104 protein-coding genes, 2 tRNA genes and 2 pseudogenes (2 of these 108 running past the window's edge) are annotated in these 112,494 nt (G+C 64.4%); 35 read left to right on the forward strand and 73 right to left on the reverse strand.

Translation table 11 applies throughout. The annotated features are described in order from the left end of the window. Positions 1–2,219 carry the 5' portion of a CHASE2 domain-containing protein gene (locus tag CIT40_RS30285; RefSeq protein ID WP_094892953.1) on the reverse strand. Its footprint begins 13 nt before the window's first position, so only the first 2,219 of its 2,232 coding nucleotides appear in the window; the start codon lies at positions 2,217–2,219; the stop codon falls past the left edge of the window. Positions 2,220–2,364: 145 nt separating this feature from the next. Beyond that, positions 2,365–9,933, reverse strand: a complete 7,569-nt coding sequence (locus CIT40_RS30290) for a VCBS domain-containing protein (RefSeq protein ID WP_094892954.1) — start codon at positions 9,931–9,933, stop codon at positions 2,365–2,367. 618 nt (positions 9,934–10,551) lie between these two features. Between CIT40_RS30290 and CIT40_RS30295 the strand changes: the two genes are divergently transcribed. Together CIT40_RS30295 and CIT40_RS30300 are read left to right on the forward strand one after the other, a co-directional pair. Then, entirely contained in the window at positions 10,552–11,283 is a 732-nt protein-coding gene (locus tag CIT40_RS30295; RefSeq protein ID WP_094892955.1) for a transglutaminase-like cysteine peptidase, read from the forward strand. Between the two features lie 87 nt (positions 11,284–11,370). Continuing rightward, complete coding sequence (locus CIT40_RS30300; RefSeq protein ID WP_094892956.1) at positions 11,371–12,474, forward strand: lysozyme inhibitor LprI family protein; 1,104 nt, start codon at positions 11,371–11,373, stop codon at positions 12,472–12,474. Between the two features lie 178 nt (positions 12,475–12,652). On the opposite strand, the gene CIT40_RS30305 is transcribed toward CIT40_RS30300, so the two are convergent. From CIT40_RS30305 to CIT40_RS30330, 6 genes are all read right to left on the reverse strand, one after another. Beyond that, positions 12,653–13,852: an ABC transporter substrate-binding protein gene (locus CIT40_RS30305; protein WP_094892957.1), complete on the reverse strand. Its 1,200-nt coding sequence runs from the start codon at positions 13,850–13,852 to the stop codon at positions 12,653–12,655. A gap of 140 nt (positions 13,853–13,992) precedes the next feature. Next, positions 13,993–15,831, reverse strand: coding sequence for an AMP-dependent synthetase/ligase (locus tag CIT40_RS30310; protein WP_094892958.1), 1,839 nt, complete (start codon positions 15,829–15,831; stop codon positions 13,993–13,995). Positions 15,832–15,922: 91 nt separating this feature from the next. Further along, a complete protein-coding gene (locus tag CIT40_RS30315) occupies positions 15,923–16,711 on the reverse strand; it encodes an ABC transporter ATP-binding protein (protein WP_094892959.1) in 789 nt (262 codons plus the stop codon). Positions 16,712–16,714: 3 nt separating this feature from the next. Beyond that, positions 16,715–17,473, reverse strand: a complete 759-nt coding sequence (locus CIT40_RS30320; RefSeq protein ID WP_094892960.1) for an ABC transporter ATP-binding protein — start codon at positions 17,471–17,473, stop codon at positions 16,715–16,717. Beyond that, positions 17,470–18,621: a branched-chain amino acid ABC transporter permease gene (locus tag CIT40_RS30325; protein WP_094892961.1), complete on the reverse strand. Its 1,152-nt coding sequence runs from the start codon at positions 18,619–18,621 to the stop codon at positions 17,470–17,472. The genes CIT40_RS30320 and CIT40_RS30325 overlap by 4 nt, the downstream gene beginning before the upstream one ends. Positions 18,622–18,625: 4 nt before the next feature. After that, positions 18,626–19,501 carry a branched-chain amino acid ABC transporter permease gene (locus CIT40_RS30330; protein ID WP_094892962.1) on the reverse strand — a complete coding sequence of 292 codons (876 nt, stop codon included), beginning with the start codon at positions 19,499–19,501 and terminating at the stop codon, positions 18,626–18,628. A gap of 272 nt (positions 19,502–19,773) precedes the next feature. Between CIT40_RS30330 and CIT40_RS30335 the strand changes: the two genes are divergently transcribed. The 4 genes from CIT40_RS30335 to CIT40_RS30350 all read left to right on the forward strand — a co-directional run bounded on the left by CIT40_RS30335 (position 19,774) and on the right by CIT40_RS30350 (position 23,537). Further along, positions 19,774–20,523, forward strand: coding sequence for an ABC transporter ATP-binding protein (locus CIT40_RS30335; RefSeq protein ID WP_162848708.1), 750 nt, complete (start codon positions 19,774–19,776; stop codon positions 20,521–20,523). After that, positions 20,520–22,049: a permease gene (locus CIT40_RS30340; RefSeq protein ID WP_094892964.1), complete on the forward strand. Its 1,530-nt coding sequence runs from the start codon at positions 20,520–20,522 to the stop codon at positions 22,047–22,049. The genes CIT40_RS30335 and CIT40_RS30340 overlap by 4 nt, the downstream gene beginning before the upstream one ends. 90 nt (positions 22,050–22,139) lie before the next feature. Beyond that, a complete protein-coding gene (locus CIT40_RS30345) occupies positions 22,140–22,952 on the forward strand; it encodes an MBL fold metallo-hydrolase (RefSeq protein WP_094892965.1) in 813 nt (270 codons plus the stop codon). 63 nt (positions 22,953–23,015) lie between these two features. Beyond that, on the forward strand, positions 23,016–23,537 hold the full coding sequence (locus CIT40_RS30350) for a hypothetical protein (protein ID WP_094892966.1): 522 nt from the start codon (positions 23,016–23,018) through the stop codon (positions 23,535–23,537). 139 nt (positions 23,538–23,676) lie between these two features. Here the strand turns inward: CIT40_RS30350 and CIT40_RS30355 are convergent, their stop codons facing one another. Then, on the reverse strand, positions 23,677–24,132 hold the full coding sequence (locus CIT40_RS30355) for a cupin domain-containing protein (protein ID WP_162307744.1): 456 nt from the start codon (positions 24,130–24,132) through the stop codon (positions 23,677–23,679). Between the two features lie 237 nt (positions 24,133–24,369). On the opposite strand from CIT40_RS30355, the gene CIT40_RS30360 reads away from it, so the two are divergent. Next, positions 24,370–24,924 carry a hypothetical protein gene (locus CIT40_RS30360; RefSeq protein WP_094892968.1) on the forward strand — a complete coding sequence of 185 codons (555 nt, stop codon included), beginning with the start codon at positions 24,370–24,372 and terminating at the stop codon, positions 24,922–24,924. A 137-nt stretch (positions 24,925–25,061) separates the two neighbouring features. Here CIT40_RS30360 and CIT40_RS30365 read toward each other — a convergent pair whose 3' ends face one another. From CIT40_RS30365 to CIT40_RS30375, 3 genes are all read right to left on the reverse strand, one after another. Beyond that, positions 25,062–26,318 (reverse strand): aminopeptidase, encoded by a 1,257-nt coding sequence (locus CIT40_RS30365; RefSeq protein ID WP_094892969.1) that lies wholly within the window; start codon positions 26,316–26,318, stop codon positions 25,062–25,064. 113 nt (positions 26,319–26,431) lie between these two features. Then, positions 26,432–27,793 (reverse strand): 3-carboxy-cis,cis-muconate cycloisomerase, encoded by a 1,362-nt coding sequence (gene pcaB / locus CIT40_RS30370; protein ID WP_094892970.1) that lies wholly within the window; start codon positions 27,791–27,793, stop codon positions 26,432–26,434. A 241-nt stretch (positions 27,794–28,034) separates the two neighbouring features. Further along, positions 28,035–28,250, reverse strand: a complete 216-nt coding sequence (locus tag CIT40_RS30375) for a hypothetical protein (RefSeq protein WP_162307307.1) — start codon at positions 28,248–28,250, stop codon at positions 28,035–28,037. A 3-nt stretch (positions 28,251–28,253) separates the two neighbouring features. Here CIT40_RS30375 and CIT40_RS30380 point away from each other — a divergent pair, with 3 nt between their 5' ends. Further along, positions 28,254–29,702 (forward strand): winged helix-turn-helix domain-containing tetratricopeptide repeat protein, encoded by a 1,449-nt coding sequence (locus tag CIT40_RS30380; RefSeq protein ID WP_244611874.1) that lies wholly within the window; start codon positions 28,254–28,256, stop codon positions 29,700–29,702. Between the two features lie 50 nt (positions 29,703–29,752). Here the strand turns inward: CIT40_RS30380 and CIT40_RS30385 are convergent, their stop codons facing one another. The 4 genes from CIT40_RS30385 to CIT40_RS30400 all read right to left on the reverse strand — a co-directional run bounded on the left by CIT40_RS30385 (position 29,753) and on the right by CIT40_RS30400 (position 32,773). Beyond that, positions 29,753–30,475 carry a hypothetical protein gene (locus tag CIT40_RS30385; RefSeq protein WP_094892972.1) on the reverse strand — a complete coding sequence of 241 codons (723 nt, stop codon included), beginning with the start codon at positions 30,473–30,475 and terminating at the stop codon, positions 29,753–29,755. 86 nt (positions 30,476–30,561) lie between these two features. Then, positions 30,562–31,278: a hypothetical protein gene (locus CIT40_RS30390; protein WP_162307745.1), complete on the reverse strand. Its 717-nt coding sequence runs from the start codon at positions 31,276–31,278 to the stop codon at positions 30,562–30,564. Between the two features lie 132 nt (positions 31,279–31,410). Continuing rightward, positions 31,411–31,659, reverse strand: a complete 249-nt coding sequence (locus CIT40_RS30395) for a hypothetical protein (protein ID WP_094892973.1) — start codon at positions 31,657–31,659, stop codon at positions 31,411–31,413. Between the two features lie 139 nt (positions 31,660–31,798). After that, positions 31,799–32,773: an NAD(P)H-dependent flavin oxidoreductase gene (locus CIT40_RS30400; RefSeq protein ID WP_094892974.1), complete on the reverse strand. Its 975-nt coding sequence runs from the start codon at positions 32,771–32,773 to the stop codon at positions 31,799–31,801. Positions 32,774–32,896: 123 nt separating this feature from the next. Here CIT40_RS30400 and CIT40_RS30405 point away from each other — a divergent pair, with 123 nt between their 5' ends. Then, positions 32,897–34,459 carry an AMP-binding protein gene (locus CIT40_RS30405; protein ID WP_094892975.1) on the forward strand — a complete coding sequence of 521 codons (1,563 nt, stop codon included), beginning with the start codon at positions 32,897–32,899 and terminating at the stop codon, positions 34,457–34,459. Positions 34,460–34,480: 21 nt separating this feature from the next. Here CIT40_RS30405 and CIT40_RS30410 read toward each other — a convergent pair whose 3' ends face one another. The 9 genes from CIT40_RS30410 to CIT40_RS30450 form a co-directional block, all read right to left on the reverse strand. Next, positions 34,481–36,397, reverse strand: coding sequence for a PAS domain-containing hybrid sensor histidine kinase/response regulator (locus CIT40_RS30410; protein ID WP_244611875.1), 1,917 nt, complete (start codon positions 36,395–36,397; stop codon positions 34,481–34,483). A 134-nt stretch (positions 36,398–36,531) separates the two neighbouring features. Beyond that, positions 36,532–38,031, reverse strand: coding sequence for an ATPase domain-containing protein (locus CIT40_RS30415; protein WP_094892977.1), 1,500 nt, complete (start codon positions 38,029–38,031; stop codon positions 36,532–36,534). Positions 38,032–38,180: 149 nt separating this feature from the next. Beyond that, positions 38,181–38,954, reverse strand: a complete 774-nt coding sequence (locus CIT40_RS30420) for a thioesterase family protein (protein ID WP_094892978.1) — start codon at positions 38,952–38,954, stop codon at positions 38,181–38,183. A gap of 103 nt (positions 38,955–39,057) precedes the next feature. Then, entirely contained in the window at positions 39,058–40,026 is a 969-nt protein-coding gene (locus tag CIT40_RS30425) for an NAD(P)H-dependent flavin oxidoreductase (protein ID WP_094892979.1), read from the reverse strand. A gap of 191 nt (positions 40,027–40,217) precedes the next feature. Continuing rightward, complete coding sequence (locus CIT40_RS30430; RefSeq protein ID WP_094892980.1) at positions 40,218–41,618, reverse strand: aspartate ammonia-lyase; 1,401 nt, start codon at positions 41,616–41,618, stop codon at positions 40,218–40,220. Between the two features lie 30 nt (positions 41,619–41,648). After that, on the reverse strand, positions 41,649–42,167 hold the full coding sequence (locus CIT40_RS30435; RefSeq protein ID WP_094892981.1) for a hypothetical protein: 519 nt from the start codon (positions 42,165–42,167) through the stop codon (positions 41,649–41,651). A 47-nt stretch (positions 42,168–42,214) separates the two neighbouring features. Continuing rightward, positions 42,215–42,817 (reverse strand): YqaA family protein, encoded by a 603-nt coding sequence (locus tag CIT40_RS30440; protein ID WP_162307746.1) that lies wholly within the window; start codon positions 42,815–42,817, stop codon positions 42,215–42,217. Positions 42,818–42,862: 45 nt separating this feature from the next. Next, complete coding sequence (gene hisE / locus CIT40_RS30445) at positions 42,863–43,267, reverse strand: phosphoribosyl-ATP diphosphatase (protein WP_094892982.1); 405 nt, start codon at positions 43,265–43,267, stop codon at positions 42,863–42,865. Between the two features lie 117 nt (positions 43,268–43,384). Continuing rightward, on the reverse strand, positions 43,385–43,753 hold the full coding sequence (locus tag CIT40_RS30450; protein WP_094892983.1) for a hypothetical protein: 369 nt from the start codon (positions 43,751–43,753) through the stop codon (positions 43,385–43,387). 226 nt (positions 43,754–43,979) lie between these two features. Here CIT40_RS30450 and CIT40_RS30455 point away from each other — a divergent pair, with 226 nt between their 5' ends. The 6 genes from CIT40_RS30455 (at position 43,980) to CIT40_RS30480 (ending at position 51,636) form a co-directional block, all read left to right on the forward strand. Then, on the forward strand, positions 43,980–45,029 hold the full coding sequence (locus CIT40_RS30455; RefSeq protein ID WP_094892984.1) for an ABC transporter substrate-binding protein: 1,050 nt from the start codon (positions 43,980–43,982) through the stop codon (positions 45,027–45,029). 84 nt (positions 45,030–45,113) lie between these two features. Then, positions 45,114–46,910, forward strand: a complete 1,797-nt coding sequence (locus tag CIT40_RS30460) for a glucan ABC transporter ATP-binding protein/ permease (protein WP_094892985.1) — start codon at positions 45,114–45,116, stop codon at positions 46,908–46,910. 190 nt (positions 46,911–47,100) lie between these two features. Continuing rightward, entirely contained in the window at positions 47,101–48,597 is a 1,497-nt protein-coding gene (locus CIT40_RS30465) for a D-alanyl-D-alanine carboxypeptidase family protein (protein WP_094892986.1), read from the forward strand. 189 nt (positions 48,598–48,786) lie between these two features. Then, the gene (locus CIT40_RS30470) at positions 48,787–50,472 is read left to right on the forward strand and encodes a long-chain fatty acid--CoA ligase (RefSeq protein WP_094892987.1); all 1,686 of its coding nucleotides are present in this window, start codon (positions 48,787–48,789) and stop codon (positions 50,470–50,472) included. Between the two features lie 15 nt (positions 50,473–50,487). Continuing rightward, positions 50,488–51,042: a DUF924 family protein gene (locus CIT40_RS30475; protein WP_094892988.1), complete on the forward strand. Its 555-nt coding sequence runs from the start codon at positions 50,488–50,490 to the stop codon at positions 51,040–51,042. A gap of 108 nt (positions 51,043–51,150) precedes the next feature. Beyond that, positions 51,151–51,636, forward strand: a complete 486-nt coding sequence (locus CIT40_RS30480; RefSeq protein WP_018321314.1) for a peroxiredoxin — start codon at positions 51,151–51,153, stop codon at positions 51,634–51,636. A 135-nt stretch (positions 51,637–51,771) separates the two neighbouring features. Here CIT40_RS30480 and rnhA read toward each other — a convergent pair whose 3' ends face one another. From rnhA to ispH, 3 genes are read right to left on the reverse strand one after another with little or no spacing between them, the layout of a single operon-like run. Then, positions 51,772–52,236 (reverse strand): ribonuclease HI, encoded by a 465-nt coding sequence (rnhA, locus tag CIT40_RS30485; protein WP_094892989.1) that lies wholly within the window; start codon positions 52,234–52,236, stop codon positions 51,772–51,774. After that, positions 52,233–53,216 carry a homoserine kinase gene (locus tag CIT40_RS30490; RefSeq protein ID WP_094892990.1) on the reverse strand — a complete coding sequence of 328 codons (984 nt, stop codon included), beginning with the start codon at positions 53,214–53,216 and terminating at the stop codon, positions 52,233–52,235. The genes rnhA and CIT40_RS30490 overlap by 4 nt, the downstream gene beginning before the upstream one ends. A gap of 6 nt (positions 53,217–53,222) precedes the next feature. Next, a complete protein-coding gene (gene ispH / locus CIT40_RS30495) occupies positions 53,223–54,191 on the reverse strand; it encodes a 4-hydroxy-3-methylbut-2-enyl diphosphate reductase (protein ID WP_094892991.1) in 969 nt (322 codons plus the stop codon). Positions 54,192–54,434: 243 nt separating this feature from the next. Between ispH and CIT40_RS30500 the strand changes: the two genes are divergently transcribed. Further along, positions 54,435–55,127 carry a DUF1013 domain-containing protein gene (locus CIT40_RS30500; RefSeq protein WP_162307747.1) on the forward strand — a complete coding sequence of 231 codons (693 nt, stop codon included), beginning with the start codon at positions 54,435–54,437 and terminating at the stop codon, positions 55,125–55,127. Positions 55,128–55,279: 152 nt separating this feature from the next. On the opposite strand, the gene CIT40_RS30505 is transcribed toward CIT40_RS30500, so the two are convergent. From CIT40_RS30505 to CIT40_RS30525, 5 genes are all read right to left on the reverse strand, one after another. Then, positions 55,280–56,026 (reverse strand): OmpW/AlkL family protein, encoded by a 747-nt coding sequence (locus CIT40_RS30505; protein WP_094892993.1) that lies wholly within the window; start codon positions 56,024–56,026, stop codon positions 55,280–55,282. Positions 56,027–56,207: 181 nt separating this feature from the next. Continuing rightward, the gene (locus CIT40_RS30510; protein ID WP_094892994.1) at positions 56,208–56,474 is read right to left on the reverse strand and encodes a hypothetical protein; all 267 of its coding nucleotides are present in this window, start codon (positions 56,472–56,474) and stop codon (positions 56,208–56,210) included. Positions 56,475–56,598: 124 nt separating this feature from the next. Next, the gene (locus tag CIT40_RS30515; protein ID WP_094892995.1) at positions 56,599–58,509 is read right to left on the reverse strand and encodes a propionyl-CoA synthetase; all 1,911 of its coding nucleotides are present in this window, start codon (positions 58,507–58,509) and stop codon (positions 56,599–56,601) included. A gap of 567 nt (positions 58,510–59,076) precedes the next feature. Then, positions 59,077–60,462, reverse strand: a complete 1,386-nt coding sequence (locus tag CIT40_RS30520) for a tetratricopeptide repeat protein (RefSeq protein WP_094892996.1) — start codon at positions 60,460–60,462, stop codon at positions 59,077–59,079. A 132-nt stretch (positions 60,463–60,594) separates the two neighbouring features. Next, positions 60,595–61,359, reverse strand: coding sequence for a tetratricopeptide repeat protein (locus tag CIT40_RS30525; protein WP_162307748.1), 765 nt, complete (start codon positions 61,357–61,359; stop codon positions 60,595–60,597). Between the two features lie 146 nt (positions 61,360–61,505). Here CIT40_RS30525 and CIT40_RS30530 point away from each other — a divergent pair, with 146 nt between their 5' ends. Both CIT40_RS30530 and CIT40_RS30535 read left to right on the forward strand, forming a co-directional pair. Further along, a complete protein-coding gene (locus tag CIT40_RS30530; RefSeq protein ID WP_094893172.1) occupies positions 61,506–63,050 on the forward strand; it encodes a cation:proton antiporter in 1,545 nt (514 codons plus the stop codon). 94 nt (positions 63,051–63,144) lie between these two features. Continuing rightward, positions 63,145–63,915, forward strand: coding sequence for a hypothetical protein (locus CIT40_RS30535; protein WP_094892998.1), 771 nt, complete (start codon positions 63,145–63,147; stop codon positions 63,913–63,915). 192 nt (positions 63,916–64,107) lie between these two features. Here CIT40_RS30535 and CIT40_RS30540 read toward each other — a convergent pair whose 3' ends face one another. The 5 genes from CIT40_RS30540 to CIT40_RS30560 form a co-directional block, all read right to left on the reverse strand. Next, the gene (locus CIT40_RS30540) at positions 64,108–64,914 is read right to left on the reverse strand and encodes an SDR family NAD(P)-dependent oxidoreductase (protein WP_094892999.1); all 807 of its coding nucleotides are present in this window, start codon (positions 64,912–64,914) and stop codon (positions 64,108–64,110) included. A 90-nt stretch (positions 64,915–65,004) separates the two neighbouring features. Further along, positions 65,005–65,418: a DUF1850 domain-containing protein gene (locus CIT40_RS30545; protein ID WP_094893000.1), complete on the reverse strand. Its 414-nt coding sequence runs from the start codon at positions 65,416–65,418 to the stop codon at positions 65,005–65,007. Next, on the reverse strand, positions 65,379–67,496 hold the full coding sequence (locus CIT40_RS30550; protein ID WP_094893173.1) for a TRAP transporter permease: 2,118 nt from the start codon (positions 67,494–67,496) through the stop codon (positions 65,379–65,381). Before CIT40_RS30550 ends, CIT40_RS30545 begins: the two co-directional genes overlap by 40 nt. 127 nt (positions 67,497–67,623) lie before the next feature. Continuing rightward, entirely contained in the window at positions 67,624–68,571 is a 948-nt protein-coding gene (locus CIT40_RS30555) for a TAXI family TRAP transporter solute-binding subunit (protein WP_094893001.1), read from the reverse strand. Between the two features lie 160 nt (positions 68,572–68,731). Then, positions 68,732–69,211, reverse strand: a complete 480-nt coding sequence (locus CIT40_RS30560) for a hypothetical protein (RefSeq protein ID WP_162307749.1) — start codon at positions 69,209–69,211, stop codon at positions 68,732–68,734. A gap of 194 nt (positions 69,212–69,405) precedes the next feature. Here CIT40_RS30560 and CIT40_RS30565 point away from each other — a divergent pair, with 194 nt between their 5' ends. Then, a complete protein-coding gene (locus CIT40_RS30565; RefSeq protein WP_094893003.1) occupies positions 69,406–69,720 on the forward strand; it encodes a hypothetical protein in 315 nt (104 codons plus the stop codon). A gap of 168 nt (positions 69,721–69,888) precedes the next feature. Here CIT40_RS30565 and CIT40_RS30570 read toward each other — a convergent pair whose 3' ends face one another. Together CIT40_RS30570 and CIT40_RS30575 are read right to left on the reverse strand one after the other, a co-directional pair. Beyond that, a complete protein-coding gene (locus CIT40_RS30570; protein ID WP_094893004.1) occupies positions 69,889–71,106 on the reverse strand; it encodes a hypothetical protein in 1,218 nt (405 codons plus the stop codon). A gap of 53 nt (positions 71,107–71,159) precedes the next feature. After that, positions 71,160–71,785, reverse strand: a pseudogene (locus CIT40_RS30575) (NUDIX hydrolase). A gap of 71 nt (positions 71,786–71,856) precedes the next feature. On the opposite strand from CIT40_RS30575, the gene CIT40_RS30580 reads away from it, so the two are divergent. From CIT40_RS30580 to CIT40_RS30595, 4 genes are all read left to right on the forward strand, one after another. Next, positions 71,857–72,282, forward strand: a complete 426-nt coding sequence (locus tag CIT40_RS30580) for a PaaI family thioesterase (RefSeq protein WP_162307750.1) — start codon at positions 71,857–71,859, stop codon at positions 72,280–72,282. 152 nt (positions 72,283–72,434) lie between these two features. After that, positions 72,435–73,457 (forward strand): aldo/keto reductase, encoded by a 1,023-nt coding sequence (locus CIT40_RS30585; protein WP_094893006.1) that lies wholly within the window; start codon positions 72,435–72,437, stop codon positions 73,455–73,457. 16 nt (positions 73,458–73,473) lie between these two features. After that, positions 73,474–74,787, forward strand: coding sequence for a tetratricopeptide repeat protein (locus CIT40_RS30590; protein WP_094893007.1), 1,314 nt, complete (start codon positions 73,474–73,476; stop codon positions 74,785–74,787). A 165-nt stretch (positions 74,788–74,952) separates the two neighbouring features. Continuing rightward, a complete protein-coding gene (locus tag CIT40_RS30595) occupies positions 74,953–75,549 on the forward strand; it encodes a hypothetical protein (RefSeq protein ID WP_162307751.1) in 597 nt (198 codons plus the stop codon). Between the two features lie 3 nt (positions 75,550–75,552). On the opposite strand, the gene CIT40_RS30600 is transcribed toward CIT40_RS30595, so the two are convergent. Then, positions 75,553–77,112 (reverse strand): oleate hydratase, encoded by a 1,560-nt coding sequence (locus tag CIT40_RS30600; RefSeq protein ID WP_094893009.1) that lies wholly within the window; start codon positions 77,110–77,112, stop codon positions 75,553–75,555. Between the two features lie 94 nt (positions 77,113–77,206). Then, positions 77,207–79,033 carry an AMP-dependent synthetase/ligase gene (locus tag CIT40_RS30605; RefSeq protein ID WP_162307909.1) on the reverse strand — a complete coding sequence of 609 codons (1,827 nt, stop codon included), beginning with the start codon at positions 79,031–79,033 and terminating at the stop codon, positions 77,207–77,209. A 200-nt stretch (positions 79,034–79,233) separates the two neighbouring features. On the opposite strand from CIT40_RS30605, the gene CIT40_RS30610 reads away from it, so the two are divergent. Beyond that, positions 79,234–79,803 (forward strand): cysteine hydrolase family protein, encoded by a 570-nt coding sequence (locus tag CIT40_RS30610; RefSeq protein ID WP_094893011.1) that lies wholly within the window; start codon positions 79,234–79,236, stop codon positions 79,801–79,803. A gap of 166 nt (positions 79,804–79,969) precedes the next feature. Continuing rightward, a complete protein-coding gene (locus CIT40_RS30615) occupies positions 79,970–80,287 on the forward strand; it encodes a hypothetical protein (protein WP_162307752.1) in 318 nt (105 codons plus the stop codon). A gap of 34 nt (positions 80,288–80,321) precedes the next feature. Here CIT40_RS30615 and CIT40_RS30620 read toward each other — a convergent pair whose 3' ends face one another. The 6 genes from CIT40_RS30620 to CIT40_RS30645 all read right to left on the reverse strand — a co-directional run bounded on the left by CIT40_RS30620 (position 80,322) and on the right by CIT40_RS30645 (position 84,374). Beyond that, entirely contained in the window at positions 80,322–81,593 is a 1,272-nt protein-coding gene (locus CIT40_RS30620) for a flavin monoamine oxidase family protein (protein ID WP_094893013.1), read from the reverse strand. A 9-nt stretch (positions 81,594–81,602) separates the two neighbouring features. After that, on the reverse strand, positions 81,603–82,310 hold the full coding sequence (locus tag CIT40_RS30625) for a RibD family protein (protein ID WP_094893174.1): 708 nt from the start codon (positions 82,308–82,310) through the stop codon (positions 81,603–81,605). Positions 82,311–82,331: 21 nt separating this feature from the next. After that, on the reverse strand, positions 82,332–82,994 hold the full coding sequence (locus CIT40_RS30630) for an FABP family protein (protein WP_094893014.1): 663 nt from the start codon (positions 82,992–82,994) through the stop codon (positions 82,332–82,334). A 176-nt stretch (positions 82,995–83,170) separates the two neighbouring features. Next, positions 83,171–83,350: a hypothetical protein gene (locus CIT40_RS30635; protein ID WP_094893015.1), complete on the reverse strand. Its 180-nt coding sequence runs from the start codon at positions 83,348–83,350 to the stop codon at positions 83,171–83,173. A 167-nt stretch (positions 83,351–83,517) separates the two neighbouring features. Next, positions 83,518–84,015: a hypothetical protein gene (locus tag CIT40_RS30640; RefSeq protein WP_094893175.1), complete on the reverse strand. Its 498-nt coding sequence runs from the start codon at positions 84,013–84,015 to the stop codon at positions 83,518–83,520. A gap of 110 nt (positions 84,016–84,125) precedes the next feature. Further along, entirely contained in the window at positions 84,126–84,374 is a 249-nt protein-coding gene (locus CIT40_RS30645) for a hypothetical protein (protein ID WP_094893016.1), read from the reverse strand. A gap of 299 nt (positions 84,375–84,673) precedes the next feature. On the opposite strand from CIT40_RS30645, the gene CIT40_RS30650 reads away from it, so the two are divergent. The 4 genes from CIT40_RS30650 to CIT40_RS30665 all read left to right on the forward strand — a co-directional run bounded on the left by CIT40_RS30650 (position 84,674) and on the right by CIT40_RS30665 (position 86,837). Continuing rightward, entirely contained in the window at positions 84,674–85,219 is a 546-nt protein-coding gene (locus tag CIT40_RS30650; protein ID WP_094893017.1) for a sigma-70 family RNA polymerase sigma factor, read from the forward strand. Beyond that, a complete protein-coding gene (locus CIT40_RS30655) occupies positions 85,216–85,857 on the forward strand; it encodes a ChrR family anti-sigma-E factor (RefSeq protein ID WP_094893018.1) in 642 nt (213 codons plus the stop codon). Before CIT40_RS30650 ends, CIT40_RS30655 begins: the two co-directional genes overlap by 4 nt. Positions 85,858–85,933: 76 nt before the next feature. Continuing rightward, on the forward strand, positions 85,934–86,518 hold the full coding sequence (locus tag CIT40_RS30660) for an RNA polymerase sigma factor (protein ID WP_094893019.1): 585 nt from the start codon (positions 85,934–85,936) through the stop codon (positions 86,516–86,518). A gap of 19 nt (positions 86,519–86,537) precedes the next feature. Further along, positions 86,538–86,837 carry a hypothetical protein gene (locus tag CIT40_RS30665; RefSeq protein ID WP_094893020.1) on the forward strand — a complete coding sequence of 100 codons (300 nt, stop codon included), beginning with the start codon at positions 86,538–86,540 and terminating at the stop codon, positions 86,835–86,837. 36 nt (positions 86,838–86,873) lie between these two features. On the opposite strand, the gene CIT40_RS30670 is transcribed toward CIT40_RS30665, so the two are convergent. Together CIT40_RS30670 and CIT40_RS30675 are read right to left on the reverse strand one after the other, a co-directional pair. After that, positions 86,874–87,275: a DUF2177 family protein gene (locus CIT40_RS30670; protein WP_094893021.1), complete on the reverse strand. Its 402-nt coding sequence runs from the start codon at positions 87,273–87,275 to the stop codon at positions 86,874–86,876. 117 nt (positions 87,276–87,392) lie between these two features. Beyond that, entirely contained in the window at positions 87,393–88,193 is an 801-nt protein-coding gene (locus CIT40_RS30675) for a DUF1295 domain-containing protein (RefSeq protein WP_094893022.1), read from the reverse strand. A 159-nt stretch (positions 88,194–88,352) separates the two neighbouring features. Here CIT40_RS30675 and CIT40_RS30680 point away from each other — a divergent pair, with 159 nt between their 5' ends. The 3 genes from CIT40_RS30680 to CIT40_RS30690 are packed head-to-tail and all read left to right on the forward strand — an operon-like array spanning position 88,353 to position 91,680. Continuing rightward, complete coding sequence (locus tag CIT40_RS30680; protein WP_094893023.1) at positions 88,353–89,666, forward strand: NAD(P)/FAD-dependent oxidoreductase; 1,314 nt, start codon at positions 88,353–88,355, stop codon at positions 89,664–89,666. 4 nt (positions 89,667–89,670) lie between these two features. After that, positions 89,671–90,459, forward strand: a complete 789-nt coding sequence (locus tag CIT40_RS30685; RefSeq protein ID WP_094893024.1) for a DUF1365 domain-containing protein — start codon at positions 89,671–89,673, stop codon at positions 90,457–90,459. Between the two features lie 3 nt (positions 90,460–90,462). Continuing rightward, positions 90,463–91,680 carry an SAM-dependent methyltransferase gene (locus CIT40_RS30690; protein WP_094893025.1) on the forward strand — a complete coding sequence of 406 codons (1,218 nt, stop codon included), beginning with the start codon at positions 90,463–90,465 and terminating at the stop codon, positions 91,678–91,680. A gap of 52 nt (positions 91,681–91,732) precedes the next feature. Here CIT40_RS30690 and CIT40_RS30695 read toward each other — a convergent pair whose 3' ends face one another. The 15 genes and pseudogenes from CIT40_RS30695 to CIT40_RS30765 form a co-directional block, all read right to left on the reverse strand. Next, positions 91,733–94,210: a tetratricopeptide repeat protein gene (locus CIT40_RS30695; protein ID WP_094893026.1), complete on the reverse strand. Its 2,478-nt coding sequence runs from the start codon at positions 94,208–94,210 to the stop codon at positions 91,733–91,735. After that, the gene (locus CIT40_RS30700; RefSeq protein ID WP_148667242.1) at positions 94,207–94,827 is read right to left on the reverse strand and encodes a hypothetical protein; all 621 of its coding nucleotides are present in this window, start codon (positions 94,825–94,827) and stop codon (positions 94,207–94,209) included. Before CIT40_RS30700 ends, CIT40_RS30695 begins: the two co-directional genes overlap by 4 nt. Positions 94,828–95,196: 369 nt before the next feature. Beyond that, a tRNA-Phe gene (locus tag CIT40_RS30705) sits at positions 95,197–95,272 on the reverse strand. Between the two features lie 174 nt (positions 95,273–95,446). Further along, the gene (gene yacG, locus CIT40_RS30710) at positions 95,447–95,629 is read right to left on the reverse strand and encodes a DNA gyrase inhibitor YacG (protein ID WP_094893027.1); all 183 of its coding nucleotides are present in this window, start codon (positions 95,627–95,629) and stop codon (positions 95,447–95,449) included. A gap of 136 nt (positions 95,630–95,765) precedes the next feature. Further along, the gene (locus CIT40_RS30715) at positions 95,766–96,395 is read right to left on the reverse strand and encodes a Maf-like protein (RefSeq protein ID WP_094893028.1); all 630 of its coding nucleotides are present in this window, start codon (positions 96,393–96,395) and stop codon (positions 95,766–95,768) included. Between the two features lie 158 nt (positions 96,396–96,553). Beyond that, positions 96,554–97,021, reverse strand: a complete 468-nt coding sequence (locus CIT40_RS30720; RefSeq protein ID WP_094893029.1) for an arsenate-mycothiol transferase ArsC — start codon at positions 97,019–97,021, stop codon at positions 96,554–96,556. A 70-nt stretch (positions 97,022–97,091) separates the two neighbouring features. Continuing rightward, the gene (locus CIT40_RS30725) at positions 97,092–97,589 is read right to left on the reverse strand and encodes a UPF0262 family protein (protein WP_094893030.1); all 498 of its coding nucleotides are present in this window, start codon (positions 97,587–97,589) and stop codon (positions 97,092–97,094) included. Beyond that, entirely contained in the window at positions 97,586–98,881 is a 1,296-nt protein-coding gene (hisD, locus tag CIT40_RS30730; protein WP_094893031.1) for a histidinol dehydrogenase, read from the reverse strand. The genes CIT40_RS30725 and hisD overlap by 4 nt, the downstream gene beginning before the upstream one ends. A 147-nt stretch (positions 98,882–99,028) precedes the next feature. Then, positions 99,029–99,478, reverse strand: a complete 450-nt coding sequence (locus CIT40_RS30735; protein WP_094893032.1) for a DUF2948 family protein — start codon at positions 99,476–99,478, stop codon at positions 99,029–99,031. A gap of 63 nt (positions 99,479–99,541) precedes the next feature. After that, positions 99,542–99,886 (reverse strand): annotated as a pseudogene (locus CIT40_RS30740) (epimerase); the annotation flags it as partial. An 83-nt stretch (positions 99,887–99,969) separates the two neighbouring features. Next, positions 99,970–100,794: an alpha/beta fold hydrolase gene (locus CIT40_RS30745; RefSeq protein WP_094893033.1), complete on the reverse strand. Its 825-nt coding sequence runs from the start codon at positions 100,792–100,794 to the stop codon at positions 99,970–99,972. A 128-nt stretch (positions 100,795–100,922) separates the two neighbouring features. Then, positions 100,923–101,432 (reverse strand): hypothetical protein, encoded by a 510-nt coding sequence (locus CIT40_RS30750; RefSeq protein ID WP_162307753.1) that lies wholly within the window; start codon positions 101,430–101,432, stop codon positions 100,923–100,925. 292 nt (positions 101,433–101,724) lie between these two features. Then, positions 101,725–102,033: an EthD family reductase gene (locus CIT40_RS30755; RefSeq protein ID WP_094893035.1), complete on the reverse strand. Its 309-nt coding sequence runs from the start codon at positions 102,031–102,033 to the stop codon at positions 101,725–101,727. A 127-nt stretch (positions 102,034–102,160) separates the two neighbouring features. After that, complete coding sequence (locus CIT40_RS30760; protein ID WP_094893176.1) at positions 102,161–103,867, reverse strand: FAD-dependent oxidoreductase; 1,707 nt, start codon at positions 103,865–103,867, stop codon at positions 102,161–102,163. A 25-nt stretch (positions 103,868–103,892) separates the two neighbouring features. Further along, positions 103,893–104,081, reverse strand: a complete 189-nt coding sequence (locus tag CIT40_RS30765) for a hypothetical protein (RefSeq protein ID WP_094893036.1) — start codon at positions 104,079–104,081, stop codon at positions 103,893–103,895. A 317-nt stretch (positions 104,082–104,398) separates the two neighbouring features. On the opposite strand from CIT40_RS30765, the gene CIT40_RS30770 reads away from it, so the two are divergent. Together CIT40_RS30770 and CIT40_RS30775 are read left to right on the forward strand one after the other, a co-directional pair. Further along, positions 104,399–104,473: transfer RNA gene (locus CIT40_RS30770), tRNA-Thr, on the forward strand. A gap of 74 nt (positions 104,474–104,547) precedes the next feature. After that, the gene (locus CIT40_RS30775) at positions 104,548–104,898 is read left to right on the forward strand and encodes a RidA family protein (protein ID WP_094893177.1); all 351 of its coding nucleotides are present in this window, start codon (positions 104,548–104,550) and stop codon (positions 104,896–104,898) included. 1,077 nt (positions 104,899–105,975) lie between these two features. Here the strand turns inward: CIT40_RS30775 and CIT40_RS30780 are convergent. The 3 genes from CIT40_RS30780 to CIT40_RS30790 form a co-directional block, all read right to left on the reverse strand. After that, entirely contained in the window at positions 105,976–106,452 is a 477-nt protein-coding gene (locus tag CIT40_RS30780) for a cyclic nucleotide-binding domain-containing protein (protein ID WP_094893037.1), read from the reverse strand. Between the two features lie 149 nt (positions 106,453–106,601). After that, positions 106,602–107,240: a ferric reductase-like transmembrane domain-containing protein gene (locus CIT40_RS30785; RefSeq protein ID WP_094893038.1), complete on the reverse strand. Its 639-nt coding sequence runs from the start codon at positions 107,238–107,240 to the stop codon at positions 106,602–106,604. Positions 107,241–107,252: 12 nt separating this feature from the next. Next, a complete protein-coding gene (locus tag CIT40_RS30790) occupies positions 107,253–107,756 on the reverse strand; it encodes a peptidase associated/transthyretin-like domain-containing protein (RefSeq protein ID WP_094893039.1) in 504 nt (167 codons plus the stop codon). Between the two features lie 262 nt (positions 107,757–108,018). Between CIT40_RS30790 and CIT40_RS30795 the strand changes: the two genes are divergently transcribed. Next, on the forward strand, positions 108,019–109,026 hold the full coding sequence (locus tag CIT40_RS30795; protein ID WP_094893040.1) for an LLM class flavin-dependent oxidoreductase: 1,008 nt from the start codon (positions 108,019–108,021) through the stop codon (positions 109,024–109,026). Positions 109,027–109,218: 192 nt separating this feature from the next. Here the strand turns inward: CIT40_RS30795 and CIT40_RS30800 are convergent, their stop codons facing one another. The 5 genes in view from CIT40_RS30800 to CIT40_RS30820 are tightly spaced (at most 55 nt apart) and all read right to left on the reverse strand, a layout consistent with a single transcriptional unit that may run on beyond the window. After that, positions 109,219–110,094: an amidohydrolase family protein gene (locus CIT40_RS30800; protein ID WP_094893041.1), complete on the reverse strand. Its 876-nt coding sequence runs from the start codon at positions 110,092–110,094 to the stop codon at positions 109,219–109,221. A gap of 12 nt (positions 110,095–110,106) precedes the next feature. Then, a complete protein-coding gene (locus CIT40_RS30805) occupies positions 110,107–110,499 on the reverse strand; it encodes a RidA family protein (protein ID WP_094893042.1) in 393 nt (130 codons plus the stop codon). Between the two features lie 25 nt (positions 110,500–110,524). Further along, positions 110,525–111,328 (reverse strand): 2-oxo-hept-4-ene-1,7-dioate hydratase, encoded by an 804-nt coding sequence (gene hpaH, locus CIT40_RS30810; protein ID WP_094893043.1) that lies wholly within the window; start codon positions 111,326–111,328, stop codon positions 110,525–110,527. 3 nt (positions 111,329–111,331) lie between these two features. Next, positions 111,332–112,192 (reverse strand): fumarylacetoacetate hydrolase family protein, encoded by an 861-nt coding sequence (locus tag CIT40_RS30815; protein WP_094893178.1) that lies wholly within the window; start codon positions 112,190–112,192, stop codon positions 111,332–111,334. A 55-nt stretch (positions 112,193–112,247) separates the two neighbouring features. Continuing rightward, positions 112,248–112,494 carry the final stretch of a flavin reductase family protein gene (locus CIT40_RS30820; protein ID WP_094893044.1) on the reverse strand. It continues 371 nt past the right edge of the window, so the window shows 247 of its 618 coding nt (coding positions 372–618); the start codon falls outside the window, past its right edge; it ends in the stop codon at positions 112,248–112,250.

Genomic DNA, 112,494 nt, shown 5'->3' on the forward strand with positions numbered 1-112,494 from the left:
AGCGCAAAAGCCCCGGTCCAGCCCTCCGCCGGCGGATTGAGCTGGAAATCCTTGATCCTCGCCTCGTAGAGCCTGAACAGCTTCTCCAGGGTATCGGCGTCCTCGCCCTTGCGCCCGCGTTCGATCGCGTCCAGTGCGCCCTGCCAGTCACGGCTGCGGTAGCAGGCGAGCGTCTCAATGGTGATGTTGCGCAGGCGCTGGAAGGCGGCCGAATGCATCACGTCCTCGCGGCCCGCGATGGCGTAGATCACCTCGGGTTCGGTCTTGCCCTTGACCATGATGAAGTCGAGCTCGAGGATCGCGAACTTGTCCTTGACGGCAAGCGCAGTCCTGGATCCCACGATGATGGGAAAGCCGTATTCCTTCGACTGGCCTTCTAGCCGTGAAGCCAGGTTCACGCTGTCGCCGAGCACCGAATAGTTCTTCTTCAGGTCCGAGCCCATGTTGCCGACCACGCCGATGCCGGTGTTGAGGCCGATGCCGACATTGAGCGGGATGTAGACATGGCCGCCCTCGGCCGCCTCCTGCTCGCGCTCCTTGTTGACCGCGTCGATCCGCTCGAGCATCTGGATCGCGGCCTCGCAGGCGTTGACCTCGTGCTCGGCGTCGTCGAGCGGCGCGTTCCAGAACGCCATGATGGCGTCGCCCATATATTTGTCGATATAGCCTTTCCGCTCGATGATCACGTCGGTGAGCGGCGTCAGGAAGCGGTTCATCAGCGCGATCAGGCCTTGCGGGTCGTGCTTGTAGCTCTCCGAGATCGTGGTGAAGCCGCGCACGTCGGAGAACATGATCGTCATCTCGCGCTCCTCGCCGCCGAGCACGAGCTTCTCCGGCGACTGCGCCAGCTGCTCGACCAGGACCGGCGACATGTATTGCGCGAACTGTCCGCGGATCTGCACGCGCTGCCGTTGCTCGCGCACGAAGCTCGCGAAGATCAGGGTCAGATAGACCGCCGTGGTCGAGAGCAGCGGATAGGTGAAATCGATCAGGTAGCGGTACTGCGCGTAGAAGAACCAGGACACGCCGATCAGGATGGCGGCGAAGGTCGCCCCCGCGAGCACCAGGCGCACCGGGCCGAGATTCGGCGTGAAGATGATCACCAGGATGCCGATGACGAGCGCGGCGAGCAGCTCGACGCCGAGCGCATAGTTCGGCTGGGAGATCACCGCGCCGCTCAGCACGCTCTCCAGCACCTGGGCGTGGATCTCGACCCCCGGCATGGCCCGGGAGACCGGCGTGGTCTTGATGTCGTTCAATCCGCCCGCGGACGTGCCGACCAGCACCAGCTTGCCGGCGATCCTCGAAGGCGGCAGGCTATTGTCGAGCACGTCGACCGCGGACACGTAGATCGAGGGATCCCGGCGGGCATAGTGCACCCAGAGCTGACCGTTCTTGTCGGTCGGAATTTCCGCGCCCTTGAGACGGATCGACCTGATACCGGCCTTGTCCGTGCGGACCAGCAAGGTCGGTGTCCCCGTGACGACGCGCAGGATCTCGAGGCTGAGCGAGGGCATGATGTTGCCCTGGGCGCGCATGATCATCGGCACGCGGCGGATCAAGCCGTCTCGCTCGGTCCGGATCGAGAACAGCCCGCGACCGGCCGCGATCTTCTCGATCTCAGGCACGTTGCGGAGCAGGCCGGGGAATTCGAACAGGAAACGCTCGGCGCCCTCCTCCCCGACCGTGGCCACGCCAGTGAACGGAAGTGATTTGTCGAGTTCGGACAGGACCTCCGGAAGCCCGGTCTCGCCCAGCACGACGCGCGAGCGCTTGATGGCATCGGCGAGGACTTGGTCGTTGCTCGGCAGCTCGCGCAGCTTGGCGCGGGTGGCGTCGTCCAGATAGCGCATCTGACTCGCGACCAGATCCGGGTTGAGCCGGTCGGGCTCCGAGAACACCACGTCGAAGCCGATCGCCACCGCGCCGTTGTTGGTGAGGTTCTGGATCAGGTCGGCGATGCGCGTGCGCGGCCATGGCCACTGGCCGAGCCTGGCGAGGCTCTTGTCGTCGATGTCGACGATGACGACCGGCCGTGCCGCCTTGTGGCGCGGGTCGATCAGCTGGAACATGTCGAAGGTGCGCAGCCGCAATTCCTGGATCGGCGGCGGGTCCCACAGGCGCGCGCCGGCGAACACGACCAGCAGCGCAAGGCACATCAGCCGCGCAAAGCCCAGCTTCCGCGCAAACCACCGCCGCAGGATCTTGAGACGTTTCATGCTGGTAGGACTTCCTGCCTCGCATCGTGCCGTGCGCTCCGATCATGGAGCGTCGGCGCGCGATTGGCTATTCCCGGGATGCGGAGGACATGGATTTTTTGCCGCGGGCGAGCCGTGCGCGGGCCGGCGGAGGCGCGACCGTCCATCAGGCGATATGGCTGCTGCCGAAAATGAAATCGCTGGCCTGGAGGTTTCCGGCCAGGCTCTTCAGGAGCAACGATTCGTGCTCCGTGACCGGCCCACTCTCCGTCAACCCACCGACGCGCTGGCTCCAGGTGACCAAGGTGTCGCCGCCGGACTGGGGGGCGATGACGAGATCGTCGATGGAGCTCACGCCCGAGAACAGCCGCAGGTCGATCTTGTCCACGCCAATCTCGAAATCGTTGATGGTGTGCGCGAAATCGGTGATGGGGTTATGCTCGTTGTCGTACTGGATCGAGCCCGGCGAGAACACGAACTGGTCCTTGCCGGCGCCGCCGATCAGCGTGTCGTTGGTGTCGGTCGAGAAGATGACGTCCTTGCCGCCGGTGCCTGCCAACGTGATGCCCTGGCTCGTGTCGCCGGCCTCGTTGAAAACGAAGTTGACGATGTCGGAGAGGCCCGTGGTCTTGTCCGTGACCGTCAGCGTGATCTGCTCGGTGGCCGGCGGCGAGGCTTGCGGATCGGAGCTGGCACCGGTCGGATTGTAGGTGGCGCCTGTCTCGAAGCCCAAATTGATCTCGTCGAGAGAGCCGGACGTCGGAAAGAAATCGACCTGGCTGAGACCCGGATGCGCGGTCGACACCGCGACGGTGAAGTCATGGTCCGCAGCGCCGACCTCGGTGACCAAAAGGTTGGTGATGACGTCGGAATTGTTCTCGATGATGTGCTCGACCTGGAAGCTCTCGGTGTTGATGACCGGACCGTCAGCAGGGTTGGCAACGGCCTCGTCCGCGCCCGTCACGTCCACCGTTAGCGTGGCCGTGCCGGTTGCACCGTGCACATCCGTGGTCTGGACCGTGAAGACATCCGCGTAGGAGCCGTCCGCCAGCGCATTGATCGCGGCGTCGTCGGGAACGTAGCTGTAGCTGCCGTCGGGGTTGACCGTCAGCGAGCCGTAGAGCCCCGCAACCGTCGTCGCCGCGTGATGATCGGCATTGAGCACGGCGTAGGTGAGCGTCTCCGTCTCGCCGGTATCGGCATCATGGCCCGCCAGCATCCCGGTCAGATCGGAGAAGGTATCGGGGGCCGCCGTATCCGAGAGCGGACCGATGTGGAGATCGGCCAGCGTCGGCGCGTCGTTGCTGCCGGTGATGTCGACGGTGACGACGGCCGCGGTGCCAGCACCATGCCCGTCGTCGGGTACGATGGTGTATTGCAGCGACAGGGTCTGGCCGGCGGCGAGGAAATCGAAGGCCTGGCTGCCCGAATTGAATTGCCACGTGAACTGGGCGTGGGTGGCCGTGCCGTCGAGGATGTCGCCGGACGGGACGGAGAGATAGTTCAGCAGGTCCGTTTGCGACAGCCCGCCGACGCTGTCCGTCTGCAACACGCCGTCGAGAGTCACCTGCAGCTCGCTGACCGACACCGTGACGTGATCGGTCGCATCGACGTCGGAGACCGCGAGCAAGCCATGCGTGAGCTGGCCGGCATTGGTTTCCATCAGATCGGCAACGGCGCCGCCCGGCCCGGAGGTGCCGCTTGCCCAGTCCGCATCGCCCTCGATCACAAGGCTCTTGGCGGGGTTAGCCGTGTTGGAAGCCGTCGTCCCGCTGCCGTCGCCGAGCTGGTAATACCCGGCCAGATTCGCCTCGTTGCCGGTAAGCGCGGTGAAGTCGATCGACTGGATCTGCACCTGCGTGAGCGCAGTGGTCCAGACGCTGACGTCGGCGATCGAGCCGAAGAAGCCTTCCGCGCCAAAGCCCGCCGCGCCCGCCTCGCTCGCGGCGCCGATCATCATGTAGGACGCCGACGGATTCGACGGGCTGCCGTCGATCGGGTTGCCCCCCCATGACTGCGAGTATTCGAGGTTTCCGTCGAGATAGAGCGTGAAGGCGCCGTTGTCGTGGGTCAGCGCAATGTTGTGCCACTGCGACGCCGTGAGCGCCACGCCGGTATCGGCAATGTCGACGCCGCCTGCGAGAATCTGCAGCTCCAGAGTGCCGTCGATATTGACGGTGCCGAGCAGGCCGAAGCCGGTGGTCGAGGTGTTGCCGTTGTAGAACAGGACCTGGCCATGGCCGGGATCCGAGCTCCCGTTCCAGTTCACCCAGCCGTCCAGCGTCACGCCGTCGGTGGCGACCGTCGGCACGTCGCCGACCGCGATGGTGTGGCCGTCGAAATTCATGTAGTCCGAGGTGACATAGGAGACCGCCGGCGCATCGTTGGTGCCGGTGATCGTGACAGTGACGTCCTGGCTGATCTTGCCACCGTGCTGGTCGTCGAACGTGACGGTGTAGACCTGGGTGATGGTCTGCCCTTCCGCCAGCGACTGCAGCACCGGATCGCTGTTGTCGAGCGCGAAGTGCCAGCCCAGCGTCGCGCCATCGTTCGTGTCGGTGGCGGATTCGGACACCGGATCAATCGAGAACGTGCCGATATGCGAACTCGCTCCGAAGCCCGGCAGGTCCGTGCTGACGGACGACGATTTGAACGACCACTCCGCCGTGTGGGTGTCGGTCAGATCGACATCCTGGATCGCCAGCGTGCCGCCGGTCGTCAGCGAGGCGCCATCGTCCTCGTTGACCGTGCCTCTTGCCGCGTCGGCATCGCTGGTGATCGTCGGCGCGTCGTTGGCACCGTTGATGGTGACCGTGACGTCCTGCGCGATCTGCGCGCCATGATCGTCGGTAAAGGTGACGGTGTAGACCTGGGTAATGGCCTGGCCCTCGGCCAGCGATTGCAGCACCGCATTGCCGTTGTCGAGGCTGAAGTGCCAGCCCAGCGTCGCGCCGTTGTCAGTGTCGTTGTTGAACTCGGCCACGGAGGAATCGATCGTGAAGGTGCCGAGCGGCGTGTCGTCATCGAAGCCCGGCAGATGCACGCTCGACGTCGAGGATTTGAACGTCGCCTCTGCGCTGTGGGTGTCGATCAGGTCGAGATCCTGGATCGCCAGCGTGCCGTCGATCGACAGCGTCGCGCTGGCATCCTCGGTCACCACGCCGGCGGCGGCCGCGGCACTGCTGGTGATCGTCGGTGCGTCATTGGCGCCGTTGATCGTGACGGTCACATCTTGCGCGATCTGCGCGCCGTGATCGTCGGTGAAGGTGACGGTGTAGACCTGAGTGATGGTCTGGCCCTGCGCCAGCGATTGCAGCGTCGCGTTACCGTTGTCGAGACTGAAGTGCCAGCCCAGCGTCGCCCCGTTATCGGCGTCGTTGTTGAACTCGGCGACGGAGGAGTCGATCGTGAAAGTCCCGAGCGGCGCATCGCCGTCGAAGCCCGGCAAATGCGCGCTCGACGTCGCCGACTTGAACACAGCCTCCGCGCTGTGGGTGTCGATCAGGTCGAGATCCTGGATCGCCAGAGTGCCGTCGATCGACAGCGTCGCGCTGGCATCCTCGGTCACGCTCCCCGCTGCCGCGTCTGCATCGCTCGTGATGGTCGGCGTGTCGTTGGTCCCGGTGATGGTGACCGTGACGTCCTGCGAGACCTGCGCACCGTTGTTGTCGGTGAAGGTGACGGTGTAGACCTGCGTGATGGTCTGGCCCTTGGCCAGCGACTGCAGCACCGGGTCGTTGTCGTTGAGCACGAAGTGCCAGCCCAGCGTCGCGCCGTTGCTGGTGTCGTCGTTCGCTTCGGTTACTGAAGAATCGATTGTGAAGGTCCCGAGCGGCGTATCGCCGTCAAAGCCCGGCAGATGCGCCGTCGACGTCGCCGACTTGAACACAGCCTCCGCGCTGTGGGTGTCGATCAGGTCGAGATCCTGGATCGCCAGCGTGCCGCCAGCGGTCAGTGTCGGCGTCGCGGCGTCCTCGGTCACGCTCCCCGCTGCCGCGTCCGCATCGCTCGTGATGGTCGGCGTGTCGTTGGTCCCGGTGATGGTGACCGTGACGTCCTGCGAGACCTGCGCACCGTTGTTGTCGGTGAAGGTCACGGTGTAGACCTGCGTGATGGTCTGGCCCTTGGCCAGCGACTGCAGCACCGGGTCGTTGTCGTTGAGCGCGAAGTGCCAGCACAGCGTCGCGCCGTTGCTGGTATCGTCGTTCGCTTCAGTCACTGACGGATCGATCGTGAAGGTCCCGAGCGGCGTGTTGCCGTCAAAGCCCGGCAGATGAGCAGTCGATGTCGCCGACTTGAACACAGCCTCCGCCGTGTGGGTGTCGATCAGGTCGAGATCCTGGATCGCCAGCGTGCCGCCTGTCGACAGCGTCGGCGTCGCGGCGTCCTCGGTCACCGCACCCGCTGCGGCATCCGCATCGCTCGTGATGGTCGGCGCGTCGTTGGTCCCGGTGATGGTGACCGTGACGTCCTGCGAGACCTGCGCACCGTTGTTGTCGATGAAGGTGACGGTGTAGACCTGCGTGATGGTCTGGCCCTTGGCCAGCGACTGCAGCACCGGATCGTTGTCGTTGAGCACGAAGTGCCAGCCCAGCGTCGCGCCGTTGCTGGTGTCGTCGCTCGCTTCGGTCACTGACTGATCGATCGTGAAGGTCCCGAGCGGCGTATCGCCGTCAAAGCCCGGCAGATGCGCAGTCGACGTCGCCGACTTGAACACAGCCTCCGCGCTGTGCGTGTCGATCAGGTCGAGATCCTGGATCGCCAGCGTGCCGCCGGTCGACAGCGTCGGCGTCGCGGCGTCCTCGGTCACGCTCCCCGCTGCCGCGTCTGCATCGCTCGTGATGGTCGGCGCGTCGTTGGTGCCGGTGATGGTGACCGTGACGTCCTGCGAGACCTGCGCACCGTTGTTGTCGGTGAAGGTCACGGTGTAGACCTGCGTGATGGTCTGGCCCTTGGCCAGCGACTGCAGCACCGGATCGTTGTCGTTGAGCACGAAGTGCCAGCCCAGCGTCGCGCCGTTGCTGGTATCGTCGTTCGCTTCGGTCACTGACGGATCGATCGTGAAGGTCCCGAGCGGCGTATCGCCGTCAAAGCCCGGCAAATGCGCGCTCGACGTCGCCGACTTGAACACAGCCTCCGCGCTGTGGGTGTCGATCAGGTCGAGATCCTGGATCGCCAGCGTGCCGCCAGCGGTCAGTGTCGGCGTCGCGGCGTCCTCGGTCACGCTCCCCGCTGCCGCTTCTGCATCGCTCGTGATGGTCGGCGTGTCGTTGGTCCCGGTGATGGTGACCGTTACGTCCTGGGTGACCGTACCACCGTGATGGTCGTCGACTTCAATCGTATAAACCTGCGTGATGGTCTGGCCCTTGGCCAGCGACTGCAGCACCGGATCGCTGTCGTCGAGCGTGAAGGTCCAGCCCACTGCCCCGCGGGAGCTGGCGCCGGGGCTTTCGACCACCGGGGCAAGCGCGAACGTGCCGATATGCGAGGTCCCATCGCTGAAGCCGGGCAGATGCGCGCTCGATATCGTCGACTTCAGCGAGAAACTCGCGGTGTGGGTGTCGGTGAGATCAGGGTCGTTGAATGCGATGGTGCCGGTGGCAACAAGCGTGGCCGCCGTATCCTCGGTCACCGCACCGGCCGGGGTAGTGTCGTCTGCGACGATCGTCGGCACGTCGTTGGTGCCCTCGACATTGACGTCCGCACCGTTGATCGACACGGTGACCGGCGTGCTGACGACACCGCCGTGCCCGTCATCGACCTGCGCCACGTAGTTGAGGGTGAGTTTCTCGCCTTTGGCGAGGAAATCGAAGAGATGGTCGGGAACGCTGTAGGTCCAGGTGGCCGAGCCGTTGTTGGCGTTCCCCGCGCCCTGCACCACGGTCAACGGCACCTCGACGGCAGCGATCGCCGCGAGTTGCTGTGGCGTCAGTGTCGACGTGATATCGTTGCCTTCGGCATCGAGATATTTGAACGGCTGGGTGGACGAGAGCGCCGCGCTCACGATCGGCCGGTCAGTCAGGTCGACGTCGGTGAAGGTGACCGTGCCCGTGATGGTGTCGAGCGCCTCGTTGCCGGTCCCGATCTTCTCGATGACGGTTCCGCCCGACGTCGCGACCGTGGGCTTGTCGTTCGTGCCCGTGATCGTGATGGTGATCGGGATGAATTTGGACTCCGGGCTCACCGCGAAATTGGTGTCGACGCGGAACATGTAGGTCAGCGTCAGGGTTTCGCCGGCCGCCAGGAAGTCAAAGACCTTGTCCGGGATCGTGTAAGTCCAGGCGGCCGAGCCGTTGTTGTCGTTGCCGGCGCCGGGGGCGACGCTGATCTGGATCTGTGTCGCCGCGATGTCCTGCTTCTGGAGCGCGGAGAGCGAGCCGGTGACGTCGTGCTGGCCGGCGTCCTTGTAGACATAGTTTGGTGCGTCGGCGAGGCTGACGCTCACCGTCGGCCGGTCGCCGAGATTTTGATCGAGGAATCTGATCAGGCCGGAAATCGTGTCGGCATGCGTGTCGCCGGTCGCATCAGCACGCTCGGTCAACGCGAACGCCGACGTCACGTTACCGCTGGCGTCGAAGCTCTGCGCAATTGGCTGGTTGGGAATGCGCGTGGCGCCCGGCGTGGAGGTGCTGGGCGTCTCCGGTCCCGGCGGATTGAGGTTGACGAATGTCGCGGTCGCAACGGCGCCGGACGCCGACTTGAACACCACGTCCTGGCTCATCGGCGTGAGCGTGTCGGTGAAATTCGTGGTCAGCTTGGTGTTGGTGTTGTTGTCGGTGAACTTCAGCGTGAACACGTCGGTGATCAGCTTCTGAACGTCCGGCGACATCAGCGCATTGGAGATCGAGACGTTGCCGCCGCTGATCTGGATCATCTGGCCGGCCTGGTTGACCGTCGCGATCGGCAGCAGCGTGACCTTGTCGAACAGGATGTAGGAGCCCGTCGTGCCGTTCGGCTCGACCAGCACCTGGAAGCTCGCCTGCGGCTGCGGATCGCCGCCGCCGGCGGGAACGACGAAGTTGATCTGGGTCAGCACGGCGGTGCCGCGGATGCCCATGGTGGCGACCGGCGTGTCGATCTTCATGTCGCCGTGCTTGGCGGTCTCGCCGGCGACGAAGGTGATGGTGCCGGCGACGAGGCTCAGCAGCGAGGAATTGCTCGACCCGTTGGGGTCGTAGACCATCTCGTTCAGCACCATCCGGGCATTGGAGGACAGGCCGAACACGGTGCCGTCGATGAAGGTGATGCCGAGCGTCGAATCCGATCCGGTCGAAACCACGTCCCCCTTCTCGACGTTGTCGCCGTTGTTGAGGATGACCGAGACGCCGTTGCGGACCGCGGTCGCGCTGCCCGCGAGCTTGGTGACGTGGCCGATGACCTGGGCCGCGGCCGCGCCGCCGGGGGCGGCTTGAGCGACCTGGACATGCCCCGTGAGCGCGTTGACGATGTCGCCGGTAAGATGGGCCCCGTCGGGTGAGGCGAGCGCCGCGCGCTTTTCGCCCCTGAAATAATCGTGAACGACGAACTCGTGACCGTCGTGGGACAGCACAAGATCAAGGCCCGCGCGCTTGAACTCGCCGTTGAAGATCAGGTTCGGGTCGGGAACAACGAACGCGCCGTCAGGGACGTGACCGTGCGCCTTCGCCGTAAAGGAATCGACATGGGCGCCGGCGGGCGAACGGGAGCCCAGGCCGTCCAACGAAATCGCGGCGTCAAATTGGCCAGCGTAATTCAACCGGGCACCGTGAAAGAGTTAAAATTTAAGTAAGTATCGACCGCCTAAGCTTGCATAGCATTAGCAAGTCCTTAGGGATACCATCTATTGCTTGTGTGATTTCGCATCACTTGGCCCCTTGAAGCCCCTACGCGTCGACGCGTACAGAGAAGCGAAAGTAATCCTTCAAATATTTGGAAGTCGAATTCGGCCTGTTTCCACGCATTTCCAGTCATCTAAAGTAAACTTCCGTATAGCTATCGAAGAGATACTTGCGTCATCTTCCCTTCACGATCTCCCGCAGCATCCTGCGGCAGATACGGAGTTAAATCTGTGACCTAGCTAACAGAACCCCATGAAATGGGGGGTCGTTAGCCATAGAATCCAGATTCGCTCCCCACAACCTGTGTCTGCAATTGGCTCTATTTCGCGGCAGCCGGACACCTCCTAGCCGGCGAATCGTAAAATTTTACGCAATTCGGGCAGTCCTGTTTCAGCCTGTTCCCCGGTTTTGGGACCCCAGCCGGGCGCGTTAAGCAGAACAAAACGGCCCGCCTCGCACTATCTCCGCGAAAGCAACAAAGCCCGGCACGTTCAGGTCGAGGGGGACCTGGGTCGAAGTCGGAAGGGGAATGTCAGATGGAGACCGCTGCTCGCTCGCGCACCTGGCGCGCAATCCTTGTCCTGTGCGGATTGATCCTGTGTGGGTCGGCCGCCGAGCTTCGCGCCGGCACGCTGCTGTCGCCGGGCGCAGGCGTTTTCGTGCGCAAATCCGCCGAGCCGTTCGGCGTGTTCGCCTTCGCCATCTCCGCCGGCAGCCTGCAACGGAAATGGCTCTTGCTGAAAGACAAGCTCGACGGCGACATGGTGCAGCTCGCGCTATGCGACGGTGACCGTGACCATTGCGCTTCGCCCGCGGCCCTGAAGCTGCTCGCCATCGTCGACCAGGCCCGCGCCCGCGACGGCCGCGCACGGCTCGGCGAGACCAACCGCGCCATCAACCTTGCGATCCGGGCCGCCGATGACGGCATCGACGACGTCTGGAGCTCGCCGCTTGCGACCTTCGCGCGCGGCGCCGGGGATTGCGAGGACTATGCCATCGCCAAGCTGGCCGCGCTGCTTCTGGCGGGCGTGGCGGCCGAGGATCTCCGCATCGTGGTGGTGCGCGACGTCAGGGCCGGCGAAGACCACGCGGTCGCCGCAGCAAAGCTCGATGGCCGCTGGCTGATGCTCGACAACCGCCGCATGGCCATGGTGGAAGACGACGCGGCGCGCAACTATCAACCGCTGTTCACACTCTACCAATCGGCCGTGCTGAAATATGTCGACGAGCGCGCGCGGTTCTCGATGGTCGCCGCCGAGGCCAATTGATCCTCCCGTAGCCCGATCCCACACAACCCCATTCCACCCCGCGATCCGAAGCGCTAGCATGGCGCCTTCCATGCAGGGGCGACTGGAATGCGGTTCATCGTGCTGACTTTGCTGGCGCTCGCGACGCCCGCGGCCGCCCAGTCCGACCAAGCCATCGCCGACCGGCTGCCGCTGTTTGCCAAGAACAACTGCCAGCAGATTCGCGATCCCGGCAATCAATTGTTCTGCGGAGATGGCGCGCTTGCCGCCGCCGCCGAGAAGCTGAACTCGGCGATCGAGGCGCGGCTCGCCCGCCTGCCCGACCGCCTTCCTGCGATCGAGGAGAATGCGATCTGGATCCGCCAGCGCAATCTAGGCTGCGGCATCGTCGGCCAGACCGCGATCCGCCCCGACGATTTCGAGCGGGTGAAGGCATGCCTGCTCAAGGTGACCGAGGAGCGCGCCGCGATGCTGCGCGATCCTGATTTCGATTGCCTCGCAGCCAACACCGCAGCGGGCGCGCTGATCTGTGCAGACCCGTCGCTGGCGCTTGCCGAAACGGAGCTCAATGGCCAGGTGCTCGCCCTGATCGGCAGACTGGACCCGACTGCGGCGCGCTTTGCCTTCGCCGAATATGGCAGGTGGACACGAGAGCGCGATCGCAAATGCAATCTGGTCGGCAAGGAGAACGTGCCGCTCCAGGAGCTCGAATCCGCAGAGGACTGTGTTGCCGAGCATTTGAAACGCAGGACCGACGAAATTCGCGCGGCGAAGGGCGATCCCAAGAAGGTTTTCGGCCGGCAGGTCGCGGCCCGCATCCCCGACACCGACGCGGTCGACTTCTGCGCGGCGCGGATCCATGCAGCCAATTCGTGCGGCAGCTTCCTTCGCATCAACCGCGTCTACGCGCTCGACAGCCAGGTGACCGAGCAGGAGGCGCAGGTCACCGGTGAAATCGAGATGTCCGTGCTGGCGCCCTTCACCATGTGCAGCAAGGTCGCCTCAAGCTGTACCGGCACCTGCTGGGACGCCAGGACAGGTCGTCCGCAGCCGGGCGCCGCCAACAGAGAGCGCTCGGCTGAAGCCTTCAACGTCACGCGCCGCCTGCGCATTCAGCGGACCTTTGCGTTCGTCAAAGCCGCCGACGGCTGGCGCTGCCGTGAGGACGAGTTGGCCCCGTTGAATTCCGGGACGGCGAGCGGGGGGTCGTAGGGCACTTACCCTCCCCTGGAGGTGGAGGGTCGGCTCGCATGGAGCGCAGCGAAATGTGAGACGGGGTGGGGTGACGGTCTCTCCACGTCCGACAGTGCCCGTGTTGAGAGACCACCCCACCCCGCTCGCGCTGCGCGCGATCGACCCTCCCCCAGGAGGGGGAGGGTAAACGCGAAGATCAGAACATCAGATTGTCCTTCACCAGCACCCAACGGCCGCCCTTGACCTGCTGCACCTGGGTGATGGTGTTGGCGAGGTGGTCGGTCTTGGAGAACTTGGTCGGCGGCGAGTTGAAGATGTCGAGGAATTTTTCACCCGACTCCAGCGAGTCCAGCATCTTCTGACCGGTGAGGTCCTTGCCCGCTTTCTGCGCGTAGAACGCGAAAGTCATCATCGCGTTATAGCCGATGATCGCCTGGGTATTGGCGTCGGTGCCGAACATCTTCTTGTAGTTGACGAGCCAGTCCTTGACCTTGCCCTTCGCAGTGTCCTCATAGGGGATCTCGAAGCCGCTCGCGGCGTAGAGGCCCTCGACGGCCTCCTTGCCGAGCAACGGCACCTCCATCACGTTGGTGGGCGTGGCGCCGAGGAAGGCGACCTCCCAGCCGAGCTTCTTCGCCTCGGTCATGGCTCCGATGGGCTCGCGCAACACCGCGCCGAGTACGACGAGGTCGCAGCCGTCGGACTTCATCTTGGCGACCTGGGCGCTGAAGTCGGAGGCGCCGCGCTTGTAGCTCGTGATCGACGCCGGCTGCACCTTCATGGCGGTGAGCTGCTGGTTGAAGCCGTCGAGCACGTTCTTCCCGTACTCGTCGTCCTGATGCATGATGCAGGGCTTCTTGAAGTTCTTCCACTCCATCATGTATTTGAGCGCCGCGCGCGTGCTCTCGACATAGGGCAGCAGATTGTTGAACTTGAGCCGCTCCTGCGGCTTGGCCGGATCGAACTTGAAGGTGAACTCGGCCGCCGTGAGCGGAAACAGCTGAAGCACACCGGCGTCGAGCAGGATGTCCTGCGCGGCCAGCACGGTGGGCGATCCCATCGCCCCCACCATCGCGAAGATCTTGTCGCGCTCGATCAGCTTCTGCGAAGCCAGCACGGCCTTCTTCGGATCGTAGCCGCTGTCCTCGACGACCAGCCGGATCTTGCGGCCGTTGACGCCGCCCGCCGCGTTGATCTCTTCCACTGCCATCTTCATGCCGTTGGAAACCGGGACGCCCCAGCCCTTGATCGGGCCCGAGAGGTCCTGGTGGGTCCCGACCACGATCTCGCTTGCTGAGATGCCTTCGTTGGTGACCTTGGTTTGCGCCGCAGCCGGTAGACAGGTGAGCACCACGGCACCCACAGCAAGGCCGAATGCGCTGAACGATTTCGACATTGACGTCTCCTCTCCTAAAGGCCCGTGTAGGACGAAGGGCGAGGGCCGTCGCTCCTTCGCTTTCTTGAATGCGACTTTATTTCTTGCACATGCCCCTTCTCGGAAAACCGGTTCCCACTTTTCCGGGGCATGCGCATGCCTCACGCCACCGCGCGCTGGCGATACATCTCTTCGATCTCGGCGGCGTAGCGCTTGTTCACGAAGCCACGCTTCAGCTTCATGGTCGGCGTCAGCTCCTCGTCCTCCGGCGTGAGCTGGCGTTCGATCAGATAGAATTTCTTGATGGTCTCGACTCGGGCGAAATTGCCGTTGACCTGCTCGATCTCGCGGCCGATCAGGCCCTGGATCTCCGTCGCCCGGCACAGGCTCGCGTAATTGGTGAAGGGAATGTCGTGGTCCTGGGCGAATTTCTCGACGTTCTCCTGGTCGATCATCACGAGACAGGTCAAATACGGCCGCTTGTCGCCGATCACGACGGCATCGGAAATGTAAGGCGAGAATTTGAGCTGGTTCTCGATCTCGGATGGCGTGACGTTCTTGCCGCCGGACGTGATGATGATGTCCTTCATCCGGTCGGTGATCCGGACGAAGCCCTCGTTGTCGATGGTGCCGACGTCGCCGGTGCGCAGCCAGCCGCGTGCATCGATTGCTTCCGCCGTCTTCTCCGGCTGGTTGAGATAACCCATGAACAGGAAATCGCCCTTGATCAGGATCTCGCCGTCGGGCGATAGCGCAACCTCGCCCCAGGGCACGGCGGTACCGACCGAGCCGAGCTTGACTCTCTCCGTCGGCATCATGGTGGCAACGCCACAATTCTCGGTCTGGCCGTAGACCTCGTGGATGTCGATGCCGAGTGCGAGATACCAGCGGATCAGTTCCGGTGCGATCGGGGCGGCGCCGGTGAAGGCGGTACGGCAGCGGTCGAGCCCGATCATGCGGCGGATGTTGCGGAATGCGAGCCGGTAGGCGAGCCGGCTTGCGAGGCGCAACGACAGCGGCGGCTTCCTGCCCTCGATCCGGTAATCGACCATGCGGTAGCCGATGGCGATGGCGCGGCGATAGACCCATTGCTGGAGCGGCGTCGCATCCTTCAGCGCGATGGTGATGGCGGAGTAGAATTTTTCCCAGATGCGGGGGACCGCGAGGAAGATGGTCGGCTGCACCTCGCGCAGATTGTCCGGCACGGTCTCCGGGCTCTCGGCGAAATTCATCACCGAGCCGAGCGCGACCGAGATGTAATAGCCGCCGATGCGCTCCGCGACGTGGCAAAGCGGCAGGAAGATCAGCCGATCCTCGTCCTCCCGCGCCGGGATGAAATCGTTGGCGTGCCGCATCTGGTGCGTGACGCTGCGGTTGGCATGCATGGCGCCCTTGGGCGGACCGGTCGTGCCTGAGGTATAGACCAGGATGGCGAGATCGCCGGCGCTGCGGCTGTCGATCATCTCCTGCCACAGCGCCTCACGGCCGACCATGTGATTGCGGCCGAGCGCGCGAAACTCGTCGAGCGACATCACCATGTCGTCGGAGAAGCCGCTGAGGCCCTCCATGTCGAACACGATGATCCTCTGCAGGGTCGCACAACGCGCGCGGCAGGCGAGGATCTTGTCGAGCTGCTCCTCGTCCTCGACGAAGATCACTTTCGTGCGGGAATCGTTGACGAGATATTCGACCTGGGACGACGCGTCGGTCGGATAGATTCCGGAGGACACGCCGCCCGCGCACAGGATGCCCATGTCGGCATGGACCCATTCCGGCACGGCGTTGGCGATGATGGAGGCGACATCGCCGGGCATGAAGCCCGTCGCATGAAGCGCGTAGGCGATCTCCTTCGAAATCGCGAGCCATTCGCGCCAGCTGGTCGGCTGCCAGATGCCGAATTTCTTCTCGCGGATGGCCGGCCGATCGCCCCGCGTCTCCGCAGCGCGCAAGAAGCTCCTCGCGATCGTATCAGCGACCGTCAGCACCGCCGGTCGGGCCATGCGCTTCTCCTCCCTGTCGCCTGCCTCCGCTGCCTGCCTTGCCGGCGGTCTCTGTTGCGGATGGCAAGCTCATCTTACTGCCAGCTTGTCCTCACCGCCACGTCTTCTTCTTTTTCCAGCGACGCTCGCCCCGCGCGCCCGCTTCCTTGGCGCCAAGGTAGAACTCCTGGATGTCCTGGGAATGCATCAAGCGGTCGCAGCTGTCGTTCATCACGATGCGGCCGATCTCCAGCACGTAACCGTAATGCGCCGTCTCCAGCGCTACCTTGGCGTTCTGCTCGACCAGCAGGATCGACATGCCCTGCTCCTCGTTGACGCGGCGGATGATCGTGAAGATCTCCTTCACCAGCAGCGGCGACAGGCCGAGCGAGGGCTCGTCGAGCAGCAGCAGCGTCGGCCTGTTCATCAGGGCGCGTCCGATCGCCAGCATCTGCTGCTCGCCGCCGGAGAGCTGGCCGGCCGGCTGGTTGATGCGCTCCTTCAGCCGCGGGAAATAGCCGTAGACGCGCTCGATATCCTCCGCGACGCCGTCACGGTCCTTGCGCGGATAGGCCCCCATCATCAGGTTCTCGCGCACCGACAGGAACGGAAACACCTCGCGCCCCTCCGGGACGTGACTGAGACCGAGCCGGACGATCCGGTCGGCCTCCATGCGCTGGATCGGCTTGCCCAAAAATTCGATCGAGCCCTTCTGCGGGTCGAGAATGCCGGAGATCGTCTTCAGCACCGTGGTCTTGCCGGCGCCATTGGCGCCCAGCAGCGTGACGATGCGGCCGCGCGGCACTTCCAGCGAGATGCCGCGGATTGCCATGATCGGCCCGTAATAGCTCTCGATGTTGGACAGTCTCAAGATGACCTCGGGCTTGACGGCGGCGTCCATGCGTCAAGCTCCCAGATACGCGGCGACGACGTCGGGGTGCTGCTGCACCTCGGCGGGCGAGCCCATCGCCAGCACGCGGCCGTAGTTGAGCGCGATGACGCGATCGGAGACGCGGTTGACGAGCGACATGTCGTGCTCGACCATCAGCACGGTGACGCCGAGCTCGCTCTTCATGTCGCGGATCCAGAACGACATGTCGTCGGTCTCCTCGACATTGAGGCCGCTTGACGGCTCGTCGAGCAGGATCAGCTTCGGCTCCGAGCATAGCGCGCGCGCGAGCTCGATCACCTTGCGCACGCCGTAAGGCAGGCCGGAGATCAGCTTGTCGCGATAGGGCTCGAGATCGAGGAATTCGATGACCTGTTCGACCCTGCGGCGATGGACCTTCTCGTTGGACCGCACGCTCGGCAGGAACAACAGCTCTTGCCAGAGCTGCGTGGTCGAATGCCGGTGGCGGCCGACCAGGAGATTGGAGAGCACGGTCGCATTCTCGAACAGCTCGATGTTCTGGAAGGTGCGGGCGATCCCGAGTCTTGCGATGTCGTAGGGCGGCTCTTCCGTGATATCCTGGTCCTCGAAGAAGATGCGGCCCGAGGTCGGCCGGTAGATCCGCGAGATCAAATTGAAGATCGAGCTCTTGCCAGCACCGTTCGGCCCGATGATCGAGAGGATCTCGCCCCTCTCGACTGCGAAAGACACCGCATCCACGGCCTTGAGGCCCCCGAAATGCAGCGACAAATTCTCGGCGCGGAAATAGCTCATCGGTTCCGCTCCGACTTCACGTAGATTTTCTGCCGCTTGAAGGTGGCGCGCTTGTAAAGCGGGAACAGCTGGAAGAACAGCTTGATCTTGAGCCAGCGGCCGTAGAGCCCGAGCGGCTCGAACAGCACGAACAGCACGATGATGACGCCGTAGATCGCGCCCTTCAGGCCGTTGAGCGAGGCAAAGGCCGCGACGGTCGATTTGATGCTTCCTGCGGTGGCCGGGCCGGCGCCGAACGTCGCGGCGATGCCGGCGATGATGCCGGGCATATCGTCCTTCAGATAGGTCAGGAACGGATCGATCATCACGATGAAGATCGCTCCGAGCACCGCGCCATGCAGGCTGAAGGCGCCGCCGATCAGGATCACGATGATGAACTCGATCGAGAGCTGCAGCGTGAACATCTCCGGCGAAATGAAGGAGAGCTTGTGCGCGAACAGTACGCCGGCAAAGCCGGTGATCGCCGCCGAGATCGCAAAGGACTTGACCTTGTAGAGCGCGACGTTGACGCCCATGCTGCGCGCCGCCGTTTCGCTGTCACGGATCGCGACGAAGGCGCGCCCCGTGGGCGAACGCAGCAGATTGAGCGTGCCGACGATGGTCAGCACCAGCACGGCGAGGCAGAGAAAATAGAAGGTGGGGCTGTCGCGCGGCACCGTGACGCCGAGCAGCGACAACGTCTTGACCCGCATGCCCTCGTTGCCGTTGGTCACGCTTTCCCAGCGCGCCAGGATCTCCTCGACGATCAGGGCAAAGGAGATGGTGGCGATGACGAGGTAGATGCCGGTCAGGCGCAGCGCGGGAAAGCCGACCATCGCGCCAATGATGCCGGTCAAACCTCCGGCGGCGAGGAAGTAGACCGGGAACGGCACGTTGTATTTCTGCAAGTAAGCGGCCGTGTAGGCCCCGATGGCGAGGAAGGCGGCGTGACCGAGCGAGGCCTGGCCGGTAAAGCCGGTCAGGATCAGCAGCGCGACGCCGACGATCGCATAGATGCAGACGAAGACAAGCTGGCTCATCAGATAGCTGGAGAGCACGAAGGGCGCGACCAGCAGCAGTGCGAGCAGGATGCCGTAGGAGACCATGTAGCCCGAATGCGGGAACAGCTTGATGTCGTCCTCGTAATCGGTCTTGAACAGGAAGCGCATGCGTTCAGACCTTTTTGCGGACGTGGTGGCCGAACAGACCCTCGGGCTTCAACAGCAGCACCGCGAGCAGCACGAGGTAGGGCGCGACATCCTTCCAGCCTTCGGGCAGGTAGAATCCGGCCATGCTCTCGATCACCCCGATCAGGACGCCGCCGACCACGGCGCCCGGTATCGAGCCGAAGCCCCCGAGCACCGCGGCGGGAAACGCCTTCAGGCCGAGCACGAGGCCGACATTGGAATGGATGAAGGTGATCGGCGCCAGCAGCACGCCGGCGCAGGTCGCGACCGCCGCGCTGATCGCCCAGACGATCGAGACCACGCGCTTGACCGGAATGCCCATGTAGTAGGCCGCCAGCATGTTCTCGGAACTGGCGCGCATCGCGGTGCCGAGCGTGGTCTTGTTGAAGAACAGATAGAGCAGCGTGCACAGGATCATCGTCGCCGCGATTACCGACAGCTTGTCGTAGGCGAGCACCAGCGAGCCGATGCGCAGCACGCCCTGGCTGAACGGCGTCTCGATCTTCAGATCGTCGGTGCCCCAGATCATGCCTGCGATCGAGCGCAGGAAGTAGCCGAGCCCGATGGTGGCCATGATGATGGAGAACTGCGGATAGCCGAGGATCGGCCGCACCACCACGCGCTCGGCCAGCATGCCGAACAGTGCCATCGCGGCCACCGCACCGGCAAAGCCGATCCAGTAGTTGAGGCCCATCATGCCGATGAAGGTGAAGGCGAAGAAGCCGCCCAGCATCATCAGATCGCCCTGGGCGAAATTGACGACCTCGGTGGCCTTGTAGACGAGCACGAAGCCGAGCGCGATCAGGCCGTAGACGCAGCCGAGCGCAACACCGCTGACCAGCTGCTGAACGAAATCCAGCATTGACGCGCGTCCTCCCGATGCAACGGCGGTTCTTTTGACCGCCTTGCCGCATCTTGTGTCCAGTCGCTACGCAGTCGTTTCGCCGCGTTAGCGCCATTTGTCCGGAACCAATTCAGCCTGAACCGTTCAGCGCTGTCAACAAACGGTGACTTGCATGGCGACTTGCCATTCGTCCAATCCGGATGACGGAATTTGCGGCAGCGCGATTCACGGTGCCGAAACATCTTCAGGTCATGGTCGCGAGCGATGCAAAACCGGATGGTGTGGCGGTCATGAAGCCGGACAGCTCGGCGCTGGAAGTTAAGGGGTTAACGAAGCGTTTTGACCGTCTGGCGGTCGATAGCCTCGATCTCACCATCCACGCCGGCGAATTCTATGCGCTGGTGGGCCCCAACGGCGCCGGCAAGACCACCACTTTGCGCATGGTTGCGGGCCTCTTGCGCCCCGATGCCGGCGCGGTCTCGATCTTCGGCATCGATGCGCTCGAAAACCCCGTCGCCGCCAAGCAAGTGATGGCGTGGGTGTCCGACGAGCCGATGATCTACGACAAGCTGACCCCGCTCGAATATCTTGAATTCGTCGCCGGCCTCTGGGGCATCGCGCCGTCGGTCTCGGAGCCGGTCGCACAGGACCTGCTCTCGTCGCTCGGTCTGGAGCCGCACCGTCACGAGCGTTGCGAAGGCTTTTCCAAGGGCATGCGCCAGAAGGTCGCGCTCGCGGGCGCGCTGGTGCACGATCCCCGCCTCATCATTCTCGACGAGCCGCTGACCGGGCTCGATGCCGTCTCCGCCCGCCACGTGAAGGGCCTGCTCAGCGCGCGCGTCCACGCCGGCTGCACCGTCATCATGACCACCCATATTCTCGAGGTCGCCGAGCGCATGGCCGACCGCATCGGCGTGATCGCCTCGGGCCGCCTGGTGGCCGAGGGCACGCTGACCGAATTGCGCCAGCAGAACGGCCATGCCGATACCAGCCTGGAGGATCTCTTCATCGCGCTGGTGACGCTTTCGGAAGCGGCATGAGCTCGGCAACCGCGCTGTCCTGGTTCGCACGCCACGAGCTCCGGCTCGCCTGGCGCGAATGGTTCGCCATGATGACCGGAGGACGGCGCAAGCGGACGCGCGCCGCAATCATCGGCATGATCTGCTTTGCCGCGCTGCTGCACCTGCCGGCCTGGGCGGTGATCGGCCGTTTCGCCGATCTGCAGCTGCCGCTCGACAAATCCTCGCTGATCGTGATCTCGGCGACGATCTTTCTCGCCTGGACCTTGATGCTGTCGCAGGCGATCGAATCGGTGACGCGGGTGTTCTACGCCCGCGCCGATCTCGACCTGATCATGTCCTCGCCCGCGACGCTCGCCAACCTGTTCTCGGTCCGCATCGCCGCGATCGCGCTGACCGTCAGCCTGATCGCGCTGCTGTTCTCGACGCCGTTCATCGACGTGCTGGTGATCGGGGGCGGCGCGCGCTGGCTCAGCGCATTCGGGCTGGTCGTCGCCATGGGCCTGTCGGCCGCGGCGGTCGCGATCGCCATCACCATCCTGTTGTTTCGTCTGATCGGCCCGGCGCGCACCCGCCTGATCGCCCAGATCCTCGCCGCGATCATCGGCGCCGGCTTCGTGATCGCGCTCCAGGTCGCCGCGATCATGTCCTACGGCACGCTGTCGCGCTTCACGATCCTGACCTCGGGCAGCGTGGCCGCCCATGCCCCCGACGTCGACAGCATCTGGTGGTGGCCGGCACGGGCGGCGATGGGCGACGGCGAAGCGCTCTTGCTGCTCCTGGCGCTTGCCCTGGTGCTGCTCGGAAGCGTCATGGCGATCTTCTCGCACCGCTTTGCCGACACCGCGATCGATGCGGCCGCCTACGGCAGTACCAGTAGCAAGCGCGCGAAGGAACGCCCGTTCCGCGGCGGGTCGCGGCGGCAGGCGCTGCGGCGCAAGGAATTCTCGCTGCTCTGGCGCGATCCCTGGCTGATCTCGCAGACCCTGATGCAGTTGCTCTATCTGGTGCCGCCGGCGCTGCTGCTCTGGCGCAGTTTTGCCGACAGCTCCGCGGCGCTGATACTGATCACGCCGGTCGTGGTGATGGCGGCCGGACAGCTTGCCGGCGGGCTGGCCTGGCTGACGATCTCGGGCGAGGACGCACCCGACCTGGTCGCGACTGCGCCGCTGACGCCATCGGCCGTCATCCGCGCCAAGATCGAGGTGGTGCTGATCGCGATCGCAATCATCTTCTGCCCGCTGATTGCCGCACTGGCCTTCGCCGCACCGATCCAGGCCGCGGTCAGCGCCGCCGCAGTCATCATCAGCGCGGCCTCCGCGACCGCGATCCAGCTTTGGTTCCGGGTTCAGGCCAGGCGCAGCCAATTCCGCCGCCGCCAGACCTCGTCGCGGCTGGCGACCATCGCCGAAGCCTTCTCCTCGATCGGCTGGGCCGCCAGCGCCGCGCTGCTACTCGCTTTGCCGATCGCCGGCCTTATCAGCGGCCTGATCACCGCGAGCCTCGTCGCGATCACCTGGAAGTTCAGCCCGAAGCGCGAGCAATAGGTGCGACACGGACGCGCTGTCGATTCCACCCCATTGGCGCGGCGCTGCAATGCACGCTAGACTTCGCTGTGAAGTCATCGGGGACGGATTATGCGGCGACTGGTTTCGGCGGCTCTGGCGCTGTTCGGCGCATTCCTGACACCTGCCCTGGCCCAGCAGCCACAGCGCAGCGAGTGTCTGGCGATGGCCAACGCGGCCCCGCGGGCCATGCCGGTTGCGCTTCGGCCGGCAGCCGGCACGGCCGAGGTCGAGATCACCTATGCCGGCCATTCCACCTATTTCATCGACACCCCCGGCGGCTTGCGCATCGCGACCGACTACAGTGGCGCCTACCAGGTCGGACGGCTGCCCGACGTCGTGACCATGAACCGCGCCCACAGCACGCACTATTCCTTGTTCCCCGACAAGCGCATTCCTCACGTGCTGCATGGCTGGGGTGACGACGGCAAGCCGGCGATCGTGTCGGAGCGCGTCAGTGACACTTTCATCCGCAACGTCACCACCGACATCCGGCGCTATTTCGGCGACGACGCTGGCACCGACATGATCCGCGACGGCAATTCAATCTTCATCTTCGAGGTCGCCGGCCTCTGCATCGGCCATCTCGGCCACCTCCACCACAAGCTCGACGATAGCCATTTCGCCCAGATCGGACGCCTCGATATCGTGATGGTGCCGATCGACGGCACCTACACCATGTCGCTGGACGGTGTCTCCGACATCACCAAGCGGTTACGCGCCTCGGTGGTGCTGCCGATGCACCGCTTCGCCACCCCACTCGACGACTTCATGCGCCGGATCGGCCAGCAGTTCGAGATCGACCGGCGCTCGGAGCGGTCGTTCCGGATGTCGCGGGATGCGCTGCCGTCGAAGCCGACGGTGATCATCCTCGACGGCGTCTGAGGCGCAATTTTCTCCAAGCCGGCCGTCGCCGTTCAGTGCTGATCTCCAGTCGAGGAGATCGACATGACCGACTTTGCCAGATTGTTGCACGCCGATGGTCCGAATGCGGAGCACGCCGCGGCGCTCCAGCTTTACGGCCGCTTCGTCGGTGACTGGGACGCCGAGGTCACTGCCCACGGCCCCGATGGGACGAAACATACCGCCCCCGGCGAAATCCATTTTGGCTGGGTGCTGCAGGGCCGCGCCGTGCAGGACGTCTGGATCATTCCGCGCGCCGCAGATAGCCCGGCCTTTCCGATTGCGGGCAATTGGTACGGCACGACGCTGCGCGTCTACGATCCGACCATCGATGCGTGGCGGATTTCCTGGTTCGATCCCGGACGCAGCCTCTTCCGCCACCAGATCGGGCGGCCGCGCGGCGCCGACATCGTGCAGGAGGGAACGACAGAGTCCGGCGAACTGACGCGATGGAGCTTCACGCAGATCACAAGCAGCTCCTTCCATTGGCTCGGCGAGGTCAAACCGGCCAATGCGGCCGAGTGGCGCCTTGCGGTCGGTGTGAGGGCGCGGCGGCGGAAGAATTGAGCGTCAGCCTCCTCTGTGGATCCCTGTCCCGAGGCCTTCGGTTCGCGCTGCCGTCACGACGAGAAAAGGGGTCGGGATGTTGATCCCGACCCCTCTTCGTCGTGGCCGCTGGGAAGCGTCCTTGAAACGTTATTGTGCTCTAGCCGGCACCCAACAGGGAGGCCGGACGGCGCTCGCCGGTGAAGGCGAGAATCTTCTTCAGCTTGTTGACGGCGCGGATCAGGAAGCCGATCATCACCGGATTGGTCTTGCGGCAGAAGGCGATCTTCTTGACGTGGCCTTCGACATGCCATTTGGCATGCGCACCGTCGCGGAAGAAGATCACGTCGCCGGGGCCGTAGCGCTTTGGCGGCATGCCGTCGCTTTCGAGCACGATCGATCCTTCCATGATCATGATCGTCTCGTCGATATCGTAGTACCAGTTGAAGCGGCCTTCGGTGCACTGCCAGATGATGGTCGAGGCGGTGCCATCGGCACTGGTTGACAGGATGTGCGAGCGCGAAACGGGATTGCCCTCGATAATCCAGGACGGCTCGATCGGCCGCAGCTCGAGCTCGACATTGCAACTACCGATTTCAATTAATGAACGCGACATCTTTTGCCCCAGGGGATACAATAAAGTATTGCCGGGTCTCGGCCCGGATCGTTTCGAAGGATGTTTGGAACGCTAGTCATCGGTTTTTAATTCTTTCTTACGCCGGCCCCGACAATCAGCCGTAAGTTGCAGGCGCGAAATGGTTAAGGCTGCGATTTCCCTGCAAATTCGAGCACATGAACCGATCTTTTCCGGGGTGCGACAAAGTGCGCGGAAGCTTGAAACGGAGCCATGCCAATGCCCCTCACGCCCGAGGTTCTGACAGCCAATCGTGAGGCCGTCGCCAAGCTGCTCAGCCTCGATGTCTCGTTCGCGCCGGACGAGGAGCCCTGGTTCACCATCGACGGCATCGAGGCCCCCCGGCAGATCGGCAGTGACGGCTCCGGGGGCGCCTTCGTGCTGCTGCGGCCGCAGAATGTGCTCTACGTCTCATCGGAGGGCCGGGCGGGAATTATCGCCGATACGCTCGAGGCGTTCGTCCAGCTCGTCGTCGCCCGCCCCTATTGGCTCGACATCCTCAAATTTTCCGGCGGCGGCGACCTCGCGGAGATGCGGCGTGCGGCGGAGGCGCTGGAAGCGACGCTCGACGACGAGGACGAGATCAACGAGGCGCGTGAGGAGATCCGCAAGCGCCTCGGCCTGGGCGAGGCGGACGATCCGGTCGGCGCGCTCTACGAGGCGATCGCTGCTTCCGACGCCATCGTGCGGGCCACCGACGGCAGCCCGTTTACGACGCTGTTCAACCGTTTCAGCATCGACAACAATCCGATGCTGCGCAACGCGGCGGCGTGAACGTACTCGGCGCTCGCGCTTCAGCGTTTAAGACGTCTACGATCGTCATGGCCGGGCTTGTCCCGGCAATCCACGTCTTAACTGCTGCACGAAGATCGTGGATGCCCGGGACAAGCCCGGGCATGACGAGCCGGGCGCTACTTCGCCCACTCGCCTTTACGGAATACCGGTATCTTGCTGCCATCGGGCAAGATGCCGTCGATATCGGTCTCGGCCGTGCCGATCATCCAGTCGATATGGATCAGGCTCTGGTTGCCGCCTTGCGCGGCGATCTGCTGTGGGGTGAGCTGCGCGCCGTTGACGAAGCACTTCGAGTAGCATTGGCCGAGCGCGATGTGGGACGCCGCGTTCTCGTCGAACAGCGTGTTGAAGAACAACAGCCCGCTCTGCGAGATCGGCGAGGAATGCGGCACCAGCGCCACTTCGCCGAGGCGCCGGGCGCCCTCGTCGGTATCGAGTACCTTGTTCAGAACCTCCGCGCCGCGCGAAGCCTTTGCGTCGACGATCTTGCCGTCTTCGAAGCGCACCGCGATGTTGTCGATCAGCGTGCCCTGATAGGACAGCGGCTTCGAGCTGACGACATGGCCGTAGACGCGGCGGCAATGCGGCGTGGTGAAGACCTCTTCGGTCGGGATGTTGGCGTTGCAGCTGATGCCGTTCTTGGAGAGCGAGGCGCCGCCCTCCCATTCGTGGCCGTCGGCCAAGCCGATGGTCAGATCGGTGCCCGGCCCCGAATACTGCAGCGCGCGAAAGCGCTGGCCGTTGAGCCAGTTGGTGCGCTCGCGCAGCACCGCATTGTGGCTTGCCCAATTGGCCGTGGCGTCCTCGCGATCGACGCGGGACGCGGCGAAGATCGCGTCCGCGAGCTTGCGGACCGCGATCTCTTCGGGATCGTTCGGGAAGACCTGCTTCGCCCAGGACGCGCTCGGATAGGCAATGATGTTCCAGTTGGTGTCGAAATTGACAATCTTTTCCAACGCCGGCTGATAGGCGATGGAATTGGCCTTGCTGGCGCGCGCGACCTTGGAAGCATCTTCACCCGACAACAGCATCGGATTGTCGCCGACGATCGCAAGGCGCGCGGTATTGTTCGCGAACGCCTTGGCCATGCCCTCGTAGAGCCAGTTGGCGGCGCGATCGAAGCTGTTGTCGTGGCCGTGGCGATAGCGCGCCAGCGTCATCTCCTCGTCCGACAGGATCGGCGTCACGATGCCGGCGCCGGCCTTGTAGGCATGCACGGCGATCCGCCGCACCAGCGGCAGCGCGATGGCGGGGGCCGTCAGAAGAAGATCCTGTCCCGGCCGCAAGCCCAGGCCCACCTTCACCGCCACCTCGGCCAGCCGGTCGAGCTTCACGGGATCGATGGGAGCGGTGGAATTGCGGTGATCGGTCATGCGGGGCCCTCTGCCGAAAGTCTCTCGTTCAATCTAAGTCTAGCATCGCGGGACGCAAGTGCGCGAGCACCTTGCGACATGTGGCAGATACGCGGTTTCACGCATTTTGGTTTTCAACGCGTTGCCGATTTCAGCACCCGGTCAACCATGGCGGGCGCGAGCCCCAGGTAATTTTTCGGTGAGGTGAGCGCCTCGATTGTGGCACGATCGATGCGGCTCGCGATCCGCGTGTCCGCGGACAGCGCATCCGCGAGGCTCATGCCCTTCTCGTTGGCCTGCCGGCAGGCGTCATACACCACGTCATGGGCCTCCTGCCGGCCGAGTTGCGGTGCCAGCCCCATCATGACCGCTTCGGCCACGATCAGGCCGCGGCTGACGGCGAGATTGTCGTTCATCTTCGCCTCATCGACGATCAGGCCCGCGAGTGCGAACTTCGCCTGGTGCAGCGCGCCGGCGGTCAACACGAAGCTCTCGGGGATCGCCATCCACTCGGCGTGCCAGGGGCCGGTGGCACGTTCGAAATCCTGCACCATGGCGTCGAGCATCAGGCCGGCGTGCTGGCGCACCGCCTTGGAGGCCGCCAGCATCAGCTCCGACGAGATCGGGTTGCGCTTCTGCGGCATGGTCGAGGAGGCGCCGCGCCCCTTGACGAAGGGTTCGTAGACCTCGGCGAACTCGGTCGAGGCCATGATCATGATGTCGAGCGCGATCTTGCCGAGCGACCCCGTGACGAGCGCAAGGAAGTTCACGCCTTCCGCAAATCCGTCACGCGCGACGTGCCAGGTCGAGGCGGGAACGCCGAGCTTCAGCTCGGCGCAGAGCGCCTCCTGCACCGCAAAGCCCTTGTCGCCGAGCGAGGCCAAAGTGCCGGCAGCGCCGGCGAACTGGCCGACCAGCACGCGCGGCTTCAATTGCGCCAGACGCTCGGCGTGGCGGTCGAACATGGCGAGCCAGATCGCGGTCTTGTAGCCGAAGGTCACCGGCAGCGCCTGCTGCAGGTGGGTGCGGCCCGCCATCGGCGTGTCACGATACCGCTTGGAGAGGTCAGCGAGGATCTTGCGCAGTTCGGCGATGTCGCGCGCGACGATCTCCAGCGCGGCGCGGAGTTGCAGCACCACGGCGGTATCCATGATGTCCTGCGTGGTCGCTCCCCAATGCACGTAGCGGCCGGCCTCGCCGCACTGCTTGGCCATCTGATGCACCAGAGGGAGGATCGGATAGCCGACGATGTCGGTCTCCTGCCTGAGCAGATCGAAATCGAGCGCGGCAACGTCGGTCCGCGCCGCGATCTGATCGGCCGCCTCCCGCGGAATCACGCCGCATTTCGCTTCCGCTTTCGCCAATGCCACCTCGACCTCGGCGTAGCGTGCGACCAGCGCGATGTCGGAGAACACCTCGCGCATCTCGGGCGTGCCGAAGGCGTCGCGGAACAGCATGGAATCGAGCACGGTGGTGGAGGCGTGGAAGGCGGGCATCGGGCGTTTCTTCGTGGTTGGTGTTTGTGACCGCGGCAGCTTACGCAAGGCATGCTGTCCGGCAAAGGACATTCACCGTTCGCCGCATCTACCGCGCGACGGCATTATGACGGCACTTCCCCTGCTACTCCGTCATTCCGAGCCGCGGGGCGTGATCCGCGCCCCCCTCATCTCACCGCAATCGGGCCACCGCAACATTCCCGTTGCGATTGTATTCCCTTCGCAAACGGCATGGCTGCCATCACGCGAAAACGATGAACCAAACATCCCCTTCGGCAGACCCATAGTTTTCGACCCAAATTTCATTTTGTCGTTTTGCCTGTTTCGTCACGAGGCCTGAGTTTTCGACGTGCAGTTTCTGTTCCGTGACCACCTTCTTGATACCGACCGGCGCGAGCTGAGCCGCGAGCAGGTTCCTATTGCCGTGGAGCCGCAGGTTTTCGATCTCGTCGTCCACCTCATGCAGAATCGCGACCGGGTGGTCAGCAAGGACGAGCTGATCGACAAGATCTGGCACGGGCGCAGCGTCTCCGAATCCACCCTGACCAGCCGGATCAACGCGGCGCGGAAGGCCGTCGGCGACAATGGCGCGAGCCAGGCGCTGATCCGCACCATCGCCCGCAAGGGGTTTCGCTTCGTCGGCGATGTCGAGGCCAAGGACGGTGCGATCGCGCCGGAGCCCGCCCGCACGGCCTGGGCGCCGCGCGTCGCGCTCGCGCTTCCCGAGCGGCCCGCGATCGCCGTGCTGCCCTTCACAAATATGGGCGGCGAAGCCGGGGAGGACTATTTCTCCGACGGCATCAGCGAGGACATCATCACCGCGCTGTCGAAGCTGCGCTGGTTTTTCGTCATCGCGCGCAACTCCTCCTTTGTCTACAAGGGCCGTGCCGTGCACATCCGCGAGGTCGCGCAGGAGCTCGGGGTGCGCTACGTGGTCGAAGGCAGCGTGCGGCGGAGCGGTGAGCGGGTGCGCATCTCGGCCCAGCTCAACGACGTCTCGACCGGCAGCCATCTCTGGGCCGAGCGCTACGATCGCGAGCTCGCCGACATCTTCGCCGTGCAGGACGAGATCACCGAGGCAATCGTCGCCGCGATCGAGCCGCAACTCTACGCCGCCGAAAGTTTTCGCGCCCAGCAGAAGCCGCCGGGGAGTCTCGACGCTTGGGATCTCGTGATGCGCGCCTTGTCGCATCACTGGCGCAGCACGCGCGAGGACAATGCCGCCGCACAAGAACTGCTCGAGAAAGCCGTCGCGATCGATCCCGCCTATGGCAAGGCGCTGGGCCTGCTGGCGACCAGTCATATCTTCGGTGCGCATATGGGTTGGGCCGATATGGCCGCGACAGTGCCAATTGCCGAACGCGCGGCGCTCGCGGCGGTGGAGGCCGATCGCGAGGATGCCTGGGCCCATCATGGCCTCGCCTACACCTATCTGTTTCGCCGCCGCTTCGACGACGCACTGGCGGAGTTCGAGCTGGCGCTGCAGCTCAACCCGAACTTCGCCATGGCTCACGCCTTTTACGGCGTGACGCTGTGCTACGCCGGACGATGGCAGGACGGCGATGCCGCCGCACGTCGCGCGCTGCGGCTGAGCCCGCGCGATCCGCTCGCGGCGATCTATTGCGGGGTTGCGGCCTATGCCCGGTTCATCGGCCGCGACTACGACGGAGCCCTGCAGATGGCGCGGGAGTCGATGCGGCAGCGTGGCGACTTCGTCGGCGCGCACCGCGTGCTGACGGCGGCCGCCGGAATGTCAGGAGATCCGGCGCTGGCAGCCTCGGCCCTTGAAGGTCTGCGCCGCGCCCAGCCGGAGGTCTCGCTCAGCTGGATTACGCGCGAGCTGCCGATGTTGCGGGACGAAGATCGTGCACATTATCTGGAAGGATTGCGGCGCGCGGGATTGACCTGACCGCGGCACGCCAAGAACGGCGCGCCGTCTCCCATAGTCGCAATCGCGCGCTAATCGTCGTCGGACCCGAACAGCCTGATCTGCGGGAAGCCGCCGCGCGGCCGGCTGGCGTAATCGCGAGAATCGGAATCCTCGCGGATGTTGCGCGCGACGTCGTCCCAATCGGTGCGGTCGCGCTGGCCGCGTTGCTCGCGGGAATCGTAGTGGCGGCGCTCGGCCCAGCGCTCACGACGCTCCATCCGGCGCCGCTCGGACGCCGCTCGCTTCACGTCGGAATCTTTCGCCTTGGCATAGGCGTTTTCGGGCGGAGTGGCCGACTCGGTCGAGGCCTGCTGCTCGGCAGGTCGTGCGGCTCTCGAGGTCGATGCCATCGCCGGCTTCGACTGTTCCTTGGACTGTTCCTGAGGCTGTTGCTGGGGCGGTTCGACCGCGGCCGCTTGTGAAGGCGGCGGTGCCTGCGGTTCGGCATTCGCCTGAACGGGCTGCGCGTCGGGCTTTACGGCTACCGGCTTCGCTTCGGCTTGCGCCGGCGCGGCGATCGTTGTGCCGAAGGCTCGCGAGCCGGTGAGGTAGTTGACACGTTCCGACGGCGCGCTCGTCTGTGCCGCCGCACCAGCGGATTCGGCGCGCTGCGCCATCTTGCTGGTGTCCGGGCCCTGCTTGGACGCGATCGGGTTCATGATGTTGCCGGCAACGATGCCGCCGCCGAGACCGATGGCAATGGCGGCGACGATGGTTCCGGCACCGACGAAATAGGCTGTCGAGGCGCGCATTGATCCACTCCCTCTTTGGGGCGAGCAACGCGCGTCGATTGCCAGATGTTCCTGATGGAGGCGCGGTTCCCGAAGGAAACCGCACGTCAGATCTGCTGTGCGACCTTCTCGAGCCCGATCAGGCGAGCGAGCTTGCGCACTTCTTCCTTCTGATCGTCACGCAGCTGGAACAGCAGCGGCATGGCAGCCGACTTCAATTGCTGGACCTCGTCGCAGTTCGGATCGATCTGCGCGCTGGGCGGCGCGTTCGGATTGGAGAGCTTGTTGGCCGAGATCTTGCGGACGACGTTGCGCAGCGCGGTCTCGACCGAAGGCCAGTAATATTCCTGCGACGAGGACAGCTTCAGGCGATCCCGGATGCCGGAGATCTGTGCGTCGGACAGCAGAGTATAATGTTTCTGCGGCTGCGGCTTGGCGACGACCTTCGGCTTGGCCGGAACTTCGACGGCGGGAACCTCCGCCGTGGCGGGCGCTTCGGATAGGCTCGACGCCTTGGGCATCGGGAAATCGGATGGCGTGGCGGCGGCAAAGGCCTGGCGCAGCGGCTCGGACAGCACGGGCGCCTGCGAAAGCCTGTCGGCCGGCACCTGCACCGGCTCGATCGCGGCCGAAGCCAGGGCCAGGGTCGGAACCAGACGGTCGGCCTTGGCAGCGCGGTTGGTTGCGAGGGGCTTGGCTGGAGGCGTCTGCGCGATCATCTCTTCGCTGACGCTGGGAACGCTGTCCCGGCCGAGGATAGCGGTGGTGGCGGCGCCCAGGACGAGGAAACAGGTCAGGACGACGATGGTGATGGTTTTGGACAAACGTCTCTCCGCGCCCAACTTCAAGTCCACGTGATCACTGCCCGGAAACTGGGCGATAATTAAGGCTGAACCGTGCCATTGCGGCGGCAATCGCGCGGACTCCGGCGACATCGCCTGGAAAGTTCAAGAAAATCAGGCAGCTGCCGCCAGATCGTAGGCGTCCTGGATGTCGGCGACGATCTCCGAGGCCTCCCAGACCCCGCGCGGCTCAACCGATTGCAGCGTCACAGTCCAGTTGCCGCCCCGGCGGGTGCGGGGGACGCTGACGATGTCGAAACGGACGCTGCGGCACAGCGGGTGGCGCGCCAGGGCATGCGCGACGCGGACGCGGATTTCGTCCAGCGAAGCCGCTGTCTTGCTGTTGAGAAAATCGAAGTCCATCGCCTGTCCCTCTCGGCCCTGACTGGTGGCCGTGAGGGGATTCTTGGCCGGCGTTGGTTAATCTGCCGTTAAACGGGGCGTCCCGAGCGAGCGTTCGATTAACTGTGATCGGGCCGGCGGGCCGACTCCTTCCGCAATTCTACGGGGAAAGGCGCACTCTCGCTTCGCGATATTCGGCCACCGTCCGCGCGACGAGATCATCGACGGCGAGCACGTCGGTGACCCCGGAAGTGGAATGCCCGCCGCTCCAGATATCGCGCCAGCGCTTTGGCCGGCTCTCGCGCGCGGCAACGTCGATGTCTTCGGAGATGTCGATCGCGCCGCGTGCCGGGAGATCGTCGGGATCGAGGCCGGCGGCGACGATCGACGGCCTCAGCATGCTGGTCTGCAAACCCGTAAACGCAGTGGTGAGCAAAATGTCGTCTGCGCTGCTCTCGACCAGCATCCGCTTGTGGCGTTCGTCCGCCATGCTCTCGCGCGTCGCGATGAATTTCGTGCCCATATAGGCGAGATCACAGCCGAGCACTTCGGCCGCGTGCAGCGCATGGCCGTCACTGACGCCGCCGGCGAGCACGATGATGCCGTCGTAAAATGCGCGCACCGCGCGAACGAAGGCAAACGGGTTGAGCCGGCCGGTCTGGCCGCCCGCGCCCGCCGTGAGCAGCACGAGCCCATCAGCGCCTGCTTCCGCCGCCCGTTCGGCGTGGCGGATCGAGGCGACGTCCGCCAGCACCAGCGCGCCGGCGTCGTGCAGCGGCTGCATCACCGGCGCGGGCGAGCCGACCGAGGTGATGACGATCTCCGGCCTGTGCCGCAGCAACATGGCGAGATCCTGCGCGAGCCGCGCGTTGGAGCGGTGCACGATCAGGTTCGGGCAGAGCGGTGCCGCCTTGCGGCCAGTCTGGTCTTCGTGCTGGCGCAGCCGCGCCGCGATCGCGGCGAGCCATTCATCGAGCTGTTCCGTGCTGCGGCAATTCGCGGTCGGGAAGCTGCCGATCACCCCATGGCTGCAGGCCGCGACCATGAGCTCGACGCCCGAGACCAGGAACATCGGCGCCGCGATCAGCGGCAGAGCCAGACGATCGCCGAAGCGTTGCAGTCGATCGGATGTCACACAAATCTCCTTGTCACGCTTGCATCGCCGCGCGGGCTTTGTCGTTTCCTCCCGCAGTCTCTGTGCTAGCGTCACCGCCAACATTGGCACGCGAGACGCCGGTGACAAGCAACGAGGAAACATATGTCCGATCCGCTTCACGCATCGTCGCCGACTTGCGCGCAGACGCTACGGGCGCTCTCGCGCTATCCCGGCCGCACCGCGTTCGCATGGCCCGGGGGATCGCTGAGCTATCAAGGCACGATCGACCTGATCGGACGCATCCAGGGCGTGTTCATGCGGTGTAGCCTGCAGCCCGGTGCGCGTGTCGCCTTCCTCACCGCGAACCGCGCCGACACCTGGTGCGCCGGCGTCGCCGCGCAATTGTCGCGGCTCTGCATCACCTGGCTGCATCCGCTGGGGTCGCTGGAGGACCAGTTGTTCCAGCTCGAGGACTCCGAGGCCGAGATGCTGGTGGTCGATGCGGCCGCCTTCCGCGACCGCGGCGGCGAGCTCTCCACGCGGGCAACCGGGCTAAAGGCGGTGTTCACCATGGGGCCTGCGGGTTATGGCGTCGATCTGCTGGCGGCCATCGAAAGCGCGGGACACGCCGGCGCGCAGTGCCTTGCCGGCCCCGACGATCTCTCCACGCTGAACTACACCGGCGGCACCACAGGCAAATCCAAGGGCGCGCTGCGCTATCACCGCGAGAATGCCGGAGCCGCCGCCGCGATCCTCGCCGATTTCGAGATCCCCGAGGCTGCACGCTATCTCACGGTTGCCCCCATCAGCCATGTCGCAGGCACGAAAGTGCTGCCGACCCTGATGCGCGGCGGCACCGTGCACATGCTGAAAGGATTCGATCCCGAGGCCGTGCTGGCCACGATCGCGCGCGAGCGCATCAACTTCACGCTGTTCGTGCCGACCATGATCTACGTGCTGCTCGACCATCCCGCGCTGGACAAGACCGACCTGTCCTCGCTCGAGCTGGTGCTCTACGGGGCGTCGGCGATGTCGCCGAGCAGGCTGGTCGAGGGCATCGAGCGCATCGGGCCGGTGTTCTCTCAGCTCTACGGCCAGACCGAATGCTACCCGGTCTCGGTGCTGCGCAAGGCGGATCACGATCTCAAGGCACCAGAGCTATTTTTGTCCTGCGGCTTCCCGATCGCAGCCTGCGAGGTCAAAATCCTCGGCGACGACGACCAGGAAGTGAAGACGGGCGAGGCCGGCGAGATCTGCGTGCGCGCCCCGCACGTGATGGCGGAATACTGGAAGCGCCCCGACATCACCGCCGAGACGCTGAAGAACGGCTGGGTCCACACCGGCGACATCGCGCGCAAGGACGAGCGCGGCTACATGTTCATCCTCGACCGCAAGAAGGACATGATCGTCTCAGGCGGCTTCAACATCTTCCCGCGCGAGATCGAGGACGTGCTGTCGCAGCACGCCGATGTCGCGATGGTCGCGGTCGTCGGCGTCCCCGACGAGAAATGGGGCGAAGCCGTCACCGCCATCGTCGTTCCGCGCGAGGGCGCGAGGCCCGATCCGGACGAGTTGATCGACCTCGTGAAGACCCGAAAAGGCTCGGCGCATGCGCCCAAGCAGATCCAGTTCGTCAAGCAATTGCCGATGACCGGCGTCGGCAAGGTCGACAAGAAAGTGCTGCGCGCGGGCTTCTGGAGCGGGCGGGACCGGATGGTGGGTTAGGTGTTGAAGGGCCGCCCGGCTTCAGCGGAGCATCTGATCAAGGCGATCGCGGAGCTGATCCTGATGGTAAGGCTTGGCCAGCCTCGGCAGATCCAGCTGGGTTCCCTCGGGCAGTTCGGCATACCCGGTCGCAAGTAGTATCGGCAATGTTGGTCGCAGTTGACGCGACGCGGCCGCTAGTTCGAGCCCGGTCATGCCGGGCATGACGTGATCGGTCACCATGAGATCGATTTTCTGCCCGCTGCGAATGATATCGAGGGCGTGCAGGCCCGAGCTGACGCCGATGACGCGGTGCCCGAGATCTTCGAGCATCTCGGTGGTCGACATTGCGATCAGCGGATCGTCGTCGACAAAAAGGATGACGGCGGATCGGCCGGCCTGTCGTCGCACCGGGATAGACGCCTCCACTTTCGGAAGCTGGGTGGCGACCGGAAGGATCAGGGTCGCCGTGGTGCCCACTCCGACTTCGCTGGAGAGCTGGAGGGCTCCCCCGAGCTGCACGGCAAGACCGTGGACCATCGAAAGCCCAAGTCCGGTTCCCTTCCCAACCGGCTTCGAGGAAAAGAACGGCTCCACTGCCCGCTTCAACGTCTCTGCAGACATGCCTTCGCCGGTGTCGATCACGGACAGCGCGAGATACTGCCCCGGCGGCAGCCGCGCCTCTTCGTCCGCCTGATCGTCGCGGATGCGGATTTCGATCGAGCCCCCATCGGGCATCGCATCGCGCGCGTTGATGGCGAGGTTCAAGATCGCGAGTTCAAGCTGGTTGGAATCGACTCGCGCCGGGGGCACGCGATCTGGAACGTCCAGGCGCAGCTCGACCCGGGGACCAAGCGAGCGCTCGAGCAGGTCGCTCATCCCCCGGATCAACGTGCCGAGGTCGACCGCTTCCGCCCGCAGATCCTGCTGGCGGGCGAACGCGAGCAGACGTTGCGTCAACGACGCCCCCCGTTCCGCGCCCTGCAACGCGCCATCGATCAGCCGGCGCAGGCGCGGGTCGTCCGGGATGCGCTTGCGTAGCAGATCGAGATTGCCCATCACGGCCATCAACAGATTGTTGAAGTCGTGCGCGACCCCGCCGGTCAACTGGCCGATGGTCTCCATTTTTTGCGCCTGCCGCAATTGATCCTGCGCCTTTTCGCGCGCGGCGACCTCGGTCATCAGATCCGCGGTGCGCTGCTCGACGCGCTGCTCGAGTGTGGCCGTGAGTTCGGCGAGCGCAGTCCGCTCTGCAGCAAGCTGGGCCAGCAGATTTTCGCGCTCGATCTCGGCGACCTTGCGCGCGGTGATGTCGGAGCACACCCCGACCAGCGATCGCACACTGCCGTCGGGCCGAAGCACCGCTCGCGCCCTTATATCCACCCAATGCTGGGAGCAGTCAGGCCAGACGTTTCGATATTCGATGCTGTAATCGCCGCCGCTGGCGACGGCGCGGTCGAACACGGTCTGCCGGCGGGCGCGGTCGTCCGGGTGCACCGATTCTAGCAGATCCTGATAGGAAAATTCCTGCTCTGGCCGTCGCCCGAAGAACAGCTTGCAGGTATGGGAGGCCTCGAGCCTCAGGGACGGCAAATGCAGTTCGAGTGCACCGAGCCGACCGGCACTCAATGCCGTTTGCAGCAGGCCTTCGCTCTCGGTGAGGGTCTCGAGGATCGCGCGTGACTGGTACTGGCGGCGCCGCCCCCGGATCGCCGATCCGACGACGCTGACCAGCGTGGTCGGATGGAACGGCCGTTCGATGAACGTCACGTTGCCGAGTGCCTGCCCGAGCCGCATGGCGTCCGGATTGCGTTCCGGACCGCCGCCCTGGCGGGTGAGCAAAACGATCGGAAAGTCCGACCATGAGGGCTGGTCGTTCAGCCACCTGACGAGACTGCGCAAATCCGCGGTCTTCACGGCTTCGTTGGCGATGATGGCAAGCCCCGCACCGGCCGCCATCTCGCGAACGAGCGCATCGAGGTCGGCGCAGACGTCAGCCGCAATGCCTGCTTCGCGGATCAGGCTCGCGGCGACATTTGCGTCGCGGCCCGTCGGAGCAAGGATCAGGGAACGTTCGGACGTGTCGCCCGGTCTCACGCACCAGGCTCCTGGAGCAGGGGGCGCGGGTCACCCATGTAAACGGGCACGCCGCGCAGAACGCCCTGGAATTCCTCAAGGGGCTCGCCGATGGCCAGACCACGACCGCCGATGCGGAACTCGCGAATGGTCGATTCATGCTGGCCCATTCGCTTCTTGATCACGGATATCGCACGTCGCACGCTGCCCAGCGCTTCGAAATAGCGCAGGAGGATGACCGTATCGGCGAGATAGGTGACGTCGACCGGCGCTCGCATGTCACCGACGAGGCCGTGCTGGGCAACCGTCATGAATGTCGCGGCACCGCGGCGATTGAGGTACTGCAAAAGTTCATGCATGTGGAGAATGAGCGAATTCTCCTCGGGCATGGCAGCCTGATAGCCATTGAGACTGTCGATCACGACGGCCTTGATACCCTCCTCGTCCACCCGCTTGCGGACCATGTGAGCGAACTCCCCCGGGGAGAGTTCGGCCGCGTCGACCTGTTCGATCGCAAGACTGCCGTCGCGTCGCAGCGCGTCGAGATCGATTCCGATGCCTTTCATGCGCGAGAACAGCAGACCAAGCTCCTCGTCGAACACGAACAGCGCCGCTTTCTCTCCCCGCGCCACCGCCGCGACGGCGAACACGATCGCGATGAGAGATTTGCCGGTACCGGAGGGACCGAGAACGAGCGTGCTCGAACCCGATTCCACTCCACCTCCCAGTAACTGGTCTAAGCCCGCAATGCCGCTTGAAAAAGTGGTGCGCCGCAAATCGGCGCGGTGCTCGGAGGCAACCAGCCTCGGAAACACGTTCAGGCCGCCCGTGGTGATGGTTGCGTCGTGGTAACCGCCGCGAAACTTGGTGCCGCGATACTTGATGACGCGGACACGGCGGCGCTCCGCGCCATAGTCCGGAGCGAGCTCCTCAAGGCGCAGAACCGCATGCGCGACGCTGTGGACGGTCTTGTCGGCGACATCGGCCGTGAGATCGTCGAGAAGCATCACGGTCGTATTGAATCTGGAGAAGAAGTGCTTGATGGCCAGGATTTGCCTGCGGTACCGCAACGAGCTTTGGGCGAGAAGCCGGATTTCGGAAAGACTGTCGAGCACGACGCGATGCGGCTTGATCCGATCGACCGCCTCGAAAATCTGCTTGGTCGTCTCGCCGAGTTCGAGATCGGAGGAGTAGAGAAGGCTCTGCTGCTGCTCTGAATCAAGCAGGCTCTCAGGGGGCAGCAGTTCGAAGACAGTAATGCCCTCGTCCAGCGTCCAGCCGTGCGACGCCGCGCCTTCGCGCAACTCACGCTCCGTCTCGGACAAGGTAATGTACAGGCACCTCTCGCCGGCCTTGGTGCCCTCTCGCAGGAATTGCAGCGCCACCGTCGTCTTGCCGGTGCCAGGCGCGCCTTCCACGAGGAAGACGTGCCCACGCGACAATCCGCCGGACAGGATGTTGTCCAGACCCCAAACTCCGGTTTGGGCCCTTGCAGAAAATTTCTCAATCGAAGTCATATTTTCCCTCTACCGGGAATAAAACCGGGAAGGGAACAATCGGTTCCGGGCTCGGCTGTCACCTATGCAGGCAAGACAGTGAGCATCCTTGCGACGAGGTGGAACGGATGCAGTACGGCGCCGCGAGGGCAGCTGTCGGCAGGGAAGGTCTATCGCTTTTCGATGACGAGGCTCTGCACCGCGCGGCCGAAATAGCCCTGCCTGTCCGCAAGCCGCGACATCGCAAGTCCCGCGCCGTCGGGGCCGATCCAGGAATCGCCGTCGAGCAAAATCCACTCCCCGACAGGCTGGCGCGCCAAGTTCACCGTGAGATCGGCGTTGATGTAGGTCCAGGCGCGGAAGTCGAGCGTCGAGGCGGTGCCGTTGGAGAAATCGGCGGCGACCACGGCGCGCATCGCCTGCGAGATCGCTTCCCCCTCGATCAGCGGATGGTCGACGCGAAACCAGATCGCGCCGGCGCCGGCCTGCCCGAAGCGGCCGCGCGCGGCGCGCATCGAGACCGAACGCACGAACGGGCTGGTGGCGGCGTGACCGTCCTCGACCAACGAGTCCTCCGGCAAGGGCAGCGTCACCGGCAGCGCCTTGACGTCGTCGGGCAACGACAATGCCTGACGCCTGATCTTGAGCACGGTGGCACCGACCACCTGCACGCCGTCGGCGAGCAGCTTGATTTCGCAGAGCTGGATCTTGCGACCCTCGCGCAAGACGCCAGTCACGATCGTCAGCGGCGCGACCGGCACCGGACGCATCAGATCGATGGTGACGCGCGCGATGTCCATCGTCACAGGCGTCGGTATGCGTTCGGCCGCCCATGTCACCAGCGAGGCCGGCGCCGAGCCGTGCTGCATGCGCCGGTCCCAGGGACCGGCGGCATCGGGACTGGTGACGACACTGTCGCCGTCGACGCGATAGATGGGAGGCATGCTTTCATCAGTCTCGGTTGACGTTCCCCGGACGCTGCGGCGATGGGTCCCGGCTCTGCGCAGCAGCGTTACACGCTGCAGCGCGTCCGGGATACGAGAGCGACTATAGCGGCGGATCGATCGCTTCGTCGTATTCCTTCTTGAAGCGCGCGATCAGCTCGGCAGCGGGCAGGATGGCCTCGACGCTGCCGATGCCCTGGCCCGAGCCCCAGATTTCCTTCCAGGCCTTCGGCTTGGCGCGCTCGCCTGATGCGTCGGTGCCGAAATTCATCTTGGACGGATCGGAGGTCGGCAGGTTTTCCGGATCCATGCCGGCGGCGAGGATCGAGGGCTTCAGGTAATTGCCGTGAACGCCGGTGAAGAGGTTGGAATAAACGATGTCGTCGGCCGTCGATCCCGCGATCATCTCCTTGTACTTCTCGACCGCGTTGGCTTCCTTGGTGGCAATGAAGGCGGAGCCGATATAGGCGAAGTCGGCGCCGAGGATGCGCGCGGCGCGAATTGCCCTGCCGTTGCCGATGGCGCCCGACAGTGCGATCGGACCGTCGAACCACTTTCGCGTTTCAGCAACAAAGGCCAGCGGCGAGATGGTGCCGGCGTGGCCGCCGGCGCCGGCCGCGACCAGGATCAGGCCGTCGGCGCCCTTCTCGATCGCCTTGTGCGCAAACTTCTGGTTGATCACGTCGTGAAAGACGATACCGCCCCAGCCGTGCACCGCCTGGTTCAGCTCTTCCCGCGCGCCGAGCGAGGAGATGACCATCGGCACCTTGTACTTGGCGCAGAGCTGCATGTCGTGATCGAGCCGGTTGTTCGACTTGTGCACGATCTGGTTGACCGCGAACGGCGCCGACGGCTTGTCGGGATGGGCGCGGTCATAGGCCGCGAGCTCCTCGGTGATCCGCGCCAGCCATTCGTCGAGCAGCTCCGGCGGCCGCGCGTTCAGCGACGGAAAAGAGCCGACCACACCCGCCTTGCACTGCGCGATCACGAGATCGGGCACCGAGATGATGAAGAGCGGCGAGCCGATCACGGGGATCGACAGGCGTCCCTTGAACAAGGCGGGCATGGACATTGCGGAGCGATCCTCTGTTGGCCGGTCGATGGAAGGTTGACCGCCATACCAACAAGGCAATCTTTCCACTGTCAAGTATTGCGTTTTGGCGCCGGAACGGATGCCCAGGCAGCAATTCCTAGGCGCGGAATTCCGTAGCTGTCATTCCAGGGTGCGCCTCTTGGCGCGAGCCCCGGAATGACGATGACCGCCTACCCGATCAGATCCGGGTTGATCAGCCGCTCGAACGAGAACATTTCGTCCCATTTCTCCTGGGTCAGCAGCTTGCGCTCGACCACCACGATCTGGTGCAGCGACTTGCCGCTCTTGTAACCCTCGCGCGCGATCTCGGCGCACTGCTTGTAGCCGAGCAGCGGCTTCAGCACGGTGACGATGCCGAGCGAGTTCAGCACCATGTTGCGGGTGTGCTCCTCATTCGCCGTGATGCCGACGACGCAGTTTTCGCGCAAGGAGTTGACCGCGCGCTCCATGGTGCGGATCGAGAAGAACAGCGCGAACGAGATCACCGGCTCCATCACGTTGAGCTGGAGCTGGCCTGCGCTGGCCGCGAGCGTCACCGTGGTGTCGAGCCCGATGACGAGGAAGCTGGTCTGGTTGACGACCTCGGGGATCACAGGGTTGACCTTGCCCGGCATGATCGAGGAGCCCGGCTGCAATTGCGGCAGGTTGATCTCGTTGAAGCCGGCACGCGGCCCGGAGGCGAGCAGGCGGATGTCGTTGCAGATCTTGGTCAGCTTGCTCGCGGTGCGCTTGAGCACGCCGGAAAGCTGCACATAGGCGCCGGTGTCCGAGGTCGCCTCGACCAAATCGCCGGCAAGGATGAAATCGACGCCGGTGAGCGCACTCAAATGGCGAACGGCGAGCTTGGGATAACCGTGTGCCGCCGTGACGGAGGTCCCGATCGCGGTGGCGCCGAGATTGATCTCGCGCAGCAGTGCCCTCGCCTCGGAGATCCGATCGACCTCCTCGCCCATGGTGGTGCCCCATCCCCGGAATTCGGCGCCGAGCGACATCGGCACCGCGTCCTGCAGATGCGTGCGGCCCATCTTCAGGACGCGGTCGAACTCGCGGCCCTTGGTGAAGAAGGCTTCCTGCAGCTGGCGCAGCGCGGTCATGTAGCTCTCGAGCCGCAGGATCAGCGCGAGGCGAAAGGCGGTCGGATAGGTGTCGTTGGTCGACTGGCCGTAATTGACGTGATCGTTGGGGCTGACGTGCTGGTAGTCGCCCTTTTTGAAGCCGAGCGATTCCAGCGCGAGGTTCGCGATTACCTCGTTGGCGTTCATGTTGGTGGAGGTACCGGCGCCGCCCTGGATGAAGTCGGTGACGAACTGGTCCATCATGTCGCCGGCGATGACACGGTCGCAGCCGAGGATGATCGCCTCGGCCACCTTGGCGTCGATCGCGCCGAGGTCGCGGTTGGCCATGGCGGCGGCCTTCTTGACGTAACCGAGCGCCTTCACGAAGAAAGGCTCCTGGTTCATCGGAATGCCGGTGATGTGGAAGTTCTCCTTACCCCGGATGGTCTGGACGCCGTAATAGATGTCGTCGGCGATCTCACGCTGTCCGAGGAAGTCCTGCTCCGTCCGGCTCATGGGCGCTCCTTGTTGCTCGCGCGACGTCCTTCAGTTCTGGCACAGCGCGCTGGTCACAAAAGTATCGGTGCGGCAGTCATCCGGCTTACGTTGCCTGCCCGGAATGAGAACCTTGGCCGAGCATTTTTCCGCGGAGTCGGCGTTCAGGCTCTTGCCTTCCTTGTAGCCCTTGCTCTGGCAAAGCTGGTCGGCGGCCTGTTTGCAATCGGGCGCGCCGTTGGACGATGCCGGGCAGGCTGTACGTCCCGACACCATGGTCGAGGGCTTCGCCAGGCGCGACAAATCGTTCATGGTCTCGCTGGGGCTTTTGATCGGCGGCAGGATCGAGGGCAGCTTGTCGAACAGCTTGCCCATTTCATGGATCAGCCCGGGATTTTCTGCGGGCGGGGGCGTCGAGGGCGGCGGCGCAGCCTGGGGCCCCTGCTCCTGCAGGCCAAGCGACGGCGGCGCCGATTGCGCCCACCCGGTCCCGCAAGCAGCGAACAGGAGCAGCACTGCTGACAGCAGCGTCCCGAGCCGCGCGGCCGGATTGCCGGATCGAACCATCATGATGGCAACCGTAGCCGAAGCCGACCCTGCGGCAAAGCGCTGTGGATCTAGATTAGCTTGATCGCCACCACGAAGCCGAGCACCAGCACGGCAGCACCGACCGCCACCACGAGACCGAGATGCTTCTCGATCTTCACGCGGATCCAGTCGCCATAGCGGTTCAGCAGAATCGCCACGATGAAAAAGCGTCCCCCACGCGCAACGATCGAGCACAGAACGAACAGGAGGATGTTGTAGCCCGCAAAGCCCGAGGTAATCGTCACGAGCTTGTAGGGGATCGGCGTCAGCCCCTTGAGCAGGATGATCACCGCGCCCCATTCCGCATAGGAGGCGCGAAAGGCCTCGACCTTGCCGCCGAGGCCGTAGACCTGAATCAGCCATTGGCCGACGGAGTCGAACAGCAGCGCACCGATTGCGTAGCCGACGATGCCGCCGAGCACCGAGGTGACGGTACAGACCATCGCATAGAGCCAGGCGCGCTGCGGGCGCGCCAGCGACATCGGGATCAGCATCACATCCGGCGGGACCGGAAAGAAGGAGCTCTCGGCGAAAGACACGGCCCCCATGATCCAGAGCGCGTAGGGCTTATGGGCGGCGTCGATGCACCAATCGTAGATACGTTTCAGCATGGCGCCGCGATGAAGCACCATGGGACGGATTTGTCCATGCCGAGATTGAGACGAATTATGACGTTTCTAGTGGCGCTTGCGCGCGGTACGGCCTTCGAGCGCGACAATCGGCCGCCGGGCAGCCCCGCGTGGTGCCGCGACTTTAGGCAGCTTCATCGACGATTTCGGCAGCTTCTCGGCGATGCCGAGCATGTCTTCCCGCCGGGTCATCTCGCGCCAGACGTCCTCGGGGCGCACGCCCGCAGAGGCCCAGAGCACGGTGAGATTGTACAAGAGGTCGGCGCTTTCCCGGATCACGGCATCGGTGTCGCCGTTGACGGCATCGATCACGACCTCAATGGCCTCTTCGGCAAGCTTCTTTGCCATTTTCGAGGGCCCGCGCTGAAACAGCCGGGCTGTCCGCGACGTTGCCGGATCAAGATCTCTGGCCGCGAGCACAGCCAGATATAGCCGCTCAAGCGAATCACTCATGGGACTCGAAACTACTCTAAACAAATGGCGGGCGTGTTAACGTCCGATAACAAAAGCAGAAAACAGGCCGTCGCGGCAAGCGCGACGGCCTGTTCAGGTCAAGCTGGGGAGCCCCGCTCAGTAGCAGGTCGAGATGTTGCCCTGGCCGCCCTGCGCCGACTGGTAGGGGCCGCCGCAACGGTGGAACGGGCGCGGGCCGATATAGGAGTCGCCGCCGTAATAGACCGGACCCTCGTCGTAATAGACCGGGCCGCCGCCATAATAAGCCGGGGCATCGTAGGCGTAGGCGTCACGGGTGGCGGCGATCGCAAGGCCGGTGCCGATGGCACCGGCGATGGCCGCGCCGGCAAAAGCCGCGCCACCTCCGCCATGCCAGTGGCGACCGCCGGCATAGGAAGCTGTCGGGGCAACCGCGGTCAACGCCAGCACCGCGGCAGTGGCAAGAACGGCCTTGCGGCCGGCAAACTTCGAAAATCTGTCAAACATCTCCTGGACCCTCCTTGGGACCTTGCATGGTGCCTGCAGTCAGGCTCATGTCTGTCAAACACCCGCATGCCATGTTGGGTTCCCCAACCCCAACACAAGCTGAACGGGGTTGCGTGATCGTGACGCAACCGCCGCTCATCCGCCGTTCATATTGGCGCGGGGAGACTGGGCGCAGCCGGCGCCGCGAGCGTCACGAAACCACAACAATGTGGAACCGGCGCAATCGATGACAGGATTCAAGACGACCGCCCTCCGTTGCCTGCTGGCTCTCTCGCTCTCGCTTGCATCGCTCGTTGCACGCGATGTCGGTGCGGCCGAGAGCGCTGCGCCGTCCGTTGCGATCCATTTCACCTTCGATCGTCCGTTGGACGCGAGCATGGCGCCGTTCTTCCTTGCGGCGAAAGACGGCAGGTTCAGTGCCGAACGTCTCAACGTGTCCTTCAACAGCGCAACCGGAGCGCCGGAGGCGCTCGCGCGCGTCGCCAAGGGCGACAGCGAGCTTGCGCTCGTCGACATCAACGAGCTGATCCGGCTTCGCGACAAAGAGGACTCAGCGCCGGTCAAGGCGGTGTTCGTGCTGTTCAACCGCGCGCCCTACGCGATCGTCGCGCGCAGGAGCCGCGGCATCGAGGTATTGTCCAATCTCGACGGCAAGACCGTCGGCGTTGCCGACGGCGATCTGTCGATGCAGCTGTGGCCGGCGCTGGTGCAGCAGAACGGCATCAAGGCATCGCGCGTCAAATTCCACAAGATCGGCGCTGCAGTCCGCGAGCCGATCCTGTCCGCGGGACAGGTCGATGCGGTCGCGGGCTTCAACTATCTCTCCGCGGTGAACCTGCGCGACCGCGGCGTACCCGGAGCCGATCTCGTCGTGCTGCGTTTTGCCGACTATGGCTGCGAGGCCTATGGCTTCGCATTGGTGGCCAATCCCGCCTTCGCCGCGGCAAAGCCGGACGCCGTGAAAGGCTTCGTCCGCGCCTTGATCGCCGGCATCAATGCGACCGTCAAGGAGCCGGCGCGTGCGGCGGATGAGGCCGCGAGCCGTATCGACGGCGGCGACCGCGACCTGGAGCTGGAGCGCCTGCGCACCGTCCTCGTCGACAACATCCTGACCGACGAGGTCAAGCGCAACGGCCTCGGCGGCGTCGAGCCTGCGCGCCTTGAGCGCTCGATCGACCAGATCGCGCAGGACTTCAAATTCCGCAAGCGGCCCACGGCAGGCGACATCTTCGACGACAGGTTCCTGCCGCCGGTCGAAAGCCGGCTGATCAACTGAGCAAAACCGCAAGCTTCCGCTGTATATCGCGGACGATCCCTGCTTAGAATGCGGTCTCCGTTGTCTGCTTGAGTCCCCGCCAGCATGTCCATTTTCAGCCTCTACACCCGCGTTCTCGAACTGCTCGGCAAGGAGGCGCGGCTCGGATGGCTGTTGGCATTTGCCAATCTGCTGCTGGCGGGCTCGCAATTCGCCGAGCCCGTGCTGTTTGGCCGGATCGTCGACGTGCTCTCGGGCAAGACGGTAGCAGGCTCCAGCTCGGCCTGGCCGTTCCTGGTGGCTTGGGTCGCGTTCGGGCTGTTCACCATTCTCTGCAGCGCGCTCGTGGCCTTGCAGGCCGACCGGCTCTCGCACCGCCAGCGCCAGGCGGTGCTGACCGATTATTTCGAGCACATCCTCCAATTACCGCTGACCTTCCATTCCGGCACCCATTCGGGCCGGCTGATGAAGGTGATGCTCAACGGCACCGACGCGTTGTGGCGGCTGTGGCTCGGCTTCTTCCGGGAGCATTTTGCCGCGATCCTCTCGGTCGTGGTGCTGCTGCCGCTGTCGCTCTACCTGAACTGGCGCCTCGCGATCCTGCTGTTCGTGCTCTGCGTCGTCTTCACCGCGTTGACGACCTTCGTGGTGCGCAAGACCTTCGGCATGCAGATGGCCGTCGAGGAACAATATAGCGAGCTGTCCGCGCGCGCCTCCGACGCGCTCGGCAACGTCGCCCTGGTGCAGAGCTTCGTCCGGGTCGAGTCCGAGGTGAAGGGGCTGCGCTCCGTCGCCGACGAGTTGCTGGCCGCGCAGATGCCGGTTTTGTCGTGGTGGGCGCTCGTCACCGTGATCACGCGCGCCTCCACCACCATCACTGTGCTCGCGATCTTTGCGCTCGGCATCGCCCTGCACGACCAGGGGCTGACTTCAGTCGGCGAGATCGTGATGTTCGTGAGCTTCGCGACGATGCTGATCCAGAAGCTCGAGCAGGTCGTGGGCTTCATCAACAACGTCTTCATGGAAGCACCGCGCCTGCGCGAGTTCTTCAATGTGCTCGACGCCGTGCCCGCGGTGCGTGATCGCCACGACGCGATCGATGCCGGCAGGCTGTCCGGCCTCGTCGAGTTCAACGACGTCTCCTTTTCCTATGACGGCAAGCGGCCGGCGATCGAGGACCTCACCTTCACCGCGCTGCCCGGCCAGACCATCGCGCTGGTCGGCCCGACCGGCGCCGGCAAGTCCACCGCGATCGCGCTCCTGCATCGCGCCTTCGACCCGCAATCCGGCTTCATCAGGATCGACGGCATGGACGTGCGCGGCGTCACGCTGACCTCGCTGCGCCGGAATATCGGCGTCGTGTTCCAGGAGGCGCTGCTGTTCAACCGCTCGATCGAGGAGAATCTGCGCGTCGGCAAGCCGGACGCGACCGAAGCCGAGATGCGCAAGGCGGCCGAGCGTGCGCAGGCGCTCGATTTCATCGAGCGCAGCGGCGGCTTTTCGACCAATGCCGGCGAGCGCGGCCGCATGCTGTCCGGCGGCGAGCGGCAACGGCTGTCGATCGCCCGCGCGCTGCTGAAGGATCCGCCGATCCTGATCCTGGACGAGGCGACAAGCGCGCTCGACGCCGTCACCGAGACCAAGGTGAATGCCGCTCTCGACGAAGTGATGAAAGGCCGCACCACCTTCGTGATCGCCCACCGGCTCTCCACAATCCGCAATGCCACGCGGATCCTGGTGTTCGAGAACGGGCGGGTGATCGAAAGTGGAACTTTCGATGAACTCGTGGCCAAGGGCGGCCATTTCGCTGAGCTCGCCAGGGCCCAGTTCATGGTTCACGAGACCGCACGGGCCAGCGTGACAGCCGCTGAGGCTGCTGCGACTGCTGCCAAATCCCCCTAGCAAGTCCTCACAGGATCGTCGAAATTCGGCCTATTTCATTGCGGAATACCCCGCTCATGCCCCTGTTCTCGACGCACCAGCCGGTATAGGTTTGCGGCGCCGCAAGCGGCGGCGCTGGATTTCAGAACCGACAATCAGATCACGAGAGCCGCCCGGAGCCGGGCGGGTTTCCAAGGACCGGAATCGGATAGTGCACGCTCTACGCCCGCTGCTTCGCAAATCCCTGTTCAACCTGTTTGCTGCGACGCTCGCATGTGCCGCGCTGATCGCGCCGCGCACGGCGAGCGCCGAAGCGCTGCTGCTGATCGAGGCCGACAGCGGTAAGGTGTTGCAGGCGGAGAATGCGACCATTCCCTGGTATCCGGCCTCCGTCACCAAGATCATGACCGCCTATGTGACGCTGAAGGCGGTCAAGGACCGCAGGCTTACGCTCGACACGCTGCTCACTGTATCGCCGACGGCGGCCTCGCAATCGCCCTCGAAGATGGGGTTCCGCCCGGGAACGCAGCTCACCGTCGACAACGCGCTGAAGATGATGATGGTCAAGTCGGCGAACGACATGGCCGTGGTGCTCGCCGAAGGCGTCGGCGGTTCGATCGACGGTTTTTCCGCGATGATGAACGATACCGCGAAGAAGCTCGGCATGACGCAGACCAGCTACGTCAATCCGAACGGCCTGCCCGCCGACGGCCAGATCACCTCGGCGCGCGACCTCGGCATCCTCGCGCGCTCGTTCCTGCGCGACCTGCCGGAATACGAATACTTCGTGCATATCCCGGCGATCCGCTTCGGCAAGCGCGTTACCGGCAATTTCAACAAGCTGATCGGCCGCTATCCCGGCGCCGATGGTTTCAAGACCGGCTTCATCTGCGCCTCCGGCTACAATCTCGTCGCCTCCGCGACCCGCAACGGCCGCCGGTTGATCGCCGTGGTGCTCGGCTCCAGCTCCGGCACAGCGCGCGCGGTGAAGGCGGCGCAGCTGCTGGAGCGTGGCTTCAGCCAGGACAATCTGACGTGGCTCCGCCCCTCGCTCGGCACCGTCGATAACCTCGTGCCGGTCGACGCCTCGCCGCCGAACCTGCGCGACGAGATGTGCGGCGGCCATCGCAAGCGGCCGGCCAGCGACGACGACGACGCGCTGATTGCCGCCAATGGCGCGACCTCCGGATCGGCCTCCGCCACCGGCGGCGAAGCCCAGGTGACCTTCTTCACCGCCGGCCTGCAGCCGCCCCTGATGAAGGCCTCCGAGCTGATGGCGCAGGCCCCCGCGGCGGTCGAGCCCGTGCTGGTCTATACCGGGCCGACCCGCACCGGCACCGCCCTGATCGCCGCGGTCGCGGCCGATGCCGACCAGCAGACGGCGTCGAAGCCGCGTGGCAAGAAGTCGCGCGTTGCCAGGAAGCCTGATGCGGCCGACAAGCCGAAGGACGCGGGCAAGGACGCTAAGGATACCAGGACGGCGGCCGTGAAGCCCGGTGCCAAGCCGGCTGAGGGCAAGAACAACGACAAGAGCGACGCCAAGAACGATGCCAAGACTGCGGCGAAGCCGGCGGCGCCCAAGCATGCTGCCGCCAAGCACGATGCTGCGGCAAAACCCGCCGAGAAGCCTGCGGCAAGCGGCGATCCGAAGCCTGCCAAGCCCAAGGCCGCGACCAAGCCCGCCGCCAAGCCGGCCAACAACAGTTAACGGCGCCCCCCACCGAAGCGGCCAGCGCTTCGCAGCTGCGGCAGCGTCGCGCACGATGATTCCGGTAGCCTCCCTCCGGCCTTTGCCCTAAGCCTCGACGACTTGCCACCCGTTCCGGCAGGCTCGATACTGGCGGCAATGCGGCAAGCCCGAGACACAACGGGCTCAGGTCAATGAGGGGAGTTTTCCATGGAGCGCATCTGGCTCAAGCAATATCCGCCCGGCGTGCCTTCCGATATCGAGCCGACCCAATACGCATCGCTGGTCGACCTTCTTGAAGAGAGCTTCACCAAGTTCGCCGACCGCAAGGCGTTCATCTGCATGGACAAGTCCATCAGCTATCGCGACCTCGACCAGATGTCGGTCGCGCTCGCCGCCTATTTGCAGGGCCGCGGTCTGCAGCGCGGCGCCCGCATCGCCATCATGATGCCGAACGTGCTGCAATATCCGGTCGCGACCGCTGCCGCGCTGCGCGCCGGTTTCGCGGTGGTCAACGTCAATCCGCTCTACACCCCGCGCGAGCTCGAGCACCAGCTCAAGGATTCCGGCGCGGAAGCCATCATCGTGCTGGAGAATTTCGCCCACACCGTCGAGCAGGTGATCGCCAAGACGCAGGTCAAGCACGTCATCGTTGCGGCCATGGGCGATCTGCTCGGCTTCAAGGGCGTGATCGTCAATCTCGTCGTCCGCCGCGTCAAGAAGATGGTACCGGCCTGGTCGCTGCCGGGCGCAGTCTCCTTCAACGACGCGCTCTCGGCCGGCCGTGGCATGACGTTCAACAAGCCGAAACTCTCGCCGGGCGACGTCGCCTTCCTGCAATACACCGGCGGCACCACCGGTGTCTCCAAGGGCGCCACCCTGCTCCACCGCAACATCGTCGCCAACGTCCTGCAGAACGACGCATGGCTCCAGCCGGCGCTCGCCGCACCGCCGCATGTCGACCAGCTCATGATCGTCTGCGCGCTGCCGCTCTATCACATCTTCGCGCTGACGGCCTGCTACTTGCTCGCGGTGCGCGCCGGCGGCTGCAATCTCCTGATCCCCAATCCGCGCGACATCGCCGGCTTCGTCAAGGAGCTGGCGAAATACCAGGTCAACAGCTTCCCGGCCGTGAACACGCTCTATAACGGCCTGATGCATCATCCCGACTTCAAGAAGCTGGATTTCTCCAAGCTGAAGATCTCCAACGGCGGCGGCATGGCCGTGCAGCGTCCCGTGGCCGAACAGTGGAAGGCCGTGACGGGCTGCTCGATCGCGGAGGGCTACGGCCTGTCGGAGACGTCGCCGACGCTGACTTGCAACACCGCGACCAACTCCGAGTTCAACGGCACCATCGGCATTCCCGTGCCGTCGACCTACATCTCGATCCGCGACGACGATGGCAACGAAGTCCCGCTCGGCCAAGCCGGCGAAATCTGCGCCAAGGGCCCGCAGGTCATGTCGGGCTACTGGAACAGGCCCGAGGAGACCGCCAAGGTGATGACCGCGGACGGCTATTTCCGCACCGGCGACATCGGCATCATGGACGAGAAGGGCTACACCAAGATCGTCGACCGGAAGAAGGACATGATCCTGGTCTCCGGCTTCAACGTCTATCCCAACGAGATCGAGGAAGTGATCGCGAGCCATCCGGGCGTGCTCGAATGCGCCGTGATCGGCATCCCCGATTCCAAGTCGGGCGAGGCGGTGAAGGCTTTCGTGGTGAAGAAGGACCAAAACCTCACCGCCGACGCGCTGATCAAGTTCTGTCACGAGCAGCTCACCGGCTACAAGGTGCCCAAGCACATCGAATTCCGCAGCGACCTGCCCAAGACCAATGTCGGCAAGATCCTGCGACGCGAGCTGCGCGACGAGAAGAAGGCTCAGGCGGCCTAAGCGCGTCGCCGGTTCATGACGGGGGTCGGCGATATCGCGCCATCCGGCATTCTCGCCTTCTGGCGCGAGGCCGGCCGGGAGCGCTGGTACAGGCGCGATGACGCCTTCGACGCTGAGGTCAGGCGCCGCTTTCTCGCGCTCTGGCAGCAGGCGATCGCCGGCGAGCTGGCATCATGGGAAGGCAGCGACGACGGCGCACTCGCGCTGGTCATCGTGCTCGACCAATTCCCCCGCAACATGTTCCGCGGCACGCCCCGGGCCTTTGCCAGCGATGGCCTGGCACGCGACATCGCCCGCCGGGCGATCGATCGCGGTGTCGATGCCAGGGTCGATCCGGTCCTGCTCGAATTCCTGTATCTGCCTTTCATGCATTCCGAGCACCTGCCCGACCAGTTGCATTGCGTGGCGCTGTTTCAGAACACCGAAAACGCCGAAAACCTGAAATACGCCCGGGAGCATGCCGACATCATCCAGCGGTTCGGCCGGTTTCCCCACCGCAACCACCTGCTCGGCCGCGACAGCACCGAGGAAGAGCTGGCCTTCCTCGACAAGGGCGGCTTCGCCGGCTGATGACATCACGACGAAGGAGCCCCATCCTCACCGCTTCGACCGCCGGCAATATTGTGCAGGCCCGCCGCACGGTCTAATAAGCGGGGATCGATATCCAGGGAGACGACAATGGCGATCCAGACTGGCGACAAGCTGCCCGAGGCGAAATTCCGCGTGATGACGGCGGAAGGTCCGCAGGTGAAGACCACCGACGATATCTTCAAGGGCAAGAAGGTGGCGCTGTTCGCGGTGCCCGGCGCCTACACCGGCACCTGCCACAAGATGCATCTGCCGAGCATCTTCCTCAACGCCTACGCCCTGAAGGACAAGGGCGTCGACAGCATCGCCATCGTCTCCGTCAACGACGCCTTCGTCATGAACGCCTGGAAGCGTGACACTGACCAGCGCGACGAGGCCATCTTCCTCGCCGACGGCAACGCCGATTTCACCAAGGCGATCGGCATGGAGCTCGACGCCTCCGCCAACGGCCTCGGCATTCGCTCCAAGCGCTATTCGATGCTGGTCGAGGACGGCGTGGTCAAGAAGCTGAACCTCGAAGCGATGCCCGGCAAGGTCGAAGTCTCCGGCGGCGATACGCTGCTCGGGCAGCTCTGAGCTACGACAAAAGTGCCGTAGGGTGGGCAAAGGCGCGCTAGCGCCGTGCCCACCAACTTACTCTCTTGAGAAGACGGTGGGCACGCTTCGCTTTGCCCACCCTACGAAACCTGAGAGCGGAGCGCCGGCAGAGCCCTACTCTCCCACCCGCTGCTGCAACCTTGCCTTCACGATCCCGTCCCGCGCGAGCTGATCCGCGCGTTCGTTCTCGGGGTGACCGGCGTGGCCCTTGACCCAATGCCAGCGTACCTCATGCGGCTTCAGCGCGGCGTCCAGGCGCTGCCACAGCTCGACATTCTTCACCGGCTTCTTGTCGGCGGTGCGCCAGCCGTTGCGCTTCCAGCCATGAATCCAGCCGGTGATGCCCTGCCGGACATACTGGCTGTCGGTGTAGAGATCGACCGTGCACGGCTTCTTCAGCGCTTCCAGCGCGGAGATCGCCGCCATCAGCTCCATCTGGTTGTTGGTGGTGTGGCGCTCGCCGCCGTTCAGCTCTTTTTCCGTGTCGCCGAACTTGAGGATCGCACCCCAGCCGCCCGGCCCGGGATTTCCCGAGCAGGCGCCATCGGTATAGATCGTGACATTGGGAAGCTCGCTCACGCCACCAGCCCCGACGGCATCAGCCCATAATCGCGTACGCTCGTCACGCTCTGGTGGAAGCGCAGCTTGCGGACATATTCCAGCGGATCCTTCGGCTTGACCAGCGCGCCCTCGGGCACGTTGAGCCAGTCGACCAGCCGCGTCAGCAGGAAGCGGATTGCAGCACCGCGCGCCAGCAGCGGCAGCGCAGCCTCTTCGGCGTCGGAGAGCTTTCGTACGCGGCCATAGGCGTTGAGGAAGGCGCGCGCCTTGGTGACGTTGAAGGAATGATCCGGCTCGAAGCACCAGGCGTTGAGGCAGATCGCGACGTCATAGGCCAGCATGTCGTTGCAGGCGAAGGTGAAGTCGATGATCCCGGATAGCTGGTCGCCGAGGAAGAAGACGTTGTCGTTGAAGAGGTCGGCGTGGATCACGCCCTCCGGCAGGTTGCCCGGCCAGATCCCGCCCGAGAGATAGTCGAGCTCCTGGCCAAGAAACGCGCGCAGGCCCGGCTGCACCTCGTCGGCACGATTTGACGCCGCATCGAACAGCGGCCGCCAGCCCGAGACCGACAGCGCATTGGCGCGTCTGATCGCAAAATTCGCGCCGGCCAGATGCATCTTCGCCAGCGCCCCGCCGACCCCGGCGCAATGGGCCACGTTCGGCTTGCGCGGCCACATGCCTTCGAGAAAGGTGATGATCGCCGCGGGACGTCCCGACAGCTCGCGCAACGCCTCGCCGTCCCGTCCCTTCACCGGCAGCGGGCAGTTGATGCCGTGCTCGGAAAGATGCGTCATCAGCGCAAGGAAGAACGGCAGATCGTTCTTGGCCACCCGCTTCTCGTAGAGCGTGAGGATGAACGACCCCTGGCTGGTATGCAGCAGGAAGTTGGTGTTCTCGACGCCCTCGGCGATGCCCTTGTAGGAGAGCAATTCGCCGAGATCATATTGCTTCAGGAAATCCGCAAGCTCGTCGGCGGCAACGTCGGTGTAGACCGCCATAAAAGTCTACTCGGCGGCGGCTTCGGGGCGCACCTGACGCGGCAGCGGGAAGAACTCGTTCTCCTCCGCGGCCGAGACTGTCTCCACATGCAGCGTGTAGCGCTCGGCAAAGGCGTCCATGATCTCCTCGACGATCACTTCCGGCGCGGATGCGCCCGCGGTGATGCCGAGGCTCTTGATGTTGGCGAACCGGTCCCAGTCGAGATCGGTGGCGCGCTGCGCCAGCACGGCGATGCCGCAGCCCTCGCGCTCGGCGACCTCGCGCAGGCGCTGCGAGTTCGACGAATTGGGCGCACCGACGACGATGAGCGCGTCGACCACCGGCGCCACCTTCTTCACCGCGAGCTGGCGGTTGGTGGTGGCGTAGCAGATGTCTTCCTTGTGCGGCCCGTTGATGTTCGGGAAGCGCTCCTTGAGCAGGGCCACGATCTCCGCGGTGTCGTCGATCGACAGCGTGGTCTGGGTCACGAAGGCGAGGTTGTTGGGGTCCTTCGGGGAGATGGTCTTGGCGTCCTCGGCGGTCTCGATCAGGGTCACGGCGCCGGTCGGAAGCTGGCCGAGCGTGCCGACCACCTCGGGGTGATGGGAGTGGCCGATCAGGAAGATCTCGCGGCCGCGCTTGAAGTGGATCGCGGCCTCGCGATGCACCTTGGTCACCAGCGGGCAGGTCGCATCCAGCGAGAACAGGTTGCGGGACTGGGCGTCGGCCGGAACCGATTTCGGCACGCCGTGGGCCGAGAACACCACCGGCGCGGAGGTGTTTTCCGGGATTTCGGCGAGTTCCTCGACGAAGATCGCTCCCTTTTTCTTCAACCCGTCGACGACATATTTGTTGTGCACAATCTCATGGCGAACATAGACGGGCGCGCCGTACTTATCGAGCGCCCGTTCCACGGTGTCGATCGCCCGGACCACCCCGGCGCAGAAGCCGCGGGGAGAACAAAGCACGATCTTGAGGTCTGGTTTGGCTGACATTGAGCGATCTCGGGACCGAATCACCTCGCCAAATGGGCGGGAAGCGGTCGATGGATGGAATAGGGCTTAGGTACGGGCTTACAGGGAATTGGGCCCCCTTTCGGGCGCTGTCAAGGCACTATCTATAGCAGAACCATTGCGTGGCTACCCCCTCCCGGCTTATATAGCCCGAATTCCCAGTCATCGCTGATGACCACCGGCTTCGCCTCCAAAGGGGTGGGCGAAGCACAAAGGAGATTTGCCATGAGCAACGCACCGCTGATGCCCAAGGCGACCGCCGTCTGGCTGCTCGACAACACCGCGCTGACCTTCGACCAGGTCGCCGATTTCACCAAGATGCATCCCCTCGAGGTGCGCGCGATCGCCGACGGCGATGCTGCCCAGGGCATCAAGGGCATGGATCCCCTCTCCAACGGCCAGCTGACCCGCGAGGAGATCGAGAAGGGCGAGAAGAATCCGGATTATCGGCTCCGCCTGCAGGAGAGCAAGGTGGTGCTGCCGCCCCAGCCCAAGCGCAAGGGCCCGCGCTACACCCCGGTCTCGCGCCGCCATGAGCGTCCGAGCGCCATCCTCTGGCTGCTGCGCAACCATGCCGAGCTCAAGGACGCCCAGATCATGCGCCTGGTCGGCACCACCAAGAGCACCATCGCGAGCGTGCGGGACCGGACCCACTGGAACACCTCCCAGCTGACCCCGATCGACCCCGTTACCCTCGGTCTCTGCTCGCAGATCGAGCTCGATTTCGAGGTGGCGCGCGCCGCCAAGGAGAAGCCGATCGACGCAGCCTATGGCGGCGCCACCCTGCTGCCGGCGTCCGAGACCACCAAGAAGGACGAATTCGAGCCGGCCGAGCGATCGAGCGACGACCTCAACCTCGACGCCGTGTTCGCCAAGCTGAAGACGCTCGGCGGCAAGAAGCAGGACGAGGAGGAGTAAGACGCTCCTCTCTTTCGTCATCGAAACGCAAAACGCGGCGGGAAACCCGCCGCGTTTTTGTTTTGTGTCGCCCACCCTCGGTGGTCGTCCCCCGCGAGCGCGGGGACGCCATCGGGATGTGTCGCGGCGACAATGCCTCCTTTTGGACCCGCTCAGAACTTGTACGTCACGCCCGCGCCGACCAGCCACGGATCGATATGGGCAGTGCCGGTGACCGGCAGGCCGGAGACGGTCGCGCTGTAATCCGGACGCAGCCAGAGCTTCTTGACGTCGACGTTGAGACCCCAATGCCGGTCGATCATGTAGTCGAAGCCGAACTGCACGGCGCCGCCCCAGGCGTTGCTGACATGCAAATTGGTGGTGGTGGCGACGATCGCGGGCGGACCGACGATTGCGGCAGGCGTGTTGGCCGCGGAATTGTTGAAGAACACGGTGTAGTTCACGCCGGCGCCGACATACGGCTTGAACGCGCCGAACTGGTCGAAGTGATATTGCAGCGTCAGCGTCGGCGGCAGCAGCGTGGTCTTGCCGATCGGCAGGTTCGCGAGCGAGCCGGTGCCGCTGATCGAGTGCCGGGTTACGCCGAGGATCAGTTCGGCCGCGATGTTCTTGGTGAAGAAGTAGCTGATGTCGAGCTCGGGGACGACCTGGTCGCTGATCGAGAGGCTGGAATTCGGCGACGACAGCGAGGGCACGCCCGCGACATTGACGGTCGAGCCGCCGCCATCGGGCAGCACGCCGAGCACGCGCAGACGCACCATCCACGGATTGAACGCCTCCACCGGCGGCGGCGCCTTCTTGTAAACCGGCAAATCGGCAGCTTGCACTGATGCAAAAGTGCCCGCGAGCATCGCGCCGACCGTCGCAAGCCGCGCCAGGTTTCTTGTCGTTCTCTGCATTGTAGTCCCCTTCAGCCATCTTCCGCGCGTCGATGCGCGATATGAGCGTCTGAGCAGAAAGGGGGCGCTGGAGGATTTGATGCCGATCAAATCGGGCGAAACGCGCCACGATTTGGCCGCAGCGTTGCAGATCTGTCACGACCAATGTGCGTGAAGATGCCGGATGATACCGCGTCCGATATCAGGGCCGATCGGGATGGTTCAGCATGTATTCGCCGAGGTCGCGCTGGCGGCGGTCGGCACGGGCGGTGGCGGCGTTGCGCTGGACGTCGCGGTCCTTGCGGCAGGCCACGTATTCCGGCGAGCCCTGCGCATTGCCCCGGCTCAGGCAGACCGCATCGTCATCGTCGCCGCCCACCGCCACCGGCGTCTGGTAGCGCGCGGAGCAGGCGGAGAGAGCGATGGCGAGCAGGGGGATGGCCCCGTACTGCGCGAGCTTGGCTAACATGGATCAGTCCTATCTCGTCCGTCATTGCCGGGCTTGACCCGGCAATCCATCGAAATCAAGGCAATTGATTGCTCATTGATGGGTGCCCGGGTCAAGCCCGGGCACGACGACAGCGGAGCCGGCCTCATACCCGCCCCTTCAACGCCTCCCCGATTTCGTCGAGCGTCTTGGGATCCTCGATCGTCGCCGGCATGGTCCAGCTATCGCCGTCGGCGATCTTCTTGATGGTCCCACGCAAGATCTTTCCGGAGCGCGTCTTGGGCAGGCGGCCGACGGTGATGGCGAGCTTGAAGGCCGCGACCGGGCCGAGCTTGTCGCGCACTAGCGCGATGATCTCCTTCTCGATCTCGGCGGGCGCACGCTTCACGCCGGTCTTGAGCACCAGGAAGCCGCAGGGCACTTCGCCCTTGATCGCGTCCTTGACGCCGAGCACCGCGCATTCGGCGACGTCGGGATGCGAGGCCAGGATCTCCTCCATGCCGCCGGTGGAGAGCCGATGGCCGGCGACGTTGATGATGTCGTCGGTGCGGCCCATGACGAAGACATAGCCGTCCTCGTCCTTGTAGCCGGCATCGGAGGTTTTGTAGTAGCCGGGAAATTCGCTGAGATAAGCTTCCCTGAAGCGATCGTCCTGATTCCACAGCGTCGGCAGGCAGCCCGGCGGCATCGGCAGCTTGATGACGATCGAGCCCATGGTGTTGGGTCCCACCGGCTTTGCCGCTTCGTCGACCACGTCGACCTGGTAGCCCGGCATCGGCACCGTCGGCGAGCCATGCTTCACCGGCAGCATGCCGAGCCCGACCGGGTTGCCGGCGATGCACCAGCCGGTCTCGGTCTGCCACCAATGGTCGATCACCGGCACCTTCAGCTGCTGTTCCGCCCATTCGACGGTCGGCGGATCGGCCCGCTCGCCGGCGAGGAACAAGGTGCGGAATTTCGACAGGTCGTATTGCCGGATGAACTTTCCTTCCGGATCGTCTTTCCGGATCGCGCGGAACGCGGTCGGCGCGGTGAAGAAAGCGATCGCCTTGTGCTCGGCGATCACGCGCCAGAACGCACCGGCATCGGGCGTGCCGACCGGCTTGCCCTCGTACATGATCGTCGTCGCGCCGTGCAGCAGCGGGCCGTAGACGATGTAGCTGTGGCCGACCACCCAGCCGATGTCGGAACCGCACCACCACACCTCGCCGGGCTTGACGCCATAGAGGTTGAACATCGACCATTTCACCGCGACGAGATGGCCGCCATTGTCGCGCACGACGCCCTTCGGAATGCCCGTGGTGCCCGAGGTGTAGAGGATGTAGAGCGGATCGGTAGCGGCGACGGGTACGCAAGCGGCCTTCTTGCCGTCGTTCATCGCCTTGCGGCGCAGGCTCGCCCAATCGTAGTCCCGGCCCGGGGTCATGTCGCAAGTGAGCTGCGGACGCTGCAGCACGATGCAGGCCTTCGGCTTGCTGCCGGCAAGCCTGATCGCCTCGTCGAGCAGCGGCTTGTACTGCACGATGCGGCCGGGCTCGATGCCGCAGCTTGCCGAGAGGATGAGTTTCGGCTGAGCGTCGTCGATGCGGGTGGCGAGCTCCTTCGCCGCAAAGCCGCCGAACACCACGGAGTGCACCGCACCGACGCGCGCGCAGGCGAGCATCGCGACCACGGCCTCCGGCACCATCGGCATATAGAGGATGACGCGATCGCCCTTGGCGACACCGAAATCCTGCATGATGGCGCCAAGCGCCTGCACCTCGTGCAGCAATTCGGCATAGGTGAGTCTGGTGACGCTGCCCGCCAGCGGCGAATCATGGATCAGCGCGACCTGGTCGGCACGGCCGCCTTCGACATGGCGATCGAGCGCGTTGTGGCAGGTATTGACGACACCGCCGACGTACCAGCGGCCGTAGGTCCCCTGCGAGGGATCGAAGATCGTCTTCGGCGGCTCGATCCAGTCGATCTCCTTCGCCGCCTCGGCCCAGAAGCCCTCGGGATCGGCCAGCGAGCGCGCATGGACTTCGTGATAACGACTTTTACCGTCGGCGTTCATTCGCGCGCTCCCGTCCCTTATTGGCCTGACCTTGAACCTTGCGGCAGGACGGTCGCCCCGCCATGACCCGGATCAAGGATCGGACTTGTTTGGGGGCTATTTTCCCGGGAACGGGCTGCGGTTCAAGCTGAAAAGGATGGGTCATTTTTCCCTCTCCCCATTCTTAGGGGAGCAGGGCGGGGTGAGGGCTGCATCCGCAATCACGCTATAGGAGCTGGACTCGCGGAGAGCCCCTCACCCCGAATTTGCCATCGCACATTCCGGCCTCTCCCCCCTCCAGGCATGGCAATCGCATATAAGAAACCGTGGCGGGAATCTCGCCCGTGGCCATCCTTCGAGACGCCCGCCTCCGGCGGGCCCTCAGGATGACGACGGAGTCTGCAGCGGCCATTTCAACGGACACAACTGCAACTCAGCCTCATCCTGAGAGACCGCCACGGGGTCCGCGCAAAGCGCGGCCGATGACATGCTCCGCGGTCGTCTCGAAGGACGAGGCGCTTGCTCAGGCCCATCCGAAAGTCATATGCGATAGCCCTGCCGCAGGCGGGGAGAGGCGAAAGGCGTGCCTCAACTCTCCGTCGCATTCAGTTTCTGCAACCGCTCCTGCATGACCTTCTTCAGATCATAGCCCGGCCGGCCGAAGCTGGCGTTACGATGGCTGAGGAAATCGCGCTGGGTCTTGCGCAGCTCGCTGGCCGAGCGCCTGCTCGCCGATTTCAGCACGCGCTCGTAGGTCTCGGCGATCTGGCGATCGAGCATGCCGAGCTGCGGATCGGCGCAGATCACCTTCTCGACCTCGCGTTTGGCCGTCGCGCATGCGAAGGACGGACCGTTGCCGGAAGCGGCTGCGAGAGGCCGCAGCGGCTCATCTCCGAATTTCGCGATCTCCGCGACCATGCTGCGGCGGCCGTTGGCAGCGTTCTCGTTGCCGGGATCGAGCTTGAGCGCCGTCTCGTAATCGGCCAGCGCCTTCTTGCGCTCGCCCATCTTCTTGTAGAGGACCGCGCGGTTGTTGTAGGTCAGCGCGAAATTCGGATCGAGCCTCAGGGCAGCCTCGTAGTCACCGAGCGCGGCTCCGAGCTCCCCCTTGAACTGGTAGGAATCGCCGCGATTGGTGAAGAAGTTCGGCCGGGGCGCCAGCCGCAGCGCCTGGTCGTAATCGGCAATCGCCTTGTCGTACTCTTTCATCGCGGCATAGGTGAGTCCGCGATTGTCGAAATATTCGGGCACCTTCGGATCGAGCCTGATCGCCTCGCCGTCGTCGGCCACCGCCTTGTCGAGCTGGCCGAGCTTCTTGTATGCGGCGCCGCGGTTGGTGTAGGTGCGGGGACGGTTGGGATCGAGCCGCAGCGCCTCGCTGAGATCCTTGATCGCCTTCTCGTTGTCGCCGCCGAGATAGTAGTTCACGCCGCGGTCGGACCAAGCCTGTGCATCATCCGGCTTCAGCTTGATTGCCTGGTCGTAATCGGCGAGCGCCCGGTCGAGCCTGCGCTGGGTCGTGTAGACCACACCGCGCAGCTCGTAGGCCTCCGCATCCTGCGGATCGAGCTCGATCGCCTTGCCGAGGTCGGCCGCCGCACGATTGAGATCGCCGCCGCCCTCGCGCAGGAGATCGCCGCGCAGGCGCCATGCCTTTGCATTCCTGCCGTCGAGCGCAATGGCCCGGTCGATGTCCCGCAAGGCCTGCGTGAGGCCGCCCGAGGTGCGGGCATGGGCGTCGGCACGAACCAGCAGCGCCGCGGCGCGCTCGGACGCGGGACTTGCACCCTGGTCGATGATGACAGTGCAGGCCGGGACCAGCTCCGCGGGAGCAGCCTTGCTGCCGATGACGCAATCGGCGCCCGCCGAGGCGGGAGCTGCAAGGACGAGGCTCATGGCCGCACTGAGCAGAAAAGTGCGAAGCGAGGCTTTGGCAGGGGAAAGCCGTTGCGCGGAAAGATGCGTGCCGCACATGACAGAGTGCTCCGTGACGTCAGGTTTTCACCATTGTCGCGGCGGGACAGGGATGGGTTCAACGCGGGCCCGTCGACCCCGTCATGGCCGGGCTTGTCCCGGGCATGACGAACTCTCTTGGAGCAACGCCCCTCAATACCCGTCAACCCCGTTGATCTGTCGCAGGCGCTCCTGCATCGCCTTTTTCAGATCATAACCCGGCCGGCCGTATCCGGCATTTCTGCGCGCGATGAATTCATCCTGCTCACGTTGGATCTTGCGCGCCTCCGCCGGGCTCCCGGCTTCGCGGATGACGCGCAAATGCGACCCGAAGATCTCGCGATCGAGATCGGCCAGCTCGCGGTTGCCGCAGATCGCCTTCTCTGCCCCACGGCGCGCCCGCGCGCAATTGAAGCTGGGCTTGCCGGCGACGGCCATCTGCGCGCCGATCCGCTCGATCTCGCGCGCCATTGCCTTGTGATTGGCCCTGGCCTTCTCGTGGTTCGGGTCGATCTTCAATGCCGCGCCGAAATCCTGCACCGCCTTGGGCTTGTCGCCCTTCTTCAGCCAGAGTTCGCCGCGCGCATTCCAGATGTCGGCGAGCGCAGGGTCGAGCGAAAGAACGCGGCTGTCGTCGGCGATGGCGCGATCGATCTGGTCGTGCCGCGCATGGAGCGCTGCGCGCGCGATCAGCGCCTTAATCAGATCCGCCTTCGCCGTCTTCTCATTGTCGATCACGGCGGCACAGGCCGTCGCGGCCTTGTCCATGTCGTCGGCTGCAGCCGCCGCGAGGCATGGGGCGACATCGACCTGTATCACCGCCGCCGGCTCGCCGCCGGTCGCCGCCTGAGCGGCGGCGAACGACAGCGCGCAAAACAACGCGGCACCTGATGACTGAATGAGCTTCTGAAAACGCATGTTTCTTGCTGTTGGAAGTCCGCTTGAGTCTTGCCCTGAGCTTTGCCTTAAGTCTTGTCTTAAGTCTTGCCTCGGGACCGCACTATCCATCATACGGCCGGATTGGTGCTGGCTTGTGGCGCCGCTCAACCGGCTCGGGGATCATCGTGTCGACATTCGAATGGATCATCGCGCTTCTGCTCGGCGCCGTTGCCTTATCGGCGCTGGCGCGGCGGATCAAGGTCCCCTACCCGACCTTTCTCGCCATCGGCGGCGCGCTGATCGCTTTCGTGCCGAACAGCCCGTCCTGGGCGCTGGAGCCGGACCTGGCATTGGCGCTTTTTGTCGCACCGGTGCTGCTCGATGCCGCCTTCGACACCTCGCTGCGCGATTTGCGCAACAATTGGGTTCCGGTCTCGACCCTGGTCGTCGCCGCGGTCGGCCTGACCACGGCCGGCGTCGCTTTCGTCGCGCACCGGCTGATGCCCGAGATGCCATGGGCCGCCGCGGTCGCGCTCGGGGCCATCGTGGCGCCGCCCGATGCGGCCGCTGCGGTTGCGATCCTGAGCCAGGTCAAGCTGCCCCATCGCATGGTGAAGGTCCTGGAGGGCGAAAGCCTGCTCAACGACGCCAGCGCGCTCCTGATCTATCGCATCGCAGTCGGTGCGGTCGCCACCGAGCATCTGACCTGGAGCCAGGTCGCGCCGACGATGGCGCTGGCCCTGGTCGGCAGCGTCGTCGCCGGCCTGATCGCGGGCTACATCGTCCCGCTGCTTCTGGAACGCGTCAAGGAAGCACCGAGCGCGATCATCGTGCAGTTCGCCACCACCTTCATGGTCTGGATCGCCGCCGAGCATCTCGGCCTTTCCGGCATCCTCACCATCGTGGTCTATGCCATGACGATGGCGCGCTCGGCAGGCGCGCGCATGCCGGCGCGGCTGCGCGTGCCGTCCTATGCGGTCTGGGAGACGATCGTATTCGTGCTCAACGTGCTGGCCTTCATGCTGATCGGCATGCAGATGCGCCCGATCTGGACGCGGCTCAACGCGGACGTGCGCTGGGAATATTGCGTGGCCGCGGCCTGGATCCTGCTCACCGTGGTGCTGGTCCGGCTGCTCTGGGTGACGTTCTATCGCGCGATCCTGCGCGTGCTGGTGGCGCGGGGAATGTTTCACCCCAAGGACCCGAAGGCCGTGGCTTCGCCGAAGGGCGGCCTCATCATCTCCTGGTGCGGCATGCGCGGCCTCGTCACGCTCGCCACCGCCTTCGCCCTGCCGGAGAATTTTCCCCATCGCGATTTCATCGTCTTCATCGCGTTTGCGGTGGTGCTGGGATCGCTGGTGATCCAGGGCCTGACGCTGCGGCCACTGATCCTGGCGTTTGGCCTCAAAGACGACGATCCCGTCGGCACCGAGGTCGCGCGGGCGCGTGCGGTCGCCTATCGCGCCGCGCTCGATGCAATCGAGAGCGATCCGTCGGAGGAGGCGGAGATCCTGCGGCTCGAATATCGCGCCATCCTGATGCAGGCCGAGGGCGACCCCAACGGCGGCATCGCCAACGGCGAACTGCCGGCCGATCCCCTGCGCCGCCGCGCCATCGAGGCTGCCCGCAAATCGATCTTCGAGCTCCGGGCCACCGAAGTGATCGGCGACGACGCCTTCCACCGGATCGAAGAGGAGCTCGATCGCGCAGAATTGAGCGCCGGGGGATGAGGCCCGGTGATGACAAGCTCCGCAGCCGTCCCAGACACGAACAGAGAAAACGGAAGACGTTGAACCAAACGCCGCCTTCCCAGACTCACCCCTGATGACGACTCTGACCGAAGATCGTCGTGTACGCGCGCGTGATGCGTCGCCTGCACGATATTTTTATCTCCACATGGCCCTGGCCTGCGCGGCCACCGCCTTCCTGGGCTTCGCACCAACCTATTGGATGCCGCTCGCGCGCGGTGCATTGTCCGCAGGCCCCGTGATTCACTTTCACGGCTTCCTGTTCTTCACCTGGTCGCTCTATTTCGTGCTCCAGACCTGGCTCGCGGCCTCGGGCCGCGTGGTCAATCACCGCTCGCTCGGCATTGCCGGCGTGTCGCTCGCGACCGCGATGACGATCTTCGGCTTCCTCGCCTCCGTACACGTGATGCAGCATTCCGCCGCCCTCGGGCAGCGCGAGGCCGGCATCGCCTTCTCGATCGTGCCGATGAGCGGGATTGCGTTCTTCGCAATCGTGTTCGTGCTGGCGATCATGAACACGCGCAGGCCCGGGATTCACAAGCGCCTGATGCTGCTCGCGGCAGTCTCGATCCTCGACGCTGCGATCGCGCGCTGGTTCCTGACATTCCTGGCACCTCCGGGACCGCCCGGCCCGCCGCCGGTGCCGGTGACGATCGCGCCGGCCGTGGTCGCCTCGCTCCTGCTGGTCGTCGCCATGGTGCGGGACTGGCGCGCCGAAGGCCGGGTGCATCCGGTCTACATCTATGGCACGCTGGCGCTGCTGGCGGTGAAGGTGCTGAACTGGCCGATCAGCGAGAGCGCCGCGTGGCATCGATTTGCCGGCGGGATATTGGCGCTGGCGCAGTAGGTCGCCAAACACACCACTGTCGTGCCAAGCACCAATCTCAATCCGTCACCCTGAGATGGCCGCTTCTTCAGCGGCCCTCGAAGGGCGACGCTCCGGCTGCCAAAACGGGGCCGCTCATCCTTCGCGGCTCCCCGCGCGATGCTCTGCATCGCACACCTCGCACCTCAGGATGACGGTTCTATCTGTGTTGCCTTAAGCCCCCGCCTTGCACGTGATCCCGCCGTCGACCACCAGTTCGATCCCCGTCACATATTTCGACTCGTCCGACGCCAGGAACAACGCGGCGTTGGCGACGTCGAAGGCATCGCCCATGTGGCCCATCGGCACCTGTGCATCGCGGGCGCGCCACATCGCTTCCACATCGCCCTTGGCGTAGCTGTTGGCGAGCCCCGCGGAATGCTCGACCATCGGCGTCTTCATCAGGCCGGGCAGGATCGCATTGACCCGCACATGGCTCTTCGCAAACTCGATCGCGGTGGTGCGCGTCATCTGGTTCATCGCCGCCTTCGAGGTGCCGTAGGTGACATAGGAGATCCCCATGTGGCGAATCGAGGCGATCGAGGAGATGTTGATGATCGAGCCGCCGCCCTGCTTCACCATGACGGGAATGACGTGCTTCATGGCGAAATAGGCGCTCTTGAGATTGACGCTGAAGACGCGGTCCCAGCTCTCCTCGGTGACCTCGACCACGCTGCCCATCTCGGCGATGCCGACATTGTTGTCGAGCACGTCGATGCGGCCATAGGCCGTCAGGCACGCCGCCACCATCGCCTCGATCTCGCTCGCGTGGGACACGTCGGCCGTGAAGGCGATCGCCTTGCCGCCTTCGCCGGTGATGATCTCTGCGGTCTCCTCGGCCGCAGCGCCATTGCGGTCGACGCAAAACACCTGCGCGCCCTCGCGCGCGAACGTCACGGCAGTGGCCTTGCCGTTGCCCCAGCCGGGGCCGATCGAGCCGGCCCCCACCACCATCGCAACCTTGCCCTTGAGCCGATCCATCCCGTGCCTCCTTGTTGTTGCTCTTGTAGCCCGGATGAGCGGAGCGATATCCGGGGCAGCCGTTCCCGCATATCGCTCCGCTCATGCGGGCTACGGGTCCTTGCAGACTTTCATCGTGGTGACGTTAGCACCAATGGGATGCCCGACAATCTCCGACAGCGTCCGGCATTGCCCATCATGACACAGCCGCCACTCCCCCGCCGCGCCCGAATTGCCGAGCACGACCTCCGGCATCGGTGCCCGCTTCGGCTGCCACTGAAACCAGCCGTCGACCAGCCGCGCCTCGGGCGGCGGCTCCATGCCGGGGCCGGTGCCCTTGACGCGGGCCTGCACCAGCTCGAGACCGGCGGGGGTGACGCGCCAGTCTTCCTGCCAATCGACTTTCGCGATCGAATGCGTCCAGACCAGCGTGAACGCGGACAGCGCCAGCGCCTTCACGCCGCCGGCGGTGGCGAAGCAGAGACTCACACCGCCTCGACAGGCGCCGGCGGGCGCTGCCGCCATTGCCACAGCACGATGGCCGCAGCGAGCACGAAGCCCGCGGTGTCGCTGAACTGGAAGTCGCCGAGCAGGCAGAACGCGGCGCCGAGCCCGACCAGGCGCTCGATCAGCGTCAGCCGCGTGAACAGGAAACCGATCGCCACCATGCCGAACAGGGCGATCGCCACCAACGCCTTGACGCTCGCCAATGCCACCGCACCATAGAAGCCGAGCTTGGCCGCCATGGGATCGCCGGCCTGCAACATCAAGGCCGGCGAATAGACGAAGATGAAGGGAATGACATAGCCGGCGAGCGCGATGCGCATTGCCTCCCAGCCGATCTTGTCCGGGTTCTCCTTGGCAATCGGCGCCGCCGCGAGCGCGGCCAGCGCCACCGGCGGCGAGAGGTCGGCCATGATGCCGTAGTAGAACGCGAACATGTGGCTCGCGATCAGCGGCACGCCGAGCTTCGCCAGCGCCGGCGCGGCGAGCGCGGCGGTGATGATGTAGGTCGGGATGGTCGGGATGCCGGTGCCGAGCAGGATCGACAGCAGCATGGTCATGATCAGCGCCAGGAACAGGCTCTTCTCGCCGAGCCCGATCACCCAGCCGCCGAAGATGGTGCCGACACCGGTCTGCGACATCATGCCGATGATGACGCCGACGATGGCGCAGGCCATGCCGACGGTGATCGCGGACTTCGCGCTTTCGGCCAGCGCATCGCGGCACTCGCGCAAGGCCTTGAACCCGCCACGCACGAAAGCGGCAATCACGATCAGCCCGACCACGACGCTCGCAACCGGCACGATCTTGAGGCCGTCACGCGACAGTGCGGCGACGACGAGCGCAAGTCCGATCCAGAAGATGGCGCGGATCACATTCGAGGGGGCGCCGGTGGTGATGGCGGTGCCGAGGATCAGCGCCACGGTCAGCGCGAGCCCCATGCTGCCGGCATAAAGCGGCGTAAAACCCTCGAACAGCATGTAGACGAGCGCGGCAAGCGGCAGCACGAGGTACCAGCGCGTCACCAGCGCCTTCCAGGCGCTCGGGATTTCCGAGCGCTTCATGCCGACCAGGCCGTGCTTGCCGGCTTCCAGATGCACCATCCAAAACGCGGACGCGAAATAGAGGATGGCGGGGATTGCCGCCGCCTTGACGATCTCGGAATATTGCACGCCGAGCGTCTCGGCCATGATGAAGGCGACTGCGCCCATCACCGGCGGCATGATCTGGCCGCCCATCGAAGCCGTGGCCTCGACGCCGGCCGCGAACGCGCGGCGATAGCCGAACCTGATCATCAAGGGAATCGTGAACTGGCCGACGGTGACGACATTGGCGACACCCGAGCCGGAGATCGTGCCCATCATCCCCGAGGCGAACACCGCGACTTTCGCGGGTCCGCCGCGGGTGCGGCCGAACAGGCCGAGCGACACGTCGGTGAAGAGCTGGATCATGCCGGCCCGCTCCAGGAACGAGCCGAACAATATGAACAGGAAGATGTAGGTCGCCGACACGTAGATCGGCACGCCGTAGAATCCCTCGGTGCCGAACGACAGATGCGTGATGATCTGGTCGAAATCGTAACCGCGATGGTTGAGCGGCGACGGCAGGTACTGGCCGAAGAACCAGTAGACGAGGCAGGCGCCGCACATCAGCGGCAGCGCCGCTCCCATCAGGCGCCGCGTGCCCTCGAAGATCAGCACCGCCAGCACCGTTCCGACCACGAGATCGAGCCGCGTCGGGTCGCCGTCGCGCGCGATCAGATCGGCGTAGAAGATCCACTGGTAGAGCCCGCAAAGGAATCCGGCGCCGCCGATCGCCCAGCCGAGCGCGCGGCCGAAATTGCTCTTCGCGGTGAAGTTGGCGATGAGGCCGAAGGTGAGCAGGACGAGGAAGCCGACATGGACGCCGCGCACCACCTGGCTCGGCAGATAGTTGAAGGCGGCGACATAGAGCTGGAAAATGGCGAAGGCGATGCCGATCCAATAGGCGAGCGCGCCCCACCCGCGCGGGCCGAAGCCTTCCGGGAAACCGTGCTCGAAATTGTCGAACTCGACCTTGACCTTCTCGGGCGCAGCCTGCGCGCCCTCTGCCTGCAACATCGACATGTCCCGTGCCCTGAAATCGTCATGCCCGGGCTTGACCCGGGCATCCATCTAAAGATGAGTCATGAAGGATGGATGGCCGGGTCAAGCCCGGCCATGACACCTGCCCTACATGACACCTGCCCTACTTGATCAGCCCTTTTTCCTTGTAATAGCGGATCGCGCCCGGGTGCAGCGGAACCGGGCTGCCGGTCGCGGCGGTCTCGAGCTTGATCTCCTTGCCGGCCGCATGCGCATTCTGCAATTCCGGCAGCGATTCGTAGATCAGCTTGGTCATCTGATAGGCGAGATCGTCCGACACCGCGGAGCTGGTGACGAGATAGTTGATCACGGCCGCGGTCGGCACGTCCTTGTCCTGGCCGGTATAGGTGTTGGCCGGAATGATTGCGGAGACGAAGGGCGGGCCGATCTTGTCGACGGTCTCCTTCGGCACCGACACCACCGTGATCGGGCTCGATGTCGACAGGTCCTTCAGCGAAGCGACGCCGAGGCCGGCCGATTGCAGCGTCGCTGCGAGCTGACGGTTCTTCATCAGATCCACGGACTCGGCAAAGGGCAGATATTCGACCTTGCCGAGATCCTTGTAGCTCATGCCGGCGGCAGCCAGGATCGCACGCGAATTCAGCTCCGTGCCGGACTTCGGCGCGCCGACGGAGAGGCTTTTGCCCTTGAGGTCGGCCAGCGTCTTGATGCCGGATTCAGTGGTCGCGACGATCTGGATGTAGTTCGGATAGATCGCGCCGATGGTGCGGAGCTTGTCCAGCTTGGTCTTGAAGCCGGCTTCCTCGTCGCCGTCCCAGGCGGCCTTGAGCGAATCGCCCAGCGTGAACGCCAGCTCGCCGCGGCCCTGCTGCAGCAGGATCAGGTTCTCGACCGACGCCTTGGTGGCCTGCACCTGCGTCTTCACGTTCGGAATCTTGTCGCCGTAGATCTTCCCGATTGCGACCCCGAGCGGGTAGTAGACGCCGGAAGTGCCGCCGGTCAGCACGTTGATGAAGGATTGCGCCTGCGCGCAAGGTGCCGACGCCGCCAGAGCAAGAGCCGCGGCCGCGCCGAAAATGGTCCGTTTCATGGTTGTTGTTCTCCCCAAACCGGCGGCGAAATTGGCCGGATGAGGGATGCGGGTCAACCCATCCGAAAGATAAAAAGGACTTGGGGGAAATGGCCGGTCGGGCTCGGTTTTCGGGAACCCGGGACTGCGGCGAGGTGGCGCAGCCCTGGCCGCGCCCCTCTCACTGGAACGTCATATCCAGGCACTTGGAGATGTCGGAACCGAGGCCGGACGAGATGGTGATGCAGCCGCGGATCTTCTGCGCCCCGACATCGGCTGCCCAGACCGAATAACCGCCAGGGCCGAAGAACGAGTTGGTGTTCGGCGGCTCGGTCTCGGTCGCGTCGAAATCATATTTCCCGTCGGTCTCGAAGATGCGCGGCTTCTTGATGCAGCCGCCGTCGGTCTGGACGTTGATGACTTCCTTGTTGTCGCGGGTCAGCGCCAGCGAGACCTGGCAGCGGAAATATTCCGAGGTCTTGGCGTTGAAAAGATAAGTGTAGGATTTGCAGGTCGCGGTGTTCAGCTTGCCCGGGGCGAGGCCGCGGCTGCACGAAATGCGCTGGTTGTGGCTAAGCTGGTAGTCATCGGCCCGGGCGGCCGGCGCCAGCGCCGTCAACGACAATGCAGCAGCCCAGCAAAGTTTAATCACATGGCGCATCCGAATCATCCCTGCCAATAATTTTGTCGAGTTGCGTTCTAGACGGAAAGCGGAACATAGTCGCGAGGGGACGAAGGGAAAATCACAAACTGCTGGGCAAGACGTGATGCGCCGCGGCGCTTTCGCAAATTGACCCTGACATGCCGTTCGTGATTTGTTCAAGCCCGATGCCCCAGCGAGGGGAGGATGGGATCATGGCATTTCCAACGAAGACATTTGCACTTGTTTCGGTTGCACTCGCAACGCTCGGCGCCTTCGCCGGGCCTGCTTTCGCGCAAGCCCCGGCAACGCCGTGGGAGCTCAAGCCCGACACGGGCTACGCCTATGACAAGGAAGGCAAGACCTTTTCCTACAAGATGGGCACCAGCAACGCCGGCGAGCTGCTGAAGGGCGCCAAGAAGGTCCCGAGAGGCACGCTGTTCTTCATCGGCCACAACGGCCAGCTCTACATGCGCAGCGGCCCGTATCTCGAAGGCGACGGCAAGTTCAAGTTCGGGCCGGATCAGTAGGCGGTTTCGCTGACGCGCGACGGCGGCACCACATTCTCAGTGTCATCGTCCGCGAAGGCGGACGATCCAGTATTCCGGAGACGGACGTGGCTGAACCGAGAAGCCGCGGCGTACTGGATGCCCCGCCTTCGCGGAGCACGACAGCAGGGGGCGGCAGCTCGCGAGCGGCTAAAACGCCGCCGCCATTTCCCTTGCGCCGGGTTTGCTGCTGTTCGAATCCATCCGGTCGTCCGTCACCGCGAGCAGCTTCGCCACCGTGTTGTGGCGGATCGCGACCGGGTTGCGCTCGTAGCCGCCGCGCTGGAAGAAGTTCGAGGTCGGCACCTGCTCGCGCATGGCCTGCGGCATCGTCACCATGTCGAGCCCGGTGCCGTCGCCGGTGAGGTTCATCATCTCGAGCTCGGCCGCGGTGAGCGGACGGCTGTAGCCCTTGGCGCGGGCGAACAACACCGAGGTCAGGAGCTTGTGGGTCTGCAACATCGGCCCGACGTCGATGTCGAGCACCATCGCATGCATGGCCCAGCCCTGCGCGGTGTTGCCGATCTTCTCGTGCTCCGACCATGTGTCGGGCACCGATTTCGCATGCGCCACCATCTTCTTCAGCACGACGAGCTTATGCTCGAGCGCGTGGCGCGCCGGACCTGACGTCCGCGTCACCTTCTCGGAGAGCGCACGGATGAGCTCGTGCCCCTGCTCGGCCAGCAGCTCGACGCTGTTGGTGGTCAGGAGCTGGTTGTAGCCCATCGCGGTCGAGATCGCGCGCTTGCCGCCATGCTCGATTCCCGCCTGCACGTCATGATTGCCGGTGCCGCCGGTCTCGAACGAATAAACCCGCACGGCCTGCTCGCGGGTCAGCCCGGAGGCCAGCGCGTAGCGCGCATAGGCGCGCTTGAACTCGATCTCGCTCGCCGGGCGCTGCGGCGTGAACTGATAGAGCTCCTGCGCCGCGCGCAGGAAATCGGCGACCACCGGAATAGGCTTTTTGGCGGGACGGTCCGGCGTTTCCTCCGGCTCCGGATTCACCGGCTTCTTCGGTCCGTTATAGAGCGGCGGATGCTCCAGCACGTAGTCGTCGAGCGTCACCTGCTGCCCGCTGCGACGCTTGGCGTTGCGGCCTTTCCGCTTCTCCGAGATCTGGCTCCAATAGGCGCCGGCCTCGGCGTCGAAGGCCGCGCGCGCCGCCTGATATTCCGCGAGCTTGCGGCGATATTCGAGCACGGCGGGCGATGCCCCCGCGCCTTGCGCGAAAAACTGCGACAGCAACTGGGCGTTGGCATCGCGAACGGCCGGGGACAGCGCCCCGGCCTCGCCGCCGCTTGCGGCGGGTGTGATCAGGACGAGCGCAAGTGGAACCAGCGCGAGCTTGTTTCGAATCGAATGATGCATGCTGCCCTCTTAGCAGGCATCCGGTAACCGTCACGTTAACGTGCCGTTTACCTTCATTTCCAGGCGAATACCGGCTGTTCCAGCTCGGTGACGCGGGTCTGCCGCCCGGCCAGCACCTCGCGGAACTGGTAGATCAGGGCCGCCGTCGGCGCATGGATCAGGCTCATCTGGTGATGGAAGCGGATGACGCGACGGGTGCTCTCGGGGATCGCGGTGAAATCGAAGGCCTCGTCGCGCTCGATCGTGTCGAGCGCAATGCGATGGACGGAAGCAACCTCGTCCGGGTTCGGCCGGATCGCTGCGCTGTCGGCCGCCCACACCACCACCGGCGTGATCAGATAGCCGGAGCGGGTCGGATAGTCGTCGAGCAGGCCGAGCACCGCGTCGGCCGAAAGCTTCAGCGCGAGCTCTTCATCCAGCTCGCGCAGCGCCGCCTCGACCGGCGTCTCGCCGGCATCGCAGCGTCCGCCGGGCAGCGCCCACTGGCCGCGATGCGCGCGCAAGCTCGATGCGCGCTTGGTGAGCGAAAGGCGGTGTCATCGCCCTCATTGGCCTCGGTCAGCGCCAGCACCACCGCGGCGCGCTTCAGCGCCGACGGCGCAGCCTCGTCAGGCAGTCGCGCGAAGGAGGCGCAGGCGGCTTCGATATTCCGTCTGGTGGCATCGCCGAAAGGTCTCATGATGCTTGACTACACCAGGACTGCATCTGATGAAACGAGGAGAGAGATGCGTTGCAGGGATGAACGGAAAGATGACGAGCAAGGCCGCTACAAAGCTCAAATCGGAGGGCTGGAGTATCCTCGAAACCACCGGCTTCATGCACCTGATCGGTCCGCTGTGGGAGCGCAAGGTCGACGGTCGTTACGAGTTCGCACTCGCGACCGAGGACAAGCACCACAACCGCCGCGGCATGGTCCAGGGCGGCGTGATGATGACCTTCGCCGACCGCACCTGCGGCATGACCGCCCGCTACACCTCCGGCAAGGAGTACATGGCGACCGTGCAGCTCGACACTCATTTCGTCGAGGCCGGCCAGATCGGCGACATCCTGATCTCCCGCCCCCACGTGGTGCGCTCGACCCGCAGCCTCATCTTCATGAGCACGGAGGTGACCGTGGATGGTCGCTGCATCGTGATGGCGAACGGTGTATTCAAGATCCTGAAGGGGCCGGGGTAGTTGGTCGGGCTGCCGCCGTCTTCTGCCCGTCATTGCGAGCGCAGCGAAGCAACCCCAGCATCTCTCCGCGGACGCATCTCTGGATTGCTTCGCTGCGCTCGCAATGACGGCCGTTGCTGGCTATGCTGCCTCACCGATATCGAGGATAGCCCATGCACTACCGTCAGCTCGGCCGCAGCGGCCTGAAAGTGTCGCCGATTTGTCTGGGCAGCATGATGTTCGGCGGGCCCACGGATGAAGCCGCATCCAAGCGGATCATCGACCGGGCGCACGGCGCCGGGATTAATTTCATCGACACGGCGGACGCTTATTCGAAGGGCGGGTCCGAGGAGGTCGTCGGCCGCGCCATCGCGAGCAATCGCCACGCCTGGGTGCTCGCGACGAAACTCGCCAATCCCATGAACACTGGGATGGGCAACGATCCCAATCGCGGCGGGCTATCGCGGCGCTGGGTGCTGCAGGCCGCCGACGAAAGTCTGAAGCGGCTCGGCACCGACCACATCGACATCTATTATCTGCACAAGGAGGACCATGCGACGCCGCTGGAGGAGACGGTGCGTGCGATGGGCGATCTGATCCGTGCCGGCAAGGTGCGCTATTTCGGCGTGTCGAACTATCGGGCCTGGCGCGTCGCCGAGATCTGCAACATCTGCGACCGCCTCGGCATCGACCGGCCCGCGGTGAGCCAGCCCTATTACAACGCGATGAACCGCATGCCCGAGGTCGAGCATTTTCCGGCCTGCTCTTATTACGGCCTCGGCATCGTGCCCTACAGCCCGCTGGCGCGCGGCGTGCTCACCGGCAAGTACAGGCCGGATGCCGCCCCAGACAAGGAGACACGCGCCGGCCGCAACGACACCCGCATGATGCAGACCGAATGGCGGCCGGAATCGCTTCAGCTCGCGCAGGAGATCAAGACTCATGCCGAGAAGAAGGGCATCACCGCCGGCCAATTCGCGGTCGCCTGGGTGCTCAACTCCGCCTTCGTCTCCTCGATCGTCGCGGGCCCGCGCACCGAGGAGCAATGGGACGGCTACATCAGCGCGCTCGACTATCGCTTCACCGCCGACGACGAAGCGCTGATCGACCGGCTGGTCGTGCCGGGCCACCCCTCGACGCCGGGCTACAACGATCCCGCCTACCCGATCGAGGGCCGCCGCGCGCGGACGGCGTGAATCTCCGGAGACGACGATGGCAGAGGAAGACCGCTACGGCCTGCCGCTCTCCACCACCTCCGATGCGGCCGCATCCGCCTATCGCGAGGGCATCGACCTCATGCTCGCGGGGTGGACCGGCACGGCGGAGACGCTGGAGCGCGCGATTGCGGCTGACCCGGATTTCGCACTTCCCCATATCGCCCGTGCCCGCGTGCACGCTTTCTACCAGCAGGGCGATCTGGCCCGAGGCAAGGCGGCGCTCGCGCGCGAGCTGGTCGCCGTGCGCGGCACGGAGCGTGAGCGCTCGCATGTCGAAACGCTGGCGCTCGCGATCGAGGGCCGGCTGCCGGAGGCGATCGCATCAACGCTGAGGCACGTTGAGAACTGGCCGCGCGATGCCCTGGTGCTGTCGCTGCCGCTCGGCGCATTCGGCCTGTTCGCCTTCTCAGGCATGGCCGACCACGACAGGGCGCGGCACGAGCTGTGCGAACGCGTGGCGCAGCATTACGGCGAGGATTGGTGGTTCCTCACCATGTCCGGCTGGGCGATGACCGAGAATGGCGACGTCGCGCGCGGCCGCGCCGTGACCGAGCGTGGTTTTGACCTCCACCGGGCCAATGCCCACGCCGCGCACGCGGTGCTGCATGCGATGTTCGAGGACGGCTCGATCGAGGCGGCCGACCGCCTCGTCGACGACTGGATTCCCTCTTACGACCGTGCCGGAATTCTGCACGGGCATATCCGCTGGCACCAGGCGCTCGGCGCGCTCGAGCACGGCGATGCGGCACGCGCTCTGTCGATCTATGCCGATGTGCTGCAGCCGTCAGCCACGCAGGCGCCGCCGCTCAACCTCATCACCGATGCCGCCTCGCTGCTGTGGCGCCTGTCGGCTTACGGCCACACCGTGCCGAAGGCGCTGTGGCTCGACGCCGACGCCAGCGCGCAAAAGCTGTTTCCGAAGTCGGGCCTGTCCTTCGCCGACATCCACATGGCCCTGTTCGCGGCGGCGACGCAAAACCGCGCCGCGCTCGCCGCGCGCCTTGCAGCCATCGAGCAGCGCCTCGCCGAGGGCAAGCTGCCGGCCGGCCCCGTGGTGCCCGCGATCTTCTGCGCGCTGGCAGCCTTTGCCGATGAGGATTACGCGACTTGCGCGCAAACGCTGGCGCCCGTTCTCGGCGAGGTCGTGCGGATCGGCGGCAGCCACGCCCAGCGCGAACTGGTCGAGGACACCTATATCGTTGCCCTGATGCGCAGCGGCGAGCTCGCCCGCGCCCGCGCCGTGCTGGATGCCCGCCTGCACCGCCGGCCCTCCCTTCGCGATACGCGCTGGCAGGCGGCGACGGGCTGAGGCCGCCACGAAAAAAACACCGGCTTGGGGGCAAGTGCCGGCGGGACGGTTTGGGCGATTTGGACGAATCGCCGTCGGGGTGGCGCGGTGGTATTCCAGAGAAAGCTTGCAGGACAAACGCGATCGCAATCAATTTGCGATTCAATCTCGGAGACGAGATTCTCGATGCGCGTCTGCAAACAGCCGCAGGTCGCCGCGCTGGTGCTGAGCACGACCCTTGCTTCCGTCGCAAGCCCTTGTTTCGCCGAAACTTTGAGCCCGACTCGGATCAATGGCCCGCAAATCCTGCAGAATTCCTACATCGACCTGCTGGCGCTGATGTCCGGCCACTGCAAGACGTTCAAGGTCGCCGGCCGCACCTTCGGCTGCAAGACGGTGGCCTACGCCCATGGCGACAAGGGCCGGGTCAATTTCTCGGTCGCGGTCGACGATCCCGCCGACCACAGCCACGTGGTGTCGTTCTCCGGCGAGAACGGCAAGCGCGCCGATGACAATTCCTACGAGCTGCCGATCGACCGCATGCTGCTCAACTCCAAGGATCGCCCCAAGGTCGACGGCCTGCCGGTGCCGGCCGAACAGAGCTCCACCGGCCTCTGCCGCCAGACCGGCAATTTCGCCGTGAAGAAGGTCAACGACGTCACCTGTTCCGCCACCGACAGCGAAGGCCGCAAGTACGAACTCCTGTTCGTTTCGGACGGCACGCCGGTGAGCGTGCGCCGCATCCGGCAGTCGGCACCGTCGATCCAGGATCCGTTCAAGTAGCCGTCACGCGAACGCCTTCTCCAGCGTCGCGAAGATCACCGCGAGCGACTTGTCGTGGCGCGTCACCGGCGGCACCGGGCGATCGATCTTCATCAGTTGATAGACCGCCATCTGCGCCGCGCGCACCGAATATTCCACCGTGAACACGACGTCGTCGGGGATTTCGACGAACTGGCTGACGAACGCAAGGTTGACCGAATTCTTCGGCACCGGCAGCGGCCGGTCGGCCCAATTGCGCGGCATGAACATGCTGGTGATGTAGGGCATGCGGCAGGGAATGCAGATCGCGTCCTCGAACACCGCAGGATCGAAATTCAAATGGCCGCACAGCTCCTTCAGGATCTCCGCGCCGCCGCATTCGGACATCGGCTTGGCGACGAAATTGCCGACGCGGTCGGGATGCAGCGCGTAGCCCCAGAACACCTGCACGTTCTGCGGCTGCCCTGTGAAATGCGGCTGGTGATAGAGCACGACCGACATCAACCAGTTGGAATCCTTGAATGTCACCAGGCCGCCGGTTCCCGCCGCATTGCCGGAGAACACCTCCATCCGGTCGAAGAAGCGTGGATCGCGACAGGTGACGGTGAAGGACAGCCAATAGGATTCCGGGATCGAGCGGTTGAAGGCGGAGGGATTGCCGAATTCGGGACGCCCCTCTGCGATCGTCTCCCACAGCGCCCAGCCCTTGCTGTCTTTCCTGGTCAGATGCGGCGGCGGCTCGGTCATCGTGCCCAGGCTCGAGGCGTCCGTCATCGAACCGTTCTGGAAGAACACGAGATCGCCGTCCTCGATCCGGACATTGGCGATGCGGCCGTCGCGGTCGAGCACGAGCTGGCGCACCCGCAGGCGTCCGTCCTCGTCCTCGATCGCCATGTCGGTGACTGCAGTGCCGCGCACGAATTGCACGCCCTGCCGCTTCAGCCAGTCGACCAGCGGCCGCACGATCGCATCATACTGATTGTAGACGGTGCGCTTGACGCCCGCGAGCGTCTCGATGCGCGGAAACTCGCTCATGAAGCGGTGCAGGTAGCGCTTCAGCTCGACCGCGCTATGCCAGGGCTGGAACGCGAAGGTGGTCTGCCACATGTACCAGAAATTGGATTCGAAGAATTTCGGCGAGAGCCAGTCGGTGATGCGGCTGTTGCCGAGCGCCTCCTCCGAGGCCTCGGTAAGCCGCAGCAGTTCGAGCCGGTCGCGCGCGGAAAATCCCATATGCGAGACGTCGACCTTGAAACGGTTGCGGTCCACCAGCCGTGCCTTCGAGTCCGCCGGATTTTCCACGTTGAACGCGATGGTCTCGTCGCGCACGCTGAGGCCGGGATGCTCGAGCGAGGGAATGCTGGAGAGCAGATCCCAGGTACATTCGTAATGGTCGGTGGTCAGCATACGCCCGCCGCGCAGCGAATAGGCGCCGTTCGCGAGCTGCGCGCCGTCGAGGCTGCCGCCGACCAGCGGCTGCGACTCGTAGATCACGATGTCACGCCCCGCCTGTTGCGCGTCGCGGATCAGGAACGCTGCGCCCGCGAGCGATCCAATGCCACCGCCGATGAAATACGCCTTCATGACTTGCCTCGATTATCGTTCGAATTCACGAACGACATTGCATCGCGGGGCAGCGGCCCAGATTGCGCTGGATCAAGCGGGACACGAGGCGAAATCACGTCGGCGTTATCGCCGCGGGCTTCTTCGCATAGACGTGTTCAATCTCCTCCGCGAAGCGACGCTCGAGCGCGGGCCGTTTGTTCTTCAGCGTCGGCGTGAGCAGGCCGCTCGCGATGGTCCACGGGTCCAGCGTCCACCACACCGCGCGCGGCGTCGCGTAGGACGGATAGGCCTTTACCGCCGCCGCTATCCTCGCCAGCAGAGCAGCCCGTTCCGCCGCGCCGCCTTGCTTGCCGCTGGCAGCCAGCCTTTCCTTCTCCTCGACCCAGGCTTTTGCATTCAGCACGACCAGCGCGGTGAGGAACGGCCGCTGCTCGCCGACCACCAGCGCCTGCTCGAACAGGGGATCGGCGAGGATCGCGGTCTCCAGATCGACCGGCGCGATCTTCTCGCCGGTCGATGTCACCAGGATGTCCTTGATGCGGCCAGTGATGGTGATGCGCCCGTTCTCGATGCGGGCCTGATCGCCGGTATGGAGCCAGCCGTCGGCGTCCTTGACGCGGCGCGTCTCCTCCGGCTTGTGCCAATAGCCCAGCATCACGCTGGGGCCGCGCACCAGCAATTCGTCGTTCTCGCCCAGCTTGACCTCGACGCCGTCGAGAACATGGCCGACCGAGCGCGGATCATTGTCCTCGATGGTGTTGACGGAGACCACCGGCGAGGTCTCGGTCATGCCATAGCCCTGAAGCACGTCGAGCCCGAGGGCCAGGAACAGGCGGATGACGGGCGCCGCAATCGGCGCGCCGCCGGAGACCGCGACACGCAGGCGGCCGCCGAGCTGGGCCAGCACCTTGTCGGCGACGATCCGCTTCAGCAGCGGCCAGGCCAGGCGGTCGAGCAACGAGGGCGCTTCGTGCCGCTGCCGCGCATCGAAACGCCGGCCTCCGACGGCGATGGTGAGGTCGAGCAGCGCGCGCTCGATGCTTCCCGCAGATGCGCGATGCTGCATGATCAGCGCGTAGATGCGCTCGTAGATCCGCGGCACCGAGACCAGCACCGTCGGCCGCACATGCTTCAGATCCTCCGAGAGTTGCGGCACCGAGCGGGCATAGGCGACGCAGGCGCCGGCCGCGATCGGGTAGTAATAGCCGCCGGTGCGCTCGAAGGTGTGCGAAAGCGGCAGGAAGGACAGGAAGACGTCGCCCGGTTCGGCGGCGATGCGCTGCGCGATCGCCTTCACATTGGCGACCACGTTGCCGTGCGACAGCATCACGCCCTTCGGCCGCCCGGTCGTGCCCGAGGTGTAGACGATGGCGGCGAGATCGTCCGGCTGGATCGCGACATCGGGCAGCGGCGCGATCGTGTCGGATGCTTGTGCGAGCCAGTGGTCGAGCCCGACGATGCGCCCATCCGGCGTGATGAGCCCGCCTGCATCCGCGCACACGATGCGCTTGAGATGGTCGAGCGGCTGGCCGGTCGCCACGATCGCCTGCCAGCGCTCCAGCGTATCGACGAACAGGAGCAGCGCGCCGGAATCGACCAGGACGTAGGCGATGCTGTCGGGGTTGTCGACGGCATGCATCGGCACCGGCACGAGGCCGCGCGACAGCGCCGCCTGGTCCATGGCGATATGCGCAATGCCATTCGGCATCAGGATGGCGACGCGCTCGCCCGGCGCGAACGCCTCAATGGCCAGCGCCCGCCGCCACAGCCCGAATTCCGCATCGATCTCGTGCCAGGACCGACTGACCCAGCGCTGCGCGGTCGCATCGAAATGACGATACGCCTCCGCCGCCGGCGTCGCCCTGACGCGCCAGCGCAGCAGCTGCGGCAGCGTCCTGATCCCGGCAAGTCCGTCCGGTTGACCCATCGGTTCCGGCATGGCGTCCTTTCGCATCTCATCGATTCCCGATCATTTGGTGCCTCGACACTAGGTCGGCCAGCCCTCGCCGCTTTGATCCTCAGCAAGCAGCCCATCTTCGCTCATCCGGGCTACGGGTCTCGAAACGAGGGAAGTTTGGCATTGCGCACTATTCCCGTCGCCCCGCATATTCGATCCACAACCTTGCGAGAAAGCTCTTCATGCCTCACCCCGTCCCCGCCCTCATCGTCGTCGACGTCCAGCGCGCGTTCGACGAATGGGAGGCGGCGGGAAAGCGGCGCAACAATCCGGATGCGGTGGCGCGCATCGCTGATCTGCTGCGGGCTTTCAGGACGCACGGCGCGCCGATCTTTCATATCCGCCATGAAGGCACGAAGCCGAATTCGTCGTTTCTGCCGTCGCGTTCCGGCTATGCCGTCAAGGACGAGGCACGCGAGCAGCCGGGCGAGACCGTGATCGTCAAACGCGTCAACAGCGCCTTCATCGGCACCGACCTGGAGCAGCGTCTGCGCGCTGGCAACATCGGCACGCTCGTGATCTGCGGCGCCACCACCAATCATTGCGTGGAGACGACGACGCGGATGGCCGGCAATCTCGGCTTCGCCGCATGGCTCGTGCGCGATGCGACATGGACATTCGACCGCATCGGACCCGACGGCGACGAGCATTCCGCCGAGGAGATCCATGCGATGACGCTGTCGAACCTCAACGGCGAGTTCGCGCACATCGTCACAAGCGCCGACGTGGTCGCCTCATTCGCGGCCAAGTAATGGCAGCAATGCGATCCATGCCGATGATGCGGCAATAGATCTCGCGAGGAGCGCTCACACGCCCGAATCGCACGCCGCGCGCTGCGTCGTTTCGACGCCCGCGCTGGCCGGAACGCAGTCGGCGCCCATCTGTTGTCACACGACTTTCAACTGGAGTGACGACACCATGAAGTATCTCATTGTCGCGATCGCTGTCGGAGCTGCGGCGCTTGCGGGCGGATCGGCAAACGCGGCCGGCAAGTCGAGCGCGAACAAGGCGCCAGCCGCCCAATCGACCGACATCAGCGCGCAGCACCGGCACCATGGCCATCGCCATCACCATCATTGGCGTCCTCACCACCGCCATCACGGCTACTATCGTCCGCATCACCGGAACTATGGCTACTACCCGCGGCATCACGGCTATTACGGCGGCGGACCGTACGGCTATTACGGCGGCGGCGGTCCCGGCGTGACGTTCAGCTTCGGCGGCGGACGCTGGTAAGAGATGAGGCCCGCAGAAATGCGGGCCTTTTTCTTTACCCCCGCAGGATCAATCCGGCCGTCTCGACCCCACTCGCCAGCGCGGCTTCCACCGTACCCATGTCACGGCCGCGATAGAGCGCTTCGCCCGAGAACAGCAGCAGACCATCGGCACGCGCGAGAATCTCCTGCGCGGCGCGCGTTCGCGGCGTCGCCCAGGAATAGGCGCCGCGGGCAGAGGGATCATGCGCCCAGTTGGTCGCCGCCGCCGCCACGAGCTCGCGCGCGAGGTCTTCGCGCGACAGCTTGAAGATGATCGCGAGCGAATCGAGCCCGGCCTCGATCAATCCCTTCGGATCGAGGCTGTCCAGCTCCGTCGTGTGCGGGCCGCCGAACCAGCCGGTGAGCACGGCCTGCCCGCTCGGATATTGCGTCCACCACACCGGGATGACCTGGTCGGACAACAGGAACGTCATGCCCGCGAGATCCCGTTGCCGTTCGCGCCACCATGGCCGCGCGAAGCGCAGCAGGATCTTGATGACGTTGCCGAAGCCGATGTCGCCGACCGCGCCAAGTCTCTCTCTCGCGCGCTCCGGCAGCGCCATCTCGCGCAGCAGCGGCAGCGGCACGGTGAGGATCACGCGATCGCAGCCATGGACATCGCCGCCGGCGCAGCGAACGGCCGCCCTGTCGCCGTCCTCCTTGATCGCCGACACCACGCAGCCGAGATGGATGATGACGCCGTGGCGGCGGCAATCGGCGGCCAGGAAGTCGATCAGTGCGCCATAGCCGCCATCGATGCGCGCCTGCGCAGCGTGCCCGCCATCCATCCATTCCTCGCGCAGCGCCAGCGTCGAGGCGCGCTCGGGGTCGGCCGCGTCATAGCCCTCGACCATCCGCTCGATCGAACGGCGCATCGGCGCATAGTCCTCGCCGGCGAAATGCTGGCGCAGGAATTCGGCGACGGGGAGATCTTCCTTCAGGTCCCGAAGCACGGCTTGCAGTTCGCCCTCGTGCGGATCGTCGCGGTCATCGCGCGAGAGCGCCGTCCCGTCAAAGCTCCACCGCTCGCCTGCGATCTCGTGAAGGGACAGCCCGGCCTCGCGCAGCAATCCGCGCGTGACCGGCGCCTCGCCATGGACGAATTCGGCGCCGCCTTCGGCGCGATAGCCGAATTCAGCAGCCGGCAACGGATGAATGCGGCCGCCGCAGCGCTCGCGCGCCTCCAGCACCGTCACCTTGCGGCCGGCCCGCGCCAGCTCACGCGCCGCCATCAGGCCGGCGGCGCCGGCGCCGACGATCACGATATGCTCTGCTGTTTCGGGCATGGCCGCGCGTTACCGGCTCACGGCTTGCGGATCGTTCTTGATCAGATAGCGCAGCAGCAGGACGCCGCCGCCGAGCTCGCGCGTGCTCTCGAGCGTCATCGCCGTGATCGGCGCGCGCTTGTCGCTGTCGGCCTCGGTCGAAGAGAACACGAAGGGCGCGCCGCTTGCGCCGTCGATCGCAGGGCTGAGGATCAAATTGAACTCGTCGATCAGACCGGCCCGCAGGAACGCGCCATTGGCGACGCCGCCGCCCTCGACCAGCAGGCGCTTCACGCCGAGCTCGCGGCTGAGGATGTCGACCGCCAGCGCCAGATCGAGTTCGGATTGGCCGGCAAAGATGTAGGACACGCCCTCGCCGCGCAGGCCGGCGAGATGCGAATCCGGCACGCCCTCGGTCAACACGACGACGATCGGATCGCCACCGATGTCCGAACGGCCCCAGCCGATCTTGCCCTGCGCGTCGAGCACGACGCCATAAGTCTTGGCATCGCGCCGCGCGAACCAGTTTTCACGCGGCAGCTTCATGACCGTCGCGGGATAGGGCTGGCCCTTGGCGAACTCCGAGCCGGTGACGCGACCGATCACCCAGGCATCGCCGCCAAGTTCGTCATGGATCTTCTCGAACCAGTCCGTGCCCGCCCCCTTCGGGCGCCAGCGGCTGGGATGCGTGCGACCGTCGAGGCTGGAATGCATCAGGCAGATGACATAGGGCTTCATGCTGGTCTCCGACGCCACTCTTCACACCGCCGGCCCATCGGCCCTGGCGCGATCATTCACGATCACCGCGAGCGGATTGAGCCGTGGCGGCGCGACGAGCTGCAGCGTGTTGGTGTCGCGATGGTCGAACGGCGCGCCGCGCACGAACAACGCGGTCTGGATCAGATAGGTCCAGCTACCGTCGCCGTTGAAGGTGATGTCGCAACGGTAGGAATCGGTGCGGAACGCCTGTTCCAGAAAATCGGTGGAGCAGATGCCGTAGGCGGTGTCGCCGCGCTTGGCGGTGACCGAGATCGTCCCGTCGTCGGGCCCGGCCTTGCCCGAGGCCAGCAGCACCTGCCCGCGGGGAATCGCCAAAGTCTGCATGATCAAGCCGGTCGCAGGCTCCCACAGCCAGTAGCCGACCTGGTCGTGGAAGGTGATGTCTTCCTCGGGCGTGTTGATGTGGATGTGATAGCGCAGCCCGTACAGCAGCTGCGGGCCGTTGGCCTGCGGATCGATCGGGTCCATCCGGATGCGCTCGATGAAGGTCCGCCGCTCCGGCCCCTCCGCCTTCGGATTGATGTCGATGCCCTTGTCCGCCTGCCAATGCCCTGCGAGACGGCGCAGCGGACCGAGATTGGCGAGGCCGTCCGGCGAGACGTCCTCGGGCTCGGTGAAGATGTCGGCGGGAATCGGGAGCATGGCGGCCTCGCGGGAAGTTGCGGAGTCAGCCATAGCATGACGGCGGGAACCTGGCGCGTGCTCAACCCACAAAATCGCGAATGGGCATCGGCGCGGTGTAGGCAACTGTCGTCGTGCTTTTCGAGAAGACAACGGCGGAGCCGAACCTATCCGGTTCGGCTCCGCCGCCGGAACGCTTAGTGGCGGTGATCGCGGACCTCGGGTTGCGTGCGGTGGTCCCTGACGATGGTCTGATTGCGATGGTCGCGCACGATGGGCGGGTCGCGATGATCGCGGACGATGGTCAGCGCGCTCGCGGGCGTCACCGCACTTGCCAGGGTGATCGCCACGAAAGTCGCAAGGATGGTATTGCGCATGAGTCTGGTCCTTTGCCTTGGTGGATCACTGCGAACCACCTGACGGCAAAGCTAGGTTGACCCGTGAGAAAAAAATGTGTCACGGGTCACGCGCTGGGTCATCGCCTCCCCCGGAAATCGCGCGTCGTTCGATCGGAGGAGAGGGCACGCGAGCAGCCGCAGCGATGTCAACGCCAGCCCGCCGCCAACGCGACGCTGCTACAATACGCCGAAGTCTCACCCGACCGCCAGCCGGTGACGCGGCCGGCTTCCTTGCACTCGTCGTAGCTCTTGTAGTTGCCGATGTTGCGGCAAGTGGCGGAGTAAACGCCGCCCGTGGCGCTGCAGCCGACCCAGGGCTGGTTGCCCGTTTTGAAGCTCGATTGGCAGCCGCCGACGCAGTTATTCGTCGTGGCGGCAAGCTTGGCAAGCTTCGCAACATCCGAGTTCGGTGCAGCCGGTGCCGCGGCTGGCGAGGTCGCGCCGACCCTGGTGCTGCGGACAGCTGCATGATTGGCGGGCCGGTGGGTTCTGGCCATCTGCTTCGGTGCCTCGACCGTGACGCTGGGAAGCCGGGTGTCGGCGGGCGTCGGCTGAGACATTGCCGTGCTGCTCAGGCCGCACAGCAGCAGGACAATCGATGGGACGGCGACGGCGGGACGGGCAACAAAGCGTGACAACGTCATGACCTTGTCCTTCCAAATACGGGGATCCGTCAATTCGGTCCCCCCACAGGGAAGATATCACGTTCTTTTTTGAGTTGCAGCACGCCACCGCACAACCCAGCATCACCGCATCAAGCCGCTTCCGACACCGGTTTCGCACGCTCCTCCAGCATACCGATCGTCGAGACCAGATTGTCGCGCCGGGCGCGAAGGTTGAGCGCAAGCAGCGGATAGGTTGGCGCAAGCACGTCGAACACGCCGGCTTTGGCTTCCTCCTCGAGAATATCGGTATTCAACAGCCGAACGCGCCACCACAAATCGGCGATCAGCGCATCGAGCCGGTGTTCGCCGGCAGTACCAGAACGGGACATTTCTTGCATCGCATGCCTCAACCTGAAACGGGCCTCTCCACCGAGGCCCGGCTTTGGTCATGACGGAGCAAGCCGGGTGCCAGACGCGGAGCGCGATCTCCGCGAGGTCGTGGAACCCGCAACAACGGGCATTGCCGCGGTGATCCAGCGGCCGGCTTCGGTCGTTTTCAGCCCAAGAGGTCGCTTGTCGAGGCGCTATGATCGCTGCTATCCGGGCTTTAGAGGTGCCGATCCGGGCTAAGGCCAGTTTACCCCGGACGGTTGCGGCGCGGCTGTCGATTGGTGCGAGCAAAGGGCCGAAAGCAAACGTGGACTGGGCTGATTTGATCGGACGCGTCGCCTCCGACGGCGATCGGGAGGCTTTCAAGCGGCTGTTCGAGCATTTCGCGCCTCGCATCAAGGGGCTGATGCTCAAGGCCGGTTGCAGCTCCGATGAGGCGGAAGAGATCGCCCAAAGCACCATGATCGCCGTGTGGCGGAAGGCGCACCAGTTCGATCCCGCGACGGCGGGCGCGCCGGCCTGGATCTTCACGATCGCGCGCAACCTGCGGATCGATTTGTTCCGCCGCAGGGCGCGGACAGACCGGCTGCAAACCGATTCCGAGTTGCCTGACGCGCCGGATCAAGCGGAGACGGCCGACGTCCTGATGTCGCGCGTGCAGGACGCGGCGCGGATCGCGGCGGCGATCAAGCAGCTCTCGGCAGAGCAATCCATGGTGGTGCGGCTGTCGTTCATCGAAGAGCGACCGCACCCGGAGATCGCGAGCACGCTCGGGATTCCCCTCGGAACGGTCAAGTCAAGGATCAGGCTCGCGATGAACCGGTTGCGAGACATTTTGGACGAAGAAGCATGACGATCAGCCATCATCCGCCGGAAGAACTTCTGGCCGATTTCGCGGCCGGCCATCTGGAAGAGGCCCATCAACTGGTCGTCGGGGTGCATGTGGCTGGCTGCCCACGCTGCGCCCGCTTCGTGCGGGCCATCGAGCAGCTTGCGGGCGCCGCGCTGGAGGATGCCAAGCCGGTGCCGCTCTCGCTCGATGCGTTCGACCGCGTGATGTCGCGAATTCATCTGTCTCCGGCGGAGACCGCCGCGCCTCCCCTCGCGTCCGATATCGACCATGATCTTCCGCCGGCACTGCGAAACTATCGCATCGGCAAGCGCCGGCGCGTCGCGCCCGGTCTCAGCATGCAACCGATCGAGCTGTCAGGTTCGGGCGAGGCGCGCGCCTTCCTGCTTCGGTCGGCGCCGGGTTCGCGCATGCTCGAGCACAGCCACACCGGCACCGAGCTGACGCTCGTGCTCGAGGGCAGCTTCAGCCACGAGGGCGGACGCTTTGGCCCCGGGGATTTCGACTATGGCGACGACGAGGTCGATCATCGCCCCATCGTCGGCGACGAAGGACCTTGCGTCTGCCTGGTCGCGATGACCGGCGACCTCCGCATGAACGGTTTCCTCGGCCGGCTGATCGGACCGTTCGTACGGCTGTGATTATGCTTCGTCCTGCTCTTGGGTGATCCGGGCCTGCGTCCGAAGCGTTTTCTTGGAAACGCAACGGAGACAGGACATGGCCGGCTCGAACCTGCCAAGCCAGGCACCAGGCGAGACACTGCCCGAACTGCTGGCCCGCGTCTCGACCGGCGAGACACGGGCCTTCGCGGAACTTCATGCGCTGACACGCGGCAGGCTGGGCCGGATCGCGCTGGCCGTTGGCGCCGCGCCGCACGATGTCGATGACATCCTCCAGGAAAGTTTCCTGAAGATATGGCGCAACGCGGCCCGGTTCGATTCCGGACGGGCCCCCGCCATGGCCTGGATGTCCGCGATCGTCAGAAACACCGCCATCGATCATCTGCGGACCCGGCGACTGCCGAGCGTTGAATTGGAGAAGGCGCTTGCGGTCGCGACAGACGCTGCGCCGTCGCCGACCGAGGAATTCGATTACGCCGGCGCCGAACCCGTTGCCCGCGGTGCGCTGGCCCGCTTGCCGGAAGATCGCCGCAGGCTGGTCGCTCTCGCCTATCTGGAAGGCGAGAGCCGCGCCAGCCTGTCGCGGCGCTTCGGTGTGCCGGTCGGCACCATCAAGACCTGGCTGCACCGAACCATTCTCGTCGTGCGCAAGGATTGCCTGGCCACGATGGCGGCGGCCTGAAGGCGGCGGGGAAGCGCGCATGGACGCAGAGATCCTTGAATTTCCCAGGCGTGGAGGCGATCGGCTCGTCTCCTCGATCGCAAGGCTCGAAACCATCGTGAGGGAAGTCGAGCGAATCGTGGCCGACGAGCCTGCAGCCGGCGTCGACCGGCTGCTCGCAATCATGGAGTGCATGGGCGACCGATTGGTCGATCTCGCGAGCCTCGTGCTCGACGAGGAGTCGAAGCTGCAGGCTCAGAAGGCCTTCATATCCTTGTCCGACAAGATCGCGGAAACCAGAGAGGCGGTCGAGCAGCTCGGAGGCCGATCGCATACCTGACGCGATCGGCACGCTGATGTGGCCCGGCGCCGTCGCTCAGTGCGACAGCTTTTGCGCGACGAGAAACCCGATCCAGGCGCTGATGCCCGCGAGGAACGATCCCCAACAGACGTCCGCAAGGGTCAGCCCGGTCGACCAGTTCCGCAGCGTCGCCTGGTTAGTCAGATCGTAGGTCGCATAGGTGAAGCAGCCGAGCAGCAGGCCGGATGTGAAGGCGCGCAGCGCGCCGCCGTCCTGCTGCGCAGGCAGCACGGCGAACCAGATCAGGCCGAGGGGATACAGCAGATAGAACGCGGCCGCGGCCGGAAGATCGGGTTGAGCCCGCAACATGTCGCCCAGCACGGGCCGATACAGCTTGTCGACCATGATGGTCAGCCAGACCATGTCGACAGCAACGAAGGTCACGGCCACCGCCAGATAGATCAAAAAAAGACTCATGTCCGTGTGTCTCGTCGCGCTGCATCCGGCGCGCTTGTCGGCCGGTCGTCAGATTAACGCTCGACAAGCCGTGGCGGATCACTTCGAGCGGTTTCGTCTCTCCTTCGAGACGCCCGCTCAGATCCGGCGCGGCGGCCAGGGGAAAAATGCGCTGGTGCGCGCCTGATACGCGCGAAAGCGGTCGCCGCGCGACCGCAGCATCTGCTCCTCGAGCGGGGGGATGCCCGTCACATGGACCAGGATCCAGTACATGATCGCGGGCGCTGCCAGGCTGGCCAAGCCCCATGGATAGTCCGGCGATAGCGCGATGACCGGGTAAGCCAGCCAGCCCAGCCATTCGAAGAAATAGTTGGGATGACGCGACCAGCGCCACAGACCGACATCGCAGACCTGTCCCTTGCTTGACGGGTCGTGTTTGAAGCGCCGCAGCTGCCGGTCCGCCAGGTCCTCGCCAGCGACGGCAATCAGGATGATGACGACGCCGATATAGTCCTGCAGCCGCAGTTCCGGCGCCGGCGCGTGCGCTGCGAGGAACACGGCGAAAGGGAGCGGCAGCGAGACCAGCGCCTGTGATTGCAGGAAGAAGAACATCCGGCGCGGGGCATCCGCTCCCCATTCGCGCGCATAATTTGCATATCTGGGATCGTCGATCCCCGCTGCAGAACGACGCGCAATGTGCGTCCCAAGCCGAACCGACCAGAGCAGCACAAGCCCTGCAACGAGCACTTGGCGGCCCTGCAAGGAGCCGTCAAGCGGCCACAAGGCACCGGCCGCACCGACGAGACCGCACGAATAGGACCAGATCGCGTCGACCCAGCCGGAATTGCCCGTGCGCTGCTGGACGGCCCAGGCCAGTCCCATCAAGAGGCAGAAGGCCAGCGCCATGCAGCCGATCGCCTGAATGTACGGAAGGATCATGCCCTCACCCGAATTGACCCTGTCGATACGCCATGTCCGGGCCGCGGTTTCACCCCCGGCGCTGGGCTCTGGCGAGTGATCCGCGCCCTCCCGCCAAACGTTTCCTGTCTGGTGCTTCGAGGACCGCAGCTGACGGTACCGCAGTGGGGGCGAAAGAGAATGCGTTTGGCCGTGATCGGGACGGGAATCGCCGGCAATGCCGCCGCATGGCTCCTGTCGAAGCGTTACGCCGTCACCGTTTACGAACGCGAGCAACAGCCAGGGGGACATAGCCACACGGTTCGAATCGACTATGACGGCAAGCCCCTCGACGTCGATGTCGGCTTCATCGTGTTCAACGAGACGAATTATCCGCAATTGACGTCGCTGTTCGCGCATCTGGGCGTGAAGACCGTCGAGACTTGCATGAGCTTCGCCCTCTCCGCCGACCAGGGCCGGTTCGAGTGGCGGGGCGGCGGCGAGACTGCATGGGAGACCGCCCGCGGCCTGTTCGCCCAGCCGCGCAACCTCGCTTCGCCGTCGTACTTTCGCATGCTGGCGGAGGTTGCGCGGTTCAACAGGCAGGCCGTTGCCGATCTGCGTGCCGGCCAGCTGCAAAACCTGACGCTCGGCGAATATCTGAGCGGGCAATCCTTCGGGCCGCGGCTGTTCTCCGACTATCTCGGCCCGATGGGAGCCGCGATCTGGTCGTCCCCGTCCGACGACATCCTGTCCTTTCCGGCGGAGAACTTCGTCGCCTTCTTCGACAACCACCGGCTCCTGCACCTGGATCGACCGCGCTGGCGGACCGTGGAGGGTGGCAGCCGGCGCTATGTCGACAAGCTGACCGCTTCGTTCGCGCACAACATTCGTCTGGGATGCGCAGTCACATCGATCGACCGAACCGGGCATGGCGTGATCGTCCGCGACAGTCAGGGCGGTGAGGAAAGTTACGATGCCGTGGTGATGGCCTGTCACAGCGATCAGGCCCTGGCGGCGCTGTCGGATGCCGATGCCGAGGAACGTTCCATTCTCGGCGCCATCAGGTATGCTCCGAACACCATTTACCTGCACCGCGATGCCCGCCTCATGCCGAAACGGCGGCAGGCCTGGGCATCCTGGAACTTCCTGCGATGGCAGCGGCACACGGCTGCCCGGAACGATGTCGCGGTGACTTATTGGATGAACCGGCTGCAGGGCATCGACGAGCGCAAGCCGGTGTTCGTCAGCCTCAACCCTCCTTTCGAGCCGGCGGCCGAGCTGACGTTTGGAAAGTTCAGCTTCGACCATCCGCAATACGATCTGGCGGCGTTCGCGGCGCAGCGACGGCTCCCCGCCATCCAGGGCCGTCGCCGGACCTGGTTCTGCGGCGCCTGGACCGGCTATGGCTTTCACGAGGACGGCTTGCAGGCCGGCATCTCGGTTGCCGCGGCGCTTGGCAGCGAAGTTCCGTGGGGCCAGACAGAGCCGTTGCTGGCCGACGCTGCCGAGTAAAGTGATGGTTCCTGCCAAACCAGCCAGAGTGGAGGATGCAACGGCGCCCGCTGCGCTCTATTGGGGAAAAGTGATGCACGCGCGATGGCGGCCCGTGCAGCACAGGTTCACCTACCGCGTGATGAGCCTGCTGATCGACCTCGATCGGTTGAACGAAGCCGATCGCCAATCCCGGCTGTTCGGCGTCAATCGATCGGCGGCTTTCAGCTTCCACGAGCGCGATCACGGCGAAGGCACCAGCGCGGGCCTCAGCCAACACGTCCGGCGCCTCGCAGCGGAACGCGGCATCGACCTCTCCGGAGGCCGCGTTCTGCTTCTCTGCTATCCCAGACTGCTCGGCTACGTGTTCAACCCGCTTTCGGTCTATTTTTGCTACGGCGCCTCCGGCACTCCTGCGCTGCTGATCTACGAAGTCCGTAACACCTTCGGCGAAATGCATTCCTACGTCTTGCCGGTGCAAGAGGCGGCCGCGGGCTGCGCCATCCGGCAAAGCCAGCCGAAGGAGTTTTACGTCTCGCCCTTCATGGAGATGGAAACACGTTACCGCTTCAGCGTTTCTCCACCGCAGCAGGATGTCAAAGTCAGGATCCTGCAGAGTAGCGAGCAGGGCGCGATGTTTGCGGCAGCTTTCTTCGGACGACGTCAGGCCTTGACCAGCCGCTCCCTGCTGGCGGCGCTGGTCGGCCTGCCCTTCCTGACGTTTAAGATCATCGCAGCCATTCACTGGGAAGCGATGCGGCTCTGGTTGAAAGGTGTTCCCTACGTGCCTCGTTTGAAACAACGTGAGATCTAGACCATGGACCTCGCAGCCACCCATCAGGCCATGCAATTCGATGGCGTCCCGTTCTTTGGCCGACTGGCCCTGCGCCTTGCGTCGCAACTTCGGTGCGGCACCGTTCACGTGCGCCTGCCCGACCACAGGATGGTGACGTTGCGTGGCCAGCTTCCGGGTCCGTCGGCCACGATCGAGCTCAATAATTACAGGTTCGCGCGCAGCCTCGTTATCGGCGGCGATATCGGCATGGCCGAGGCCTATATTCGCGGCGACTGGACCACGCCCGATCTTGCCCAGCTTCTCTACGTGCTCTGTCTCAACGAAGATCTGGTCGACAACGCCTTTGCCGGCAACATGCTGGTCCGCCTGTGCCGGCGGGCAGTCCATCTCCTGCGCCGCAACACCCGGCAAGGATCGCGGCACAACATCCACCGTCACTACGATCTCGGCAACGAGTTCTTCGCGGCGTGGCTCGATTCCAGCATGACCTATTCATCGGCCTTGTTTCCGGCCGAGACAGCCGACCTTCCCGCCGCGCAAGAGCACAAATACGAGCAGCTGGCGCAGGCCATCGAATTGCAGCCCGGTCAGAGCGTGCTCGAGATCGGATGCGGCTGGGGCGGCTTTGCCGAATTCGCCGCCAAGACTTACGGCGCCAGCGTGCTCGCCCTCACGATCAGCAAGGAGCAGCATGATTTTGCCCGGCGCCGGATCCACGAGGCCGGGCTCGCCGAGAAGGTCGAGATTCGATTGCAGGATTACCGCGACCAGGACGGCCGCTTCGACCGCATCGCCTCCATCGAGATGATCGAGGCCGTCGGCGAGCAGTTCTGGCCGGCCTATTTCAATCAGCTGAACCAGCGGCTCAAGCCCGGCGGTCTCGCCGGCATCCAGGCCATCACCGTCAGCGACGAGCTCTTCGGCAGCTACCGCCAGCGCGTTGACTTCATCCAGCGCTACATCTTCCCGGGCGGCATGCTGCCGTCGACGAACATCCTGCGCGCGCTCGGCGAACGCTTTGAGATGCCGGTCATTCGCGAGCGCCTGTTCGGCCAGGACTACGCACGGACGCTCTCGCTTTGGCGCGACAATTTCAGCCAAGCCTGGACCGACCTGACCGCGCTCGGATTCGACGAGCCGTTCCGGCGGCTGTGGGAATATTATCTCTGCTACTGCGAGGCCGGGTTCAGGGCCGGGAAGATCGACGTGGGGCAACTGGTGTTTGCGCGGAGGGGGTGAGGGGGTTCAGCGGACTATATTTCGAAAGCCTTGCCGGATGCAGGTTTGTCCTTCATGCAGCGGCTCGTTTCATTTCGAAAGAGCCGCTCGTCGCCTCTTCCAGCATAAGCTTTGTTTCCATCTGGTAGATCCATTCGACTGTTCTCTCGGGACCGCCTTCAATCACGCGATATCTGCGTGCAATCTCACCAGCGAGGTCGATTATTTCGGAGGATATGTGCGGCTTCGCGTGCGACATTGCGCTCCAAGCCTCTTTCGCCAAGATATCTCGACCAGATGCAGCCAGCGCATGCAGGCGAATGATATTGGATACTTCGTTAGGACTCGCATCGATAGACTTAACGGCGAGAGATGGTTCTCCTGACCGTATTCTCTGTCTGCTAAAGGCAGCCGCAAACAGTCTGCGCTGTCTCGCGAATGGCGTGCGCTTCATTCCTTCTTCCAGGAGCTTCATGCTCTTGAAGGTTTGACCCTTCGATTGATACAGCATCGCCCTTAGAAAAAATCCCGTCCACTCTTCATAGCTTCGAGGCTGCCTCTCGGATATCAGACCTTCCACAGCGTGGTAATCGCCTTTTTCCAAGAGCAAAGACGCTTTTGCGTGTTTTGCACTGGCAAGGTAAGGGCGCTCCGCCAACAGGCGGTTGTAGTCACGCAGCGCCTCCTCGGGCCGATCTAACCTCCTGAGAACGTTTGCTCTCGCCATCCTAGCACTTATGGCAAACGGAAATTTCTGTAGAACGGCATCATAGGCAGCTAGTGCGTTTGGAAGCTGACCGGTAACTCGAAGAACGTCTGCATATCCCGACGCAATTGCATGATCGTAGGGAAATTTTTTAGTCGCGGCTTCCAAGAATTCTTCAAGTTCGTCAAGTCGGCCAAGGTCTCGTAACACATTTACCTTCCCAGCAACCGGACCCGAGGTAAATGGACTACGGTCAACTGCAGTTTCGAAGGCGCTCAATGCCTGAAGCAAGTCGCCTTGGGCCCTATACACCTCAGCCTTCCCACAGAGGCTAACTACATCGTTAGGGAACTCTGCTATGACTTGATCGTATAGACGGATAGCGGCATCAAACTTTCCTGCCAATTTGTATGCCGTTGCCCTTCCGTTTAGCGCGATAGTGTTCCTTCTGTCGCCTGCCTTATTGAAGCCTGCAATTGCTCGATCGAACAATCCCAAGTCCATACACACGGACGCCAGTCCACACTGAAAAACTTGATTCAGTGGATCTTCCGCCACTAACACTTCATATTCTTTGAGAGCGAGATCGTAGAGACCTAGATCCCGTAGGGTCTCCACAGCACCAGCTTTCGCATGCCTGACCTCGGGGTCATTTGGGAAGCTGGATACTGCCTGCAAGTACTTCTCGCGAGCCTCCGGATAACGACCCGTGACGCGAAGCAATCTCGCTCTTGCGGTGCGCAGGAACAAAGTGTCGCTCTTCTCCTCCAGTTCGTGGACCAACTTTTCCGCATCATGCAGTCGATTGGAGCAGATTAGAGCATCGATAAGATGGGCGAAGGTTATTGCATCGTAAGGGTTTTGTTCGACAGCTTGTTCGGCCCATTCTAATTGGAGTTCCGGCACTCCCTGTTGCTTCGCCAAGATCGATAGGCGGCTCAATGACTTGCCAATTTGCTCCTTGCTCGAATTAGACGCTTGCTGTTCGATCAATTGCCTTGCAAACCTTCGCGCTCCTTCTAAATCCCGACTCTTCAGACGCTCCCTGATTGCATTCTGCTGGATGAGAACGCGTTCTAGTATCTTCCTTCCAGCCTCACCGAAAGAGCGCTCCGGGTGGTCTAGCTCATCCTCTTCCTCAAGGGCGTTTGACGGGAGGGGCTTTCGATTTGACCGCATTTCTGCGGTCCATAGTTGGATCGCATCTCGTGCACCCTCGATATGCCTGAGTTCTCCTGTGAACTTCAAAATAGCCAGATCAACCGGCTTGCCCGAACGTAGCGACAAAACTAGATCGCGCTGGAATCCAGCGGAAAACACTGCCGCTTGAAACACCTCGTACTTCGCCACCGTCTTGAATGTGCTTTTTGGAACAGCGTCCAACGCTTCTCTAACTCTAGCAATTAGTGGTTGATCCGCTGAAAGTTGTTCGAAGAATCTAGATAGCACACGAGACGGTCGAAAAACCTCGGCGAGGGCACTCACATCACACCTTATGGGAAGCGTCGCGACATACATCGCCTTTTCAAGGCCTTCCATGACGAATGGATGATCAACTAGGGCATCGAGTAATTCTCGAAGAGTTTCAACTTCTTCGAATGGGTCCTCGAAAATCATCAAGAGAAGCCGCAAAGCACGATCGACGTCTCGCTCTAGCTTGCAAAGCGCGGCAACTTCCTTCTCTGACTTCGCTTTGATCTGTCGCACATCCGTGCAGCCTTGGAAGGCGAAGCCTACCGCCCCCCTAGGCAAAGACGTCGTATGACCGCCTAAATGATGAACAACGGTTGACTTGCCCAAAATTGCGTAGGCGGCAGCTTGGCCTGATACCAAAGCTTCGATCATATTTCTTCTACCGTCGCACCAAGCGACTTCAATTTTCGCTTGCAGTCATTCCAAATCGCACGGTCGTACTGATCGGTGGGGTTTGGGCCGACCACTCTCTCTATTGCTCTCTTGTGAAGCATTCCATAAATATGAACCTCTATAAAATCACAATCAGCGTCATCACGATTGGCTCCCATTAGGATCGTGATGAAGTCATTTTCCCGCGTAGCTGGCGAAATTTTATGTGCCAGCTTGGCTTCAGCAAGCATCCCTCGTTGCAGCCAAGTAGCTCGATAGCCTAATGGGGGTTGCTGACTAGAAAAGACGTGATGTTTTGGATTGAATACGAACGGATTTTCCTCGAAAACACTCGCCCTATCTTGGATTAATTGCTCGCGAAGTACTACGCAGTATGCCCCGTAATATGTCAGACCGCGTTGGTCTAAGCTCAGAGCGGCAAATTTCAGTTCGGTGAAATAGATTGGATTAACTGTGTTCTCCGCCGCAATTCGTTGCTGATCCCACACGTTATCCCGAGCTAGCAGCGAATGATCCCGGATCTGCGGGTGAAACGACAAGAAGTACGGGCTATCTGAAGAAAGCCAGGAGTGAATTGTCGTAAGCTTTCTGTTCATCACGGCCTTTGAGGCGCCAACCTTCTGAACAAAGCTGTCAAGAACAGCCGTCGCGCCCCTTATTTCGGCAGACGCTCGCGCCTGCCTCACCCTCTCAATCAGCGCTTCGCTTTCGTCTGCCCTTTGCGATCGTCTGACATTTGGGAAACCAACGTCACGCTCGCAAACACTGCAGTACCGCAATTCCTGCGCAACAGGCTCATTGCATCCTGTACAAAGGAAAGTCACCCCGCCCCCACGGTGCTGTTTCAGTCTGAACAGTGCTGAGAATTTAGACTATATGCAACCGTAAATCGCGATACGCGCGCGACGCGCATTTTGCCTTGAGTTCCCGACCATCAACTGCAGCATATCAGCGACAGTGGAAAATGGTGCCCAGGGGCGGAATCGAACCACCGACACTGCGATTTTCAGTCGCATGCTCTACCAACTGAGCTACCTGGGCGCGCTCCAAGAGAGGGGCCAAAGCCCATCGAGCGGGCGGTTTATAGTGGGCTAGGGGCGGCCTGTCCACCCGGCTTCGCCAAGTGGCTTCGCCGGGCGCGGCCCGGCTGTGCACAAGCTGCCGCGGCTGGCGCGCGGCGGGGCGCATGATCAGATAACTCATTGATGTCGTTATTCATTCTACGTCGTCGACTTCGTCGTCGCGGCCGGGGATGACGTAGGAGCCTTTCAGCCAGCGGTTCAGGTCGACGTCGCGGCAGCGCGACGAGCAGAACGGACGGGTCGCCTCGGACTGCGGCTTGCCGCAGATCGGGCAGGTCTTGAGCGGGCTGGCGGGCTTTTTGACGGGGTCGTCCATGATGTCGGCAGTTTGCGGGGTGTGAAGGGGTTCAAGAGCCTGTCGGGCAACGGTTCCGCGGGCGGCGGCGCTTGCGCCCCGTCAGGCCATTCTACTGTGCATGGGGTTGTTTTCGCGATTTTGTTCGGCGAGCGGCTCACACCGCGGTGGCGTTGAGCCAGCCGAAGCGGATCGGAAAGCCCTCGCCGCCGAGCAGCGTGGTGGTCTCGTAGAGCGGCAGGCCGACGACGTTGGTGTAGGACCCCACCATCTTCACCACGAAGGAGCCGGCGATGCCCTGCACGGCGTAGCCGCCGGCTTTGCCGCGCCATTCGCCGGAGCCGATATAGGCCTGGATGTCGTCTTCCGAGAGCCGCTTGAAGCGGACGCGGGTCTCGACCAGGCGCTGGCGGAACGCCTCCCGCGGCGTCACTAGGGTGATCGCGGTGTAGACGCGGTGGTTGCGGCCCGACAGCAGGCGCAGGCATTGCGCGGCTTCATCCACCAGATTGGCCTTGGGCAGGATGCGGCGGCCGACCGCGACCACCGTGTCGGCGGCGAGGATGAAGGCGCCGCGCAGCTCGTCGTCGAGCTGCACCGATTTGAGCGCCGCGTCGGCCTTGGCCCGCGCGAGCCGGTTGGCGCAGGCGCGCGGCAGCTCGCCCCGCTTCGGCGTCTCATCGACGTCGGCCGGCCGGAGCGCATCCGGCTCGATGCCGGCCTGGTTGAGCAGCGACAGGCGCCGCGGCGAACCGGAGGCAAGTACGAATTTGGGGCGGCCAAGCATCAGGTGATTTGGGGGAATGAGCAGGGGGTGAATTGCGCGCGGAACCTATCGGAAGGGGGCTGATTTCACAACCCGGGAACCCCGGGTTTGACGATTCGAGGTTTCCGACCACGCATCTGCCTGCGCTCTGTGACGCGGGTGTTACGCAAGGCCTCGTGTCAGACTGGCGCCGAGCCCAATTTCGCGAAGCGCCTGCGGATGCGCATCAAGAGCTGATCGCAGACCTCGCGATAGGCGGCGAGCTTCTGGTCGCGGCTGCCCTCGATGGTGGTGGGGTCCTGCGTCGGCCAGTATTCGACGTCGGCCGCCAGCGTCCGCGTCAGCTCCAGCGCCTTGTGGTGCGCCTCCGGCGAGAGCGTGATGATGAGGTCGAAATTCAGCCCCTCCCAGTCCTCGAGCTCCTCGAAGGTCTGCGGCTTGTGGGCGGAGATGTCCTGGCCGAGCTCGGCCATCACCGACACCGCGAACGGATCAAGCTCGCCTTTCCGCGCCCCGGCCGACTTCACGTAGAGGCCTTGCGGAAACATGTGCTGCAGCAGGCTCTCGGCCATCGGCGAACGCACGCTGTTCATCGCACAGGCGAACAGCACGGACTGCGGACTGCTTGCGCGTGGCGGCGCAGCCATCGCTTACGCTCTGTTATTTTTGCGCATGATCCGATCCGAAAACCGGTTCCCACTTTTCGGGATCATGCGCTTACCCCTTCCAATGCAGGACGGTAATGAGCGTGAACAGCCGGCGCGAAGTCTCGAAATCGACCCGCACCTTGCCCTTCAGCCGCTCCTGCAGCGTGCGCGATCCCTCGTCATGGATGCCGCGGCGGCCCATGTCGATGGCCTCGATCTTGTCGGGGGTCGCGGTGCGGATCGCCTGGTAATAGCTGTCGCAGATCATGAAATAGTCCTTCACGATCCGCCGGAACGGCGTCAGCGACAACAGATGCGCGACCACGGGCGTGCCGTCCTCGCGGCGGATGTCGAACATCAGGCGGTTGCCGGTGATGCCGAGATGCAGCGTGAACGGGCCCTGCCCTTCCGCGCCGTCGGGCGCGAACAGGTTCTGCTCGATCAGGTCGTAGATCGCAATCGCGCGCTCGTGCTCGATGTCGGGCCCGGAACGGCCGATCGAGTCCTCGTCGAGCGTGACGCCGACGATGCGATTGCTGGAGTCGTCCTGTTCGGGCAGCTCTGTCATGACAGATTGAGGCGCAATCCAATCGAACGCGAATGGGCGTCAAGCCCCTCGGCCTTGCCGAGCGTCATCGCGGCAGGTCCGAGTGCACGCAGTTGATCCGGGCCGCATTTCAGGATCGAGGTGCGCTTGATGAAGTCGTGCACCGACAGGCCCGAGGAGAATCGCGCCGAGCGCGCCGTCGGCAGCACGTGGTTGGAGCCGCCGACATAATCACCGATCGCCTCCGGCGTATGCGGCCCGAGGAACACCGCGCCGGCATTGCGTATCTTCGCGGCCAGCGCGTCGGGATCCACGGTCATGATCTCGAGATGCTCGGCGGCGATGGCGTCCGCGAGCGGAATGGCGTCGGTGAGGTTCTTCACCATGATGACGGCGCCGAAATCGGCCCAGGAGCTGGCTGCGATCGCGGCGCGCGGCAGCGTCTTCAGCTGCGCCTCGACCGCCTTCTCGACGTCGGCGGCAAGGCGCGCGGAATCGGTGATCAGGATCGACTGCGCGCTGGCATCGTGCTCGGCCTGTGCGAGGAGATCGGCGGCGATCCAGTCGGCATTGCCGGTGTCGTCGGCGATCACCAGCACCTCGGAGGGACCTGCGATCATGTCGATGCCGACCTTGCCGAACACCAGCCGCTTGGCGGCGGCGACATAGGCGTTGCCGGGGCCGACGATCTTTGCGACTGGCGCAATCGTCGCGGTGCCGTGCGCCAGCGCCGCCACGGCTTGCGCGCCGCCGACGCGATAGATCTCGGTGACGCCGCCGAGATACGCCGCCGCCAGCACCAGCGGATTGAGCTTGCCGTCCGGCGAAGGCACCACCATCACGAGGCGCGAGACGCCGGCGACCCTCGCAGGCACCGCGTTCATGAGCACCGAGGACGGATAGGCCGCGGTGCCGCCGGGTACATAGAGGCCGGCCGATTCGATCGCGGTGTAGCGCCAGCCGAGTTCGACGCCGAGCGCGTCGGTGAAGCGCTCGTCCTGCGGCAGCTGCCGGCGGTGATAGGTCTCGATGCGGTCCCGCGCGAGCTTGAGCGCATCCAGCGTCGCAGGCTCGCAGGCCTTGGTCGCCGCCTCGATCTCGTCGCCGGTAATGCGCAGGCCGGATGCGTCAAGCTTCAGGCGGTCGAACTTGGCGGTGGCCTCCAGCAGCGCTGCATCGCCCCGCCTGGCCACGTCGTCGACGATCGCGCGCGCGGCGGCTTCGACGTCGGCCGAGACCTCGCGCTTGGCGGCGAGGAAGGCCGCGAATCGCTGGTCAAAATCGGCGCTGCTGCGGTCGAGGCGAACGGGCATGTCTGGCTTGGCTTCCGGCTGGTCGTTGGGGCGGATTGGCGCACCATGTCCCCTGCTCAATGGCGCGGCGGGGAAGCGGCGTCAACCCTCGCAAGCCGGCCGTTCGGGCACGGGCCCGAGGCGACGCGGCTGGCATACCGGGGGTCCTCACAGCTCCCCCTCGATCTCCAGCCCCGTTCCCAGCACGTCGTCCCCGAGGTCCGTCAGCTCGCATTCGAGGCATTCGACGTCGAGCCGGACGGCGCCGCCTTCCGCGAACAACAGCAGGGCGCTGCCGCCGGGCTCCCTCTCAAGCCCATCCCTCGGGTGAAATTCGATGCCGACGAGGTCCATGACCTTCTCGGGCGCAGCCAAATCGATGTTGCGCGCCTTGCAGGCAAGGACGCGGTCGAAGCGCAGCGCAGAGACCAGCCGGCGCGGCTCGGTCTGTCCTTCCAGCGTCTGCTCCCAGTCCAGCCGGCTCATGCCGACCACGAGCCGCTTCTCGCTCTGCCGCCAGATGATGTCGGAGACCTGGACCCGGGCATCCTGGACATGGGTCGAGATCACGGCGAGATCGTCGGCGTCGAGGGCGATCAGTTTGAGCTGGGGCGACATCGCCAACGCTTTCTCCTCTGGAGGTGGACAGGCCTCAACGCGCGCGGGCCGCGATATTTCCGCTCAAACTAACGGGCCGGCAGGCTGGAGGCTATTGATATCCGCCATCTCCAGCACCTTCCGCGGATACCCCTCGCGGGCGACCCGGATCATGGTGCGGTCGATCTGCTCGGTCGAGGTCACCAGCCGCGGCGAGATCCGGCGCAGCACCGACCAGAGTGGCCCGGTTGCGGCATCGACCGCCTGCACCCAGGCGGTCTTGGACCGGGCGCCGTGCAGCGGCTGGATCGCGCCGGGCCGGAACATGCAGGCAGCCCTGAACGCCAGCTTGAGCAGGTCGTTCTCGGTCCTGCCCTTGATCCGCGCCCACATTCGCGATCCCTGCTCGGTGGAATCCGTGCCGGCGCCGAGCTCATGCAGCGACCGCCCTGTCGCAAGGATACACCGGTCGGCGTTTCCTTGCGATCAGGGCGATCTTGACGTGAGGCGCCTTACGCCTTGAAGAACGCCAGCAGGTCGGCGTTGATGGTTTCGGCGTGCGTGGTCGGCATGCCGTGCGGGAAACCCTTGTAGGTCTTCAGCGTACCATTCTTCAGCAGCTTGGCCGACAGCGGCCCGGAATCGGCGTAGGGCACAATCTGGTCGTCGTCGCCATGCATCACCAGCACCGGCACGGTGATCTTCTTCAGATCCTCGGTGAAGTCGGTCTGCGAGAACGCGACGATGCCGTCGTAATGCGCCTTGGCGCCGCCCATCATGCCCTGGCGCCACCAATTCTGGATCACCGCTTCCGACGGTTTGGCGCCGGGACGGTTGTAGCCGTAGAACGGGCCGGCGGGGAGATCGCGATAGAATTGCGTGCGACTGGCGGCGAGTTGTTTCTGCAGGTCGTCGAACACGCTCTTCGGCAGGCCGCCGGGATTGGCCGCGGTCTGCACCATCAGCGGCGGCACGGCGGAGAGGATCGCAGCCTTCGCCACCCGGCTCTCGCCGTGGCGGGCGATGTAGTGCACGACTTCGCCGCCGCCGGTGGAATGGCCGACATGGATGGCGTTCTTGAGGTCGAGATGCGCGGTGACGGCCGCGAGATCGTCGGCGTAGTGATCCATGTCGTGGCCGTCGGAAACCTGCGACGAGCGGCCATGGCCGCGGCGGTCATGGGCGATGACGCGATAGCCGTTGTTGGCGAAGAAGATCATCTGCGCGTCCCAGTCGTCGGCCGACAACGGCCAGCCGTGGCTGAACACGATCGGCTGGCCACTGCCCCAATCCTTGTAGAAGATCTCGACGCCGTCCTTGGTGGTGATGGTGGGCATGATCGCTCTCTCTCAATGAAGCTCGGTTGCGTTGCGCGTGATCAGGCACGCGCCGACATTGCGCAGATAATCGCGCGGGATCCCGAATGCGACGCCACGCATCGACCGAGACCTTGAGAATCGTGTGATCAGGCAAATGCCATCGGCTTGAAGCGGCGCCAGGCGCCGATGGTGAGCACGACGAAGAACACCAGCACGACGCCCTGCACCGCCGCGAACACCGGCCCCGACGGCGGCGCCGGCGCCACCGCCGGCGCGAGCGCGGCCAGCGCCGGCACCTTGAGGAACGACTGGATGACCAGCACGAAGACGTTGAAATACAGCGAGATCATCGCGGTCACGATATAGACCGGACGCCAGGCGCCCGCGAGCTTCATGGCATACAACGCGAAGCAGGCAATCGCGAGCAGCGCCAGCGAGATGATGCCGATGATGTGCGACGGCAGCAGCTTCTCGAACGGAAACAGGAAGCCGGTGGCGCTGGTCAGGATCGTGAAGGCCAGGAAGATCGCGGTCAGGCCCGGCATCGACTTCGAGCCGAGCAGGCCGAACATCACGACGAGCCCGGCCGCGATGGCGATCAGACTGATGACGACATGGACCATCGTGAAGGCGGGCAAGCTCAAGCCAAGGACCATGACATCGTCTCCTGATCGTCCGGAATTAAAATTCAGGAGATTAGTATTACGACCCTCATGGGATTGCCACCTGCGTTGACGTCACATGCAGGTGCCCAGCCATGCGTCATCGTGCGAATCGAAAAACGCATTGGCTGAATTTTTTGCACCGCTGTCACAAACGACGGCAGTGGTTTGTAGCCCGGATGGAGCGCAGCGTAATCCGGGGCTCTCGCGAGCGGAAGCCGTTGTCCCGGATTGCGCTGCGCTCCATCCGGGCTACGATATCTTCGACGAAAGTTGAATCGAAATCTCACACGTCCTTGGTGTCGAAGATCAGCAGATCGGCACCGCCGCTCGCAAATTTCGACACGTCGCCTGCAGCCGCCTTGCCCGCTTCGCTGCCGAAGGCCTTCTGGATGTCGCCCACGCTGTCGAAGGTGAGAATGGCGACGAGATGAATCCCCGACGGTCCGGCGGGGGAGCCGACCGCGCCCGTGCTGACCGCGTAGTTCTTCAAGCCGGGAAGTTTCTTGGCGAGCGGAATGTGGGTCTCGGCATAATGCTTGTCGAAGGCGGCAGCATCCTTGGGCGTCTTGTAGAGCACGACGAGTTCGGCCATTTAATCCTCCCTTGGGAATGTTTGTTCTTTCCGCGCGCGATTGGCTTAGCGACGAGGCGATAGTCACGCATGACGCGGCGTCATGGCAAGCCTCATTCGACTTGCCATTCGCTTGACTTCTCGTTGCTCAAAGCGCCGGTTTTGCGGCGTCGCCGAGATAGCCGTGCAGCGAGGCCACGACCTGGGCGCCCTCGCCGATGGCGCCGCCGACCCGCTTGACCGAGCCGGAGCGGACGTCGCCGACGGCATAGACGCCGGGCACCGACGTCTCGAGCGGCGCCACCAGCCTGCCCTGGTTCTGCTCGGACTGCGCGCCGGTCACGACGAAGCCGCCGCGATCGAGCGTCACGCCACAGCCGTCGAGCCAGGAGGTGGCGGGATCGGCGCCGACGAACAGAAACAGATTGCGGATGTCGGCAAAATCCTCGTCGTCGGACAGCCGGCTCTTCCAGCGGATGCGCCGCAGCAGCGCGGCCTCGTCGCCCTCGAGCGCACTGATCTCGGTGTTGAACATCAGTTCGATGTTCGGCGTCGCTTCGATGCGCTCGATGAGATAACGCGACATGCTGGCCCCGAGGCCACCGCCGCGGATGATCATCAGGACTTTCTTGGCGTGACCCGACAGGAACACGGCCGCCTGGCCCGCCGAATTGCCGGCACCGACCAGCGCGACCTCCTCGCCGGCGCACAGCTTCGCCTCGACGGGAGACGCCCAGTACCAGACGCCGCGTCCCTCGAACTTGTCGAGGTTCGCGATCTCCGGCCGGCGATAGCGTGCGCCGCTTGCGACCACGACCGAACGCGAACGCAAGGGGCTGCTGCCGTCGATCGCCACCGCGAACGCTCCATCATGCCGCGTGCAGTCGAGCGACTTCACCGTCACGGGGATCATGATGTCGGCGCCGAATTTCTGCGCCTGGGTGAAAGCGCGCGCGGTCAGGGCCTGGCCGGAAATGCCGGTCGGAAAGCCCAGATAGTTCTCGATGCGCGCGCTGGCGCCGGCCTGGCCACCGAAGGCGCGGATGTCGAGCACCGCGACGGACAATCCTTCCGACGCTGCGTACACGGCGGTGGCGAGCCCGGCCGGGCCGCAGCCGACGACTGCGACGTCATAGACGCGATCGTCCTTGGCGCCGCCGATCATGCCGATGGCGCGGGCAAGCTCGGTCTCGTTGGGATTGCGCAGCACGGCGCCGTTGGGGGCAACGACCAGCGGCCAGTCTTCCGGCTTCGGTGAATAGCGCGCGATGACCTCGGCGGCATCACGATCCCTTGCGGGATCGAGCAGATGATGCGGCTGGCCGTTGCGGGTGAGGAAGCCCTGCAGCCGCACCACGCCGGCGGAGTTCGACGGACCGATCAGCACCGGACCGCCCATGCCGTCCTGGATCAGATTGACCCGGCGCAGGATCAGCGCGCGCATGATGCGCTCGCCGAGTTCCGCTTCAGCGACCAGCAGCGCACGCAACCGCTCCGGCGGCAACAGCAGCGTTTCGACATCGCCCTCGGCGCGGCCGTCGACGAGCGCCGGCTGTCCCGAGAGCTGGCTGAGCTCGGCCAGAAATTGCCCCGGTCCCTGGTCGATGACAGGGGTCACGTGGCCGAGACCATCACGCTGGGTGATGGCGACATGGCCCTTCAGCACCACGAACATGCCGGGCCCGGGCTTTCCGGTCTCGAACAGGAACTCGCCGTCGGCATAGCTGCGGACTTCGCCGAAATGCCTGATGCGCTCGATCTCGGCGGGCGTCAGCGTCGGAAAGGTCTGCTCGGGGCGGATGAAGCGCGACATCCGCGCCTCACCGTCAGTTGCTTGCTGGCCGTTCTGCCCCATCGTCATGCTCGCTCATTCCAATTTCTCAAGTGCCGGCTTTGCCGGCGGCCCCCTCATTTAGGGAACCATCTTCATTCTGCGAGGGCTCCGTACCCGCGGCGCGTTCGCGCGCCTGCAGCTTGCGCCGCTTCAGGTTCTCGCGCAGCGCCGATTTCAGGCGGTCGTCCCGGGACGTCCTCGCCTGGTTCGTGCTCTTGTCGGTCTCGTCGGCCATGCCGGGTCCATATCAGCGATCGGCGGCAGGATGCCACCGAATGGCAACAGCTCAAGAGGCGAGCGCGATCCATTCGTGCGAAACGCGAAATGGATCGAATCCGATGCTTGGAGCAACTGACCAGTTGGCGGGGGATTTCGGAACCCGAATCGCCGGAAAGTCGGCAGTTTCGCGCCGAAACGTACCTTTTGGCCCCGATATCGACCCGATTTTCTCGGTTTGACCGGCCTAGCAAGCTTGCACAGGAGGGGGGCTTGTGGCAGATATCGCCCCGCTTGGTAGCGCCCCGTCGGGCGCCCGATTCTTCACCAGCACATGCTGCCGTAGCTCAGTGGTAGAGCACTCCATTGGTAATGGAGAGGTCGACAGTTCAATCCTGTCTGGCAGCACCATTTTCCCATCGAAGCGAGCCCTGTTGAAAAGCCTTGCCTTTGACAGCGAGCCCGCAATAGCCACGGATGCGATCGTGATCACCCGTTCTCTGCCCTATGAAGGACTGCTCCACGAGATCGTCGAGCATAACGGCGTGCTCTATATCGGCGGCATCGTCCCTGACGATGCGGGGCTCGACATGACGGGCCAGGCCGACGACGTGCTGCGCCAGTTGAAGACCCTGCTCGATGGCGCCGGCTCCGATCTCTCCTGCGTTCTGCAGGTGACGATCTTCATGGCCGAACTCGCTGACAAGGCTGTATTCAACGAGGTGTGGAAGCGCTATTTCACCGCGGACCATCTGCCGGCGCGTGCGGCTGTCGGCGTTGCGGATCTCGGCCCGGGCGTCAAGCTGGAGCTGACAGCGATCGCCGCCCGCAAGTGATACTCCGGCGACATCGCCGAGGCGCGACGCCTCAGTCATTTCTGTATTCACACATGTCTGTATTCACACATGAAGCAGCGTTCTCGCGGCATGAATCGCCCGAGTTTTACTCTCCTCTTTCGCCCTCTCTTGTGAAGAGAGCGCAGGGAAGACCGGGTGCCGGCTGGCACCCATGACGCGCTGCGCGAAGAATTTGCACACGCAAATGCGCAAGCGGACGACAGGTGGGCCGGAAAACACCCGGCCTTCCCTGCGTGATGGGTTGACGGCCTATGCCTGCTCTCCCCGGAGCCGAATTCCTTCTGGCCTCCGTCACCTCCGCGAAAACCGATGCACACGTCCGGTTGGCCGATGCATCTTCGCGAAGGCTTGGCTGTAGCAACGACAGCCAGGACCACATGGTTTAGCCGTACGCGACGGCGCCGTTCGTCACACGGAGAAGGACCTCACGAGGTTCACCCGCCCTGGTCCCGCCTTGCCGTGCCCGACGCAGCCGCGTCCACCGCACCCCGACCCACGTTCGTTGCGACGTACGATCGCCCCTCTCCTCGGGCCGGGATGGCGGGAATATGCCGCAATTCCGAATTTCGATAAAGTAGAATATTTTTGCGGTGGGGGATTGACGGGATTTAGGCGTTTTGCCCGACGGGTCGCGATCGGGCTCAACCGGTAAGGTTAATTTTTCCTTTCGATTGTCGGTAAAATTTTATCCATTATCGTCCTTGTCATTGATGACGAACCAGAGGCTTCCAGAGTGCTTGCGTTTTGCCTGATCGTGGCCGGGACTGCGCTGCTTCTCTCCGGCATCGTTGCCTTCGGCTTTCATAGAAACTCGCTGCACTCGATGGCGCTGCTGTAGCCGTATCAGGGCGCGGGCTTGCGGGACGGGCGGATTGTCCGCAAGCGAGCGGCGCACTCCGTCATTGCGAGCCAACGGGTCCGCGCGAAGCGCGGCCCGATGACAGGCTCCGCGAAGCAATCCAGGATCTTTCCGCGGAAGGACTCTGGATTGCTTCGTCGCAAGGGCTCCTCGCAATGAAGAGTTGAGAGACCTCCGTCATCCCATCCTACGCACGATCAATTGTCGTTATCCGCCGCGCGCCGCGCAAACCGATCGTCTGCCCGCCGCAACCGCCGGCACAGCTCGCGATTGATGTTCTGCAGCACGATGACGTAGGCGTGGATGTCGGCCTTGTAACAGGCGTAGAGATTTTGCGCGGTCAGCTCGTACAGCAGCGTCGGACTTTCCGCGATAACCGTTGCTGAGCGGTTCTGCATCTCGATCAGCGTCATCTCGCCGAAGAAGTCACCGGGCTGCAGCACGGAGATCGGGATGACGCGGCCCGCCTTCGTCCGTTTGCTGACCGCGAGGCGGCCGGATTTGACGATGAACATCGAGCGGCCCGGCTCGCCTTCCGACACGACAATGCTGCCTGCCTCGAAGCTGCGCTCGACCAGCATGGAGATCAGGAGATCGAGGCTTCCGTCCGAAAGGCCGCCGAAGAACGGCGTCGCGAGCAGGAACGCTTTCAGATCGGGGGCGGGGACGGTCATGGTGCGAAGTTACGCCGCGTCAATGGGGGCGGCAAGCAGAGCTGCGTGGCCGGACGAAGCGAACCGTAATCCGGGGCCGTCAACTACGGACGCAGTCGTCCCGGATTGCGCTTCTCTTCATCCGGGCTACGAGTCTCGGCGCGGCCGTGTCACTGCCGCGCACCACTCTCCTCGCGCAGCGTCCTTCGCTTGCGCCACACCTGCAGGTCCATCATGACCTTTGCAGTTGCTGCGACCACCAGCACGCACAGCACGGCCTTCGAGATCGTCTCCATCGTTCCCTCGATCAGGAGGCAATGGACCACGCTGCCCGCGACGATGACGATCGCGAGCGGCATGTGAATGAAGCGCCATGTTCGCGGCCGCAGCTCCAACCGCCGGCGCAGGGACGCCAGCAGCGCAACAATGAAGATGGCCCACATCGCGGTGACGCCGAAGGGCGAGAACGGCGTCGGCGAAGTGTAGGTCAAGGCGTCGATCATGTCGGGCGGGCTGGTGATCCAGAGGCCGGCGACGTGGACCAATACGGCCAGCACCAGCGCACCGCCGATCCAGTGATGGGCGCGCCGGCCGCGATAGGCCGACAGCGGCGGCAGATAGCCGCCGGTCAATAGCGGCTGCACCAGCACGAGACCGAGCGCGACGATCCCCGCGAATCCGGCGAGGATGTAGACCGGCCCGCGCCACGCGAGTTGCTCGCTTGTCGCAGCCAGTGCGACCGGCACGCCGATCGCCAGGGCAATGGCGACCCAGACCAGGATCACCCGCGCCGATCTCCAACCCGTCATTCGCCGGCCCGATCAGGTCGGCTGCAGGACGAAATGTGCCTCGAGACTGCTTTCCTTGGCACTCCGCATGACCGGCCGCAGGAACACGGTCTTGAACTCGCCGCTGTCATAGGCGAGGTGGCCGTGCGGCTGGCCGAAGATCGGAATGATCTGCGGCATCTCGAGCCGGAACCTGCCGTCCTTGTCGGTGAGCGTGGCGCCGTGGCTCTGCGGCTCGTGCTCCTGGCCTTCGACCGTGTGCGCCCAGATCTGGATACGCTGGCCGGCGAGCGGCACGCCGTCACCGGCGCGGCGCACGGTGCCGCTCATCCAGAAGCCGCCCTTGCCGATGCGATCCACGACCGCCGCACCCTTGCGGTAATTATTGGCGCCGCCCGACATCGATTCGGTCGGAGCGAGGCCGTCGGCGCGGGCCGGCGAGAGGAGGCCGGGCACGACGGCCGCCAAAGCTCCGCTCACCAGAACCTTGCCGCCGGCGACGAGCATGTTGCGGCGATTGAGTAGGACCATGGTCATGTCGGTTCCTCCTGGCGGCCAACGCGATGGCCACGCCAACGATACAGCAGCGAACGCCAAACGCCCAGTTGCGGCGAAAGGCGCCACTGGCCGCAATAACGCTGTTGTGAACGGTCGCGCGGGCAGCTTCGAGGAAGGGTCGAGCGGAAGCGACCAAACGCGTAGTGTTGGACGGAGAAGATGATGGGTTTCGCAAGCGCTCTACCTATCCTGCGCCCCGACACTACATAGGCTGGCATAGCTCCTTCGCATCGGTACCCCCATGATCCCCTTCTCCGTGCTCGACCTCGCGCCGATCCGCCAAGGCGGCGACGCCGCGCAAGCGTTCCGCAATTCGCTCGATCTCGCCCGGCATGCGGAAGCCTGGGGTTACAAGCGGTTCTGGCTGGCCGAGCATCACAACATGACAGGCATCGCGAGCGCTGCGACGTCGGTGGTGATCGGGCACATCGCGGGCGGAACGAAGACGATCCGGGTCGGCTCCGGCGGGATCATGCTGCCGAACCATTCGCCGCTGGTCATCGCCGAGCAGTTCGGCACGCTGGACTCGCTCTATCCCGGGCGGATCGATCTCGGGCTCGGGCGCGCGCCGGGTACCGACCAATTCACCGCGCGGGCGATGCGGCGCGACCTCGCGACGGCATCGGAGAATTTTCCGCATGACGTGCTGGAGCTGCAAGCGCTGCTCGGCGACGTGCAGCCGAACCAGACGATTCGCGCCGTGCCAGGCATGGGCACCAAGGTTCCGCTATGGATTTTGGGATCGAGCACCTTCGGCGCGCAGCTGGCCGCGATGCTGGGGCTGCCGTTCGCGTTCGCCTCGCATTTCGCGCCGCAGATGATGATGCCGGCGCTGCGCGAATATCGCGCGCGCTTCGAGCCCTCGGCGCAGCTCGACAAGCCCTATGCGATGATCGGCGTCAACGTGTTTACCGCCGACAGCGACGCGGAGGCGCAGCGGATGTTCTCCTCGCTGCAGCAGCAGTTCATCAATCTGCGCCGCGGCACGCCGGGCCCGCTGCCGCCGCCGGTGGATGACATGGACGCGCTGTGGTCGCCGGCGGAGAAGGCCATGGTCGCCCAGTCGCTGTCCTGCTCCGCGGTCGGCTCGCCCGATGTGGTGGAAGAGAAGCTGGCGGCGCTGATCGCCGAGACAGGCGCAGACGAACTGATCACCACCGGGCAGATCTACGATCACGCCGCCCGGCTGCACTCGTTCGAGATCGCGGCCGGGGTGCGGGAACGGCTGGCGAAGCAGCCGGCGGTGTGAGCGAGAGCGGAGGTCCGCTCCCTCCCCCGCTTGCGGGGGAGGGCTGGGGAGAGGGTGTCTCCACAATGGGATTGCCGAGACCTGCGTAGGAAATCCCCTGGTGGTGAGAGCCCTCACCCCAGCCCTCTCCCGCAAGCGGGAGAGGGAGCGCGCTGCGCCTGTGCTTGCGACCAGGCTTAATCGTCTCGCGCTCTAATCCGGAAAGCCGAACAGTTTTGCCGGATTGTGCACCAGGATCTTCTCCAGCTCCGTCTGATCCGCGACGTAGCGGTACATCAACTCGAGCAAATCGGCGTCGTTCGGCGGCTGCTTGACGGAGACCGGATGCGGCCAGTCGCTGGCCCAGACGCAGCGGTCGATTGCGGCCTCGATATAGGCGCGTGCGATCGGGATCACGTCGTCGTAAGGGGGCCCGGCCTTCGAGGTCTTCTCGCCGAGCGACAGCATCACCCAGAAATTGCCCTTGGCCAGCAGCTCCAGCATCTTGCGCAGGTTCGGATCGTTCTTGCCGGCTTCGGGATCCGGCCGCGCCATGTGGTCGATCAGCACGGGCACGTCGAGATTCTCGTATTTGGCGACGCTCGACACGATGCCGTCCTTCTCCGGCTGGATCTTGGCGTACCAGCCGAGCTCGCGGATGCGCGCAATCGCACGGGCGAAATCCGCATCCGACAGCACGGCGCCAAGCTCCTGGCGAAAGCTAAAGCGCGCGCCGCGCACGCCGGCATCATGCAGCTTTGCGAGATAGGCGTCGTCCGCCTCCGCGAACACCAGTGCGTTGGCGCAGCCGCGATAGTTCGGGCCCATCGCGGCGAGGCCGTCGAGCACGACGGCATGATCGGCGCCGTAGGTCGTGGTCTGCACGATGATGCCGCGCTCGATGCCGAGCGCCTTATGCATGCGTAGCGCGGCTTCCCAGGTCGCGGTCGGCATCCGATAGGCAGCGCCGGGACGTTCGGGATATTTCTCGATCGGACCCAGCACGTGAAACTGGCTGTCGACGGTTTTCGGCGGCGGCGCCTTGCTCGGGCGGCGTGGATTGGGATCGAACGGCAGATAGGTCGGCATGCGAAAGCTCCTTCAGTCGATCACGGCGGTGAAGTCGCACTGCACCAGCGCGCCGCCGTCCATGTTGTCCATCGGCAGCGCATGGCGCGCGGGCCGGGAATGCTCGTCCGGAAACATCTTGAGCCATTCGACATTGATGGGCCCGCGGTTGCCGCGATCCTTCAGCCACACCGTCATCTTGATGATGTCGTCGGTGGTGCCGCCGGCGGCTTCCACCGTCGCCTTCATGTGCGCGAACATGTTGGCGCATTGGGCGTCGAGACTCTCCGGCATCACGCCGGCGTTATCGCGGCCGAGGATGACGCCCGACATCACGAGATTGCCGATGCGGCTGGCGTTCGGAATCGGGTTGGCGTGCTTGAAGCCGCCAATGTGGATGCTCTTGCGCCGCGATTGACCGCTCATGGTGCGCTCCCTGTTTGTTGCTGGTTCAGACGAACTGGCACGACACCGAGCCGAAGGCGCCGTAATCGGCATGAAAGGTATCGCCGCGTCGGATGTCGACCGGCCGCGTGAACGATCCCGCCAGCACGACCTCACCGGCGGCGAGATGCTCGTCATGCGGCGCGAGGCGGTTGGCGAGCCAGGCGATGCCATTGGCGGGATGGTTGAGCACGCCGGCGGCAAGCCCGGTCTCCTCGACCTCGCCGTTGCGGAACAGCAGCGCGCCGATCCAGCGCAAATCCGCATCCATCGGGCGGAACGGCCGGCCGCCGAGCACGAGAGCGGCATTCGCCGCATTGTCCGAGATCGTGTCCATCACCTTGCGCGTCCTGCCCGTTTCGGGATCGACGCGGTGCATGCGCGTCTCCAGGATCTCCAGCGCGGGCGTGACGTAATCGGTGGCGTTGAGCACGTCGAAGATGGTGCAGTCGGGACCGCGCAGCGGCGCCTTCAGCACGAAGGCGAGCTCGACCTCGATGCGCGGCGCGTGGAAACGGTCGAACGGAATGGGCGTCGCGTCGGCATAGAACATGTCGGCGAACAGCACGCCGTAATCGGGCTCCGAGATACCGACGGCGTTCTGCATCGCCTTCGAGGTCAGGCCGATCTTGTGACCCTTGATGACACGGCCGCGGCCAAGCTGGAGTTTGGTCCAGGCGCGCTGGACAGCATAGGCATCCTCGATCGCGAAATCGGGATAGTCCTTCGTGAACATCGGGATCAGCGTCTTGGTGCGCTCGGCCTCGTCCAGGCGCGCGGCAAGGCGTTCGATCGTGGCGGCATCGAGCATGGCCTATTGCTCCGCGGCGACGGTGTTGCGCAGCACGCCGATGCGGCGCGACTCGACCTCGACGACGTCGCCAACCTTGAGCCAGCGCGGCGGATCGAAGCGAACGCCCGCCCCCGTCGGCGTTCCGGTCACGATCATGTCGCCGGACTTCAGCGTCGCGAAAGTCGAGAGATAGGAGATCAAATAATCGAACGGGAACATCAGCCGCTCGGTCGAGTCCTGCTGCCGCACCTCGCCATTGACGCGCGTGACGATGTCGTGCGGGCCGCGCGGGTCGAGCTCGTCCGACGTGACGATCCACGGACCGATGCTGCCGGAGCGATCGAAATTCTTGCCTTGCGTGACGTTGAACTTGCCGTGACGCAGCCAGTCGCGAATGGTGCCCTCGTTGCACAGCGTCATGCCGAAGATGTGCGACCACGCCTTTTCGCGCGGGATATGACGGCCGCCCTGCCCGATCACGATGACGAGTTCGCCTTCGTAGTCGAGCTGCTCGGAAACCCTGGGCTTCTCCAGCGGCTGGCCGGATCCCGTCATCGACGACATGTTCCGCACGAACAGGCTCGGATATTTGGGCAGGTCCGAATTGTCTTTATATTCGGCATTGCGCTCGGCATAGTTGACGCCGATGCACCACAGCTTTTCCGGCGCCAGCACCGGCGGCAACAGGACGAGATCGTCGATCTTATAGTCCGGCTTTTGTCCGGCGATCGCTTCCTGCGCATCGGACAGCGCGTTGGCCGCGATCAGCGCCTTCACGTCGGAGAAGTCGCGGCCGATCCGCCTGGTTAGGTCGACCACGCCGCCTTCGACGGCGGCGCCATAGCGCGGCTCGCCGTCCAGGAGATAGCTCAGGAGTCGCATCGTCATTTCCTCCGATGATGTTGAGGCGGCTGGGCCGGACGACCGGCCCGCGCGCTCAGTCTTTCGATTTGGGCGTCTGGAAGACGGTGTTGAGCGTCACGATCTCGCCGAGGCTGGCATAGCGGGGACCGCCGATGCGGGCGATCGGATCGAGCGCCTTGGTCTCGACCTTGCCGTCGTTGACGAGGCCGTCGCGCAGATGGAACATCACGACCTCGCCGACGATCAGCCGGCTCTTGGCCTCGCCGAATTCCAGGCACTGCCGGAAGCGGCATTCCATCGCGACGGGCGCGGCGGCCAAC

Source organism: Bradyrhizobium amphicarpaeae (genome assembly GCF_002266435.3).
GTDB classification, from domain to species: Bacteria; Pseudomonadota; Alphaproteobacteria; order Rhizobiales; family Xanthobacteraceae; genus Bradyrhizobium; species Bradyrhizobium amphicarpaeae.

Excerpts from the sequence above, each read along its gene's own strand:
- CIT40_RS30295 (WP_094892955.1), top strand. The coding sequence starts at position 10,552 with ATGGAGACCGCTGCTCGCTCGCGCACCTGGCGCGCAATCCTTGTCCTG.
- CIT40_RS30300 (WP_094892956.1), top strand. The coding sequence starts at position 11,371 with ATGCGGTTCATCGTGCTGACTTTGCTGGCGCTCGCGACGCCCGCGGCC.
- CIT40_RS30305 (WP_094892957.1), bottom strand. The coding sequence starts at position 13,852 with ATGTCGAAATCGTTCAGCGCATTCGGCCTTGCTGTGGGTGCCGTGGTG.
- CIT40_RS30310 (WP_094892958.1), bottom strand. The coding sequence starts at position 15,831 with ATGGCCCGACCGGCGGTGCTGACGGTCGCTGATACGATCGCGAGGAGC.
- CIT40_RS30315 (WP_094892959.1), bottom strand. The coding sequence starts at position 16,711 with ATGGACGCCGCCGTCAAGCCCGAGGTCATCTTGAGACTGTCCAACATC.
- CIT40_RS30320 (WP_094892960.1), bottom strand. The coding sequence starts at position 17,473 with ATGAGCTATTTCCGCGCCGAGAATTTGTCGCTGCATTTCGGGGGCCTC.
- CIT40_RS30325 (WP_094892961.1), bottom strand. The coding sequence starts at position 18,621 with ATGCGCTTCCTGTTCAAGACCGATTACGAGGACGACATCAAGCTGTTC.
- CIT40_RS30330 (WP_094892962.1), bottom strand. The coding sequence starts at position 19,501 with ATGCTGGATTTCGTTCAGCAGCTGGTCAGCGGTGTTGCGCTCGGCTGC.
- CIT40_RS30335 (WP_162848708.1), top strand. The coding sequence starts at position 19,774 with ATGAAGCCGGACAGCTCGGCGCTGGAAGTTAAGGGGTTAACGAAGCGT.
- CIT40_RS30340 (WP_094892964.1), top strand. The coding sequence starts at position 20,520 with ATGAGCTCGGCAACCGCGCTGTCCTGGTTCGCACGCCACGAGCTCCGG.
- CIT40_RS30345 (WP_094892965.1), top strand. The coding sequence starts at position 22,140 with ATGCGGCGACTGGTTTCGGCGGCTCTGGCGCTGTTCGGCGCATTCCTG.
- CIT40_RS30350 (WP_094892966.1), top strand. The coding sequence starts at position 23,016 with ATGACCGACTTTGCCAGATTGTTGCACGCCGATGGTCCGAATGCGGAG.
- CIT40_RS30355 (WP_162307744.1), bottom strand. The coding sequence starts at position 24,132 with ATGTCGCGTTCATTAATTGAAATCGGTAGTTGCAATGTCGAGCTCGAG.
- CIT40_RS30360 (WP_094892968.1), top strand. The coding sequence starts at position 24,370 with ATGCCCCTCACGCCCGAGGTTCTGACAGCCAATCGTGAGGCCGTCGCC.
- CIT40_RS30365 (WP_094892969.1), bottom strand. The coding sequence starts at position 26,318 with ATGACCGATCACCGCAATTCCACCGCTCCCATCGATCCCGTGAAGCTC.
- pcaB (WP_094892970.1), bottom strand. The coding sequence starts at position 27,793 with ATGCCCGCCTTCCACGCCTCCACCACCGTGCTCGATTCCATGCTGTTC.
- CIT40_RS30380 (WP_244611874.1), top strand. The coding sequence starts at position 28,254 with ATGCAGAATCGCGACCGGGTGGTCAGCAAGGACGAGCTGATCGACAAG.
- CIT40_RS30385 (WP_094892972.1), bottom strand. The coding sequence starts at position 30,475 with ATGCGCGCCTCGACAGCCTATTTCGTCGGTGCCGGAACCATCGTCGCC.
- CIT40_RS30395 (WP_094892973.1), bottom strand. The coding sequence starts at position 31,659 with ATGGACTTCGATTTTCTCAACAGCAAGACAGCGGCTTCGCTGGACGAA.
- CIT40_RS30405 (WP_094892975.1), top strand. The coding sequence starts at position 32,897 with ATGTCCGATCCGCTTCACGCATCGTCGCCGACTTGCGCGCAGACGCTA.
- CIT40_RS30410 (WP_244611875.1), bottom strand. The coding sequence starts at position 36,397 with ATGGCGGCCGGTGCGGGGCTTGCCATCATCGCCAACGAAGCCGTGAAG.
- CIT40_RS30415 (WP_094892977.1), bottom strand. The coding sequence starts at position 38,031 with ATGACTTCGATTGAGAAATTTTCTGCAAGGGCCCAAACCGGAGTTTGG.
- CIT40_RS30420 (WP_094892978.1), bottom strand. The coding sequence starts at position 38,954 with ATGCCTCCCATCTATCGCGTCGACGGCGACAGTGTCGTCACCAGTCCC.
- CIT40_RS30425 (WP_094892979.1), bottom strand. The coding sequence starts at position 40,026 with ATGTCCATGCCCGCCTTGTTCAAGGGACGCCTGTCGATCCCCGTGATC.
- CIT40_RS30430 (WP_094892980.1), bottom strand. The coding sequence starts at position 41,618 with ATGAGCCGGACGGAGCAGGACTTCCTCGGACAGCGTGAGATCGCCGAC.
- CIT40_RS30435 (WP_094892981.1), bottom strand. The coding sequence starts at position 42,167 with ATGATGGTTCGATCCGGCAATCCGGCCGCGCGGCTCGGGACGCTGCTG.
- CIT40_RS30440 (WP_162307746.1), bottom strand. The coding sequence starts at position 42,817 with ATGGTGCTTCATCGCGGCGCCATGCTGAAACGTATCTACGATTGGTGC.
- hisE (WP_094892982.1), bottom strand. The coding sequence starts at position 43,267 with ATGAGTGATTCGCTTGAGCGGCTATATCTGGCTGTGCTCGCGGCCAGA.
- CIT40_RS30450 (WP_094892983.1), bottom strand. The coding sequence starts at position 43,753 with ATGTTTGACAGATTTTCGAAGTTTGCCGGCCGCAAGGCCGTTCTTGCC.
- CIT40_RS30455 (WP_094892984.1), top strand. The coding sequence starts at position 43,980 with ATGACAGGATTCAAGACGACCGCCCTCCGTTGCCTGCTGGCTCTCTCG.
- CIT40_RS30460 (WP_094892985.1), top strand. The coding sequence starts at position 45,114 with ATGTCCATTTTCAGCCTCTACACCCGCGTTCTCGAACTGCTCGGCAAG.
- CIT40_RS30470 (WP_094892987.1), top strand. The coding sequence starts at position 48,787 with ATGGAGCGCATCTGGCTCAAGCAATATCCGCCCGGCGTGCCTTCCGAT.
- CIT40_RS30475 (WP_094892988.1), top strand. The coding sequence starts at position 50,488 with ATGACGGGGGTCGGCGATATCGCGCCATCCGGCATTCTCGCCTTCTGG.
- CIT40_RS30480 (WP_018321314.1), top strand. The coding sequence starts at position 51,151 with ATGGCGATCCAGACTGGCGACAAGCTGCCCGAGGCGAAATTCCGCGTG.
- CIT40_RS30490 (WP_094892990.1), bottom strand. The coding sequence starts at position 53,216 with ATGGCGGTCTACACCGACGTTGCCGCCGACGAGCTTGCGGATTTCCTG.
- ispH (WP_094892991.1), bottom strand. The coding sequence starts at position 54,191 with ATGTCAGCCAAACCAGACCTCAAGATCGTGCTTTGTTCTCCCCGCGGC.
- CIT40_RS30500 (WP_162307747.1), top strand. The coding sequence starts at position 54,435 with ATGAGCAACGCACCGCTGATGCCCAAGGCGACCGCCGTCTGGCTGCTC.
- CIT40_RS30505 (WP_094892993.1), bottom strand. The coding sequence starts at position 56,026 with ATGCAGAGAACGACAAGAAACCTGGCGCGGCTTGCGACGGTCGGCGCG.
- CIT40_RS30510 (WP_094892994.1), bottom strand. The coding sequence starts at position 56,474 with ATGTTAGCCAAGCTCGCGCAGTACGGGGCCATCCCCCTGCTCGCCATC.
- CIT40_RS30515 (WP_094892995.1), bottom strand. The coding sequence starts at position 58,509 with ATGAACGCCGACGGTAAAAGTCGTTATCACGAAGTCCATGCGCGCTCG.
- CIT40_RS30520 (WP_094892996.1), bottom strand. The coding sequence starts at position 60,462 with ATGTGCGGCACGCATCTTTCCGCGCAACGGCTTTCCCCTGCCAAAGCC.
- CIT40_RS30525 (WP_162307748.1), bottom strand. The coding sequence starts at position 61,359 with ATGCGTTTTCAGAAGCTCATTCAGTCATCAGGTGCCGCGTTGTTTTGC.
- CIT40_RS30535 (WP_094892998.1), top strand. The coding sequence starts at position 63,145 with ATGACGACTCTGACCGAAGATCGTCGTGTACGCGCGCGTGATGCGTCG.
- CIT40_RS30540 (WP_094892999.1), bottom strand. The coding sequence starts at position 64,914 with ATGGATCGGCTCAAGGGCAAGGTTGCGATGGTGGTGGGGGCCGGCTCG.
- CIT40_RS30545 (WP_094893000.1), bottom strand. The coding sequence starts at position 65,418 with ATGGCGGCAGCGCCCGCCGGCGCCTGTCGAGGCGGTGTGAGTCTCTGC.
- CIT40_RS30550 (WP_094893173.1), bottom strand. The coding sequence starts at position 67,496 with ATGTTGCAGGCAGAGGGCGCGCAGGCTGCGCCCGAGAAGGTCAAGGTC.
- CIT40_RS30555 (WP_094893001.1), bottom strand. The coding sequence starts at position 68,571 with ATGAAACGGACCATTTTCGGCGCGGCCGCGGCTCTTGCTCTGGCGGCG.
- CIT40_RS30560 (WP_162307749.1), bottom strand. The coding sequence starts at position 69,211 with ATGCGCCATGTGATTAAACTTTGCTGGGCTGCTGCATTGTCGTTGACG.
- CIT40_RS30565 (WP_094893003.1), top strand. The coding sequence starts at position 69,406 with ATGGCATTTCCAACGAAGACATTTGCACTTGTTTCGGTTGCACTCGCA.
- CIT40_RS30570 (WP_094893004.1), bottom strand. The coding sequence starts at position 71,106 with ATGCATCATTCGATTCGAAACAAGCTCGCGCTGGTTCCACTTGCGCTC.
- CIT40_RS30580 (WP_162307750.1), top strand. The coding sequence starts at position 71,857 with ATGACGAGCAAGGCCGCTACAAAGCTCAAATCGGAGGGCTGGAGTATC.
- CIT40_RS30585 (WP_094893006.1), top strand. The coding sequence starts at position 72,435 with ATGCACTACCGTCAGCTCGGCCGCAGCGGCCTGAAAGTGTCGCCGATT.
- CIT40_RS30590 (WP_094893007.1), top strand. The coding sequence starts at position 73,474 with ATGGCAGAGGAAGACCGCTACGGCCTGCCGCTCTCCACCACCTCCGAT.
- CIT40_RS30595 (WP_162307751.1), top strand. The coding sequence starts at position 74,953 with ATGCGCGTCTGCAAACAGCCGCAGGTCGCCGCGCTGGTGCTGAGCACG.
- CIT40_RS30600 (WP_094893009.1), bottom strand. The coding sequence starts at position 77,112 with ATGAAGGCGTATTTCATCGGCGGTGGCATTGGATCGCTCGCGGGCGCA.
- CIT40_RS30605 (WP_162307909.1), bottom strand. The coding sequence starts at position 79,033 with ATGCCGGAACCGATGGGTCAACCGGACGGACTTGCCGGGATCAGGACG.
- CIT40_RS30610 (WP_094893011.1), top strand. The coding sequence starts at position 79,234 with ATGCCTCACCCCGTCCCCGCCCTCATCGTCGTCGACGTCCAGCGCGCG.
- CIT40_RS30615 (WP_162307752.1), top strand. The coding sequence starts at position 79,970 with ATGAAGTATCTCATTGTCGCGATCGCTGTCGGAGCTGCGGCGCTTGCG.
- CIT40_RS30620 (WP_094893013.1), bottom strand. The coding sequence starts at position 81,593 with ATGCCCGAAACAGCAGAGCATATCGTGATCGTCGGCGCCGGCGCCGCC.
- CIT40_RS30625 (WP_094893174.1), bottom strand. The coding sequence starts at position 82,310 with ATGAAGCCCTATGTCATCTGCCTGATGCATTCCAGCCTCGACGGTCGC.
- CIT40_RS30630 (WP_094893014.1), bottom strand. The coding sequence starts at position 82,994 with ATGCTCCCGATTCCCGCCGACATCTTCACCGAGCCCGAGGACGTCTCG.
- CIT40_RS30635 (WP_094893015.1), bottom strand. The coding sequence starts at position 83,350 with ATGCGCAATACCATCCTTGCGACTTTCGTGGCGATCACCCTGGCAAGT.
- CIT40_RS30640 (WP_094893175.1), bottom strand. The coding sequence starts at position 84,015 with ATGACGTTGTCACGCTTTGTTGCCCGTCCCGCCGTCGCCGTCCCATCG.
- CIT40_RS30645 (WP_094893016.1), bottom strand. The coding sequence starts at position 84,374 with ATGCAAGAAATGTCCCGTTCTGGTACTGCCGGCGAACACCGGCTCGAT.
- CIT40_RS30655 (WP_094893018.1), top strand. The coding sequence starts at position 85,216 with ATGACGATCAGCCATCATCCGCCGGAAGAACTTCTGGCCGATTTCGCG.
- CIT40_RS30660 (WP_094893019.1), top strand. The coding sequence starts at position 85,934 with ATGGCCGGCTCGAACCTGCCAAGCCAGGCACCAGGCGAGACACTGCCC.
- CIT40_RS30665 (WP_094893020.1), top strand. The coding sequence starts at position 86,538 with ATGGACGCAGAGATCCTTGAATTTCCCAGGCGTGGAGGCGATCGGCTC.
- CIT40_RS30670 (WP_094893021.1), bottom strand. The coding sequence starts at position 87,275 with ATGAGTCTTTTTTTGATCTATCTGGCGGTGGCCGTGACCTTCGTTGCT.
- CIT40_RS30675 (WP_094893022.1), bottom strand. The coding sequence starts at position 88,193 with ATGATCCTTCCGTACATTCAGGCGATCGGCTGCATGGCGCTGGCCTTC.
- CIT40_RS30680 (WP_094893023.1), top strand. The coding sequence starts at position 88,353 with ATGCGTTTGGCCGTGATCGGGACGGGAATCGCCGGCAATGCCGCCGCA.
- CIT40_RS30685 (WP_094893024.1), top strand. The coding sequence starts at position 89,671 with ATGGTTCCTGCCAAACCAGCCAGAGTGGAGGATGCAACGGCGCCCGCT.
- CIT40_RS30690 (WP_094893025.1), top strand. The coding sequence starts at position 90,463 with ATGGACCTCGCAGCCACCCATCAGGCCATGCAATTCGATGGCGTCCCG.
- CIT40_RS30695 (WP_094893026.1), bottom strand. The coding sequence starts at position 94,210 with ATGATCGAAGCTTTGGTATCAGGCCAAGCTGCCGCCTACGCAATTTTG.
- CIT40_RS30700 (WP_148667242.1), bottom strand. The coding sequence starts at position 94,827 with ATGAACAGAAAGCTTACGACAATTCACTCCTGGCTTTCTTCAGATAGC.
- yacG (WP_094893027.1), bottom strand. The coding sequence starts at position 95,629 with ATGGACGACCCCGTCAAAAAGCCCGCCAGCCCGCTCAAGACCTGCCCG.
- CIT40_RS30715 (WP_094893028.1), bottom strand. The coding sequence starts at position 96,395 with ATGCTTGGCCGCCCCAAATTCGTACTTGCCTCCGGTTCGCCGCGGCGC.
- CIT40_RS30720 (WP_094893029.1), bottom strand. The coding sequence starts at position 97,021 with ATGGCTGCGCCGCCACGCGCAAGCAGTCCGCAGTCCGTGCTGTTCGCC.
- CIT40_RS30725 (WP_094893030.1), bottom strand. The coding sequence starts at position 97,589 with ATGACAGAGCTGCCCGAACAGGACGACTCCAGCAATCGCATCGTCGGC.
- hisD (WP_094893031.1), bottom strand. The coding sequence starts at position 98,881 with ATGCCCGTTCGCCTCGACCGCAGCAGCGCCGATTTTGACCAGCGATTC.
- CIT40_RS30735 (WP_094893032.1), bottom strand. The coding sequence starts at position 99,478 with ATGTCGCCCCAGCTCAAACTGATCGCCCTCGACGCCGACGATCTCGCC.
- CIT40_RS30745 (WP_094893033.1), bottom strand. The coding sequence starts at position 100,794 with ATGCCCACCATCACCACCAAGGACGGCGTCGAGATCTTCTACAAGGAT.
- CIT40_RS30750 (WP_162307753.1), bottom strand. The coding sequence starts at position 101,432 with ATGGTCCTTGGCTTGAGCTTGCCCGCCTTCACGATGGTCCATGTCGTC.
- CIT40_RS30755 (WP_094893035.1), bottom strand. The coding sequence starts at position 102,033 with ATGGCCGAACTCGTCGTGCTCTACAAGACGCCCAAGGATGCTGCCGCC.
- CIT40_RS30760 (WP_094893176.1), bottom strand. The coding sequence starts at position 103,867 with ATGGGGCAGAACGGCCAGCAAGCAACTGACGGTGAGGCGCGGATGTCG.
- CIT40_RS30765 (WP_094893036.1), bottom strand. The coding sequence starts at position 104,081 with ATGGCCGACGAGACCGACAAGAGCACGAACCAGGCGAGGACGTCCCGG.
- CIT40_RS30780 (WP_094893037.1), bottom strand. The coding sequence starts at position 106,452 with ATGACCGTCCCCGCCCCCGATCTGAAAGCGTTCCTGCTCGCGACGCCG.
- CIT40_RS30785 (WP_094893038.1), bottom strand. The coding sequence starts at position 107,240 with ATGACGGGTTGGAGATCGGCGCGGGTGATCCTGGTCTGGGTCGCCATT.
- CIT40_RS30790 (WP_094893039.1), bottom strand. The coding sequence starts at position 107,756 with ATGACCATGGTCCTACTCAATCGCCGCAACATGCTCGTCGCCGGCGGC.
- CIT40_RS30795 (WP_094893040.1), top strand. The coding sequence starts at position 108,019 with ATGATCCCCTTCTCCGTGCTCGACCTCGCGCCGATCCGCCAAGGCGGC.
- CIT40_RS30800 (WP_094893041.1), bottom strand. The coding sequence starts at position 110,094 with ATGCCGACCTATCTGCCGTTCGATCCCAATCCACGCCGCCCGAGCAAG.
- CIT40_RS30805 (WP_094893042.1), bottom strand. The coding sequence starts at position 110,499 with ATGAGCGGTCAATCGCGGCGCAAGAGCATCCACATTGGCGGCTTCAAG.
- hpaH (WP_094893043.1), bottom strand. The coding sequence starts at position 111,328 with ATGCTCGATGCCGCCACGATCGAACGCCTTGCCGCGCGCCTGGACGAG.
- CIT40_RS30815 (WP_094893178.1), bottom strand. The coding sequence starts at position 112,192 with ATGCGACTCCTGAGCTATCTCCTGGACGGCGAGCCGCGCTATGGCGCC.